This is a genomic window from Trinickia sp. NRRL B-1857 (genome assembly GCF_050470685.1).
Taxonomy (GTDB): Bacteria; Pseudomonadota; Gammaproteobacteria; order Burkholderiales; family Burkholderiaceae; genus Trinickia.
The window spans coordinates 3,899,790-4,013,542 of record NZ_JBFLUK010000001.1; the positions used below are offsets into that span (position 1 = coordinate 3,899,790).

The 113,753-nt window shown below is 63.3% G+C and carries 101 protein-coding genes, 8 tRNA genes and 1 riboswitch (2 of these 110 cut by a window edge); of the genes, 62 read left to right on the top strand and 47 right to left on the bottom strand.

What is annotated here, in order from left to right:
- Window positions 1-97, top strand: the 3' end of a protein-coding gene (locus AB1286_RS17450; protein WP_430364434.1) for an OpgC domain-containing protein. The gene continues 1,043 nt to the left of window position 1, outside the view; 97 of the gene's 1,140 nt are visible here — the last part of the coding sequence; its start codon lies off the left edge, out of view; it ends in the stop codon at window positions 95-97.
- 4 nt (window positions 98-101) lie between these two features.
- Here the strand turns inward: AB1286_RS17450 and AB1286_RS17455 are convergent, their stop codons facing one another.
- From AB1286_RS17455 to AB1286_RS17470, 4 genes are all read right to left on the bottom strand, one after another.
- Window positions 102-1,418: an MFS transporter gene (locus AB1286_RS17455; protein ID WP_430364435.1), complete on the bottom strand. Its 1,317-nt coding sequence runs from the start codon at window positions 1,416-1,418 to the stop codon at window positions 102-104.
- 323 nt (window positions 1,419-1,741) lie between these two features.
- The gene (locus AB1286_RS17460) at window positions 1,742-2,251 is read right to left on the bottom strand and encodes an energy transducer TonB family protein (protein ID WP_430364436.1); all 510 of its coding nucleotides are present in this window, start codon (window positions 2,249-2,251) and stop codon (window positions 1,742-1,744) included.
- A gap of 247 nt (window positions 2,252-2,498) precedes the next feature.
- Window positions 2,499-3,083 (bottom strand): C39 family peptidase, encoded by a 585-nt coding sequence (locus AB1286_RS17465; RefSeq protein WP_430364437.1) that lies wholly within the window; start codon window positions 3,081-3,083, stop codon window positions 2,499-2,501.
- A 28-nt stretch (window positions 3,084-3,111) separates the two neighbouring features.
- The gene (locus tag AB1286_RS17470) at window positions 3,112-3,864 is read right to left on the bottom strand and encodes a hypothetical protein (protein WP_430364438.1); all 753 of its coding nucleotides are present in this window, start codon (window positions 3,862-3,864) and stop codon (window positions 3,112-3,114) included.
- 211 nt (window positions 3,865-4,075) lie between these two features.
- Here AB1286_RS17470 and AB1286_RS17475 point away from each other — a divergent pair, with 211 nt between their 5' ends.
- Complete coding sequence (locus AB1286_RS17475; protein ID WP_430364439.1) at window positions 4,076-4,807, top strand: autoinducer binding domain-containing protein; 732 nt, start codon at window positions 4,076-4,078, stop codon at window positions 4,805-4,807.
- A gap of 90 nt (window positions 4,808-4,897) precedes the next feature.
- On the opposite strand, the gene AB1286_RS17480 is transcribed toward AB1286_RS17475, so the two are convergent.
- Window positions 4,898-5,284, bottom strand: a complete 387-nt coding sequence (locus AB1286_RS17480; RefSeq protein ID WP_430364440.1) for a hypothetical protein — start codon at window positions 5,282-5,284, stop codon at window positions 4,898-4,900.
- A 295-nt stretch (window positions 5,285-5,579) separates the two neighbouring features.
- Here AB1286_RS17480 and AB1286_RS17485 point away from each other — a divergent pair, with 295 nt between their 5' ends.
- Window positions 5,580-6,110 carry a DUF4142 domain-containing protein gene (locus tag AB1286_RS17485; RefSeq protein ID WP_430364441.1) on the top strand — a complete coding sequence of 177 codons (531 nt, stop codon included), beginning with the start codon at window positions 5,580-5,582 and terminating at the stop codon, window positions 6,108-6,110.
- 57 nt (window positions 6,111-6,167) lie between these two features.
- Here the strand turns inward: AB1286_RS17485 and AB1286_RS17490 are convergent, their stop codons facing one another.
- The 5 genes from AB1286_RS17490 to rph all read right to left on the bottom strand — a co-directional run bounded on the left by AB1286_RS17490 (window position 6,168) and on the right by rph (window position 9,408).
- Window positions 6,168-6,542, bottom strand: a complete 375-nt coding sequence (locus AB1286_RS17490) for a hypothetical protein (protein ID WP_430364442.1) — start codon at window positions 6,540-6,542, stop codon at window positions 6,168-6,170.
- A gap of 110 nt (window positions 6,543-6,652) precedes the next feature.
- A tRNA-Ser gene (locus AB1286_RS17495) sits at window positions 6,653-6,742 on the bottom strand.
- A gap of 65 nt (window positions 6,743-6,807) precedes the next feature.
- Window positions 6,808-8,019 (bottom strand): radical SAM family heme chaperone HemW, encoded by a 1,212-nt coding sequence (gene hemW / locus AB1286_RS17500; protein ID WP_430364443.1) that lies wholly within the window; start codon window positions 8,017-8,019, stop codon window positions 6,808-6,810.
- Window positions 8,016-8,639 carry an RdgB/HAM1 family non-canonical purine NTP pyrophosphatase gene (gene rdgB / locus AB1286_RS17505; RefSeq protein WP_430364444.1) on the bottom strand — a complete coding sequence of 208 codons (624 nt, stop codon included), beginning with the start codon at window positions 8,637-8,639 and terminating at the stop codon, window positions 8,016-8,018. The genes hemW and rdgB overlap by 4 nt, the downstream gene beginning before the upstream one ends.
- Entirely contained in the window at window positions 8,632-9,408 is a 777-nt protein-coding gene (gene rph / locus AB1286_RS17510) for a ribonuclease PH (RefSeq protein WP_430364445.1), read from the bottom strand. Before rph ends, rdgB begins: the two co-directional genes overlap by 8 nt.
- A gap of 206 nt (window positions 9,409-9,614) precedes the next feature.
- On the opposite strand from rph, the gene AB1286_RS17515 reads away from it, so the two are divergent.
- The 4 genes from AB1286_RS17515 (at window position 9,615) to AB1286_RS17530 (ending at window position 13,990) form a co-directional block, all read left to right on the top strand.
- Complete coding sequence (locus tag AB1286_RS17515; protein ID WP_430364446.1) at window positions 9,615-10,538, top strand: YicC/YloC family endoribonuclease; 924 nt, start codon at window positions 9,615-9,617, stop codon at window positions 10,536-10,538.
- Between the two features lie 8 nt (window positions 10,539-10,546).
- Window positions 10,547-11,242: a guanylate kinase gene (gene gmk / locus AB1286_RS17520; protein ID WP_430364447.1), complete on the top strand. Its 696-nt coding sequence runs from the start codon at window positions 10,547-10,549 to the stop codon at window positions 11,240-11,242.
- A gap of 60 nt (window positions 11,243-11,302) precedes the next feature.
- Window positions 11,303-11,506 carry a DNA-directed RNA polymerase subunit omega gene (gene rpoZ, locus AB1286_RS17525; RefSeq protein WP_006400783.1) on the top strand — a complete coding sequence of 68 codons (204 nt, stop codon included), beginning with the start codon at window positions 11,303-11,305 and terminating at the stop codon, window positions 11,504-11,506.
- A gap of 96 nt (window positions 11,507-11,602) precedes the next feature.
- Window positions 11,603-13,990: a RelA/SpoT family protein gene (locus AB1286_RS17530; RefSeq protein ID WP_430364448.1), complete on the top strand. Its 2,388-nt coding sequence runs from the start codon at window positions 11,603-11,605 to the stop codon at window positions 13,988-13,990.
- 148 nt (window positions 13,991-14,138) lie between these two features.
- On the opposite strand, the gene AB1286_RS17535 is transcribed toward AB1286_RS17530, so the two are convergent.
- Window positions 14,139-14,215: transfer RNA gene (locus AB1286_RS17535), tRNA-Arg, on the bottom strand.
- Between the two features lie 70 nt (window positions 14,216-14,285).
- A tRNA-Arg gene (locus tag AB1286_RS17540) sits at window positions 14,286-14,362 on the bottom strand.
- A gap of 127 nt (window positions 14,363-14,489) precedes the next feature.
- Between AB1286_RS17540 and greB the strand changes: the two genes are divergently transcribed.
- Window positions 14,490-15,050: a transcription elongation factor GreB gene (gene greB / locus AB1286_RS17545; protein WP_430364449.1), complete on the top strand. Its 561-nt coding sequence runs from the start codon at window positions 14,490-14,492 to the stop codon at window positions 15,048-15,050.
- Between the two features lie 153 nt (window positions 15,051-15,203).
- Here greB and AB1286_RS17550 read toward each other — a convergent pair whose 3' ends face one another.
- Both AB1286_RS17550 and AB1286_RS17555 read right to left on the bottom strand, forming a co-directional pair.
- Complete coding sequence (locus AB1286_RS17550; RefSeq protein WP_430364450.1) at window positions 15,204-16,349, bottom strand: porin; 1,146 nt, start codon at window positions 16,347-16,349, stop codon at window positions 15,204-15,206.
- 470 nt (window positions 16,350-16,819) lie between these two features.
- Window positions 16,820-17,092, bottom strand: a complete 273-nt coding sequence (locus AB1286_RS17555; RefSeq protein WP_430364451.1) for a hypothetical protein — start codon at window positions 17,090-17,092, stop codon at window positions 16,820-16,822.
- Between the two features lie 382 nt (window positions 17,093-17,474).
- Here AB1286_RS17555 and AB1286_RS17560 point away from each other — a divergent pair, with 382 nt between their 5' ends.
- Together AB1286_RS17560 and AB1286_RS17565 are read left to right on the top strand one after the other, a co-directional pair.
- The gene (locus tag AB1286_RS17560; protein WP_102646167.1) at window positions 17,475-17,678 is read left to right on the top strand and encodes a cold-shock protein; all 204 of its coding nucleotides are present in this window, start codon (window positions 17,475-17,477) and stop codon (window positions 17,676-17,678) included.
- A gap of 124 nt (window positions 17,679-17,802) precedes the next feature.
- On the top strand, window positions 17,803-18,972 hold the full coding sequence (locus AB1286_RS17565) for an exonuclease domain-containing protein (RefSeq protein ID WP_430364452.1): 1,170 nt from the start codon (window positions 17,803-17,805) through the stop codon (window positions 18,970-18,972).
- A gap of 14 nt (window positions 18,973-18,986) precedes the next feature.
- On the opposite strand, the gene AB1286_RS17570 is transcribed toward AB1286_RS17565, so the two are convergent.
- The 3 genes from AB1286_RS17570 to AB1286_RS17580 form a co-directional block, all read right to left on the bottom strand.
- Entirely contained in the window at window positions 18,987-19,583 is a 597-nt protein-coding gene (locus AB1286_RS17570; RefSeq protein ID WP_430364453.1) for a chorismate mutase, read from the bottom strand.
- Window positions 19,584-19,611: 28 nt separating this feature from the next.
- Window positions 19,612-19,761: a hypothetical protein gene (locus AB1286_RS17575; RefSeq protein ID WP_430364454.1), complete on the bottom strand. Its 150-nt coding sequence runs from the start codon at window positions 19,759-19,761 to the stop codon at window positions 19,612-19,614.
- A gap of 273 nt (window positions 19,762-20,034) precedes the next feature.
- A complete protein-coding gene (locus AB1286_RS17580; protein ID WP_430364455.1) occupies window positions 20,035-21,153 on the bottom strand; it encodes an aldo/keto reductase in 1,119 nt (372 codons plus the stop codon).
- 130 nt (window positions 21,154-21,283) lie between these two features.
- Between AB1286_RS17580 and AB1286_RS17585 the strand changes: the two genes are divergently transcribed.
- From AB1286_RS17585 to AB1286_RS17595, 3 genes are all read left to right on the top strand, one after another.
- Window positions 21,284-22,222, top strand: a complete 939-nt coding sequence (locus tag AB1286_RS17585; RefSeq protein ID WP_430364456.1) for a LysR substrate-binding domain-containing protein — start codon at window positions 21,284-21,286, stop codon at window positions 22,220-22,222.
- Window position 22,223: 1 nt separating this feature from the next.
- Window positions 22,224-23,021: an AraC family transcriptional regulator gene (locus AB1286_RS17590; protein WP_430364457.1), complete on the top strand. Its 798-nt coding sequence runs from the start codon at window positions 22,224-22,226 to the stop codon at window positions 23,019-23,021.
- A gap of 82 nt (window positions 23,022-23,103) precedes the next feature.
- Window positions 23,104-24,027: a DMT family transporter gene (locus AB1286_RS17595; protein WP_430364458.1), complete on the top strand. Its 924-nt coding sequence runs from the start codon at window positions 23,104-23,106 to the stop codon at window positions 24,025-24,027.
- Between the two features lie 239 nt (window positions 24,028-24,266).
- On the opposite strand, the gene AB1286_RS17600 is transcribed toward AB1286_RS17595, so the two are convergent.
- From AB1286_RS17600 to pepN, 4 genes are all read right to left on the bottom strand, one after another.
- Complete coding sequence (locus AB1286_RS17600) at window positions 24,267-25,127, bottom strand: DUF3800 domain-containing protein (protein ID WP_430364459.1); 861 nt, start codon at window positions 25,125-25,127, stop codon at window positions 24,267-24,269.
- Between the two features lie 464 nt (window positions 25,128-25,591).
- Window positions 25,592-25,667: transfer RNA gene (locus AB1286_RS17605), tRNA-Thr, on the bottom strand.
- Window positions 25,668-25,727: 60 nt separating this feature from the next.
- Window positions 25,728-26,744: a class 1 fructose-bisphosphatase gene (locus tag AB1286_RS17610; RefSeq protein WP_430364460.1), complete on the bottom strand. Its 1,017-nt coding sequence runs from the start codon at window positions 26,742-26,744 to the stop codon at window positions 25,728-25,730.
- Between the two features lie 204 nt (window positions 26,745-26,948).
- On the bottom strand, window positions 26,949-29,642 hold the full coding sequence (gene pepN, locus AB1286_RS17615; protein WP_430364461.1) for an aminopeptidase N: 2,694 nt from the start codon (window positions 29,640-29,642) through the stop codon (window positions 26,949-26,951).
- A 199-nt stretch (window positions 29,643-29,841) separates the two neighbouring features.
- Here pepN and AB1286_RS17620 point away from each other — a divergent pair, with 199 nt between their 5' ends.
- Window positions 29,842-30,543 (top strand): DUF4136 domain-containing protein, encoded by a 702-nt coding sequence (locus AB1286_RS17620; RefSeq protein WP_430364462.1) that lies wholly within the window; start codon window positions 29,842-29,844, stop codon window positions 30,541-30,543.
- A 121-nt stretch (window positions 30,544-30,664) separates the two neighbouring features.
- Here AB1286_RS17620 and AB1286_RS17625 read toward each other — a convergent pair whose 3' ends face one another.
- Window positions 30,665-31,237, bottom strand: a complete 573-nt coding sequence (locus AB1286_RS17625) for a TMEM165/GDT1 family protein (protein ID WP_430364463.1) — start codon at window positions 31,235-31,237, stop codon at window positions 30,665-30,667.
- A gap of 6 nt (window positions 31,238-31,243) precedes the next feature.
- A riboswitch (yybP-ykoY riboswitch) is annotated at window positions 31,244-31,510 on the bottom strand.
- A 22-nt stretch (window positions 31,511-31,532) separates the two neighbouring features.
- On the opposite strand from AB1286_RS17625, the gene AB1286_RS17630 reads away from it, so the two are divergent.
- The 19 genes from AB1286_RS17630 to AB1286_RS17720 all read left to right on the top strand — a co-directional run bounded on the left by AB1286_RS17630 (window position 31,533) and on the right by AB1286_RS17720 (window position 48,985).
- Window positions 31,533-31,742 carry a hypothetical protein gene (locus AB1286_RS17630; protein ID WP_430364464.1) on the top strand — a complete coding sequence of 70 codons (210 nt, stop codon included), beginning with the start codon at window positions 31,533-31,535 and terminating at the stop codon, window positions 31,740-31,742.
- A gap of 163 nt (window positions 31,743-31,905) precedes the next feature.
- Window positions 31,906-32,598, top strand: coding sequence for a beta-ketoacyl synthase chain length factor (locus AB1286_RS17635; RefSeq protein WP_430364465.1), 693 nt, complete (start codon window positions 31,906-31,908; stop codon window positions 32,596-32,598).
- 11 nt (window positions 32,599-32,609) lie between these two features.
- Window positions 32,610-33,401, top strand: a complete 792-nt coding sequence (locus AB1286_RS17640; RefSeq protein WP_430364466.1) for a lysophospholipid acyltransferase family protein — start codon at window positions 32,610-32,612, stop codon at window positions 33,399-33,401.
- Complete coding sequence (locus AB1286_RS17645) at window positions 33,376-33,675, top strand: phosphopantetheine-binding protein (RefSeq protein WP_430364467.1); 300 nt, start codon at window positions 33,376-33,378, stop codon at window positions 33,673-33,675. The genes AB1286_RS17640 and AB1286_RS17645 overlap by 26 nt, the downstream gene beginning before the upstream one ends.
- Before the next feature lie 3 nt (window positions 33,676-33,678).
- Window positions 33,679-33,924, top strand: coding sequence for an acyl carrier protein (locus AB1286_RS17650; RefSeq protein ID WP_430364468.1), 246 nt, complete (start codon window positions 33,679-33,681; stop codon window positions 33,922-33,924).
- A gap of 70 nt (window positions 33,925-33,994) precedes the next feature.
- A complete protein-coding gene (locus AB1286_RS17655; RefSeq protein WP_430364469.1) occupies window positions 33,995-34,552 on the top strand; it encodes a hypothetical protein in 558 nt (185 codons plus the stop codon).
- Complete coding sequence (locus tag AB1286_RS17660) at window positions 34,549-36,243, top strand: AMP-binding protein (RefSeq protein WP_430364470.1); 1,695 nt, start codon at window positions 34,549-34,551, stop codon at window positions 36,241-36,243. Before AB1286_RS17655 ends, AB1286_RS17660 begins: the two co-directional genes overlap by 4 nt.
- Window positions 36,240-37,958 (top strand): glycosyltransferase family 2 protein, encoded by a 1,719-nt coding sequence (locus AB1286_RS17665; RefSeq protein ID WP_430364471.1) that lies wholly within the window; start codon window positions 36,240-36,242, stop codon window positions 37,956-37,958. The genes AB1286_RS17660 and AB1286_RS17665 overlap by 4 nt, the downstream gene beginning before the upstream one ends.
- Window positions 37,945-39,555 (top strand): HAL/PAL/TAL family ammonia-lyase, encoded by a 1,611-nt coding sequence (locus AB1286_RS17670; protein WP_430364472.1) that lies wholly within the window; start codon window positions 37,945-37,947, stop codon window positions 39,553-39,555. Before AB1286_RS17665 ends, AB1286_RS17670 begins: the two co-directional genes overlap by 14 nt.
- A complete protein-coding gene (locus AB1286_RS17675) occupies window positions 39,556-39,978 on the top strand; it encodes an acyl-CoA thioesterase (protein WP_430364473.1) in 423 nt (140 codons plus the stop codon). It begins immediately after the preceding gene.
- Window positions 39,975-40,652, top strand: a complete 678-nt coding sequence (locus tag AB1286_RS17680; RefSeq protein WP_430364474.1) for an outer membrane lipoprotein carrier protein LolA — start codon at window positions 39,975-39,977, stop codon at window positions 40,650-40,652. Before AB1286_RS17675 ends, AB1286_RS17680 begins: the two co-directional genes overlap by 4 nt.
- A gap of 2 nt (window positions 40,653-40,654) precedes the next feature.
- Window positions 40,655-43,090 carry an MMPL family transporter gene (locus AB1286_RS17685; RefSeq protein ID WP_430364475.1) on the top strand — a complete coding sequence of 812 codons (2,436 nt, stop codon included), beginning with the start codon at window positions 40,655-40,657 and terminating at the stop codon, window positions 43,088-43,090.
- The gene (locus tag AB1286_RS17690; protein WP_430364476.1) at window positions 43,087-44,265 is read left to right on the top strand and encodes a beta-ketoacyl-[acyl-carrier-protein] synthase family protein; all 1,179 of its coding nucleotides are present in this window, start codon (window positions 43,087-43,089) and stop codon (window positions 44,263-44,265) included. The genes AB1286_RS17685 and AB1286_RS17690 overlap by 4 nt, the downstream gene beginning before the upstream one ends.
- Window positions 44,266-44,284: 19 nt before the next feature.
- On the top strand, window positions 44,285-44,800 hold the full coding sequence (locus AB1286_RS17695) for a hotdog family protein (RefSeq protein ID WP_430364477.1): 516 nt from the start codon (window positions 44,285-44,287) through the stop codon (window positions 44,798-44,800).
- Window positions 44,797-45,528 carry a 3-ketoacyl-ACP reductase FabG2 gene (locus tag AB1286_RS17700; protein WP_430364478.1) on the top strand — a complete coding sequence of 244 codons (732 nt, stop codon included), beginning with the start codon at window positions 44,797-44,799 and terminating at the stop codon, window positions 45,526-45,528. The genes AB1286_RS17695 and AB1286_RS17700 overlap by 4 nt, the downstream gene beginning before the upstream one ends.
- Window positions 45,528-46,754: a beta-ketoacyl-ACP synthase gene (locus AB1286_RS17705; protein ID WP_430364479.1), complete on the top strand. Its 1,227-nt coding sequence runs from the start codon at window positions 45,528-45,530 to the stop codon at window positions 46,752-46,754. The genes AB1286_RS17700 and AB1286_RS17705 overlap by 1 nt, the downstream gene beginning before the upstream one ends.
- Before the next feature lie 8 nt (window positions 46,755-46,762).
- Window positions 46,763-47,992 carry a beta-ketoacyl-[acyl-carrier-protein] synthase family protein gene (locus tag AB1286_RS17710; protein ID WP_430364480.1) on the top strand — a complete coding sequence of 410 codons (1,230 nt, stop codon included), beginning with the start codon at window positions 46,763-46,765 and terminating at the stop codon, window positions 47,990-47,992.
- 52 nt (window positions 47,993-48,044) lie between these two features.
- Window positions 48,045-48,476, top strand: coding sequence for a hypothetical protein (locus AB1286_RS17715; protein WP_430364481.1), 432 nt, complete (start codon window positions 48,045-48,047; stop codon window positions 48,474-48,476).
- Window positions 48,477-48,547: 71 nt separating this feature from the next.
- Window positions 48,548-48,985, top strand: coding sequence for an excinuclease ABC subunit A (locus AB1286_RS17720; protein WP_430364482.1), 438 nt, complete (start codon window positions 48,548-48,550; stop codon window positions 48,983-48,985).
- A 67-nt stretch (window positions 48,986-49,052) separates the two neighbouring features.
- Here AB1286_RS17720 and AB1286_RS17725 read toward each other — a convergent pair whose 3' ends face one another.
- Window positions 49,053-49,784 carry a class I SAM-dependent methyltransferase gene (locus AB1286_RS17725; protein ID WP_430364483.1) on the bottom strand — a complete coding sequence of 244 codons (732 nt, stop codon included), beginning with the start codon at window positions 49,782-49,784 and terminating at the stop codon, window positions 49,053-49,055.
- Between the two features lie 130 nt (window positions 49,785-49,914).
- Between AB1286_RS17725 and AB1286_RS17730 the strand changes: the two genes are divergently transcribed.
- Window positions 49,915-51,162 (top strand): NAD(P)/FAD-dependent oxidoreductase, encoded by a 1,248-nt coding sequence (locus tag AB1286_RS17730; protein ID WP_430364484.1) that lies wholly within the window; start codon window positions 49,915-49,917, stop codon window positions 51,160-51,162.
- A 53-nt stretch (window positions 51,163-51,215) separates the two neighbouring features.
- Here the strand turns inward: AB1286_RS17730 and guaD are convergent, their stop codons facing one another.
- The 7 genes from guaD to AB1286_RS17765 form a co-directional block, all read right to left on the bottom strand.
- On the bottom strand, window positions 51,216-52,523 hold the full coding sequence (gene guaD / locus AB1286_RS17735; RefSeq protein ID WP_430364485.1) for a guanine deaminase: 1,308 nt from the start codon (window positions 52,521-52,523) through the stop codon (window positions 51,216-51,218).
- A 123-nt stretch (window positions 52,524-52,646) separates the two neighbouring features.
- Window positions 52,647-53,687, bottom strand: coding sequence for an adenosine deaminase (locus AB1286_RS17740; protein ID WP_430364486.1), 1,041 nt, complete (start codon window positions 53,685-53,687; stop codon window positions 52,647-52,649).
- The gene (gene xdhC, locus AB1286_RS17745) at window positions 53,668-54,735 is read right to left on the bottom strand and encodes a xanthine dehydrogenase accessory protein XdhC (RefSeq protein ID WP_430364487.1); all 1,068 of its coding nucleotides are present in this window, start codon (window positions 54,733-54,735) and stop codon (window positions 53,668-53,670) included. Before xdhC ends, AB1286_RS17740 begins: the two co-directional genes overlap by 20 nt.
- An 18-nt stretch (window positions 54,736-54,753) precedes the next feature.
- Complete coding sequence (gene xdhB / locus AB1286_RS17750) at window positions 54,754-57,207, bottom strand: xanthine dehydrogenase molybdopterin binding subunit (protein ID WP_430364488.1); 2,454 nt, start codon at window positions 57,205-57,207, stop codon at window positions 54,754-54,756.
- The gene (xdhA, locus tag AB1286_RS17755; protein ID WP_430364489.1) at window positions 57,204-58,739 is read right to left on the bottom strand and encodes a xanthine dehydrogenase small subunit; all 1,536 of its coding nucleotides are present in this window, start codon (window positions 58,737-58,739) and stop codon (window positions 57,204-57,206) included. Before xdhA ends, xdhB begins: the two co-directional genes overlap by 4 nt.
- A gap of 340 nt (window positions 58,740-59,079) precedes the next feature.
- Window positions 59,080-59,598: a disulfide bond formation protein B gene (locus AB1286_RS17760; protein WP_430364490.1), complete on the bottom strand. Its 519-nt coding sequence runs from the start codon at window positions 59,596-59,598 to the stop codon at window positions 59,080-59,082.
- A gap of 89 nt (window positions 59,599-59,687) precedes the next feature.
- Window positions 59,688-61,067 carry an amidase gene (locus tag AB1286_RS17765; protein ID WP_430364491.1) on the bottom strand — a complete coding sequence of 460 codons (1,380 nt, stop codon included), beginning with the start codon at window positions 61,065-61,067 and terminating at the stop codon, window positions 59,688-59,690.
- Window positions 61,068-61,290: 223 nt separating this feature from the next.
- Between AB1286_RS17765 and AB1286_RS17770 the strand changes: the two genes are divergently transcribed.
- From AB1286_RS17770 to AB1286_RS17785, 4 genes are all read left to right on the top strand, one after another.
- Entirely contained in the window at window positions 61,291-62,601 is a 1,311-nt protein-coding gene (locus AB1286_RS17770) for a gamma-glutamyl-gamma-aminobutyrate hydrolase family protein (protein ID WP_430365111.1), read from the top strand.
- A 139-nt stretch (window positions 62,602-62,740) separates the two neighbouring features.
- Window positions 62,741-62,816, top strand: a tRNA-Gly gene (locus AB1286_RS17775).
- Between the two features lie 64 nt (window positions 62,817-62,880).
- Window positions 62,881-62,956, top strand: a tRNA-Gly gene (locus tag AB1286_RS17780).
- A gap of 118 nt (window positions 62,957-63,074) precedes the next feature.
- Window positions 63,075-63,148, top strand: a tRNA-Cys gene (locus AB1286_RS17785).
- Window positions 63,149-63,196: 48 nt separating this feature from the next.
- On the opposite strand, the gene AB1286_RS17790 is transcribed toward AB1286_RS17785, so the two are convergent.
- The 3 genes from AB1286_RS17790 to AB1286_RS17800 all read right to left on the bottom strand — a co-directional run bounded on the left by AB1286_RS17790 (window position 63,197) and on the right by AB1286_RS17800 (window position 64,991).
- Complete coding sequence (locus tag AB1286_RS17790; RefSeq protein WP_430364492.1) at window positions 63,197-63,529, bottom strand: antibiotic biosynthesis monooxygenase family protein; 333 nt, start codon at window positions 63,527-63,529, stop codon at window positions 63,197-63,199.
- A 79-nt stretch (window positions 63,530-63,608) separates the two neighbouring features.
- Entirely contained in the window at window positions 63,609-64,244 is a 636-nt protein-coding gene (locus AB1286_RS17795; protein ID WP_430364493.1) for a LysE family translocator, read from the bottom strand.
- Window positions 64,245-64,352: 108 nt separating this feature from the next.
- A complete protein-coding gene (locus AB1286_RS17800) occupies window positions 64,353-64,991 on the bottom strand; it encodes an FMN-binding negative transcriptional regulator (protein ID WP_430364494.1) in 639 nt (212 codons plus the stop codon).
- Between the two features lie 120 nt (window positions 64,992-65,111).
- On the opposite strand from AB1286_RS17800, the gene AB1286_RS17805 reads away from it, so the two are divergent.
- Window positions 65,112-66,626: a PLP-dependent aminotransferase family protein gene (locus AB1286_RS17805; RefSeq protein ID WP_430364495.1), complete on the top strand. Its 1,515-nt coding sequence runs from the start codon at window positions 65,112-65,114 to the stop codon at window positions 66,624-66,626.
- Window positions 66,627-66,640: 14 nt separating this feature from the next.
- Here the strand turns inward: AB1286_RS17805 and AB1286_RS17810 are convergent, their stop codons facing one another.
- On the bottom strand, window positions 66,641-67,924 hold the full coding sequence (locus AB1286_RS17810) for a polysaccharide pyruvyl transferase family protein (protein WP_430364496.1): 1,284 nt from the start codon (window positions 67,922-67,924) through the stop codon (window positions 66,641-66,643).
- 88 nt (window positions 67,925-68,012) lie between these two features.
- On the opposite strand from AB1286_RS17810, the gene AB1286_RS17815 reads away from it, so the two are divergent.
- Window positions 68,013-68,525, top strand: coding sequence for a GNAT family N-acetyltransferase (locus tag AB1286_RS17815; RefSeq protein ID WP_430364497.1), 513 nt, complete (start codon window positions 68,013-68,015; stop codon window positions 68,523-68,525).
- A 3-nt stretch (window positions 68,526-68,528) separates the two neighbouring features.
- On the opposite strand, the gene AB1286_RS17820 is transcribed toward AB1286_RS17815, so the two are convergent.
- Window positions 68,529-69,401, bottom strand: coding sequence for a cytochrome c oxidase assembly protein (locus AB1286_RS17820; protein ID WP_430365112.1), 873 nt, complete (start codon window positions 69,399-69,401; stop codon window positions 68,529-68,531).
- A gap of 13 nt (window positions 69,402-69,414) precedes the next feature.
- Window positions 69,415-70,110: an SCO family protein gene (locus AB1286_RS17825; RefSeq protein WP_430364498.1), complete on the bottom strand. Its 696-nt coding sequence runs from the start codon at window positions 70,108-70,110 to the stop codon at window positions 69,415-69,417.
- A gap of 318 nt (window positions 70,111-70,428) precedes the next feature.
- Here AB1286_RS17825 and otsB point away from each other — a divergent pair, with 318 nt between their 5' ends.
- Window positions 70,429-71,181: a trehalose-phosphatase gene (otsB, locus tag AB1286_RS17830; RefSeq protein ID WP_430364499.1), complete on the top strand. Its 753-nt coding sequence runs from the start codon at window positions 70,429-70,431 to the stop codon at window positions 71,179-71,181.
- Window positions 71,178-72,665, top strand: coding sequence for an alpha,alpha-trehalose-phosphate synthase (UDP-forming) (otsA, locus tag AB1286_RS17835; RefSeq protein ID WP_430364500.1), 1,488 nt, complete (start codon window positions 71,178-71,180; stop codon window positions 72,663-72,665). Before otsB ends, otsA begins: the two co-directional genes overlap by 4 nt.
- Window positions 72,666-72,768: 103 nt before the next feature.
- Here the strand turns inward: otsA and AB1286_RS17840 are convergent, their stop codons facing one another.
- Entirely contained in the window at window positions 72,769-74,637 is a 1,869-nt protein-coding gene (locus AB1286_RS17840) for an ABC transporter ATP-binding protein (protein WP_430364501.1), read from the bottom strand.
- Between the two features lie 750 nt (window positions 74,638-75,387).
- Between AB1286_RS17840 and AB1286_RS17845 the strand changes: the two genes are divergently transcribed.
- The 5 genes from AB1286_RS17845 (at window position 75,388) to uvrA (ending at window position 84,756) form a co-directional block, all read left to right on the top strand.
- Window positions 75,388-76,452, top strand: a complete 1,065-nt coding sequence (locus AB1286_RS17845; protein ID WP_430364502.1) for a glycosyltransferase family 4 protein — start codon at window positions 75,388-75,390, stop codon at window positions 76,450-76,452.
- A 241-nt stretch (window positions 76,453-76,693) separates the two neighbouring features.
- Entirely contained in the window at window positions 76,694-77,530 is an 837-nt protein-coding gene (locus AB1286_RS17850; protein WP_430364503.1) for a hypothetical protein, read from the top strand.
- Between the two features lie 51 nt (window positions 77,531-77,581).
- Entirely contained in the window at window positions 77,582-77,950 is a 369-nt protein-coding gene (locus tag AB1286_RS17855; protein ID WP_430364504.1) for a DUF488 domain-containing protein, read from the top strand.
- 37 nt (window positions 77,951-77,987) lie between these two features.
- Window positions 77,988-78,608 (top strand): uracil-DNA glycosylase family protein, encoded by a 621-nt coding sequence (locus tag AB1286_RS17860; RefSeq protein WP_430364505.1) that lies wholly within the window; start codon window positions 77,988-77,990, stop codon window positions 78,606-78,608.
- A 268-nt stretch (window positions 78,609-78,876) separates the two neighbouring features.
- Window positions 78,877-84,756, top strand: a complete 5,880-nt coding sequence (uvrA, locus tag AB1286_RS17865; RefSeq protein WP_430364506.1) for an excinuclease ABC subunit UvrA — start codon at window positions 78,877-78,879, stop codon at window positions 84,754-84,756.
- A gap of 77 nt (window positions 84,757-84,833) precedes the next feature.
- On the opposite strand, the gene AB1286_RS17870 is transcribed toward uvrA, so the two are convergent.
- Both AB1286_RS17870 and AB1286_RS17875 read right to left on the bottom strand, forming a co-directional pair.
- Window positions 84,834-86,105 carry an MFS transporter gene (locus tag AB1286_RS17870; protein WP_430364507.1) on the bottom strand — a complete coding sequence of 424 codons (1,272 nt, stop codon included), beginning with the start codon at window positions 86,103-86,105 and terminating at the stop codon, window positions 84,834-84,836.
- Between the two features lie 91 nt (window positions 86,106-86,196).
- Window positions 86,197-87,063: a PadR family transcriptional regulator gene (locus AB1286_RS17875; RefSeq protein WP_430364508.1), complete on the bottom strand. Its 867-nt coding sequence runs from the start codon at window positions 87,061-87,063 to the stop codon at window positions 86,197-86,199.
- Between the two features lie 169 nt (window positions 87,064-87,232).
- Between AB1286_RS17875 and AB1286_RS17880 the strand changes: the two genes are divergently transcribed.
- Together AB1286_RS17880 and AB1286_RS17885 are read left to right on the top strand one after the other, a co-directional pair.
- Entirely contained in the window at window positions 87,233-88,123 is an 891-nt protein-coding gene (locus AB1286_RS17880; RefSeq protein WP_430364509.1) for a manganese catalase family protein, read from the top strand.
- Window positions 88,124-88,736: 613 nt separating this feature from the next.
- Window positions 88,737-89,819, top strand: coding sequence for a TadG family pilus assembly protein (locus AB1286_RS17885; protein ID WP_430364510.1), 1,083 nt, complete (start codon window positions 88,737-88,739; stop codon window positions 89,817-89,819).
- A gap of 364 nt (window positions 89,820-90,183) precedes the next feature.
- Here AB1286_RS17885 and AB1286_RS17890 read toward each other — a convergent pair whose 3' ends face one another.
- Window positions 90,184-90,681 (bottom strand): hypothetical protein, encoded by a 498-nt coding sequence (locus AB1286_RS17890; protein WP_430364511.1) that lies wholly within the window; start codon window positions 90,679-90,681, stop codon window positions 90,184-90,186.
- Between the two features lie 674 nt (window positions 90,682-91,355).
- Between AB1286_RS17890 and AB1286_RS17895 the strand changes: the two genes are divergently transcribed.
- Window positions 91,356-92,657, top strand: coding sequence for an NRAMP family divalent metal transporter (locus tag AB1286_RS17895; protein ID WP_430364512.1), 1,302 nt, complete (start codon window positions 91,356-91,358; stop codon window positions 92,655-92,657).
- A 132-nt stretch (window positions 92,658-92,789) separates the two neighbouring features.
- On the opposite strand, the gene phoU is transcribed toward AB1286_RS17895, so the two are convergent.
- Complete coding sequence (phoU, locus tag AB1286_RS17900) at window positions 92,790-93,497, bottom strand: phosphate signaling complex protein PhoU (RefSeq protein ID WP_430364513.1); 708 nt, start codon at window positions 93,495-93,497, stop codon at window positions 92,790-92,792.
- 71 nt (window positions 93,498-93,568) lie between these two features.
- Window positions 93,569-94,009 carry a hypothetical protein gene (locus AB1286_RS17905; protein WP_430364514.1) on the bottom strand — a complete coding sequence of 147 codons (441 nt, stop codon included), beginning with the start codon at window positions 94,007-94,009 and terminating at the stop codon, window positions 93,569-93,571.
- A gap of 391 nt (window positions 94,010-94,400) precedes the next feature.
- Between AB1286_RS17905 and AB1286_RS17910 the strand changes: the two genes are divergently transcribed.
- From AB1286_RS17910 to AB1286_RS17920, 3 genes are all read left to right on the top strand, one after another.
- A complete protein-coding gene (locus AB1286_RS17910; protein ID WP_430364515.1) occupies window positions 94,401-94,598 on the top strand; it encodes a DUF3562 domain-containing protein in 198 nt (65 codons plus the stop codon).
- 245 nt (window positions 94,599-94,843) lie between these two features.
- Complete coding sequence (locus AB1286_RS17915) at window positions 94,844-96,805, top strand: phosphate transport regulator (protein WP_430364516.1); 1,962 nt, start codon at window positions 94,844-94,846, stop codon at window positions 96,803-96,805.
- Window positions 96,802-98,433 carry a PEP/pyruvate-binding domain-containing protein gene (locus AB1286_RS17920; protein ID WP_430364517.1) on the top strand — a complete coding sequence of 544 codons (1,632 nt, stop codon included), beginning with the start codon at window positions 96,802-96,804 and terminating at the stop codon, window positions 98,431-98,433. Before AB1286_RS17915 ends, AB1286_RS17920 begins: the two co-directional genes overlap by 4 nt.
- A gap of 401 nt (window positions 98,434-98,834) precedes the next feature.
- On the opposite strand, the gene AB1286_RS17925 is transcribed toward AB1286_RS17920, so the two are convergent.
- The 4 genes from AB1286_RS17925 to AB1286_RS17940 all read right to left on the bottom strand — a co-directional run bounded on the left by AB1286_RS17925 (window position 98,835) and on the right by AB1286_RS17940 (window position 101,116).
- Window positions 98,835-98,909 (bottom strand) — tRNA-Val (locus tag AB1286_RS17925).
- A 48-nt stretch (window positions 98,910-98,957) separates the two neighbouring features.
- The gene (gene dnaQ / locus AB1286_RS17930; protein WP_430364518.1) at window positions 98,958-99,716 is read right to left on the bottom strand and encodes a DNA polymerase III subunit epsilon; all 759 of its coding nucleotides are present in this window, start codon (window positions 99,714-99,716) and stop codon (window positions 98,958-98,960) included.
- 97 nt (window positions 99,717-99,813) lie between these two features.
- Window positions 99,814-100,269 carry a ribonuclease HI gene (gene rnhA, locus AB1286_RS17935; protein ID WP_430364519.1) on the bottom strand — a complete coding sequence of 152 codons (456 nt, stop codon included), beginning with the start codon at window positions 100,267-100,269 and terminating at the stop codon, window positions 99,814-99,816.
- Between the two features lies 1 nt (window position 100,270).
- A complete protein-coding gene (locus AB1286_RS17940; protein ID WP_430364520.1) occupies window positions 100,271-101,116 on the bottom strand; it encodes a class I SAM-dependent methyltransferase in 846 nt (281 codons plus the stop codon).
- A 19-nt stretch (window positions 101,117-101,135) separates the two neighbouring features.
- On the opposite strand from AB1286_RS17940, the gene gloB reads away from it, so the two are divergent.
- The 6 genes from gloB to AB1286_RS17970 all read left to right on the top strand — a co-directional run bounded on the left by gloB (window position 101,136) and on the right by AB1286_RS17970 (window position 109,889).
- A complete protein-coding gene (gene gloB, locus AB1286_RS17945) occupies window positions 101,136-101,927 on the top strand; it encodes a hydroxyacylglutathione hydrolase (RefSeq protein ID WP_430364521.1) in 792 nt (263 codons plus the stop codon).
- A gap of 152 nt (window positions 101,928-102,079) precedes the next feature.
- Window positions 102,080-103,738, top strand: a complete 1,659-nt coding sequence (locus AB1286_RS17950; RefSeq protein ID WP_430364522.1) for a transglycosylase SLT domain-containing protein — start codon at window positions 102,080-102,082, stop codon at window positions 103,736-103,738.
- A gap of 524 nt (window positions 103,739-104,262) precedes the next feature.
- On the top strand, window positions 104,263-105,411 hold the full coding sequence (gene carA, locus AB1286_RS17955; protein ID WP_430364523.1) for a glutamine-hydrolyzing carbamoyl-phosphate synthase small subunit: 1,149 nt from the start codon (window positions 104,263-104,265) through the stop codon (window positions 105,409-105,411).
- 80 nt (window positions 105,412-105,491) lie between these two features.
- Window positions 105,492-108,746, top strand: coding sequence for a carbamoyl-phosphate synthase large subunit (gene carB / locus AB1286_RS17960; RefSeq protein ID WP_430364524.1), 3,255 nt, complete (start codon window positions 105,492-105,494; stop codon window positions 108,744-108,746).
- Window positions 108,747-108,890: 144 nt separating this feature from the next.
- Window positions 108,891-109,367 (top strand): transcription elongation factor GreA, encoded by a 477-nt coding sequence (greA, locus tag AB1286_RS17965; protein ID WP_430364525.1) that lies wholly within the window; start codon window positions 108,891-108,893, stop codon window positions 109,365-109,367.
- An 18-nt stretch (window positions 109,368-109,385) separates the two neighbouring features.
- A complete protein-coding gene (locus AB1286_RS17970) occupies window positions 109,386-109,889 on the top strand; it encodes a DUF4149 domain-containing protein (protein ID WP_430364526.1) in 504 nt (167 codons plus the stop codon).
- 39 nt (window positions 109,890-109,928) lie between these two features.
- Here AB1286_RS17970 and AB1286_RS17975 read toward each other — a convergent pair whose 3' ends face one another.
- Window positions 109,929-110,471 (bottom strand): YhbY family RNA-binding protein, encoded by a 543-nt coding sequence (locus AB1286_RS17975; protein WP_430364527.1) that lies wholly within the window; start codon window positions 110,469-110,471, stop codon window positions 109,929-109,931.
- 182 nt (window positions 110,472-110,653) lie between these two features.
- Here AB1286_RS17975 and AB1286_RS17980 point away from each other — a divergent pair, with 182 nt between their 5' ends.
- From AB1286_RS17980 to folP, 3 genes are all read left to right on the top strand, one after another.
- Window positions 110,654-111,316 carry an RlmE family RNA methyltransferase gene (locus tag AB1286_RS17980; RefSeq protein ID WP_430364528.1) on the top strand — a complete coding sequence of 221 codons (663 nt, stop codon included), beginning with the start codon at window positions 110,654-110,656 and terminating at the stop codon, window positions 111,314-111,316.
- A gap of 179 nt (window positions 111,317-111,495) precedes the next feature.
- Window positions 111,496-113,385: an ATP-dependent zinc metalloprotease FtsH gene (ftsH, locus tag AB1286_RS17985; protein ID WP_430364529.1), complete on the top strand. Its 1,890-nt coding sequence runs from the start codon at window positions 111,496-111,498 to the stop codon at window positions 113,383-113,385.
- Window positions 113,386-113,493: 108 nt separating this feature from the next.
- Window positions 113,494-113,753, top strand: the beginning of a protein-coding gene (gene folP, locus AB1286_RS17990) for a dihydropteroate synthase (RefSeq protein WP_430364530.1). Its footprint extends 643 nt past the window's final position; 260 of the gene's 903 nt are visible here — the first part of the coding sequence; its start codon is at window positions 113,494-113,496; its stop codon lies beyond the right edge, outside the window.

Here is a 113,753-nt window from a genome sequence, read left to right on the forward strand (position 1 = left end):
GACGCGGCGCGATCGCGCGCCGATGATCGCGCCGGCGGCCCAGCTTGTTCGCGTGCAAGCGGATGCACGCTCGATGAGAGGCCGGCGCGAGCGCTGATTAATCAGGTGAGCGGGACGTCGCGCGTTTCGCGCATCGCAAGGACTGCGATGAGACTGACGGCGGCCGCCACCGATACGTAGCCGCCTACCCATGCCAAGCCGCCGCGCGCAGCCAGCATTTGGGCGATGTAGGGCGCGACCGAAGCGCCGAGAATGCCGCCCAAGTTGTAGGAGACGCCGGCACCGGTGTAGCGCACGGCCGTCGGGAACAACTCCGGCAGCAACGCGCCCATCGGTGCGAACGTGGCGCCCATCAAGAATAGCTCCAGCGTCAAAAACGCCGTGATCAGCACGGGCGAGCCGCTGCCGACGAGCGGCGCCATCGTAAATCCCGATGCGATCGCTGCGATCGTGCCCGCGATCAGCACAGGACGCCGGCCGAAGCGATCGCTTGCCCAGGCGGCCAGCGGGGTGGCTAGCGCCATAAACAAAACCGCGAAACAGAGCATGCCGAGAAAGCTTTGTCGCGAGATGTGCAGCGTCGATACGCCGTACGAGAGCGTAAAGACGGTCGAGATATAGAAAAGCGTATAGCAGACGACCATCGCGAACGAGCCCGCGAGCGTCGCGCGCACATGGTTGGCGAGCAGCGAGGCAAGCGGCACGCGAACCCGTTCGGCGCGCTCGATGGCGGCGCGAAACGCGGGCGTTTCGGCGATCTTGAGACGAACGTACAAACCGAGCGCCACGAGCACCGCGCTCGAGATGAACGGCACGCGCCAACCCCATGTCCGGAACTGCGTGTCGGAGAGTCCGAGTGCGAGTGCGAAGAACAAGCCGTTCGACGCGAGAAAGCCTACCGACGGGCCAAGTTGGGGGAACATGCCGAACCACCCACGACGGCCCGCGGGGGCATTTTCCGTGGCGAGCAGCGCGGCGCCGCCCCATTCGCCGCCAAGGCCGATGCCTTGTCCGAAGCGAAGGATGCACAGCAGTACCGGCGCCAACGAGCCGAGGCTGTCATAGCCGGGCAAAAATCCGATCAGCGTGGTGGATAGACCCATGACGAGCAGCGAAGCGACGAGCGTCGATTTGCGGCCGATGCGATCGCCGAAGTGGCCGAACAAAAAGGAGCCGATCGGGCGGGCGATGAAGGCGATGCCGAACGTGACGAATGCGGATAACGCCTGCGCGGTCGGCGAGCCATGCGGAAAGAACACGGGACCGATGACGAGCGCGGCCGCCGTGGCGTAGACATAAAAATCGTAAAACTCGATCGCCGTCCCGATGAAGCTGGCGAACAGAATGCGCGTGCGGCTCGATGCGTTCGTCGCGTCGGACTCGGAAGTCACGGCGGGCGAGGACGTCGAAGCGGACATAGCGGGTCTCCGATAGTTGTAGCGGACGCCGCGCCGCATGCGGGCATGGGCGGCGTCCGACGTTGAGTCCATGTGGAACGGCACGATTGTGCGACCGCGTATCAAAGCACGAGCGGTGGCGGCAAACGGCGAGAAAAAACGGAAATGCGATTCGACAAGCAAGGGCGCGCGAATGGCGCGGGCGAGGCGGCGTCGGGTTCTCAAGCATGCCACCGGGTAGGCGGCGCGCGGCGAACGTGGCCGGGAGGTCCGGCAGCGCGGTGCGGGAAATTATAGCGAGCGCGGGTGATGGGCGCCAACGCTCGCGGGCGCGGGGCTTAGCCTCAGTCGAACGTCAGCGCTTGCGGTTCGGCGAGTTCGCGGAGCTGGAATTTGCCGTCGTCGTTGAAGAGCCAGTCTTCCATCAATTCGACCTGACCGACGCGGTTGAGCAATTTGGCCGGTGGCAAGGGTAGCGGTGCCGCTCGGCGTAGCGTAGCGAGCGCGGTGGCTTCGGCTTCGTCGTCGCCGTTGGTGCGATATACCGAGGAACGGACGACTTTGCCGTTTCGATCGACGGTGAATGCCACCACGACGAGCGAGCGCAACATGGCTTGCGGTGCGCGTCGTTCCAGATACGAAGGATTGCGTTCCGCGATCCGCCGGGCGACCGCGTCGCGATACTGATCGAGCGTCAGGCTATTGACTGCTGCGGGCGGCGGCAACGCAGCCGCGGGCGGGCGGGTCGGCGGCGTGAAGGTGCACGCGGACGCGACGAGCAGCGCGGCGCATACGGCTAGGCGCGACAATGGGCGGGCGCGTGAGGCGCGACAGCGCACGAGATCGATGGTCATGGCGGCTCGCGAAGTAACTTGCGCGCTGGAACTTGAACTGGAACTTGAAGTGGGACTGGATCGAGCGCGAGGCGATGTATGTCCAGCGTAGACAATGAGGTGCGTTCGCGCATCCCGATTTATGAGACGATCGTGCGCGCGCCCACGCCGCGCAGCGTTGCGTGTGCGGGCGCACGCGCAGGTCTGCATCGGTTGCAGAAATGCGGTGCTCTTACCGGACCTACGGGTAGATGCACACGATGCGTTGTCAGTACACGACAAGCGACTCCGCCCAGTAATGGGTGCCCATGTTCCCGCTGCCGTCGAGCATCCACGTGTAGTCGCCGTAACCCGCGCCCTCGCCGGGCCACGGATTCATGAAGTACAGCGCTTGGTAGCGCTTGTCGTAGCCGTCGACGACGATGAAATGGCCGCCCCCGTTCGGCCAGGTCCAAAGGACAACGACGGGGTCGCCCTGATCGATGCTCGTCGCGGTCAGGCCGAACGAGATCGAGCCATCGTAGTAGTGCGCATCGCGCCGGCCGAGCGACCAGAGGATCCCGCTGATCCCGGTTGTCCCGGAGAGGGTGTTCGGCGAGTTCGCGTTGTCATTCCAATCGAACGGCGCCTGTGTACAGGCATACCCGATCGAACCCACCCAGTTCGCGATGCCGCACTGCGTGCTCGAGACGCCGCGATACGAGAGTACTGCGTTCGCATCGGCGGCCCAGCACCATTCGCTGTGCTGCTGAGTGACTTGAGGGACGTCGAGTTGTTGGGCGGTTGCGGGGGCGAGCGCGACGGCGCTGACGACGAGTCCGCCCGAAAGGCGGACGGCAATGCTTGAGTTCACGACCAATCTCCGTAACGCGGCTTGCGCGTCAATGTCCGACGCGCGGATCGCGCATACCGCGCCTTACGCTTTGCCGCAGTGCATCGCTGAGTTGAGCATCGGATAGCGCCGCTGTCGACTCTATGGAACCGGCGATGCCGGTCCGTGCGTTCATGAGCGGAACGTAGACGGGCTGACCGGCGTTCGTCTTCGTGTCTGGTGTCCGGGCGGGGCGCACTTCGATGAAATCCGCGACCGCTTGCTGGCTCCTAACGAAGCGCAGGCGCGCCGTGGGAGCTTGCTGCCGGTAGCTTGCGGCGGTGGAGGCGATGGCGCGCGCAAGCTCGCTCGCGCCGGCTTGGACCATCGCCCAAGTGCCGTTGATGCGGGCCACGGTGATGAGCCCGATACCCTGACCGTTGGACATGACGATGAAGCGCCATTCATCGCCGCCATAGAGGCTTTCGCCAAGGCGCTTGCCGGATAGAAGCGCTTTCGGATCGACGAGATAGGTTTCGAATCCCTCGCCGATCGTGGCTTGGGATAGCGTCCGATCGTCGGCGATGCCGAAGATGTGACGTATGCCGCCGGCGCCGGATGCCGATTCGGGTAATCGTGCGACCAGCGTGGCCAATCCGGCGATGGCCGCCTGTCGTTGGGGGGAACCGGTTTGGCGCGATAAAACGCCGATATCGGTGGGCGATGCGGGCGTCGGGCCTGCGTAGGCGGGGGCCGACGAGAAGACACAGGCGATGATTGCGAACAATCCAAACAAAGCCGCTGACCGTTGACGATTTTTCACAAAAACACTCCTCGGGAGACGTTTGCGGCGATAGCGATCGAACTGAACCGCTTCGCTGAGGTCGTCTCATATACGGAGAAAAACACTAATCAACTCTTTTGTAAAGCCGGTAGTTATTCGGTAACCTTTTCTTGAATTCGTCATTCATTAATTAATCGAAGGCGGTCGATAAATGATGCTTGCGACGCATGATTCGATACGACGCTATCACGTGGCATACGCGCCTCTCGATTCGATCGACGAAGCGATTGCGCGGCTGCGCGGAGCCGTCACGCTGACCGATTGGTTCGAGGCGCTTGCGAGCGCGGGACGCAGCGCGGGTTTCGATTACACGACGTTCGTTCTGCTGCCGGGCAGCGGCTTGCACTGTGACGACGCGTTCGTTCGCAGCAACTGCGCGCCCGGCGTCGTGCGGCTCTATCGAAGCGGCAGGACGGCGCGAGCGTGCCCGTTGCTCGACTATGCTTGCACGCACACGAGCCCCGTCGTATGGGGCGAGGAGTGGTACGTCGAGTCGTGCGCACGGGCGCTCTACGAACAAGTGCACGAAGGCGGGTTGCGTTGGGGCGTGCTGTTGCCCGTGCATGGACCACGCTGCAAGACCGGCATGCTCAGCTTCGCGAGCCGGGCGGATACCGCGGCGGCGAAACAGGAAGCGATGGCGCACCTGGCGCTACTCGGCTGGGTACGCGATGTGGCGATGGAAACCGCACTGCCGCACGTCGACCGATATTTCGCCTCGATCCTGCCTAAATTCACCCCGCGAGAATCGGAAATTATGAAATGGTGGGTATTTGGAAAAACCGCCTCGGAAATCGCACTTATTCTCGATTGCTCGCAGTCTGCAATCAATTTTCATTTGGCGAATATTCGAACGAAATTAGGGGTGAATACGAGCCGCGCCGCAGGTGTGAAAGCGATTGAATTGGGGCTGCTCGAATGAAGGTTCCCTCATTGCGCGATCGAACACCTTCCAGAGCGAGCGCCGCCGAGGACATCCGGCACTCGACATCTCGGCGGCGGTGTTCGTCGGCTAGGCGTCGACGAACGTGAGCTCTAGCGACGAACTCGTTTGCCCGGTCACCGAATACTTCAGTGAGGGGGCGCCAAACTTCGATTCGTCGGTAACGGATAGCATGCCCGTATCGCGGTGGTGGCCGATCGTGGCTTGATAGAAGCCCGCTTGGCCGCGTTCCACATCCTTGGCATCGGCGAACAGGACGCCCATCAGATTTTCGTCGGGCGTATGGTCACCGTCGAGCCGGATCCCGATATCGGCTTTCGTGCCGGTGTCGAGACAGCGCGTGTGCTTCGCTACGCGACCATTGATGAAGAGCACCTGATCGTCCCAGTTCGGATCGCGGGCGATGCAGACGGGCAGGCTGGCGTGATTCGTTACGCGTACAACAGGATCAGTCATGACAGTTTCTCCGTGTCGAACGACCGCCGCGTCCGCGCGACGTCGCCCGATGCCGGCGACGCAACGCCGGTCATTGAAATGACGCGGTGGGGCATGGTCGCGCCGGTTCGCCGTCTTGATTCGCTTTGCCGTGCAGATTCGGACGATCTCTTCGTTTCGACGATCTTCGACGATTCGTGCGGTGCGGCGCCGGCATCGCGCGGGGATCGATTCGTTCGGGCATCGCGTATGCAGGCGTTATCTTGTGTTGCCGGCGATCGGCGCGTCGGCGGCCATCTCAGAAAGGAGACGGGCGATGCTCATTGCGAAATGCCGGAATGCGGCTGCTGCGATCGGATTTGCCGCGTTGATCGTATCGGGTTGCTCGCTGCTGCAATCGAGCGCCGAGGTCACGCCGGTCGATCAGCAGTTCATGTTGACTGCCGCCAGTGCCGGAACAGCCGAGGTGGATATGGCCGAACTCGCGCAACATCAAGCGGGCGATCCGGCCGTGAGGGCTTATGGCCGTCGACTTGCGCAGGAGCACGCGGCGATCAACGAGGCGCTGACGCAATTGGCCGAGCGCAAGCACGTCAAGCTCATCAAGGCGATGGATCCGGCCGACCGGACACTTTATGAGGAACTGACGCACTTGAGCGGTCGTCTATTCGACCGCGAGTATCTGCGCGCGCAGATCAACATTCATCGAATGGGAAATGCGCTGTACGACAGCGAAGCGCAGGCGGGTGAAGACGCCGACGTGAAGGCGTTCGCGGCGAAAGATGCGCCGGCCGGCGCCGAGCATTTGCGTTTAGCGCAGTCGCTGCTGGCGAGTGAAGGAGATTGAAAGACGCTGCTGGCGCCTCCCTCGCAACGCTCGGTTCGATCGCGTCTTGCGCAGACTTCAGAACAGCTCGGGTGGCCGCCGGTCGACGAACTCCCTCGGCACGGTCTCGGGCAACGTGAACTCGATGTGCGGCAGTGCATCGAGCAGGCCTTCGAAGTTGGCATCGGCTTCGCTCGTGAAGAGTCCGTCCAGGTAGTCGTAGGTCATCAGCGGGATAAGCGCGTTGAGCGCCGCCCGCGCGTCCCCCTGAGGGCCGGAATCGAGCGCATCGACATCGAGAGTGATCTGACACCCACCGTCGCGATGACAAGCGATTGCCCCGACATCGATGATCTTGCCCGCAGCGTTTTGGGCGAGCACGCGAGACTCGGCTGCGAACAAGCGAAAGGGACGGTCGAATTGGGGGAGGGCGGTGCTCGATTCGGACGCCATGTTCGTTTCTCCGGAAATGATGCGATCGCGCGTGAGCCGCTAACGAGGCTGAGGTGCGTGGTCGGTTTCGGAGAAGCGGCGCAACGTTTGTGCCGGGGGCAGGGGGGTACTGGCGGAGGGCGTGGGATTCGAACCCACGAAGGCCGTAAAGCCTTGCCGGTTTTCAAGACCGGTGCATTCAACCGCTCTGCCAGCCCTCCGAGAGGCGCGATTGTAACCCGAAAACGATGCGGCGCTCGCAATCGAGCGCGCATCGCTTCGCGGATCAGGCTTCCCGTTCGTCCAAGAACAGCGCCTGCAAATCGTTCAAGAATCGCTGCCCGAGCGGTGTGGGCGCGATCTTTTCATACGAGCGCTCGATCAGACCCCGCCGTTCGGCCTCCTGCAAGGCAGGCTCCATCGAGGTCATCTGTAACCCCGTGCGTTCGACGAATCGATGCACGGGAAACCCTTCCACGAGTCGCAGCGCGTTGAGCATGAATTCGAACGGCAGGTCGTGCGCGGACACTTCGTGCTCTTCCTGAACCGGCGATCCCGCCCGAGCTTGTTCCATGAACGTGGCCGGATGCTTGTAACGCGCCTGCCGCACGATGCGATGCGCGAACGAGAGCTTCGAATGCGCACCGGCGCCGATGCCGAGGTAATCGCCGAAACGCCAGTAGTTCAGGTTGTGTTTGCACTGATGATTTGGCTTCGCATACGCCGACACCTCATAGCGCGCATAGCCAGCCGCACTCGTGCGCTCATGAATCCACTCTTGCATGTCGGCGGACGCATCGTCGTCGGGCAACGCAGGAGGGAACTTCGCAAAGAGCGTATTGGGCTCGAGCGTCAGGTGATACAGCGACAAATGCGGCGGTGCAAAAGAAAGCGCGGTTTCGATGTCGGCCCGGCATTCGTCCAGCGTTTGCTTCGGCAGCGCGAACATCAGATCGAGGTTGAAGTTCTCGAAGTGGCGAGCGGCGATCTCCACGGCGCGGCGCGCGTCGTTCGTGTCGTGGATGCGCCCCAGCGCCTTCAAATGCGCTTCATTGAAGCTTTGGATGCCGACCGACAGCCGGTTCACGCCGCTCGCGCGAAATTGCGCGAACTTCTCGGCTTCGAACGTGCCGGGATTGGCTTCCATCGTGATTTCCGCATCGGCGTCGAGCGGCAGCAGTGCGCGCACATCCGACAGCAGACGGTCGAGCCCCCGCGCGGACAATAAGCTCGGCGTGCCGCCCCCGATAAACACCGTATGCACCTGCCGGCCCCAGACGAGCGGCAGCGCCTGCTCGAGATCGGCGCGCAGCGCATCGAGATAGTCGTCTTCGGGGAAGCGCTCGCCTTTCCATTCGTGCGAATTGAAATCGCAGTAGGGGCACTTGCGCACGCACCACGGAAAGTGCACGTAAAGCGCAAGCGGCGGAAGTGAGGTCAGCCGGATCGAACCTGGGGCGGTGAACGCCTGCACGACGCCGGATCGCGTGCCGATCATCGCTCCTCCTTGAGCCGGGCCAAGAGCGCGGCTAGCGCAATGGCACGGTGGCTCCGAGCGTTCTTGACGGACGGCTCGAGTTGCGCGGCCGTCGCGTTCAAATTAGGCAGAAAGAAGTAGGGGTCATAGCCGAAACCATGCTCGCCTCGCGGCGCGTCCAAGATTTCGCCGTGCCAGCGTCCCTCGGCGATCAGCGGCTCGGGATCGTCGGCGTGCCGAACGAGAGCGAGCACGCAAAAATAATAGCCGCGCCGATCGCTCTCGCCGCGTAGCCGTTCGACGAGATACGCATTGTTGGCCGCATCGCTTTTTTCGCCGCCGGCGCGCTGCGCAAAACGGGCCGAGTAGACACCCGGCTCGCCGCCGAGGGCGCGCACGCATAGGCCCGAATCGTCGGCCAATGCAGGCAAACCCGTCAATCGCGACGCGTGGCGAGCCTTCGCGAGCGCATTTTCGACGAACGTCACATGGGGCTCTTCGGCTTCAGGCACGCCGAGTTCGCCCTGAGCGACAAGTGCAATACCGGCCGCGCCGAGCATGGCGTCGAACTCGCGCAGCTTGCCCGCGTTGTTGGACGCGAGCACGACGCGCGCGAGCGGCGAGCCGGCGAGATCACTCATCGTGTACTCCCAAGGCGATCGGTTGCTGCGCGCCGTCGGTGCCGTCCAGCGCCGCCTTTTGCTTGGCAACGAGCGTGCCGATGCCTTGCTGGGCGAGCTCGAGCAAAGCGTTCATTTCCTCGCGTGAGAACGGCGCGCCTTCGGCCGTACCTTGCACTTCGACAAAACCGCCCGCGCCCGTCATGACGACGTTCATGTCGGTGTCGCAGCGCGAATCCTCATCGTAGTCCAAATCGAGAACGGGCATGCCTTCGTAGATGCCGACCGAAATCGCCGCGACGTAATCGGTGATGGGCGACTGCGCGATACGGCCCGCGGCGATCAACTTGGCGACCGCATCGTGCGCGGCCACGAACGCGCCCGTGATGCTGGCGGTGCGAGTGCCGCCGTCCGCTTGGATGACGTCGCAATCGATATGCAGCGTGCGCGGGCCGAGCCGCTCGAGGTCGAATACGGCGCGCAGCGCACGCCCGATGAGGCGCTGAATTTCCTGCGTACGGCCGGTTTGTTTGCCGCGCGCCGCTTCGCGGTCGCTACGCGTGTGCGTTGCGCGCGGCAGCATGCCGTATTCGGCCGTGAGCCAGCCTTGGTTGCGTTCGCGCAAAAATTCGGGAACGCGTTCGGCCACGCTCGCGGTGCAAATGACCTTCGTGTCGCCGAACTCGACGAGCACGGAGCCTTCGGCATGCTTCGTGTAGTGGCGCGTAATGCGCACATCGCGCAGAGCATCGGCGGCGCGGCCGCTAGGGCGTTGAACGTTATCGGGCATGGTGAGCATCGGAAGCGGCCGTGGCCGCGTGAGAGGAAGGGAAACCGCAATTTTACCGCTGCGGACGCGATGCATGTCCGCTGTCCCGCTGCGCCGGGCGTGCTCCTCAAAAATGGGATAATGCGCATTCAACGCTTTCGCGCCGGGTCGACGCGCGAAGCGGCTCGAACAACCGGCCGGCGACGGCCTCAATCGCGAGACGGACGATGATTTACAGCATGACAGGCTACGCGAGCGCAACGCGCGAACTCGCGGCCGCAGGCGGTACCGGAGCCATGAGCGTGTCGGTCGAACTGCGTACCGTGAATTCGCGTTTTCTCGACCTGAACTTCCGTATGCCCGAGGAGGCGCGCACGTGCGAGCCGACACTGCGCGAAATGCTGATGACGAAGCTCTCGCGCGGCAAGGTCGACATCCGCGTGAACTTCCAACGCAGCGAGCAAACGTCTACGGCAGGTTCGCTCAACCGCGATGCGCTGGCACAGTTGGCCGTGCTCGAGCGCGCGGTTCTCGACGCGTTCCCCGGTAGCGAGCGTATGCGCACGGGCGAAATTCTGCGCTGGCCCGGCGTGCTCGCCGAATCGAACGTGTCGCCCGATACGCTGCGCGATGCGGTGCTCGCGTGCGGCAAGCAAGCGATCGGCGAACTCGTCGACGTGCGTGCGCGCGAAGGCGCGCAATTGGCGACGATGTTGCTCGGCAACGTGACGGAGATGGAAACGATCGTCGCGCGTATCACGCCGCTCGTGCCCGAACTCATCGCGAAGCATCAGCAAAAGATCGTCGAGCGTCTGCAAGAAGCGCTCGGGATCGCGGCGCCCGACGCGGCGGCCACGATCGTCTCGCGCGAAGAGATTGCGGAGCGCATCCGCCAAGAAGTGACGATGTACGGCATCCGTATCGATATCGCCGAAGAGCTGTCGCGGCTCACCGCGCACTTGAACGAAACGCGCCACGTGATCGAGAAGGGCGGCAAGGTCGGCAAGCGCCTGGACTTCATGATGCAGGAACTGAATCGCGAAGCGAACACGCTCGGATCGAAGGCGGCGGCGAAGGAGTTGGCCGACGCGTCGATGACGCTCAAGCTGCTCATCGAGCAAATGCGCGAGCAAGTGCAGAATCTGGAGTAAGGATCACCATGACAGCGTCCACACAAGAAGCGAACGCGGCGCATCCGACGCCGCACAACCCCTACGCCGGCGCCTATCCCGGCAATCTGTTCATGGTGGTGGCGCCCTCGGGCGCGGGCAAGTCGACGCTCGTGAACGCATTGCTGGCTCGCGATCCCGCGATTCGTCTGTCGATCTCGTACACGACCCGCAAGCCGCGTCCGGGCGAGCAAGACGGCCAGCACTATCACTTCACGACGGTCGAGGATTTCCTCGAGCGGCATGGTCGCGGCGAGTTTCTCGAAAGCGCGGAAGTGCACGGCAACTACTACGCGACCTCGCGTCTGTGGATCGAGCAGCAGATGAAGAGCGGCCACGACGTGCTGCTCGAAATCGATTGGCAAGGCGCGCAGCAAGTGAAGAAGCGCTTCCGCAACGCGGTGGAGATTTTCATCTTGCCGCCCTCGCTCGCGGCGCTCGAAGAACGCTTGAAAAAGCGCGGGCAAGACGAGCCGAACGTGATCACGCGCCGATTGCTTGCCGCCGGCAGCGAGATCGCGCACGCGGCCGAATCCGAGTACGTGATCATCAACGAGCACTTCGAACGCGCGCTGGCCGAGTTGCAGTGCGTGGTCGATGCGACGCGTCTACGCTTTGCGTCGCAATACGCGCGCCATACCCAGCTTTTCGTCGAGCTCGGCATCCATCTGCCTCACGCCGAGTAAAGACGGACGCTTGCGCACATAAGGTAGAATGAGCAACATATTGAGAAGGAATTTCGAAACATGGCCCGCATTACCGTCGAAGACTGCCTGAAGCAAATCCCGAATCGTTTCGAGCTGGCGCTCGCCGCGACGTATCGCGCTCGTCAGCTTGCACAAGGCCACACGCCGAAGATCGAAAGCCGCGACAAGCCCACCGTGGTTGCGCTGCGAGAGATCGCGGCGGGCCAAGTCGGTCTCGAGATGCTGAAGAAGGTTCCCGTCTAAAGCGTCGGACGCGCTAGGCGTTTCTCGCGCCTAGCGCCGTCTCGAGCCATGCAAGTCAGCGCATAGCCCGCATAGCGATCGATACCGGAGGCGAAAATGAGCGCTACCCCATCGTCCGCCTCCGCTTCCAACGATGCCGTGCACCTCGAGCACGAGCATGACGTCGAAGCGCCGGGCCCGGCGCGCAAGTACATCGACGCGGTTCTCGAACAATCGTTTCGCCACCTGTTCGGGCCGACCGCCACGCCTGAGCAACCCCGTAAGCACGATGTCGTTTCGATCGCGAAACTCACCTCGATGCTCGCCGGTTACCTCAGCACCGAAGAGATCAAAGAGGTCAAGACCGCGTTCCACTTCAGCGATGAAGCGCACCTTGGCCAGTATCGCCAAAGCGGCGAACCGTACATCACACACCCCGTAGCCGTCGCCGAAACCTGCGCCGGTTGGAAGCTCGACGCGCAGTCGATCATGGCCGCGCTGTTGCATGACGTCATGGAAGATCAGGGCGTCACCAAGACCGAGCTGGCCGAGCGCTTCGGCCCAAAGGTGGCGGAACTCGTCGACGGGTTGTCCAAGCTCGATAAGATGGAGTTTCGCAATCGCGAGGAAGCGCAGGCGGAAAATTTCCGCAAAATGCTGCTCGCGATGGCGCGCGACGTTCGCGTCATCCTCGTCAAGCTGGCCGATCGGCTGCACAACATGCGCACGCTCGGGGCGGTGCCGCCGGAGAAGCGCCGGCGCGTAGCGCGCGAGACGCTCGACATTTACGCGCCGATCGCACACCGCCTAGGGTTGAACAATACCTATCGCGAGCTGCAAGACCTTAGTTTCGCCAACTTCAATCCGCACCGATACGCCACGCTCGAGAAAGCCGTGAAGGCGGCGCGCGGCAACCGGCGCGAAGTCGTCGGCAAGATTTTGGAGTCGGTGCAGCGCGCGATCGCCGATGCGCAAATCGAAGCCGAGGTAACGGGCCGCGAGAAAACGATCTTCAGCATCTATAAGAAGATGCGCGACAAGCAGCTGTCGTTCTCGCAGGTGCTCGACGTTTACGGTTTCCGCGTCGTCGTGGGCAGCGCGCTCGAATGCTACACCTGCATCGGTGTCCTGCATGCCTTGTACAAGCCCGTGCCGGGCAAATTCAAGGACTACATCGCGATCCCGAAGGTCAACGGCTATCAATCGCTGCATACGACGCTCGTTGGCCCGTTCGGCGCGCCGATCGAGTTTCAGGTGCGTACGCGCAAGATGCACGAGATCGCCGAGGCCGGCGTTGCGGCGCACTGGCTTTATAAGAACGGCGGCGCCGATCTGAACGACGTCCAAAAGCGCGCGCATCAGTGGCTGAAGTCGCTGCTCGACATCCAGAGCGAGGCGGGCGACTCGAGCGAGTTCCTCGAGCACGTGAAGATCGATCTGTTCCCGGACGCGGTCTACGTTTTCACGCCGAAGTCGAAGATCATGGCGCTTCCGCGCGGCTCGACGGCGCTCGACTTCGCTTATTCGATCCACAGCGATCTCGGCAATCAGTGCGTCGCCGTCAAGATCAACAACGAGTTGCTGCCGCTGCGCACCGAGCTCAAGAGCGGCGATATCGTCGAAGTCATCACGGCACCGTATTCGAAGCCCAATCCGGCGTGGCTGGGGTTCGTTCGCACGGGCAAGGCGCGCTCGGCGATTCGGCACTATCTGAAGACGATGCGGTTGAACGAGTCGGTCCAATTGGGCGAGCGTCTCGTCGACCAGAGCCTAAAGGGTTACGGACTTTCGCTTGCCGAGATCGAGCCCGAAGTATGGGACAAGCTCGTGCAATGGACGGGCAACAAGAATCGCCAAGAAATCTTTGCCGATATCGGGCTCGGCCGCCGTGTCGCGGCCGTTATGGCCAAGCGCATCGAAGTGCTCGTCAACGGGCGCGATACCGACGACGAACACGGCCGGGCCGAGCATGCCGGCGCGGCGCCGCATGCGCCGCCCGTCGTCATCACCGGGACCGAAGGGATGTCGGTGCAGCTGTCCGCGTGCTGCCGTCCGATTCCGGGCGACGACATCATGGGCTATATCGGCATCGGGCTCGGCATGGCGATTCATACGACCGATTGCCGGGTTGCACAGCGCATTCACAGGCGCGACCCAGGGCGTTGGATCGACGTCGCATGGGCGCCTCAACCCGGCCGCTTGTTCGACGTGGCGGTAAAGGTGCTGGTGTGCAACGTGAAGGGTGTCTTCGCCCGCGTGGCAGCCGACATCACCTCGGCGGATGCGAATATCGTTCACATCGCAATGGACGAGGATTTGTCGCAGGAATCGACGGTGCTGCGGTTCGTGATCCAGGTCAGCGATCGGGTGCACTTAGCGAACGTCATGCGACGCGTCAGAACGAACCCCGACGTCATGCGTATCGTGCGCGAGCGTCCGAGCGAAGACGGTCATCATCGTCACGACGGTGGGATGCGGATCGAGCGGGAGCGGGGCGATTACTGATCGGTACAAGGCCCGCCACGGATCGTGGCGGGCGCATTCTCTCTTTCCGGGGTGGTGGATCGAGCGAAATCCGGCACTGAAGGGCGGGGGAAGGCCGAAAGAAGGCCGAAAAAACAAAGGGCCTTCCGTATGGAAGGCCCTTCATAGGTGGCGCGGCTGGCAGGATTCGAACCCACGACCCCTTGGTTCGTAGCCAAGTACTCTATCCAACTGAGCTACAGCCGCACGCTAAAACGGTAATGCCGAACTTCGGTGAAACAAAAGAGCCTTCGGTGAAGAAGGCTCTTGAAAAGAGTGGCGCGGCTGGCAGGATTCGAACCCACGACCCCTTGGTTCGTAGCCAAGTACTCTATCCAACTGAGCTACAGCCGCACGCAGAAGCGAAATTATAGCAAAGTTCGGAGAAAAGGGAAGACGTCGGTGCGAGTTTCTTCAATCTTTCTTGCGAAGGCTCCCATCGTGTACGCTTGAAGATTGTTTGCACGCAGTCATTCGCACCATGAACAAAGCATTTGTCAAAGAGTCGAGCGACGCCGACGACGACGATCTCGACATCGCCCAGCCGGAGATCCCGGCCGGCACCAAGAACTACATGACCCCTGCGGGGCACAAGCGCATGCGCGACGAGCTGCTGCGTCTGATCGACGTGGAGCGGCCCGATGTCGTCAAGCTCGTGTCCTGGGCGGCGTCGAATGGCGATCGTTCGGAAAACGGCGATTACATCTACGGAAAGCGCCGGCTGCGCGAGATCGACCGCCGGATTCGCTTCCTGACGAAGCGGCTCGACTTGGCCGAGGTCGTCGATGCCAGCAAGCAAGAGAACGTCGATCAGGTGTTCTTCGGCGCGTCGGTCGAGTATGCGGCCGAGGACGGCGAAACGCATACGGTAACGATCGTCGGCGTTGACGAGGTCGATCTCGATCGCGGTCACGTCAGTTGGATCTCGCCGATTGCGCGCGCACTGCTGAAGGCGCGGATCGGCGACACGGTCACGCTCCATACCCCGGCGGGGCCGGAACAAATCGACGTCCTCGATGTGCGGTATCCGGCGGGGGATTAGTGTGCGGTACCGTCGGCGCCGCGGTTTGCGATGGCGGCGGGACGGTGTCGTCGTGCCGGTCGCATAAGGCAATAAAAAAGGCGCCGCAACTCAGATTGCGACGCCTTTGTCGTGCGTGGCGCGGCGAACCGGCCGCCGCATCGATCGCTAAGGTCAGAAGCGGTGACGCAGACCGACCGACGCCGCGACCTGCTTGTTGTTCGACGACGCATTCAGGCCGTTGATATCCGCGTTGATCGGCAGGTCCTTGTTGACCGCGAGCTGGTAGATCCCTTCGACATAGACGTCCGTGCGCTTGGACAACGCATAGTCCGCTTGGAGGTTGAACTGATTCCACTTCGGACTGACACCGGCGATCGAGCCGTCGGTATACGTGTAGGCGCCGGCCAGGCTGACCGCCGGGGTGAGCGCATAACGTGCGTTGACTTCGAAGTTATTGAAGCGAGCCGTTCCGCCCGGCAGGGCGAGCGTCGCGGCCGTGCCGGCACTAGCTCCGTTGATGCCGGTCGCGTCGTTCAGATGCGTTTGCGTGAAGACGAAGCCGGCCGTGGCCGGGCCGAACGTGTAGTTCAGGCCGGCGCCCCAGGTGCGCTGACGGCTAGCGACGAACGTGGCGTCGCCGGCCACGGAGCCCGGTGCGGTCGCGGCTTGATTCAAAGCGTTCAAATCGTTGTCGATTTGCAGGTACGCCGCTGCGACGTTCAAGCCCATCCACGAGTACGACGCCCCGACGCTAATCGTCCGGTTGTTCGAGAACTGGCCCGCCGTGTTGGAGAAGCCGTACAACGCGCCGAACTTGAAGCCGCCGTAATTGGCGCTCTGGAAGTGGACCGAGTTGTTGATCCGGAACGAGTTGTCGAGGTTGTCGTTATCGAACGGGTGGGCGAAGTAGGTGCCGCCGTACTGCGTGCCCGTGAGCGCCAACGGCCCGAGGTATTGAACGACGTCGTCATACTGGCGGCCGAGCGTCACGCTGCCGAACTGTTCGCTGCTCAGACCGACGAATGCTTGACGGCCGAACTCGCGACCGTTCTGCTTGAGCGTGCCGTTATTGATGCCGAAGCCGTTTTCCAACGTGAAAATAGCCTTCAGGCCGCCGCCGAGGTCTTCGGCGCCGCGCAATCCCCAACGGCTGCCGTTGACCGCTCCCGTCGATTGCTGCCAGGCGTGCCCGCCGCCTTGATTGTTCGTGTAAGTGATGCCGGCGTCGATGAGTCCGTACAGTGTCACGCTGCTCTGAGCGTGTGCCATCGTCGCGAATGCGCCCGAAAGGGCGCCCACTAGAAGCGTCTTTTTCATCTTTCACTCCAGTATCAGGAAGGTTGCTGGGTGCTCGCGCGAGGCGATGCGGGGATCCACGGCAGCACGTCCGTTTTCCGAACTGGGTTGAGTGTAAATACCACCTCGTTTCCGATTGACTTTCAAAAACGGAAATAAAGTTTTGACGATTTTGGAAGTTACGTTCGATGTCCGTCTGAGCCTTGTGGAATAAGGCTCGCATGGATTTAAAAAGGGTTGGATTGCAATATTGACAATGCGAGACGTTGTGTTTGTGAGACGCTATTTCGCACCGGAATCGGGCGAGTTGTCCGCGCCGCCGTCGATTATTGACGCTTTGGAAAAAGTCGTTTGCACGGCTCGAGGATAAACGCCGACGATTGCGCGGCTATACTGCCGGTTCTGCTTGCCCAAGCAGACTTTTTCATCAAGGAAAAGACGTCTCCAAACCTTTGTCAGCGCGGCTTCCCAGCCGCGTCTTTTTTTGTCTTTCAGCCGCGCAGGCGCCGCCCTCCGCGCTGCTTGTCTTCCGCGCTCGGGTAAGGGCTTGCGTCGTCATCGACCGGTAGGGCCCAATCTTCCATCACATAGTGCCGGGCGTCCATCGGCGATGCCAACAGATTCTGCCAGTGGTCGCCGTGCCAGAACGGGTCGAACTCGAGGATCGAGGTTGCCGCGCTATTCGTCCGACCAGTCGTCGCCTCGCTTGCGCGGGGCAGACGGAACAGCCAGGAGACGAAGCGCCGGAAGTTCGATGCATGCATGGCCGTCTCCAACTCAAAATACGTCAGGTTGATGATCCGACGACGGCGTCAACTCGGCAACCCGGAAAAATACTTACCGTAGAAATATCTTGTTGCAACTAGCGAAGATTTTTCCTGTACGGCGTATTTTTATCTGCCCGTCCCAAGTAATAGTGACTCGGTCGGCGTAATTTTCTAGTACAACGCGCATAACCCGAAGTCGACCTCAGCATTTAATGAAAAATTTCTTGACGACAGATCGACGGAACATTTATAAAAGCAGCGCCGGAATGACCCAGTGAACGGCGCCCCGGGAGAGAGACCGAGGTGTCGTTCTTCCGAGGCTGGGGTTTCAGGCGGAGGGGCGCTGCCCGTCTATTAAAATTTCGAGGGAATCAGTACTATGGAAACCGGTGTCGTAAAATGGTTCAACGATGCTAAAGGCTTTGGCTTCATCACCACGGACAAGGGCAACGAGGACGTGTTTGCGCATTTCTCCGAGATTCAAGCTGAAGGCTTCAAGTCTCTGAAAGAAAATCAACGCGTTCAGTTTGATGTGAAGACCGGCCCCAAGGGCAAGCAAGCGGCGAATATTCGCCCGCTGTAATTCGTTTGTCCCGGCAAACCGCGCCCCGCTGTCTTCGAGACGGCACAAGGCGCGGCATGCATCCTTACAAGGGCGCTCGGGTGGTGCATACTTCGTTAATCGAAGCACCCGAGCGCCCTTATTCATGTCAGATTCATTCTCGCCGACCCCGTTGATCGACACCCCAATTGCGTTCGTCGATCTCGAAACCACGGGCGGTTCGGTTGCGGAGCACCGCATTACCGAAATCGGCGTCGTGCAGGTGGACCAAGGCGGCGTTTCCCGCTGGAGCACACTGGTCAACCCCGAGCAGCCCATTCCCGCATTCATCCAGTCACTGACCGGCATCACCGACGATATGGTGCGCGATGCACCGACGTTTGCGTCGTTCGCTGCTGAGCTCTTCGAGCGGCTCGACGGCAATTTGTTCATCGCGCACAACGCGAGCTTCGACCGTGGATTCTTGCGCGGGGAGTTTCAGCGGGTCGGTTTGACGTTTAATCCCGACGTGCTTTGCACGGTCAAGCTATCGCGCGCCCTGTGGCCCCATGAGAAGCGCCACGGCTTGGACGCGCTGATCGAGCGTCATGCCCTCGAGCCCCTGGCGCGCCATCGCGCCTTGGCCGATGCCGATCTCCTGTGGCAATTCTGGCAACGCTTGCATGGCGCCTGGGCGCCCGAGGTGCTACGGACCCACATCGATCGTACGATGCGCCGCTACCGGATCGCGGGTGACATCACCGAGGACATCATCGATGCGGCGCCGGCCGGGCATGGGGTCTACGCGTTTTTCGATGCGTCGGACGCACCGCTCTACGTCGGCCGCAGTGTGCGTGTGCGCCAGCGTGTGCGGGCACATTTGACCGGGGAGCGGCGTTCGGCGCGTGAGCTTCGAATCGCGGAGCAGGTGCGTCGAGTGCAATGGCGCGATACCGGCGGCGAGGTGGGTGCATTGCTGACCGAGGCGAAGTGGATCGGCACGTTGCGTCCGGTGCACAATCGCCAGCCACGCATCGGCCGGACCGAGGCGCTAGCCGCGCCGTGGCCTTTCCAAACAGCGATCGTATTTGAGGAGCGCGGGCAAGACAGCGCCTGCGAGAGCGTGTTTCACGTCGTCGACCGGTGGTGCTATCTCGGCGCCGTGCAGACCTTGGAAGCCGCGCGTGCGCTCGCGGCCGCGCCAAGCGAGCCGATATTCGAGCCGATGACGTTTCGTATTTTGCAGACGCACCTTGCGCGCGGGCTGCGCGTGACGCCGTTGGGGCAGCAGGAGGCAGTGGACGCCGAGGCGCGAGAGGTCAGCCCGAGCGTCTAGGGCGGGCGAGGGGACTAGCCTTCGCCGCCTACGCCGCCCGCGGCGCAGACGTGGGCAAGCGCCGTGTTTAGCGCGGCCGCATCGATCGCGCCATAGCGCGTCAACGTCTTCCAATTCTTTACGCTGCGCGCGAGACGGGCGGGACAATCCTCGGCCGCGCGCCATGGCTGCACCCGTGCCAATGCAGGGATGAGTGCTTGCGTGAGCCGATCGAGTTGCGGCCGTGTGCTTGCGGCCAAATCGGGTGCGGCACCGGCCGGCGGCGCTGAGATGCGCCACTTCGCGAATAGCGCCGTTTGCACTTCTTTGCTGGCGTCGATTTGATCTTGGAAGAATGCGCGAGCGAAGGCCGGGTCGACGTTGGCCGCTTGCGCGCGCTTTTCCACATCGGCGAGCAAAGCCGATTCGCGCGGTGCATCGGTAATGGAGCGATGGTTTGCCCATTTCCATTGCGCAACGGGAAGCGCGAGCGCGAGGCGCTCGGAAACGAGCGCGACGAGATTGGTCATTGCGGTTTCGTCGCCATCGGCGCGTGCGCCGACGCACGCTAGCGAAAGGACTAGCGAAAGTGCGACTGTCGAGAGCGCCTTTCGACGCGCGTTAGCCGTCATTCGACGCGGGCTCCGTGGCCCGCGATCGTCATTTCTGCTCGCACGACTTGCGCTGCTCGTCGAAAAACGCTCGCACGTGCTCAGGCAGTTCAGCCGCCAAAAACTCGACGCCTGCCGGATCTTGGTCCGGGGTGGCCACTTTTTCTGGGGGCGGGATTTTGGTGGGCTTGGCTTGCATGATCTGATCTCCTGGCACGTAACGATTATCCGACGCGCTTCCTGCGAAGCGCCAGCGCCGAATCTTTTTTTAACGCTTTGTTGCATTAACGGCACAGCGTCGTGCTCTTTGAAGAGAGGCGGGTGATTCTTTGATCAATATCAATCAACCCGCCAATGCCGTATCGGCTCGCGTCGAGTGAAAGCTTGTGGCGCTTTTCACCGAATGTCCGTGTTCGGACGCACGTGGATTCAGGGTTTTTATTGCATCGTGCGCTTCGCCTCGCCCATTCGATTACGCTCGCGGAGCCGGCACATGGACGGGGCGATCGTAATCGGCGTTTTTGCTGCGGACGTCGACATGTCCATGGATACGGGCTTGATGGCCGTCTTCGAACATGTAGTACGGGAACGGCCGAGCCGGTTCGGAGACGCGATCGAGTCGAGCGGCGAGCGCCGGGTCGAGTTCGAACTCGAGCGAGGCCAGCGAGTCGCGCAACTGCTCGGGCTTGGTCGCGCCGACGATAATGCTCGAGACCCCGCGCTTGCGATGCAGCCAGTTCAGTGCGACCTGCGCCATCGGGCGGCCCGCCTCGCGTGCGACGGCTTCGAGCTCGGCGACGATCCGGAAATTGCGCTCGGTCAGCTTGTCGAACCCCGGCGGCGGCTTAGCACCGGGGTTTTGCGCGGCCACCGTATCCAGCCGGCCGCTACCGGCAAACCCGCCTTGCGACGGTTTGTATTTGCCGGAGAGCACGCCCATCCCGAGCGGGCTCCAAGGCACAAGACTCATGCCGAGTTCCGCCGCCAAATCGGCGAACTCCAATTCGGCGTTGCGTTCGATCATCGAGTACTCGAGCTGCATGGCCGCGACGGGTTCGAAGCCGCGCCACTGCGCGAGCGTCTGGGCCCGCGCCGCAAACCAGGCGGGCGTATCCGATAAGCCGACGTACCGGATCTTGCCTGCGCGCACGGCATCGTCCATGGCGCGCATGACTTCGTCGACCGGCGTCATGCGATCCCAAGTGTGCAGGTAATACAGATCGATATAGTCGGTGTTCAAGCGCTTGAGCGAGCCTTCGAGCGCACGCAAGAAGTTCTTGCGGTGATTGCCGCCCGCATTGGGATTGCCCGTCTGCGCGTTGTAGCTATATTTAGTCGCGATAACGAGTTGGTCGCGCAGACCGCGCGCGGCGACGAATTTGCCGATATAGCGTTCGCTCGTGCCTTCTGTATAGAGATCGGCGGTGTCGATGAAATTGCCGCCTTCATCCACGTACAAGTCGAATAAGCGTTGCGCGGTGGCTTCGTTGGCACCCCAGCCCCATTCGTCGCCGAAGGTCATCGTGCCAAGGGAGATCGGCGAAACGCGCAGGCCCGAGCGGCCCAGCAGCGTGTAGCGGTTCATCGTCATGTTCATTGCTCCTTGCGTCGGTAAGAAGTGTCGATGAACGTATCGTGCGCTTTTTGATCTTGTGGAAAAATAGCCGTCTACTGCATGCATTGTGAAGTACAGCTTAATAAACCGGTACGGGAGACGGTCAATGGATCCGGCGCAACTGCCCGCGCTTGTCGCCTTCGCGAGCGTGGCTCGCCATGGAAGCTTTTCACGCGCGGCGGCGGAAGCGGGGGTGTCGGCCTCGGCGCTGTCCCAATCGATTCGGGCGCTCGAAGCGCAACTGAACGTTCGGTTATTCAACCGGACGACCCGTCGCGTTGCGTTGACCGAGGCGGGCGGACAATTTCTCGATCGGGTTCGTCCCGCGCTGTCGATGCTGGAGGCCGCGTACGAGGCGCTCGACGAGACACGGGGAGAGCCGACCGGCGTGTTGCGTATCAACCTTCCACGCGTCGCCAGCGATTTGCTCGTCATGCCGCACCTCGCGGAGTTCGCGCGCCGGTATCCGCGCGTGGCGGTGGAGTTGGCGTTGGACGAAGGGCTGACCGATCTCATCGGAGCGGGCTTCGATGCCGGCATTCGCCTGGGCGAGCGGCTCGCGCGCGATATGGTGGCCGTGCCGCTATCGGGGCCCTTGCGCATCGCGGTGGCTGGTTCGCCGGCCTACTTCACGCGCTATCCGAAGCCCGTCACGCCCGACGATTTGGCGCAGCACAATTGCTTGCGTTATCGGTTCTCGACGAGCGGCGGGATTTATCGATGGGAATTCGCCGAGCCCGGCAAAGGACGCTCGCGGCGAACGTTCGAGGTGCAAACGAGCGGGTCGTTCGTGACGAATGATTTACGTACGATGGTCAATGCGGCGGAGCAGGGTGTCGGGCTCCTCCATGTCATCGACGATTTCGTCCGCCCGCAACTGGCCGATGGCCGGCTCGTTCGAGTACTCGACGATTGGGCGCTGACGTTCGACGGGTTCTCGCTCTATATGCCGAGCCGGACGCAGATGCCGTTGAAGCTGCGCGTGTTCATCGACTTTCTGAGGGAAAGGTGCGGACGGGGCGGTGATGGGCTCGAGGCTCGGTGAGATGGTCGCCAAGAGCCAGCGCTACCTCGACTATGAGGCTTCCGACCGCGCTTTGGCCGCGATGCCGAAGGAGTATCCGCCGAGCTGTCTGATTCCCGTCCATTTCCATGGCCGCGCGCAGATAGTCTTTGCCGTCGCGGGCGTGATGGAGATCACTGCGGGGAGACAGTCGTGGGTCATTCCCCCGCAGCGTGCGCTCTGGGTCCCGGCAGGCGTGGCGCACGCGATGCGTGCGCACGGCGCGGTGTCGCTTCGCACGCTCTATGTACGCCAAGACGCAGTGCCTCAAGGCGCGCCTCAAAATTGCCGAGCGGTGCAAGTCTCGCCGCTGCTGCGCGAGTTGCTCGTCCGGGCGGCCAACATGCGAATGGACTATGACGAGCAGGGTCATGAGGGGCGGATTATGCGGCTCATCCTCGACGAATTGCGGTGGCATAGCCAGCCGCCTTTGTTGCTGACGATGCCGATCAGCGCTCGGCTCGTGGCGATCTGCGAGGCGTTGCGCGGAGATGCGGCAGATCCCCGGACGCTGAACGAATGGGCCCGCGAGCTCGGCTGTACGACCCGAACGATCGCCCGGGATTTTCAGGCGGAAACGGGTGCCAGCTTTCTCAACTGGCGCCATCAAGCGCGACTGCTCGCGGCGTTGCGCCTGTTGCACGAGGGAGAGTCCGTCCTCTCGGCCGGGCAGGTCGTCGGCTACGAGACCGCGAGCGCCTTCACCGCTATGTTCAAGCGCTTGATGGGCTGCACGCCCAGTCAGTACCTAGGCGATACGCGAATGTCCGAAACGGCATAGGCCGTTTCTAAAACGAAGGGATGCCTACTTCGCGGGCTCGATACGATCGTTCGCTTCAGCTCTTGATCGGAATCCTGGGGATATGAGCAGCGAAGCGTCTTACTCGAGCAAAGCGACCGGCACGCGCTATGTCGGCCTAATCATCGTTTCGACTTTTTTACAGGGTTCGTCGTTTGTCGCGAGCCAGATCGTATTGCGCGATATGGCGCCGCTTTGGCTCGCTTCGGTTCGATTTCTTGTCGCATCGGTCGCGATGATTCCGCTGTTTTGGCTCGTGAAGCGGCAGCGATTCCCGAGTATGCCGAAGGGCGTGCAATGGCTGCATGTCGTTGTCATCGGTGCGCTGCAAACAGCGGGCGTCATGGCGCTGCTCAATTTCGGACTCCGCGAGACGACCGCGGCCCGCGCCGCGCTGCTGATGGCAAGCAATCCGCTCGTTGTCGCGGTCCTATCCACGGTTGTGCTCGGCGAGGCGCTGTCGCGAAGAGCTGCCTTCGGTTTGCTGATCGCATTCGCCGGGGTGCTCGCAAGTATCGGCGGCGATGCTTTGACGAAAAGTGGGGGCGTAGGGCGAGGTGAACTATTGGTCGCGTGCGCATCGCTATGCTGGGCGTCCAGCACGACCGTGGCCAAACGCATTGGCGCCACGCTCGGGGCATTCGAGTTGACGTTTTGGCAGATGCTGACGGGCTCGTTCCTTCTCATCGCCATTGCCTATGTGAGTGGGCAAACATTCCGGCTGCCGCAGAGCCAAGTTGTATGGGATGCGCTGTTGTGGCTATCGATTCCGGCCTCGATGGGCGCGATGGGCACATGGTTCGGTGCGCTCGCGCTGGGCGGTGCCGTTCGCACGAGTGGCTTTCTATTTCTGTGTCCGGTTTTTTCCGCCGCGATCGCGTTTCTCGTCAACGGCGAAACAGTCTCCGGACATGAGATCGCTGGAGCTGGCTTGGTCGGGGTGGGGCTGTTGTTGCTCGCCGGGCGGCGGGCAACGATGAATGCGTGAGGCCGACTCGTTATGTCACCTCGGATGATGTTTTGCTGGTTCGCAGGCAATGAATCTCCCCGCGACTGCCAGGCAAGCCCGACGCTGTTCTAAGACTGGTCCAGCGCGACTTGTCGATATTCGGAAAGCCCAATATACTGGCCAAGTTGCAGGCAAGCGCGGAGCCAGTAGAGGTCGTCGCAAGACGGCAGCCCGAAAGGGTGGGATCCTCGAATCCGGGGCCTGCAACAGTACTTTCCTCAGTTAGCAACTACCGCTAGCACTCGGCGCTTCTCTTCCGCGTCGGCACACCAGAATTTCATCCCGTACCCGTCCGCATTCCCTCGATTTCGATAGATGTTGCGTGCCAACAGGCGTAGATAGCCGTCTTCGGTTTCGCCGTAGACAGAGCGGTGTACTGAATAGAATGCGCCGGTTGCGACTGCGTCGGCGATTTGCAGTCCGGCGAGCTGTTCGTGAGCCACCGCGCTAACAGCATCGGGTTCGACACTGTCCCAATGAATACGCACTTCAGCCGAGTTTCGCAGGCGTCGCAAATACTCGCGAAGATCAGCATAGGACATTGCCGACCGATTGGAGAAGATCAACTCCGCGCGGCCGTCGCCACCGTCGACTGGGCGATAATAATCCCGACACAGCCAACTTACGCGCTCAAGCAGTAGTCGTGTCGCGTACCGGTAGAGCGAAAATTTCTCCAGCTGGAACTTTTCGGGATCGGTGATTGACGGCTTGTGTACGAGTACGTGGATATGCCGGAGCGGCGACTCACCAATCCGCCGAACGAATGGCACTCGCTGCTCGTGTTTGAGATTGCGGAAGTGCAGCGCGTGCTTGCGGTCTTTGTTGAGCAGCGCGCGGACTTCTTTCGCAAGGTGAACGAGGTGCAGGTCTCGTTCCTTTCTGATCACTACGGCGGAAAGCACGAACCATCTTGAGCTTCCTTGCTCATTGGGCAGAAATTTAAATCCCTCGTCCCCAGACTCGTCGATATAGACACAAAAACTGCTCGGCATTAGTGCAATCGCCAAAAAGGACGGCTTATACGAAGCGTTGCGCAGGCGTCCGTCGCCCAAAGCAAGTGCGCCGCCTTGTGTGCTCACATATTGTTGAGCCCCGTACGTGGTCCTCGCTCACTGCCTACTGCGTCGAACAGCGCAGTACGACCCGACCCAGAGGGGCGCAAGACGCGCAGGCGACAACACGCCGATGCGGTGAGTGCCTGCCTATTGCATATCCGGACGCCAATCCAGGTGTCCGCTGTCTTGAATACGCCGCAATCATAGTGACGCGGTAGTGATGAATCAAGCGACGGTCTGCGTCTTCGGACTGTTTTACCTAGATTCCCTAAATGGGTTTTGAGAGTGCGTGCTGGCCGCGATTGCGGGGCCTGTCTCGGAACACGGCAACAGTCGTCGCGTGGCCGTGTCCTCGGCGTTCGTCGTTGGCGACGAACTGGTCGCCCAACTTATTGAGGACGTTCTTCACTCGTCGAAACTCGTTACGCCAGATTTGCGCCAAATGAAAAAGGCCCAGCTTTGCGGGCTGGGCCTTTCACAGGAATTCCTGGTGCCGGAAAGAGGAATCGAACCCCCGACCTTCGCATTACGAATGCGCTGCTCTACCGTCTGAGCTATTCCGGCATCAACATCAGAGAAACGCGATTATAGCGACAGTTTTTGGAGGTGCGCAAGCCCCTTCGATCATTTTTTTTCTTCGTGGTGATAGCGCGTCACGCGATCGACCTCGTTCTTCGAACCGAGGAACACCGCCACGCGCTCGTGCAAGCTCTTCGGCTGGATGTCGAGAATGCGCTCGACGCCGTTCGTGGCCGCGCCGCCCGCCTGTTCGACGATGAACGCCATCGGGTTCGCTTCGTACATGAGCCGCAGCTTGCCCGGCTTATCGGGCGTGCGCTTGTCGGCCGGATACATGAAGATGCCGCCGCGATTCAAGATGCGATGGACGTCCGCGACCATCGACGCGATCCAACGCGTATTGAAGTCGGTTTGACGCTCGCCCGTCTTGCCCGCGATCAATTCGCCCACATAGCGCTGCACGGGCTCGTACCAGTGACGCGCGTTCGACCCGTTGATCGCGTATTCGCGCGTATCCGCGGGAATCTGGATGTTGTTGTGCGTGAGGACCCACGAACCCAGTTCGCGGTCGAGCGTGAAGCAGTTCACGCCGTTGCCCGTCGTCAGCACGAGCACCGTTTGCGGACCATAGACCGCGTAGCCGGCCGCCACCTGCTGCCGGCCCGGTTGCAGGAACGACTCCTCGGTCGCTTCCTGTCCGTCCGGGCAGCGCAGTACCGAAAAGATCGTGCCGATCGACACGTTGACGTCGATGTTCGAGGAACCGTCGAGCGGATCGAACACGAGCAAGTATTCGCCGCGCGGATAGTTCGACGGAATCGGGAACAGCGTTTCCATTTCTTCCGACGCCATCGCCGCCAGATTGCCGCCCCATTCGTTGGCGTCGAGCAGAATTTCGTTCGATAGGACGTCGAGCTTCTTCTGTACTTCGCCCTGGACGTTTTCGGTACCCGCCGTGCCGAGCGCTTCGCCGAGCGCGCCCTTGCTCACGTGGTAGCTGATGAGCTTGCAAGCGCGCGCGACGACTTCGATCAGCAGGCGCAAATCGGCCGGCAGATTGTTCGTCTCTCGCTGCTGCTCGATCAAGTATTTGGTCAGGGTAGTGCGACGTTGCAAGGACATTGCGATGCTCCGAAAGGCATGGGAATCCGACAATTTTACCCGCGGGCCGTGACGAGGCTTCGCGTTTTTGTAAGCGTCCGTACGATCGGCGCCTTTTCGGCGGCCCTTGCAGCAAACTCCATGCGCAAAAACGAAGAACGGCGCCTAAGCGCCGTTCTCATCGTCTATCGCGGCCCCGCATACGGTGCTTCGCGGGGCCCTCGCTTATGCCAAGGCCTTTTCGACGATCTCGCGCACGTCACGCGACTTGACCTGCGTCGCGACGCGCTCGAGCGCCTCACGCATACGGTCGCGTAGCGCCGGCGTATAGCGGCGCCACATTTCGAGCGAGCGGGCGAGCCGAGCCGCTACCTGCGGATTCAGCGCATCGAGCGCCACGACCTGCTCTGCCCAGAAGGCGTAGCCGGAACCGTCGGCGGCATGGAACTGCGCCGGATTCGCCGCGCAGAAGCTGAAGATTAGCGAGCGAGCGCGGTTCGGATTGCGCAGCGTGAACGCCGAGTGCGACATCAGCTTGCGCACGATGTCGATGACGGGGCGCCCGGCGGTGCCGCGTTGCGTCGCTTGCAGCGCGAACCACTTGTCGATGACGAGCGGCTCTTGCTCGAAACGGCGGTAGAAGTCGTCGAGCGCGCTCTGCGCTACGCCGGCGCCTGCCGTAACCGATGCCGCGAGTAGCACGGCGAGGGCGGCCGCGCGATCGGTCATGTTGTTGGCTTCGCCGTATTGCGCGTTCGCCAGACGAATCGCGTCGGCCGGATCGTCGAGTTCGGCCAGATAAGCGAGCGCCAGGTTCTTCAGCGCGCGATGGCCGGCTGCCTGCGGAGTCGGCTCGTATGCGCCGGGCGTCGTATGGCGCTCGTAGATCGCGAGCCATTCGTTCTTGAGCGCGGTCGCGAGCCGTTTGCGGGCGAATTGGCGGGCGGCGTGCACGGCGGCCGGATCGGCTTGCGTCATCTGTTCGGCCAAATACGCTTCCGACGGCAACATCAACGCCAGTTCGCGGAATGCCGGCGAGAGACTTTCGTCGGTCAGCACGCGGCTGAACGCGGCAACGGTCGCATCGTCGAGCGCGAGCGGCTCGCCCGCTTGCACGCGACCGGCCAATGCCAGCAACTCGCGCGTAGCGAGCCGTTGTCCCGCTTCCCAGCGGTTGAACGGGTCGCTGTCGTGCGCGAGCAGGAACGCGAGCTCGTCGTTCGTATAGTCGTATTCGACGATGACGGGCGCCGAGAAGTTACGCAGCAGCGAGGGCAGCGGTTGCTCTTTCACGTCGACGAACGTGAAGGTTTGCTCTTGCTCCGTCAGCTCGATCACGCGCGTCGTGCCCTTCGCCTGCGGCTCGCCTTCGAGGCGCAGTGCGATATCCCGGCCTGCTCGGTCGATCAGCCCGATGGCGAACGGGATCAAGAGCGGACCCTTTTGCGTTTCGCGCGCGGCAGGCGCCGCCTCGCCGTAGCCTTGCGTGAGGGTCACGCTATAGCGCGCTGACGCCGCATCGTAAGACGTGCGCACCGATACGCGCGGCGTGCCGGCCTGGCTATACCAACGCTCGAACTGCGCCAAGTCGCGCCCGTTCGCGTCCGCCATCGCGTTGCGGAAATCGTCGCACGTGACCGCTTGTCCGTCATGGCGCTTGAAATACAAGTCCATGCCCTTGCGGAATCCGTCGCGGCCGAACAGCGTCTGGTACATCCGCACGACTTCCGCGCCTTTTTCGTAGACGGTGAGCGTATAGAAGTTGTTGATTTCGACGTAGCTCTCGGGCCGCACGGGGTGCGCCATCGGACCGGCATCTTCGGCGAATTGCATTTGGCGCAGCACGCGCACGTCTTCGATGCGTTTGACCGCGCGAGCCGCCTCGTCGGTTGCGCCACCTTGCATGTCGGCCGAGAACTCTTGATCGCGAAATACCGTCAGCCCTTCCTTCAGGCTCAACTGGAACCAATCGCGGCATGTGACGCGGTTACCCGTCCAGTTGTGGAAGTATTCGTGGCCGACGACGGCCTCGATGTTGCCGAAATCGGTATCGGTCGCCGTCTCTTGATTGGCCAGCACATACTTCGTGTTGAAGATGTTGAGGCCTTTGTTTTCCATCGCGCCCATGTTGAAGTCGCTGACGGCGACGATCATGAAGCGGTCCAAATCGAGTTCGAGGCCGAAACGCTCCTCGTCCCAGCGGATCGAGTTGACGAGCGAATCCATCGCATGCCGCGTCTTGTCGAGGTCGTGCGGCTCGACCCACACTTGCAGCAGTTTTTCCTTGCCGGATCCCGTACGGATGCGCTCCTCGATGGCGACGAGCTTGCCCGCGACGAGCGCGAACAGATAGCTCGGCTTCTTGAACGGGTCTTCCCATTTCGCGAAGTGGCGGCCATCGGGCAAGTCGCCTTCCTCGATCAGATTGCCGTTCGAGAGCAATACCGGGTACGCCGTCTTATCGGCGCGCAGCGTCACCGTGAAGGTGGCCATCACATCCGGACGATCGAGGAAGTATGTGATGCGGCGAAAGCCTTCGGCTTCGCACTGCGTGAAGAAGTTGCCGCTCGATACGTAAAGGCCCGAGAGCGTCGTATTCGCGCCCGGGTTGCACGCGCTCTCGATGGTGAGGGTGAAGGCATCCGGCGCGTCCGCGATCGTCAAGCCATGTTCGTGCGCGCGCACGGCATCGGCCGGGAGCGCCTTGCCGTCGATCGCCGCGCTGACGAATTCGAGCGCTTCGCCCATCAGTTCGAGCGGCGCCGGCCCGGCATCGGCGTTGCGGCGCAGTCGCATCGTGTTCTTGACGATCGTGCGCTCGGGCACGAGGTCGAATTCGAGCGAGACGGATTCGATGAGGAAAGCGGGCGCTGCGTACTCGGCCCGGCGGATCACAGCGGGATTAACGGTATCGGACATGGCGGATGGATGAAAGAAACCGGTTTCGGCTCGCGTGCCCCGGTAAGGGCTCGACGCGAGGGTAGTCGTACATTGTACAAAGGCGCGGGCAACTATGCCGAAACGATGGCGTGCTTTGGAAGCGAAGCTCGGTCGGCGGTATCATCGGCCATGCGCGCCAACGAGCGCGGGGGTTGACGAGATAGGCGAGGACAAGAATATGAAGTGGGAGCGAGTGTGGCGAGCGGTCGTGCCGGGGATCGCGGCGGCGACTTTATTGCTGTCGGGCTGCACGACTTACGTGTCGAGCCAAGTGACGGCGTTCTCCAATTGGAGCGGTAGCGATGCGACTCGCACGTATGCGTTCGCGCGTACGAGCGAGCAGCAAAACAGTATCGAGCAAGCAACTTACGAACAACTCGTCGCGAACGAATTGGAGCCGTACGCATTTCGGCAGGTACCGAGTGCGCAGGCTCACTATCTCGTCGGTCTAACCTATTCGATCCACGGCGATACGCTCACCGTGACTCAGCCCGTCCTCTACGGAAATCCGTGGGCCGGTCCGTATTGGCGGTCGATGGGGCCGTGGAGGCCGTTCGGGCCTTTCCCGCCCGATTACGTGACGCAAACCTACCCCGTGTTCACGCATACGCTCGGTATTCGTATTACCGAGCGCTCGTCGGGCAAGGAGGTCTACAACGTGACGGCGCGCAATACCGACGAAGAGTCGTCGCTCGTGCGCGCGATGCCGTATCTCGTGCGTAGCGCACTTGCCGACTTCCCGCTCGGCAACGGCACGGTGCGCACCGTGCGCGTACGCTACGACAAACATGCCGCCGGGCTCACGAACGAGGTGCCCGTGGCGCAGCCGGCGGCGGGCGCGCCCGTAGGCGCATCGGGTGCGAATGCACCGGCCCGGTAGTTTCTTTCTCCGATCGCTTTCTCTATATAGAGGGCGCTGCGCAAGCACGGTGCTCCGTAGAGCGGCACCGTGCTCGCAACTGGGCGAGCTGAGCCAGCCTCGCCGATTCGCTTAGCGCAGCTTAGCCGCCCGCGCGCACGAACGCCAACGCGCCCAGAACGATGAACAAAACGGCAGCGACGGCGTGGACGGCTTTGGTCGGCAGCTTGTGGGCGAAGCGTTCCCCGAGCAAGATGGCCGGTACGTTCGCGAGCATCATGCCGAGCGTGGTGCCGGCGACGACGCCGAAAAAGTCATGAAACCGTGCGGCGAGGGCGACCGTGGCGATCTGAGTCTTATCGCCCATCTCGGCCAGAAAGAACGTGACGATGGTCGTGCCGAACACGCCGAGATGGCTGCGTCCTACCTGGGTTTCGCTGGGATCGAGTTTGTCCGGGATGAGCACCCACAACCCCATGACCACGAACGATACGCCGAGTGCCCAGCGCATGATGCCCGGCGTGATGAGCGCTCCGAGCCAAGCGCCGATCGCACCTGCGCACGCGTGATTGACGAGCGTCGCGGCAAGCACCCCGAGCATGATCGGCACGGGTTTGCGATAGCGCGCGGCTAGGACGAGTGACAGAAGTTGAGTCTTATCGCCGATTTCGGCAAGCGCAACGGCTCCCGTCGAGATCAGAAAGGCTTGTTCCACGTGATGGTCTTCCTCGGGCCGAGATATGAGCGAGCGACGATCCAACGCACGGCCGGGCCCTGAAAGCGGCAGCGCGAGGATCATCGGTCTCGCCAGGCCCAAAGGCTGCGCCCGCCATGGCCCCTAAGCGAGCCAAGTATGTTGACGGACGCCCCCGCCAGACATGCGTGCTGCGAAAGCGAACCCGGCGGGCGGATTGCATGCGGTCGTCGATATTCGGCGACCGCGACGGCAGACGATGCGGCGGGGCGGCTACTCCCCAATGAGGGGCGGATTCTAGCACAAGGCGGATGCGATGAAAGCGCGGATCGGCCCCACGACGCGTTCGTTCCTGCTGAAAGGTTGGCGCGTCGTGCGTTTGCCGGCGTTTGACCGGATGGCGAGGAAAAGCAAACGTCGCAAGAATGCTACGCCTAGGCGCAATGCTGTTTTTGGTATGGAATTTTCAGTAATATCACGCACGGCGGTTTCCGGGACGTCTGAAATACAAACGAAAAATAACTGAAAGGTCTTTGCTAAGTGCAGAGACTGAATCGTTATGCCCGGGTAACGACAACAAGAACATTGACCAACTCGGGGTGTGGTACGCGGGGGCGCCGTAGGGGCTTTCGACGTTCGCATCTTCGCACCGGGCAACCGGTGATCTTGATTCGAAGACGAAGAACGAAATGCTCGATTTGCGCTGGACCATTCCAGTTGCACGGTGGTCTTGCTTGGCGGCCGGTGCAACAGTCGCCCCCGATGTTAAATTCATCGACCCGCTCGTGCGGCGTCGGCTCAGTTCGCTTTCCAAGATGGCATTGCAGGTCGCGCACGATTGCGTGTCCGACTTGGAATCGGTACGTCTCGTCTTTGCTTCGCGTCACGGCGAATTGCGCCGTACGACGAGCATGCTTGACGACATCGTTGGAAATCAGCCTGTTTCTCCCACCGCTTTCAGCTTGTCCGTCCTCAATGCGATGACGGGCGTGTACGGCATCGCCCGAGGCGATCGCTCGCCCGCCACTGCGATCTCGGCCGGTGCCGAAACGCTCGGCTATGCGCTGCTCGAGGCGCACGCGCAATTCAGCGCGGACCCTAGCACGCCGGTGCTCGTGGTCTATGCCGACGAACCCGCCGATGCGCGCTATGGCGAGATCGATCATGAGATGCCGTCCGGCGCGCTTGCCATCTTGCTCGATCGGGATGCGCCCGCCGAGCTCGAATGCGCGGCCGGTCCCGCGCTGGACGCCCAGGGCGCCCCGGCGTTTGCAACGCAAGGCGAGGCGCTAATGCATGGGTTGGGGGCGCGCGCCGCCACGGTTTGGCAAGGACTCGGCCGTCGCTGGCACTGGTCGCTGCGTTCGTGTGGTGCCCAATGAGTCCGGCGGCGATGGTACGTATCGGCCGGACGTGGCGTCTCGTAGCCACCGGTGCCGCGTTCACCGCCTTCGGCATTTGCGGCGTCTTATTTTCCGTAGTCGTGTTTCCGTTCGCCTGGCTGTGGCCGCATCGCGCGTCGCGTCAACGCGTCGTCGCCTCGGTCATTCACCACTTCTTTCGCGCGCTCGTCTTCCTGCTGCAAGTCATCGGCGTCATGAGGCTCGACGCGAGCGGGGTGCAGGCGATTCGCGTTCGCGGGCCGTCGATCATCGTGGCGAACCATCCGACGTACCTCGACGTAATGGTTCTGCTCGCGCTCATTCCGCGCGCCTGCTGCGTCGTCAAGAACGTGCATTGGGGCAACCCGTGTTTTTGGGGTATCGTGCGCGCCGCTCAATACGTGAGCAACGCCGATCCGTCCGAGTTGGTGGAGGCGGGGGCACGCCAGCTATCGGCCGGCTACACGATGATCATTTTTCCGGAGGGGACGCGCAGTCCCGGCGGCGATCGCCTGCATCCGTTCTCGCGCGGCTTCGCGCATATGGCCCTGCGCTCGGGCGTGGCCATTCGACCGGTGCTCATCGACTGCGATCCGCCCGCTTTCACGAAGCGAATGCGCTGGTATCACGTGCCGTCACGGCCTTTTCATATGCGCGTCGCCGCACTGGAGCCGCTCGCGCTCGAGCGCTTCGCCGCGCCGGATACGCCGCATGCCGCCGCCGCGCGCGTCGTCGCCCAAGCAGTTCAAGTACACATCACCGAGCATTTGTTTGAGTATGGATTCTTTAAAACTAGAAATTAAGCAGTTGTTGATCGAGGCGCTCGATCTCGAAGATTTGCGCCCCGAGGATATCGACGACGACGCGCCGCTGTTCGATGCGGACGGGGTCGGCCTCGATTCGATCGACGCGCTCGAAATCGGCATCGTACTGCGCAAACACTATGCGTTGACGATTGCCGCAAACGACGAGCGCACGCGTGAACATTTCCGTTCCATCAATACGCTCGCGGCGCTTGTGCAAAGCCAGCGAGTAACGGCGCAGGCCGATAGCGACACCGCAACGCAAGGGGAGTAGACCGTGACCGATATCGAAATTCTCGAGCGCATTCGCGCCATCTTCAGCGAAAATTTCGCGATCGAGCCGGAGCGCGTAACGCCCGACGCGCATCTGTTCGAAGACCTCGACCTCGACAGCATCGACGCCGTCGATCTCGCGATCAAGCTTCAGGAAATGACGGGACGCCGCATCAAACCCGAAGAGTTCAAAACGGTGCGCACGGTCGGCGACGTGATCGCTGCCGTCGAAGCGTTGTTGGCGGCTTAGCCCGATGCAGTCGGCCGCGGCGCGGGAGGCCCACGAGAAGCCCTGTCGGCGCCTGCGCACGGTGGCGAGCGTGGCTTTGAAGATCGCCTATCCCGTCGTCATTCTCGCGTTCTTGCGTATCGGCTCGCCGCGCTTCATCGGCGTGGCGTTGCTCTCGCTGCTCTGGCTGCAACGTTGGCTCGGCGCCGGCAGCATCGGCGCGCTGCTCGCCCGGTTCACGCGCTTGGAGTGGGCGGCAGCGCTTGCGATGACCGGCTTGTCGGCGACGATTGCCATCACCGACAGCGAGTCGCTGCTGCGCGCGTATCCGATCGTCGTCAACGTCTCGATGCTCGTCGCATTCGGCGCCACGCTGTTTGGCGGCGGTCCGTCGATGATCGAGAAGTTCGCGCGCGTGCGCCGGCCCGAGCTCGATGCGGATGCCGTGCGCTATACGCGCTGCGTCACGCAGGTTTGGTGCGCCTTTTTCGCGATCAACGGCGCGGTGTCGGCGGCCTGCGCGCTCTGGGGTTCGCGTGCGCAGTGGGCGCTTTACAACGGTGTTATCACTTATCTATTGATCGGCGTGTTGATCGCAGGGGAAATTGCTTGGCGTCATGCGTTCGTTTTGCGGGAGAAAACGCGTTGAACGCATCGTTCGTTGCATTGCACGAGTTGCCATGGGCTCCGCGCGAGGACGGCACGGCAGTGTGTCTCGACCACACTTCGACGCTCGATTTCGGCGCATTCAAGACGCGCGTGGCGGCCTATGTGAGTTGGCTCGAGCTACAAATGGGCCAGCGCGTCGCGATTTGTCTCGACGATCCGTTCGAGTTCGTCTGCGCCTTGTTCGCCTCGCTCGCGTGCGGCAAGGAGCCGATCATTCCATCGACGTCGACGCCCGCGTACTTGGCGATGCTGGGGCCGTGCTACGACGTATTGCTGACCGCGGCCGAGTTGCCGGTGGTCGATGCGTGTGTCGGAGCGGCGATGCACGGCCGCCGCATCGACCCGAATGCGCCGCTCACGCTTTACACCTCGGGCAGCAGTGGGGTGCCCAAGGCCGTGAGCAAGACGCTCGCGCAGTTCGATGCCGAAGTGCGCACGCTCGAGACGCAGTGGGGCGCCATGCTTGGGCAGGCGCCCATGCTCGCCAGCGTGCCCCATCGGCACATTTACGGTCTGCTGTTTCGCGTGTTTTGGCCGCTCGCGGCGGGACGCGCGTTCGACCGCGCAAGTTGCGCCGAGCCGCTGCAATTGCAGGCGCGTCTCGAGCGTGTCGGCCGCGCGGCCGTGGTGTCGAGTCCTTCGCACCTCGATCGCTGGTTGGCGTTGCCGGGTTTCGATGCGCTTTCCCCCGCGCCGTGTGTGTACTTTTCGTCGGGCGGGCCCCTCGGCGAAGAAACGGCGAACGCCTATGCGAGTCAGTTCGGCGCGGCGCCCGTCGAGATTTTCGGCAGTACCGAAACGGGCGGAATCGCTTGGCGCCGGCGTGACGTGTCGGATGCTTGGCAGGCAGTGCCCGGCGCCGAACTCAAATGCGATGCCGACGGGGCTTTGGTTGTGCGCTCGCCGCATCTCGGGCATGACGGTTGGCATCGAACGGACGACGCCGTTTCGTTCGACGAAGACGGCCGTTTTCGGTTGAAGGGGCGCCTCGATCGCGTCGTCAAACTCGACGGCAAGCGCGTGTCGCTGCCTGAGATCGAGACGCATCTCGCTCGTCATCCCTATGTGACGCAAGCCGCCGCGGTGGTCCTGCCGGGCGCGGCGCGCGAGCGGCTTGGTGTATTAGTTGCGCTGACCTCCGAGGGCGGCGCGGCGTTGCTCGAAGGCGGGCGTGTCGCTTTGGCGAAGACGCTGCGGGCGCACTTGGCCGATTATGTCGATGCCGTGGTGTTGCCGCGGCGCTGGCGCTTTTGCGCGGCGCTGCCGTTCGACGGGCGAGGCAAATTGCCGGCCGCAGCCGTCGCGGCTGCGTTCGATGCGCGCGCACAAGGTATGGAAGTGCTCGCGCAGTGCGCGCACGAAGGGGTGCTGCATTACGAGTTGCGCGTGCCGGCGACGCTCGTTCACTTCACCGGACACTTCCCGGGTTTGCCGATCTTGCCAGGCGTCGTGCAGATCGATTGGGCCGTGCAATTGGGCGCCGAACATTGGCCCCAGGTGCGTTCGATGCAGGCCGTGGAGCGACTGAAGTTCATGGCCCCGGTACCGCCCGGCGCGATTTTGCATCTGACGCTCTCGCATGACGAGGTGCGCCGCAAAATGCGCTTCGCGTTTCGTCTAGGTCAGCGCGACAGCGCGTCGGGCGTCATCGCCTACCAGGGGGCGGCATGACCCTGCGGGCTGCGATCGTCATCCCGATCTATAACCACAAGGACGAGATCGGCGGCACGCTCGAGCGGCTCTTGCCGTACGCGTTGCCGATTTTCGTCGTCGACGACGGCAGCAACGAAGCGACGCAAGCGGTCCTCGCCGAGCTGGCTCGACGCTTCGCGCCGCAAGTGTCGCTATTGCGCTTGCCCGTCAATGGCGGCAAGGGCGCCGCGGTGATGGCGGGGTTGCTTGCGGCGCGCAAGGCGGGCTTCACGCATGCGTTGCAGATCGATGCGGACGGTCAGCACGATGCAGCCGACGTGCCTCGATTCCTCGATGCGGCGCGCGCCGCACCCGATGCGGTCGTGCTCGGGCGGCCCGTCTATGACGAGAGCGTGCCGAAAGCGCGGTTGTACGGCCGCTATTTGACGCATGTCTGGGTGTGGATCGAAACGCTATCGTTCGCGATTCCCGATTCGATGTGCGGCTTTCGTCTGTATCCGCTCGATGCGGCGTGCGCGCTCATCGAAACGGTGAAGCTGCCCACCCGCATGGATTTCGATATCGAAATCCTCGTGCGCTTGTCGTGGCGCGCGTTGCGCTTCGTCACGATCCCCACGCGCGTGACCTATGCGGCCGGCGGCCTATCGCACTTCGATGTCGTGCGCGATAACGTGCGCATCAGCGGCAGTCACGTCCGCCTCGTCGCGGGAATGCTCGCGCGTTTGCCGCTGCTGCTCGCGCGCAAAATGTTGCCGCGCTCAAGCCGGCGCACAGCCGACTCGGGCGTGCAGCCCGGCTGGTGGCGTATCGCCGAGCGCGGCAGCCGCACCGGCATGCGCTTGCTCGCGCTTAGTTGCCGGGTGCTCGGTATGCGCGTCACGCGGCTTTGGCTCCATCCCATCGTCGCCTATTTCGTGCTGACGGGGCGCGCGGCACGCGCCGAATCGCGGCGTTATTTCGAGCATCTGCAAGAAAGCGCGCCCGAGCGCACGACCCCGCGGCCCGGTTGGCGCTCGGCTTATCGGCAGATGTTCGCCTTCGCCGAAGCGGGCCTCGATAAGCTCGCGGCCTGGACCGGACGCTTGCAGCATGCGGGTATCGAGTTCGACGATCCTTCGGCGTTCGAAGCGCTGGTTGCGAGCGGGAAGGGCGCGCTCGTCATCGGCGCGCATCTCGGCAACCTTGAGATGACGCGCGCGCTGGCGGTCCGCGGCTCGCGCGCCAAGGTGACAGCCGTCGTCTACACGGAGCACGCGCGCCGCTTCAATAGCGTGCTCGCGGGCGCTCATCGCGATTTCGCGAGCCGGATGGTCGAAGTCGCCGACTTCGGTCCCGAAACGGCGATGATGATGCAAGAGCGCATCGATGCGGGCGAGTTGCTCGTCATCGTCGGCGATCGCGTGCCGGCCCATGAATCGGGTCGCGTCGTGCAAGCGCCGTTCCTCGGTGCCAGCGCGCCGTTCGCCCAAGGGCCGTACGTGCTCGCGCATGCGCTCGGCTGTCCCGTCTATTTGTTCTTTTGCTTGAAGGAAGCGGGCAGCCATCGGCTTTATTTCGAACCGTTCGCCGAGCGTATCGCGTTGCCGCGGCGCGAGCGGGCGGCCCATCTAGCGGCGCACGCTCGCCGCTATGCGGAGCGCCTCGAATACTACTGCCGCAAGGCCCCGTTCCAATGGTTCAATTTTTTCGATTTCTGGGCGCGCCAGAGTGGAGAAGGCAATGGCCGAAGATGATTTGACTGCGCGTCGGACCGCGCCAGAAGTACGAGGGGCTTGCAAAGCCGTGCAGATCGGCGGGCGCAAGCTCACGATCGAGGACGTGGCGGCGATCGCCGCGGGTCAAGCCGGCGTCGCACTCAACGGCGACAGCGCGTGGCGCGCGCACATCGAGCGCGGCGCCGCGTTCTTGCGTGCGCGGCTCGATGCGGGCGCAACGGTCTACGGCGTCAATACCGGGTATGGCGATGCGTGCGTCGTGAGCGTGCCGCCCGAACTCGTCGAAGCGCTACCGTTGCAGTTGACGCGCTACCACGGCTGCGGCATGGGACGTCTGCTCGATCCCGCGGAGACGCGCGCCGTCGTGGCCGCGCGGCTCAACTCGCTCGCCTACGGTTATTCGGGCGTGCGCATGGTATTGCTCGAACGGCTCGCCGATCTGATCAACTTCGATGTCTTGCCGCGCATTCCGGCCGAAGGGTCGGTCGGCGCGAGCGGCGATCTAACGCCGCTGTCGTATGTCGCCGCGGCGCTTGTCGGAGAGCGCGAGGTGGCGTTCGGCGGGCAAGTGCGCGAAGCCGGCGAGGTGTGGGCCGAGCTCGGCCGCGTGCCGTTGCAACTCGCGCCGAAAGAAGGGCTCGCGTTGATGAACGGTACGGCCGTGATGACGGGGCTCGCTTGTCTCGCTTTCGTGCGCGCGGCCCAATTGACGCGGCTGGCGGCGCGTCTGACGGCCCTGTGCACGGTCGCGCTCGACGGACGCGCCGCGCACTTCGACGCGACGATCTTCGAGGTCAAGCCTCATGCGGGGCAGGCGCAAGCCGCCGCATGGATCCGCGACGACCTCGCGGGGCGCGAAGATACGGTGGGGCAACGCTTGCAGGATCGCTACTCGATCCGCTGCGCGCCGCATGTCATCGGCGTGGCGCAAGATGCGCTGTCCTGGGTGCGCCGCGACGTCGAGAACGAACTGAACAGCGCGAACGACAATCCGCTCGTCGATGTGGACGGCGAGCGCGTTTTGCACGGCGGCAACTTCTACGGCGGCCATATCGCGTTCGCGATGGATGCGCTGAAGACGGCGGTCGCGAATCTGGCCGATTTGATGGACCGGCAGTTTGCGCTGATCGTCGACGACAAGTTCAACAACGGTTTGCCGCGCAATCTATCGGGCGCCAGTCTCGCGCGCGCGCCGATTTGTCATGGGTTCAAGGCGGTACAGATCTCGTCGTCCGCATGGACGGCGGAGGCCCTGAAACTGACGATGCCGGCCAGCGTTTTCTCGCGCTCGACCGAAGCGCATAACCAAGACAAGGTCAGCATGGGCACGATCGCGGCGCGCGACTGCCTGCGCGTGCTCGAGTTGACGGAACAGGTTGCCGCCGCCCATACGCTTGCGGCCGTGCAGGCGGCGCGGCTGCGCTTGTCGGTCACGCCGGGCACGTCGCTCACGCAGCCGTTGGCGGATTTCGTCGAACGCGTGGGCGCGCTTTCGCCGTTCGTCGGCGAAGATCGTCCGCTCGAGCGAGAGTTGCGGGCGCTCACGCAAACCATTGCCGACGGCGATCTGGTCAAGGCTTGCGCGCCGCGCGCGTATGACGAGGCGGTGCGCTGAATGGACAGAACTCGCTTTCCGGTGACGGCCTGCGCGCGTGTCGAAGTGCCGTTTCACGACGTCGATGCAATGAACGTCTGCTGGCACGGCAACTATCTGAAATACTTCGAGATCGGTCGCGCCGCGCTGCTGCGCGTGTTCGATTACGACTATCCGGCGATGCAGGCGTCGGGCTATCTCTGGCCGATCGTGGAAGCGCATTTGAAGTACGTGCGGCCCGCCGTGTACGGCCAGACGCTCGAAGTGCGTACCGAGCTGCTCGAGTTCGAGAACCGGCTGAAGATCGGCTACACGATCGTCGACGTGGCATCGGGCGAGCGCCTGACGAAGGGATACACGATTCAAGTCGCCGTTTGCGCCGCAACGCACGAGTTGCAGTTCGTCTCGCCGCCGGTCGTTTTCGAAAAGCTGGGGCAACGATGAGCATTCGTTCGATGCGACGGCCGAACTTCACGGCCGTCTTCGCGGCTTGCGCACTGGTCGCTTCGACGGTGGGTTCGACGACGGCGGTCGCCGCCGATGCGCCCGCCGTTGCAGCGAGCGCGCAAGCCGGACTCGTCGCTCGGATCGCCGCGCAGTTGGCCCATAAGACGGGCGTGCGTGCGCAGTTTCGCCAAACGCAAACGCTCGCGGCGTTGTCGGCGCCGCTCGTGAGCACGGGCACGCTTGTCTTCATGCGCGATCGCGGTGTGATCTGGCGCACGGAGACACCGTATCGGGTGACCTACGTTATCGGCGATGCCGGCGTCGAGAAGATCGATGCGAACGGCGTACGCACGACGCAGGGCCGCTCGCGCGGCGGTATCGCGCAAGTGTCGCAGATGATGCGCGCGATGCTCGGCGGGGATTTGTCGGCGCTCTATTCGCAGTTCGACGTGGCGGCCGACGGCACGCCCGCAAAGTGGCGCTTGTTGCTCACGCCGAATCAGCCGCAACTCGCGCAGGCGGTGAAATCGCTGCGCATGGAAGGCGGTGCGTTCTTGAACACGCTCGAGATCACGTCGGCTAACGGCGATACGACCCGCATCGAGTTCTCGGGTAGCGAGGGCGTCGACAGCCTGTCAAGCGCCGAAGCGGCGCTGTTCGGAGCGCACTGACGATGCGAGTCGCGCAACCAGCGCAAGTAAAAGCGCGCCTCGGCGTCTTGCTCGTTTGGATCGCGATCGCGTGTATCGCGATCGGCTATTGCAGCTGGCGTTTCGCCGGGCCCGCATGGGGCAACCTCGCGGCCAAGCCGCCGTTACAGACGAATCTACTCGCGTTGTTGCCGAAGACCGAAGCCGATCCCGTCGCCGAGCAGGCGCTGGACGCGCTCGCCTCCACGATGGGCGAACGCGCGGTCTATCTCGTGACCAGCGACGACGCGGCTCATGCGAAAGCGGCCGCGCGGCGGCTCGGGCAATCGCTTGCGGCGAGCGGTGCCTTTCGTCATGTACTGACCGAAATCCCGCCGTTCGACGTCACGCAGGTCGCACGTTTTTATCTTCCTTATCGTTTCGCGTTGCTGACATCGGCCGATCGTGCGGCCCTGGCCTCGGGCTCGGCTGCGTTGCCCGGTTTATTGGCCGAGCGGCTGTTCGATCCGCTGCGTGCGGGGCTCGCCGCGCCGCTCGCCGACGATCCGTTCGGCTGGCTGAGCCGGTGGCTCGGCGCGCTGCCGCTCGGGGACACGAACCTTACCGTCGAAGACGGCCTGCTTGTTGCGCATCGAGGGACGGCGACGAGCGTGCTGATCACGGCCACGCTGCCCGGATCGGCCTACGAGACATCGGTTCAGCACGCGGTTCGTCAAGCGACCGCCGCCGCGCTAAGCATCTCGACGCAGGCATTTCCGGACGTGCGAGTCGCCCGGACGGGCGCGGTGTTTTACGCCGATGCGGCGCGGCGCGCGTCGGAAGAGGACGTGCATCGGATCGGTCTGTGGTCCACCTGCGGCATTGCGCTGCTGATGCTCTGGATCTTCCGTTCGCCGCGGCTCATCGCGTTGGGGTTCGTTTCGACGGCGATCGGTATCGGTTGCGCGTTGGCCGTCACAATGGCCGTCTTCGGCCAACTGCATTTGCTCACGCTCGTGTTCGGTGCGAGTTTGATCGGCGAAGCAGTCGATTATTCGATTCAGTATTTCGTCGTCTATTTGAGCACCGCGGGGCAGTGGGATGCGCAGCGCGGCTTGCGCGAGGTGCGCCCCGCGCTGCTCGTCGCCTTGGCGACCAGTTTGCTCGGCTACGCGATCCTCATGTGGGCCCCGTTCCCGGCGCTCAAGCAAATCGCCTGCTTCGCGATGGTGGGCATCGGCGCGGCATTTCTCGCCGTCACCTCGTTGTTGCCCGTCTTGCTTCGCCGCGCGGCACGCCGAACGCCGATCGATCTATTCCACGGTGCCGCGCGTCTGCTCTCGATCTGGCGTGCGGTGCTCGATGGCCGCCGCGCGTGGTTCGTCGCCGCACTCGTGCTGGCGGCGGCGCTGCCGGGATGGATGCGTTTGACGAGCGACGACGATATTCACCTGCTCGTGCAACGCGATCGCGCGCTTGCGACGCAAGAGCGCGCCGTGCGAGAAGCGATCGGCGTCGATGACGGCGCCCGTATGTTCGTCGTCAAAGGGGCGACTCCCGAAGCGGTGCTCGAACGCTGCGAAGCGCTCGGCGAGCGACTGGACGCGCCGCTCGGCGGGCGGCGGTTGGCCGGCTGGCAGTCGGTGTCGCAATTCGTTCCTTCTGCTCGGCGCCAGGAGGCGAATCTTGCGTTGCTCGAGTCGGGGGCACTGCGTTCTCCCGAGGCCATGCGTGCCGTGCTGATCGGCGGCGGTCTGCGTGAGGAGGCGGCCGATCGATACGTCGATGCATGGACGCATCGCGACGCGGCGCCACTCACGCTTAACGCGTGGCTCTCGGCGCCGTGGTCGCAGCCGTATCGTCATCTCTGGCTCGGTGCCGTGGGCCAGGGCGATGCATCTCGCCCATCCGAATATGCGGCGATCGTGATGCCGCTCGGCGCAACCCCCGCGCAGTTGCCCGCGCTTGCCGCGCTGGCGCACGTGCTGCCGGGCGTCGTATTCGTCGATAAAGCCGCGAGCGTATCGCGCTTGTTCGGCGCCTACCGGTTCGATAGCGCGCTTTGGCTGGCGGCGGCATTGGCGCTCGTGAGCGCGCTGCTCGCCGCGCGGTATCGGCTACGCGGCGGCGTTCGCGTCGTGTTGCCGGTCGTGCTCGCGGTCGCGGTCGCGCTGGCCGCGTTCGGGTATGCGGGCGTGCCGCTGACGCTCTTCAACTGGCTCGCGCTGATGCTCGTGCTCGGCGTCGGCGTCAACTATGCCGTGTTTTTGCGCGAAGGTTGCTTGCGCGAGGGGGCGGACCTCGGCGCGGTGTGGACGGGTGTCGCGCTTTCGGCCGCAACGACGCTGCTCTCGTTCGGGTTGCTCGCCATGAGTTCGATGCCCGTATTGAAAAGTTTCGGCGCCACGCTCGCGCTCGGCATCGCCGTGTCGGTGTTGCTTGCGCCGATCGGCATGCCGCAAGGAGGGGAGCGCCGATGACGATGCCGCACGTTTATTTGCATAGCCTCGGGATGGTGAACGCGCTCGGCGCCGATACCGATACGATCGCCGTGGCCCTTGCGCGGGGGACGTCGCCGGGGATGGGGCCGACGGCGCTCGGCGGGGAGTGCGGCGCCTATGTCGGCCGTGTTCAAGCATCGCTCGAAATCGCGCCGCCGGCGCAGCTCGCTCGTTACGACTGCCGTAACAACCGGCTGCTGCTCGCGGCGCTCGCGCAGATCGAGCCCGAGATTCAAGCGGCCAGCGCACGCTACGGCGCGGCGCGAATCGGCGTCGTCCTCGGGACGAGCACGTCGGGCATCGGTGCGGGCGAGGCCGCATTCGGCGCGCCGCGCGAGCCCGGCGCGAGCGACGCACCGTTCGATTATGTACAGATGGAGATCGGCAGCAGCGCGCCGTTCGCGGCCGCCGCGCTAGGTCTGCAAGGTCCCGCTTTCACGATTTCGACGGCTTGTACCTCTAGCGCGAAGGCATTTGCGTCCGCACGGCGCTTGTTGCAACTCGGTCTTTGCGATGCGGTCGTCGCGGGCGGGGTCGATTCGCTTTGCGAGTTGACGGTGCGCGGCTTCGCGGCCCTCGAATCGACGAGCCTCGCGCTGACGAATCCGATGAGCGCGAACCGCGCCGGCATCAATGTCGGCGAAGGCGCGGCCGTGTTTCTGATGAGCCGCGAGCCGGGGCCCGCCAGGTTGGCCGGGATCGGCGAGTCGAGCGATGCGCACCATATCTCGGCGCCCGATCCGTCGGGCGCCGGCGGCGAGCGGGCGCTGCGCGCGGCGTTGGCCGATGCGGGCATGACGGCGCGCTCGATCGGCTACGTGAATCTGCATGCGACGGCCACGCGCAAGAACGACGAAATGGAGGCGCGACTCATGTCGCGCGTCTTCCCGGACGGTGTTTGCGCGAGCGGCACGAAGCCGCTGACGGGCCACACGCTCGGTGCCGCCGGTGCGACGGAACTCGGGTTCGCTTGGCTCACGCTTGTGCGTGCAGGCGCTAAGTTGCCGCGTCATCTCTGGGACGGCGTGGCCGACCCGGCGTTGCCGGTGCTCGATTTGGTCCAGGAAGACCGGTGCCTGCCGACCGGACACGCCGTGATGAGCAACTCGTTTGCTTTTGGCGGCAGCAACGTGAGCCTCGTGCTCGCGCGATGAACGATTGACGACATTTTCGATGACGACGCCGACCCTATCCGAATCCACGATCGGCGCCCGCCAGGCTGCGGGCGATACCGCCTATCCCGCGATCGAAGAGGTGCTGCCGCACCGAGGCACGATGCGCTTGGTCGATGAAATCGTCGCTTGCAGCGACGACGCCGTGACCGTTCTCGCGAGCGTCGCGCGCGAGGCATGGTACGCCGACGAGCACGGCGCGATGCCGGCGTGGCTCGGGATCGAGCTGATGGCGCAAGCGATCGCGGCGCATGTGGGCCTGAACGCGATGCGCGCGGGCGGCCGTGCGCGGCCGGGGGTGCTGCTCGGTGCGAGCCGGTACGAAGCGGCAAGCCCGAGCTTCGCCGCGGGTGCGCGTTTGCGCATCGAGGCGAAAGAGCTGCTCAAGAGCGAAGAGGGCCATGGCGCCTACGACTGCACGATCGCCGTCGACGAGCGGTGTCTCGCACAGGCTGTCGTCAAGGTGTTTCAGCCGACCGATTTTCAAGCATTTATCGAAGGGAGTTTCAGGTCATGACCAGCCGGCGCGTTCTCGTTACCGGCGCAAGTCGCGGCATCGGCCGCGCCATTGCGTATCGCCTCGCCTCGGACGGCTTCGCCGTCACGGTGCATTGCAGGAGCGGGGTGAACGAAGCCCAGGCCGTCGTCGATTCGATCGTCGCACAGGGCGGGCGTGCCAACCTCGTGCGTTTCGACGTGCGCGATAGGGCCGCTTGCCGCGAGGTGCTCGAAGCCGAACTTGCGCGCGACGGTGCCTATTACGGCATCGTGCTGTGCGCGGGCCTCACGCGCGACGCTGCGTTTCCGGCGCTGACGGACGAGGATTGGGATGCCGTCATCGAAACGGGCTTGGACGGCTTCTATAACGTCGTTCACCCGTTGACGATGCCGATGGTGCGTGCCAAGCAAGGCGGCCGTATCGTGACCATCGCGTCGGTCTCGGGCGTGATGGGCAATCGCGGCCAGGTCAACTACAGCGCGGCCAAGGCCGGATTGATCGGCGCCACGAAGGCGTTGGCCGTCGAGCTTGCGTCGCGCCGGATCACGGTCAATTGCGTGGCGCCGGGGCTCGTCGATACGGAAATGCTCGCCGGCATGGAGCACATCGAGCACGCGCTCGCCACGGTACCGATGGGCCGGGTGGGACGGCCCGACGAAGTGGCCGCGACGGTCGGCTTTTTGATGTCCGACGGCGCCTCTTACCTCACGCGCCAGGTGATCGGCGTGAACGGCGGGATGATCTGATGAAGCGCGTCGTCGTAACCGGGATGGGCGGCGTGACGGCCTTCGGTTCCCACTGGGATGAGATCGAGGCCGCATTGCGCGCGGGTCGCAACGCCGTGCGCGTCATGCCCGAGTGGGACTATTTTTCGTCACTGCACACGCGTCTCGCATGCCCGCTGCCGCAGTTTCAAGTGCCGCCCGAATATCCGCGCAAGAAGACGCGCTCGATGGGCCTCGTGTCGATGTACGCGGTGCGGGCCAGCGAATTCGCATTGCGCGATGCCGGGCTCGCCGCCGACCCCTCGATCGCCGATGGGCGCATGGGCGTCGCCTACGGTTCGTCGTCGGGCTCCGTGCAACCGATCCGCGCGTTCGGCACGATGCTCGAAACCGGCTCGATGCAGGATGTCACCTCGAATAGCTACGTGCAGATGATGCCGCACACCGCGGCCGTCAACGTCAGTCTGTTCTGGGACCTGAAAGGCCGCATCATCCCGACCTCGTGCGCCTGCGCCTCGGGCAGTCAGGCAATCGGCTACGCCTACGAGGCCATCGCGACGGGCAAGCAAACGCTGATGCTCGCCGGCGGGGCCGAGGAGCTGTCAGGCCCCGCCGTCGCCGTCTTCGACACGCTGTATGCGACGAGTACGCGTAACGATGCGCCGGAATTGACGCCGCGTCCGTTCGACGCCGCGCGCGACGGCCTCGTCGTGGGCGAGGGCGCGGCCACGCTCGTGCTCGAGGAGTACGACCATGCGTGCGCGCGCGGCGCGACGATTCATGCCGAGGTCGTCGGTTTCGGCTGCAATTCCGACGGCGCGCATATGACTCAGCCGACCGCGGCGACGATGGCGCAGGCGATGCGAATGGCTCTCGACGATGCGAAGCTGCCGCCCGAGGCGATTGCCTATGTGAATGCGCATGGGACGTCGACCGATCGCGGCGACGTGGCCGAAAGCGCCGCGACGGCCGCGGTCTTCGGCGACGCGATGCCGATCAGCTCGCTCAAGAGCTACGTCGGGCATACGCTCGGTGCCTGCGGCTCGCTCGAGGCTTGGTGGACGATCGAAATGATGAAGCGCAACTGGTACGCGCCGACGCTCAATCTGACGGCGGTCGATTCGGCCTGTGCGCCGCTCGATTACATCATGCACGAGGGGCGGACGATCGACGCCGAGTACGTGATGAGCAACAACTTCGCGTTCGGCGGCATCAACACGTCGCTAATCTTCAAGCGTTGCCGATGAAGAGCGCGATGCGTCCCGACACTCAACGTGTGGTCGTGACCGGCATGGGGATCGTCTCGTGCCTCGGCAACTCGCTGGCGCTCGTGGCAGAGGCGTTGCGCGAGAGCCGTTGCGGCGTCGCGCGGATGCCGGCATGGGCCGAGCGTGGCTTCGCGAGCCAAGTGGCCGGCAACGCATCGGTCGCCGGCGAAACGCCCTTCGCTCGGAAGTTCGAGCGCTTCATGGGCGACACCGCGCGGTTTGCCTGCCATGCCGCACGCATGGCCATCGACGATGCACGGCTAGCGTCCTCGGCGCTGCGCTCGCCGCAGGCTGGGGCGGTGATCGGCTCCGGCGCGGGCGCGCTCACGACTTACGACGCGGCGATGGCGCTCGTCACCGAACGCGGGATCGAACGCGCACCGCCGTTCGTCGTGCCGCAATCGATGAGCAGCACGGTGTCGGCAAACGTCGCGCACCTGTTTGGACTTGAAGGCGTTTGTTACTCGCCGTCGTCGGCCTGCACGACGTCGGCGCTGGCGATCGGCCAGGCGATGCAACTGATCCAGAGCGAGCGGCAGCAGATCGTCTTGACGGGCGGCAGCGAAGAATCGCACGAGAACACGGCGTTGATGTTCGATGCGATGGGCGTGCTTTCGCGTCGGTTCAACGAGACGCCGCATCGCGCATCGCGTCCGTACGACATGGCGCGCGACGGCTTCGTCCTGGGTTCCGGAGCCGGCGTGCTCGTACTCGAATCGCTCGCGCATGCGCGAGCGCGAGGCGCCTCGATTTACGCCGAACTGACGGGCTTCGGCCAAGCGACCGAAGCGCATGCGATGGTTGCGCCGGGTGCCGTGGGAATCGCGCGCGCGATCCGCGGGGCGCTCGACGAGGCCGGCGTGGCACCCGGCTATATCAATACGCATGCGCCGTCCACGCCGCTCGGCGATGCGCACGAGCTCGAGGCGTTGACGGCCGTATTCGGTGAGCACCTGCCCGCGTTTTCGTCGACGAAAGCCCTGACGGGGCATCCGCTCGCCGCGGCCGGGGTACACGAGGCGATCTATACGCTCCTGATGATGAGGGATGGATTCATTGCGGGGAGTACCGGGATCGAATCGCTCGATGCGTGCGCCGAGGGCAAGCCGATCGTTCGGGCGACGCGCGCGGCATCGCTGCGGGCCGCGATGTCGGTGTCGTTCGGCTTCGGCGGCAGTTGCGCGAGTTTGATGTTCGGCACCCTCGAGGCGGCATGAAGGTTCACGGGGTTTTGCGATTTTTGACACGACAACAACGAGGAGTATCGCAATGAAACGGAAGCACTTGTTGGCACTGGCAACGTTCGCGCTCGGCGCGCAAGCCGCCATAGCCGGTTCGCACACGACCACGTATCCCTTGAAGCCGGTGCTCGACGCGCAAAGCGCGGACAGCAAGGTCGCGTTCTATTTCGGCGACGCGGCGCATCCGGCCGTGACCGCGTCGTTCGGCGACAAGACCGAAGGAGTACGCGTCGCACGCAAGACCGACGGCGAAACGATGTCGTGCAACGCGGCGCTGACGCAAGCGCTCGACGCGCTTCGCAAGGATGCGCTCGATCGCGGTGCGAACGCCGTCATCGATATCGAAACAAGCTTCCACCAGACGCATACCGTCTCCAGCACCGAATTCACGTGTGCGACGAGCATGAGTGCGGCCGCGCTGAAGGTGCACGGCCAGTTGGTCACGCTCGACGCGAAGTGAAATCGCCGGGCCATGGGCTGCGCCCGGCAAACCGCAGTTCCACAACCAAGAAGAAATAGGAAACCAACGAAATGAAACGTCACCTCAAGCTGGCCGCCATCATGGCATTGTCGTTCGCGGCGACTCACGCAATCGCACGCAACTCGGTGGAATCGTATTCGATCGACAGCGCGCTGAAGTCGGGCGACGGGAAAGTCGATGCCGACATCGGGCTGTATTTCGCCGGCCAGCCGCACCCTGCCGTGCTCAAGACGCTGAGCGAAGCGGCGACGAATAAGAAGACGAACGCAGTCGGCCGCAGCGACGAAGCCGCATGTCAGCACGTGTTCTTGTCGGCTGTGATCGCACTGCAAAAGCGGGCGCGTGAAATGGGCGGCAACGCAGTGGTGAACATCAAGAGCAACTACAAGGACCAACTGACCGAAAGCTCGACGCAATTCGTGTGCGGCGCGGGCGCGGTGATCGCCGGTGTCGCGCTCAAGGGCGACATCGTCACGTTGAAGAAGTAAGCGTGCGGGCAACCGGCACCACGGCGCCTTACGCCATGCGTGCCGGTCCGCTTGCCGGCGGCCGGCGTTAGAGCGGCTTGCGGGCGGCGACGTTGACGAGCGTTTCGCGGCGCTTGCCCGGCTTGGGATGATGCAAGCCGAGCCGCTCGAGCAAGCCGAAGTCTTTGGCGCGGCTCCACCAGAGGTAGGGCAGCGAGATATTGCGCTCGGCGAAGACGAAACCCCTCGCGCGCAGCATGTCGAGATAGCCGTCGGCGCTCTTTTGCACGTGCATGGGATGGCGGAACAAAAGCCGAATGACCCAGGACTTGATGTAGGCGTCCGTCGATTCGGCGAACAGCAGCAGACCGCCCGGTTTCAAGACGCGCCAAAACGAGTCGAGCGCACGCTCTTGTTCGACGAGGTGATGGAACGTCTGGTGGCAAAAGACGATGTCCGCGCTGGCATCGGGTAGCGGCAACTCGGCGCAATCGCCGTGGACGACTTCGATGTCGCCCCCGACGTGGCGCGCCGCTGCTTCGGCGAGTCGTAGCGAGGGCCGATGACAATCGACGCCCACGATGCGGCTAGGCTTGAACGCGCGGGCCAGCAGTTTGAACGAGATGCCCTGACCGCAGCCGGCGTCGACGATGACGGGCGCTTGAGGCAGCGGCGTATCGACGAGCTGCTTTAGATCGTAGATGGCGACGCGCAACACGTGGTGTTCCCACGTGTGCGTGCGTAGGAACCAAACGCCGAAGGCCGTTTCGGGCACGAACGTCGGGTGACGGCGCCCAGCAGGTGATGAGTTCGATGACATGTCGGCTTCCCCGCGGATGGTTCTCTTCGTAGTGCCGCGGATTGTAATCGGAACCGGCTGGGTTGCGCATCGAAACGAGATCGCGGCTCGCCCAGCATGGAAGTAAGCGAATCATAAGGATGAAATAACGATGAGTACAGAATACGGGGAAGTTGAGCATATCGATGTCGCCGTCATCGGCGCGGGACCCGCGGGGGCCGTCGCTGCCGCGTTGTTGGCGCGCGCCGGACGATCGGTGCTGGTGCTCGAGCGTCAGCATTTTCCGCGATTTTCGATCGGAGAAAGCCTGTTGCCGCAGAGCATGGCTTATCTCGAAGAAGCCGGCATGCTCAAGGCCGTCGTGGAGGCCGGTTTTCAATACAAGAACGGCGCATCGTTCGTGCATGGCGAGAAGACCTCCTCGTTCGACTTCCGGGACAAGCATTCGGAAGGGTGGGGCACGACCTATCAAGTCGAGCGCGCCGTATTCGATCAGTTGTTGATTCGACGCGCGGCCGATCAAGGCGTGCAGGTGCGGTTCGGCCATACGGTGCGCGCGTTGCAAACCGGCGATGCGCCGGTGCTGGAAGTCGCGGACGAAGAAGGGCGCGTCTATCGCGTCGCTTCGCGTTTCGTATTCGACGCGAGCGGTTTCGGCCGTGTCTTGCCGCGGCTGCTCGGGCTCGAGACGCCGAGCCGTATGCCGACGCGCGCCGCCCTGTTCTCGCACGTACGCGATGCGTTGCCGGCCGGCAGCACCGATCGCGACAAGATTTGCGTGGCCGTGCATCCCGAGCGTCGCGACGTGTGGTACTGGATGATTCCGCTTGCCGGCGGGCGCACCTCGATCGGCTGCGTGGCCGATGCCGAATTCCTCGATGTGCCCGAAGCGCAGCGCGAGGCGAAGTTGCGCGAACTCATGAATGCCGAGCCGACCGTCGCCCGCCTGCTCGGCGATGCGCCGTTTTTGATGCCCGTCAATCGGATCGCCGGTTACTCGGCCAACGTCGAGCGTCTGCACGGCCCGGGTTTCGCTTTGCTCGGCAATGCGGGCGAGTTCCTCGATCCCGTGTTCTCGTCGGGTGTCACGATTGCGCTGCGCTCCGCACATCTCGCCGTGCAAACGCTACTGAAGCAACTCGACGGCGAGTCTGTGGATTGGGCGGTCGAATACGATGCGCCGCTGCGCAAGGGGATCGATACGTTCCGCGTGTTCGTGGAGCGCTGGTACACGGGCGAGTTGCAGGACATCATCTTCTATGAGAATCAGACGCCCAAGATCCGCCGGATGATCAGCTCGATTCTCGCCGGCTACGCGTGGGATGAGACGAATCCGTACGTCGCGGATCCGGTGCGGCGGTTCAACGCCCTGCACGAAGTGTGCACGATGCAGGCGTAAAGGCCCGCATGCGGTCGCGGCGCCAAGCAAGCGGCGCCGCGATCATTTCGACCTTAGGCGCGTTGGTGCAGGCGCTTGCCGGCCGCATACGTCTCTTGCACGGCGCGATCGTCGCCGAGCATCGCGAACGCGAAGAGCCACTCCTCGGGCGACTGCGCGAGTGCAGTGCGGCGAGCGAGCAGCGGCGTCGCTTCCGGATCGAGCACGATGAAGTCGGCTTCCGCGCCGGGACGCAGCGTGCCGATCGTGTCCGCGAGTCCGAGCGCCTGCGCGGCGCCGGCCGTCGCGAGCCAGAACATACGGGCCGCCGTGAGGTGATGCCCCGTCATGCGTGCAACCTTGTGCGCTTCGTTCATCGTTTGCAGCATCGAGAACGACGTACCGCCGCCGACGTCCGTGCCGAGCGCGACCGGCATACCCGAGATGCCCGCCTTGTCGAAATCGAAGAGCCCGCTGCCCAGAAACAAGTTCGACGTGGGGCAGTGCGACGCGACCGCACCCGTTTCGGCCATTCGCGCGCGATCGTTGTCGTCGAGATAGATGCAATGGCCGTACACCGCGCGCCGGCGCAACAAGCCGTAATGCTCATACACGTCGAGATAGCTGCGATGGCCCGGGAATAGTTCGGCGACCCATTTCACCTCGTCGGTGTTTTCCGATACGTGGCTTTGGATGAACACGTCGGGGTGCAGGCGGGCGAGGGCGCCGCACGCTTCGAGCTGTTCCGGCGTCGAGGTGGGCGCGAATCGCGGCGTGAGCGCATAGAGCTGGCGCCCGCGCTTGTGCCACCGTTCGATCAATGCCGCGCTGTCGTCATAGCCCGATTGCGCCGTATCGCGCAGGAACTCGGGGCAGTTGCGGTCCATCAGCACTTTGCCCGCGACCATCCGCAGATTGCGCGCCTCGCTGGCTTGAAACAGCGCATCGGCCGAACCCTTATGCACCGTGCAATAGACGAGCGCCGTCGTCGTTCCGCACGATACCAACTGGTCGAGGAAGAACTCGGCGACCTCGCTCGCATGCGCGGGATCCGCGAAACCGCGCTCCGTCGGGAACGTATAGGTATCGAGCCAGGGCAGCAGGCCGGCCGCCGGGGATGCGATCATTTCCGTTTGCGGATAGTGCACGTGCGTATCGATGAAACCCGGCGCGATCAGCTTGCCGGGCCGCTCGACGATCTTCGTGTCGGGCGTTAGCTGCTCGCGCAGCGACGCGTACGATCCGGCGGCCACCACGCGCGCGCCTTCGACGATGAGCAGGCCGTCTTCCTCGAAACAGGCGCCGCCCGCCGTCGTCGCGGGGTCGCCGACGAAGGTCAGTAATTTGGCGCGGTAGGCGGTGCGCGGTTCGTTTTGACTCATGATGGAACGTCTCTCAGTGCGATAAAAAAGTGCGGACTGCGCAGCGCACGGCGAAGCGATGCCCTCGTTGCGTACGCAACGAATCGGCAGCGCGGGCGGTTTTGCGCGATCCGCGTCGGGAAATCAGTGCGGGGCCGGGTCCGGCTCCTTCCAATAAGCGTCGAGCTTGTCGATCAACGCCTGCCGTTCGAGCGGCGAGACGAACGACGCCTCGAAGCCGTTGCGCAGAATCGTGTAGACCTCTTGCTCGCTCAAATCGAGCGCCTCGACCGTGGCGAAGTAGTTGGCGTTGACGTAGCCGCCGAAGTAGGCGGGGTCGTCGGAATTCACCGTGACGGCCACGCCTTGCGCCAACAACTGCTTGAGCGTGTGTTGTTTCATATCGTCGAACACACGCAGCTTGATGTTCGATAGCGGGCAGACGGTCAGCGCGACACGCGAATCGGCGAGCCGGGCCACGAGCGCCGGGTCCTCGATACTGCGCACGCCGTGATCGACACGGTCCACCTTGAGGACGTCGAGCGCTTCGTGAACGTAAGCGGGCGGTCCTTCCTCGCCTGCATGCGCGACGAGTTTCAGGCCGCGCGCGCGGGCCTTGGCGAAGACGCGCTCGAACTTGGACGGCGGATGGCCGCGTTCCGACGAATCGAGACCGACCCCGATCAGCCGATGCGCGTAGGTATCGAAGAGCGGCAGGGCCGCTTCGTAGGTGGCGAGCGCGTCGTCCTCCGACAAGTGCCGCAAGAAGCAGAGAATCAGCTTGCTCGAGAGTCCGCGCTGTTCGCCTTCGGCCAACGCGCGTTCGATGCCGGCCACGGCCGTGCTGATCGCGACGCCGCGTTCCGTATGCGTTTGCGGATCGAAAAAGATTTCGGCATGGACGACGTTATCGGCCAGCGCCCGTTCGACGTAGGCGGCCGTCATCGTGTAGAAATCTTCCTCCGTGAGCAGCACGCTCGCACCGGCGTAATAGATGTCGAGAAACGACTGTAAATCGGTGAACTCGTAGGCGCGCTTGAGCGCTTCGATCGATTCGTACGAAAGCTTCACGCCGTTGCGCTTGGCGAGACTGAAGATGACCTCGGGTTCGAGCGAGCCTTCGATATGAATATGCAGCTCGGCTTTCGGCGCGCCGGCAATTTTTTTAGCTAGGTTTGGTGTCATGGTCGGTCAGCGGTTGCAGCATGGAAAACGGTTGGTCGGGCACGGCCGTGGGAGCGGCGCGCGCGGCTTCGATGGCTTGCAGCAACTGCGCGGCGGCGGACAGTGCGATGACCTCGGGGGCTTTGTCATCGATGCCTTCAATACCGATCGGGCAGACCATGCGGGCGATGGCTGCCTCGTCGATGCCGAACGCGGCAAGCCGCTCGTCGAATTGCCGGCGCTTGATGCGCGAGCCGATCATGCCGAAGAAAAGAAAATCGTCGCGTCGCAAAATGCGCTCGGCAAGGACGATGTCGCGCGCATGGTTGTGCGTCATGACGACGAATGCCGTGCCGGGCACGGCTTCATCGACGGCATGCTCGGGCGTCTCGCGCGCCTCGATCGTCACGTTGGGCCACTCGGCGAGCGTTTGCGGCGGCGGGAACCGTGCATCGCGCTCGTCCACCCAGCGCACGCGGCACGGCAGCGTGGACAGCACGCGCGCGAAGGCCGTGGCGACATGCGCGGATCCGAAGAGCATGACCGGAACGTCGCGCGAGACGATCGTCTCGGTCAGCAGTGCGTTGCCTTCGTCGAAACCGGCGCCGTCCCAGAGCAGGCACTCCGGCGCTTGCATGGCGCTATCCGCGGGCGAGAGCCGCACAGGTTCGTGCAAGGGGCCGAATGATACGCTGCGCTGCGTCGCTTTGCGTGCTTGAATCGATTTGCCGAGCGCGGCCACCCAATCGAGATCGCCGATATCGAGCCGTTCGAAGGCAAGCACGACGGCCCCGCCGCAGCATTGGCCCAAGCTCGGCCCGAGCGACAGCCGCTCGAGCCGCCGCAGACGCGGCACGCGCATGCCGTCGCGCAGCACCTCACGCGCGATTTCGATCGCGCGCCATTCGAGATGGCCGCCGCCGATCGTGTGACGAGCGCTCTCGCGCGTGACGATCATCTTCGCGCCGGCCTCGCGCGGCGTCGAACCCTCGACGCGGGCGACCGTCACGAGCACGACGGCATCGCCGTGGGTGAGCAATTGCTGCAATTCAGTGAGCCAGGGTTGCATGCGTTCGTCGTGCTCCGTTCAAGTCGCGCTGCTCGTGCAGGCGGGCGGGGGCGATCCGTCGGCCGCGCGGCCGGCGTTCTCGAGCGCTGCACGGTTCGTGCCATCGCCGGGTGCGGTGGCGACCGCATCGAGCGCCGCGAGGATCGCCTCGGGCGTGGCCGGTGCAACGAGCGGCGGCGCCCGTCGCCTATCGGTCGACGCGGCGGCGACGGCGTCGCGCAGTGCCAAGAACACCGAGAACGCGAGCAGCAGCGGCGGTTCGCCGACGGCTTTCGAGCGGAAGACGGTCGGCTCGGCGTTTTCATTGGCGTAGAGCCGCACGTCGAACGTAGCCGGGGTGTCGCTGACCGCCGGGATTTTGTAGGTCGACGGGGCGTGCGTCATCAAGCGTCCTTCGCGGTTCCACCAGAGCGCCTCGGTCGTGAGCCAGCCCATCCCTTGGATGAAGCCGCCTTCGATTTGGCCGATGTCGATCGCCGGGTTGATCGAGCGCCCGACGTCGTGCAGCAAGTCGGCGTGCACGAGCTTGGATTCGCCGGTGAGCGTATTGACGACGACTTCGCTGACCGCCGCGCCATAGGCGAAGTAGTAGAAGGGGCGCCCCGTCATCGAGCTGGCGTCCCAATGGATCTTCGGGGTCGAGTAAAAGCCGTCGGACCAGAGTTGAATGCGCGCCAGATAAGCGGCGCCGACGAGTTGCCTGAACGAGATCGAGGCGTTCTCTCCATGCACCTGGCCCTGCTCGAAGCGGACGCGAGCCGCTTCGCCGCCGAGCGTGCGCGCCGCCATCTCGGCGAGCCGATCGCGAATCGCAAGCGCGGCCGCCTCGGCCGCCTTGCCGTTCAGATCGCTGCCCGTCGAGGCGGCCGTCGCCGACGTGTTCGCGACTTTCGACGTATCGGTCGCGGTCACGCGCACTTGCGCGAGCGGCAGCCCGAATACGTGGGCGACGACTTGCGCCACCTTCGTGTTGACCCCCTGACCCATCTCGGTGCCGCCGTGATTGACGAGTACGGAGCCGTCGCGATAAACGTGCACGAGCGCACCGGCCTGATTCAAGAACTCGACGTTGAACGAAATGCCGAACTTGACGGGCGTGAATGCTATGCCGCGTTTCAGTATGGGGCTTGCGGCGTTATAGGCGGCCAGCGCGTCGCGGCGCGCGCGGTACTGGCTCGACTCGAGGAGCTGCGCCGTGAGCGGGGCGAGGACGTTGTCTTCGACGCTTTGGCCGTACGGTGTCGTGTTGCGCTCGCCGATGCCGTAGTAGTTGGCCATCCTCACATCGAGCGGATCGCGGCCGAGCGTGCGGGCGATGCCATCGAGAATCACTTCGGTGACGAGCGCGCCTTGCGGGCCGCCGAAGCCCCGAAAGGCCGTATTCGACTGCGTGTTCGTCTTGCATGAGAGCGCGACGATTTCGACGTCCGGCAGGAAGTAGGCGTTGTCGACGTGGCATACGGCGCGCGTTGCCACGGCGCCCGACAAGTCGGCCGAATAGCCGGCCCGCAGCGCGATTTCGACGCGCAGACCGAGGATGCGGCCGTCGTCGTCGAACCCCGCTTCATAGCGATACAGCGCGTCGTGGCGCTTGCCCGTGATCAGAAAGTCGTCGTCCCGGTCTACGCGCAATTTCACGGGACGCGCGAGGCGCGTGCAGGCGAGCGCCGCCACACAGGCGAAGAGCGCCGATTGCGATTCCTTGCCGCCGAAACCGCCGCCCATCCGTCTGCATTCGCAGACCACGTTGTGCGCGGACCAGCCGAGCATGTGCGCGACGACGGCCTGCATCTCGCTCGGATGCTGCGTCGAGCTATAGACGTGGACGCCGTTACGTTCGGTCGGCAGCGCGTAGGCGACTTGCCCTTCGAGATAAAACTGTTCTTGGCCGCCGACTTCGAATTCGCCGTCGAGCCGGTGCGGCGCTTGGGCGATGCGTTCGGCGGGCGAGCCGCGCGTCAAACGTTGCGGCGGCAGCACGTAGTGGTGCCGCGCACGAGCCTCGCCGATCGTCAGCACCGGCTCCAGCGGTTCGTAGCGCACGACGTCGTCGCGCTTGGCGAGCGCGGCGGCCCGTCGTGCGAGTTCGTACGACGTCGCGACCACGGCGAAGATCGGTTGCCCGAGGTATTGGACGAGGTCGTCGGCGAGTATCGGATCGTCGTGAACGACGGGGCCGCAATTGTTTTCGCCGGGAATATCGGCCGCGGTGAACACGGCAACCACACCCGGTGCCTCGCGTACCGCGGTGAGATCGAGCCCGACGATATGCGCGTGCGCATGCCGCGACAGCCCCAGCGCGGCATACAGTGTGCCGGCAAGTTCGGGCAAATCGTCGGTGTAGCGCGCTTCGCCGCTTACATGCAGCTCGGCCGATTCGTGCGGCAGCGGCACGCCGATCGCATCGTCGGGGTTCGGCCGTTGCGCCCGGGAAGCGGTATCGGCGATAGGTGCATCGTTAGGCCGATTCATGGCGCCTCCTTGGCGAAGGCGGCATCGAACGCGAAGGCGTCGACTTGCGCGAGCGCCAGCGGCGCTTCGTCTCGCGTCTCGAGCCAGAACCGCCGGAGCAGATTGCGCGCGATCGTCGAACGATAGCGGCTCGATGCGCGCAAGTCCGTCAGCGGTTGGTAGTCGCCCGCGAGGGCATGCATGGCGCGCTCGACCGCGTGTTCGTTCCAGGCGCCGCCGATGAGCGCCGCCTCGGCCAGCGAGGCGCGCTTGGGCGTGGCGGCCATGCCGCCGAACGCAATGCGGGCGCTGGCGACGGTGCCGTCGACGACCTCGATCGCGAACGCCGCGCAAACGGCGGAAATGTCCTGGTCGTAGCGCTTGGACACTTTGTATGTGCGAAAGCGCAGCGTCGTGGCGGGACGCGGGATACGCAGCGCAGCGACGAATTCGCCCGCCTCCAGCGCCGTCTTCTGATAGCCGAGGTAAAACGCGTCGAGCGGCATGACGCGGGTGTCGCTGCCGCGCCGCAAGACGATTTGCGTATCGAGCGCGATGAGGGCCGGCATCGAATCGCCGATCGGCGAACCGTTGGCGACGTTGCCGCCGAGCGTGCCCGCATTGCGGACGGGGAGGGACGCAAACCGTTTGCCGAGTTCGGCGAGTTCCGGGTAGTCGACGATCAGCGCGGCGTAGGCATCCTCGAGCGTCGCGGCCGCGCCGATGGTGAGCTGGGTGGCGTCGCGCTCGATGGCGGCGAGCTCGGCCACGCGCCCGACGTAAAGCACATCGCCCAGATCGCGCAATTGCTTCGTGGCCCATAGCCCGACGTCCGTGCTGCCCGCCAGTACGAGCGCATGCGGATGCTCGGTGCGCAATTGCGCGAATGCATCGAGCGAAGTGGGCGCCCAGAACCGGTTTTCGCCGAAGGCGCTGCCGCGAAGGTCGGCGCTCGCGTAGCTGAACGTGTCGGTCCGTGCCCGGCGCATCTCGCGCAAGGCTTGCTCGATCGGCGCCCGATCGAGCGCGACGCGGGCGTAATGGTCGATATCCAGCATTTGCTGGGCGGCATCGACGATGGGACGATAGCCCGTGCAGCGGCACAGATTGCCCGAGAGCGCGGTGGCGACTTCGTCGCGCGTCGGCAGTCCGGCGCGGGGCGGATAGTTTTCGTAGAGCGCCCACATCGACATCGCGAACCCGGGCGTGCAAAAGCCGCATTGCGAGCCGTGACAGTCGACGAGCGCCTGCTGAACGGGATGCAGGGCGCCGTCGGGGGCGCGCAAGTCTTCGACGGTGAAAAGTGTGCATCCGTCCAGCGTGGGAAGAAAGCGGATGCAAGCGTTGACGGCTTTCAGAACGAGTTCGCCGCCCGCGTCGAGTTCACCGACGACGACCGTGCATGCGCCGCAGTCGCCTTCGGCGCATCCCTCCTTAGTGCCCGTGCAGCGCATATCGTCGCGCAGGTGCTGTAGCACCGTGCGCGTGACGGGAATGCCCGAGACTTCGCGGATGGCGCCGCGGTGATAAAAGCGGATGGGATGCGTCTTCATAGCCGAATCCTCGAAGGTGGGACCAGGCGCGCGTTACGCGAGGGCCCGCCAGAGGTCCCGCGCACGTGGATCGCCATCCATGCATGACCGAAGATAGCACCGACGCGCCGCAAAGACATCGCTTGGCGCTGATGGGCGCTATTCGCGGCCGCTCATGACATTCGTACGATTCGCTCGGAAAAGCAAAGTTGCCGCGGGGGCGCGGCCAATGAGGGAAGAAACGAGGCCGGTTGCAGATATCGGGTTAACCCCGGCCGGGAGCGCGCGATTCATGAGCGTTCAAACGCAAACGCCCCGCATTGCCGCGGGGCGTTTGCGTCCGCTCGGATGCGGGCGCGAGTCAGATGGCGCGTAACCGACGCCGGTCGCGCCGCCGCCACAAGCTCGTGGCGACCGAGACGAAAATGAGACCGAACGCAATCAGCGCCCAACCGGGCAGCAAAACGCCGAGGATCGGCGGATAGACCGTTTCGCACAGACCGCCCACTTTGAAAACGCTCGGTAGCCAGTGAGCCGGCGGCAGACTGTCGACGACGGGCTGTAGCGCATCGAAACCGCAGCTGAAACCGGGATTGAGCTGGATGTACAGATGCTTGGCGGCGCCCGCGATGCCTGCTATGGCACAAACGGCAATCAAGGTCTCGAAGACGGCGATGCCCCGCCACCCTTTGCGTGCCGCGCCGACGAACGCGAACAGCGCGATCAGCAGAAACAGATAGCGCTGGATGATGCAAAGCGGACAAGGATCCTCGTGCTTGACGAATTGCAGATAAAGCGCGCCGCCGACGAGGGCTAGACAGACGAAGCCCAGCAGCACGAGAAGGCTGCGCTCGCGGCGCAGCGAAGACGTATCGTTCATGAGTGGCTCACGCCCCAAAATGGAAATCGGTAAATTTTAGGTACTTTCGCTTAAACGTTCGTTAAATCCGGCCACGTCGGCTCTCTGTGTCAGCGGATCGATTCGAGCACCCGCTCGACGGCGAGCGCTGTGGCAAGCAGGGCATCGTCCGCGTGCGGCGCCGCTGCCAGCATGAGACCGACGGGTGCCTGGCCGCGTGCGTGGCACGGTAGCGAGACCGCGCAGGCGTCCAGCATGTTGAAAACGCTCGGGTTGCGCAGAATCAGCGCATTGATGTTCGCGTAAGTCGTATCGTCGGCATCGCACTGGGCCACGCGCGGCGGCACGATCGGCACGGTCGGCGCGACGATCGCGTCGAAACGCCGCCAGAGCGTGCGCTGCGCCGTCTCGATCAGCGCGGCGCGCTCGGCGAGCAGATCGATGTAATCGGCCGCGAGGGCGGTTTCGCCTTTTTTGATTCGCACGAGCACGCGCGGATCGTAGCGCTCGCCGTGCGCTTGCATGAGCGTGCGGTGCCATGCGTACGCTTCCATCGACGAAATCCCGAATCGCTTGGGCCACGCCGGATCGTTCAGCGGCGCGAAGTGGACATCGGAGACGATCGCGCCCGCCGCTTCCAAATGCTTGATGGCGGCGTCGACCGCCGCTGCGACCTCGGGCTCCATGTCGTCGGTGACGAAATGGGTCAGCACGCCGAGGCGCAGCCCTTCGATCGGCCGTGCTTCCGGCACGCGCGGCGGCAGGCCCGCGAGAATCCGATCGACGAGCGCGCAGCATGCGACCGATACGCCGATCGGGCCGAACGAGTCGAGCGTCGTCGAAAGCGGCACGGCGCCTTGTCTCGGCACCCGGCTCGCGGTCGGTTTAAAGCCGGCCAGCCCGCACAGCGCGGCGGGGATCCGGATCGATCCGCCCGTATCGCTGCCGAGCGCGACGGCGGCCATGCCGTCGGCGACCGATGCCGCCGCCCCCGAGGACGAACCGCCCGCAATGCGGGCGTCGCCCGCCTCGCCGCGACGGTACGGCGAGAGCGGCGTGCCGTAGTGCGGATTGAGTCCGAGCCCCGAATACGCGAACTCCGTCATGTTCGTGCGCCCGACGATCACGGCCCCTGCCTGCCGCAACCGGGCGACGGCGGGTGCGTCGGCGCTCGCGGGCGCGGCATCGGCCAGTGCGCGCGAGCCGGCGCGTGTGACTTGGCCTTGCACGTCGAACAAGTCTTTCACTGAAACGGGGATGCCGGCGAGCGGCGAAAGTACCGTGCCTGCGGCCCGCAAGCGGTCGAATGCGTCGGCGCTCTCGCGTGCTTGGCGCTCATCCACCTCTAGAAAGACCGTGGCGCCTTGTCCGGCCGGATCGGCAATGCGCTCGAGCGCGGTATCGACTAGCGCGCGGCTCGTCGTGCGCCCTTGCGCCAGATCCGAGGCGAGGCGGGCGAGGGGCGGAAAGGGGACGAAATCGGTAGTCATAGAGTGTCGGATCGAAGCGATGGTTCTCGCGCGAGGCACTGCGGTAACCGCGAGCGGGGCGCGGGTGGATGAACGAATCGAGCGGTGCCGGGCAACGCTTGCCGACGATTGTAACTGCTGCCCCTTTTTTCGGCCCGGCGACGAAAATGCGGCGATTTGCGGCCTTCCCGTTCAGTGGCGGATAATGAATTCAATTCAATCGCCGACGCGCCAGCCCATCGTTATGAGCGAAACCACGCCGCCGAACGCCGATCGCCCCGGCTCTCAATCGACTTCTCCGTCCCCGGCAGTTCCGCCGGAGCCCGCCACCGCCTCGACATCTCCCGGTATGCCCGGTACTACCGGCGTCGTGACGACATCCAACGCCACGGATACGCCCAGTGCTGCGGCGCGCGCGGCGACGGACGCGCTGGAATCGGCGTCCGCCGTGACTTCCACGCCGGCCGCGGCTCCCGGGACGACCTTGGAGACCGACGCCGCGCAGGCGAAAGCGACGGCCGCCGCGCAGACGGCCGCGCAGGAACGCGCGGCACAGACAGCACAGACGGCAAGCGTGCAAGCCGCGCCCGGTTCGCCGCCGCCGGGCTTCGGCGCGCCGCCCGACTTCGATTCGCCGCGTCCGCCGCCCGCGAGCAGCACCGTCTCGCAAACGCAGCCGGCCTATCTGCGCCACAACGATTCCGCGTGGTCGGTATTCGGGCGAACCATTGCGGCCCGGGCCCGGCAGCTGTTCGACCGGGCGGGGCAGCGCATCACGCAGCGCACGCTGCGTATCGGCGTGTCGGCGCGGATTTTCCATCCGGAACCCGGCGCGCGCGGGCTGCGCGGCAAAACGCTGCAATACCTCGAGGAATCCGTCGCGCACTGGGTCATGTCGCGCGATGTCATGGTGTTCATGATTCCGACCGTCGGTCATCAAGGCATGCTCCATCCGAGCAACATTCGCTTGCGCGATTACGCCAAGCACCTCGACGGCCTGCTGCTACAAGGCGGCGCGGACGTTTCGCCGCAAACTTACGCGGCGAGCGACATGCGGCCAGAGTGGCCCGGCGATCGAGTGCGCGATATGTACGAACTGGAGCTGCTCTACGAGTTCATCGAATCGGGCAAGCCCGTGCTCGGCATCTGCCGAGGTTGCCAACTGATCAATGTCGCGTTCGGCGGCACGCTCTACCAAGACATTGCCACCGAAGTTCCGACGGCCGGCGTGCATGTGAGCGAGTTCTACGATCAGCATCGGCACTCGGTGCGCTTCCCGGACGGCTCGACGCTCGCGAGCATGTTCCCGGGACGGCGCGAAGCCGTGGTCAACTCGATCCATCACCAAGCGGTGAGGACGCTCGGCCGCGATCTGAATATCGAAGCCGTTTCCGCGAACGATGGACTCATCGAGGCGGTTCGCTACCGGCGGGCGCCGTTCGTCGTGGGCGTGCAATGGCACCCCGAATTTCATCGAGCGGGCGGGCCCGAACTGCTCGACTGCACGCCGCTGTTGGACACGTTCTTGCGTGCGTCGCGCGAGACCCGGTTCTAACCGATGGAGGGCCCCTCAGTGGCCCTCCATCGCGGTCGATGCAAAAAGTGTTGACACGTTTCAGCGCTTTATACATAATCTCGCTTCTCCGATGCACGCGGTTAGCGAGCGAGTCGGATGAAGCAAAAAGCAGCAAACTGCGGGAGTAGCTCAGTTGGTAGAGCGCAACCTTGCCAAGGTTGAGGTCGCGAGTTCGAGACTCGTCTCCCGCTCCAGTTTCGATGCGTTATCTCATGCGAAGTAATTGATTGAGATGGCGCGAAGTAGTAGGTAGGATACGCGGGAGTAGCTCAGTTGGTAGAGCGCAACCTTGCCAAGGTTGAGGTCGCGAGTTCGAGACTCGTCTCCCGCTCCAGTTAAGGGGGAAGCTAAGCTTCCCTTTTTATTTGGCTGCCTGTTGTCAGGGTTGCTAAATCGATCAGCCGGAACGTTGCGCGTTCGCGCGGCGTCGATACTCCGGTGAATCCGCTTTTGGCGCGATAGCAAAGCGGTTATGCAGCGGCCTGCAAAGCCGTGTAGGCCGGTTCGACTCCGGCTCGCGCCTCCAAATTGAAACCCTGACCAGCGTATGCTCGTCAGGGTTTTTCTTTTTCCGTCAGTGTTTTTCGTTTGCGGCGGCGCTATACATCGCCAGCGCACCATCCCCATACTCGCGCATGACCTTTGCGATCACGACGCGATAGCCGTCGAGCCAACGCGATTGCTGCGATTTGGCTTCCTGATGCGAAGGGTGGTGAATCAATTCCAGCAGCGCCTGCTCCGTCTCCCAGTAGTAAATATTCTGAATGAGCCCGCTCTGTGTATTTTCCCAAGTCTCTTCGCCTAAATAACCGGGAATGGTTCGCGCGACTTCGGCAATGCGTTGGTCAAGGCGATGGAATTCCTCGTCGTACCGGCCGGCTCGGAAAATAAAGGTTGAAGAGTACATGGGCGATAGGATTGAAGGGCGGGTATGCCGCCCCTAGTCAAAAAATATCGTTTAAGGGTCGCCCATTTTATGGCGCGAGTTAAGTCGAGGACCACGCGAGAAGCCGCACGCCCGCGATTCCAAAAACGACAGCGAGGCAGCCTTCTAACACGCGGCGCGTGCGCTTGTAAATACGCCGAGCCGATTCGATCGAAAACAGCATCGCGTATCCGCTGAAGACGAGTGTGCCGATCATTGCGCAGCCCGGGATAACGGCACCGTGCGTGGCCCCCGCGCTATTCGACGAGAGCGCCACGATCGACACCCACACCAAGATTGCTTTGGGATTCGTCAAATGCAGCAAGACGCCTTTCGTATAAAGTCCCTTCAGCGTAGCGGGCCGATCGTTATTCGACGAAGCGGCGACCGATGCCGAAAGCGCCGTACGTCCCGATTTAAAGGCGAGCCATAAGAGATAGACGCCGCCGAAGATTTTGATGGCGACGATAAAATGCGAATAGGCGATCAAGGCCGCCGAGATTCCCAAGGTCGCGACGCTAGCCCAAAACATCGAGCCTGAAATAACGCCCGCGGCGAAGGCGAGCGCTGCCTTGCGTCCATGATGAGCAGCGATCGACATGATGGCGAGGTTGCTCGGCCCAGGGCTTGCCGTACCGACGAAATACGCGGCGTAGGCGAGCAGTAGATTGGCCGAAAAGAAAGTGGTGCCGGACATAATGGCTCTTGAAGTTGAGGGCGAAACACGATTGTTGCCGACTGGGCGCCGTCCGCCATGACCAATTTTCCCAAGTTTGACCGGGCCAGTCGCGCGAATCGGACCGGGCTACTTTTGCTTGCGCGCGGCCTCGGCGAGCATCGCGTCGCCGATTTGAAACTGGTTGCTCGCACGCAGCGCTTCGCCGGCGCCTTGAATGTCGCGTACGTCTTTGTTCTGACCGAGCTTGCTTTTACCGACCAAGCGAGTGATCTCGATTTCGAGGCCGACGATCTGGCGCAACATCGTTTCGATGTAGTCGCTCGGCGCATCCCCCATCTTCCACGGCTGAGCTTGCGAGGCTTCGTGCGTGCGCGTGAGCCGCGCGACTAGACCGCGGACGAATTTTTCGTCGTCGCGAATCGTGATGCGCCCGTGGGCGTGAACCACCATGTAATTCCATGTCGGCACTTGCCGGTGCGCCACCTGTTTGGTCGGGTACCAGTTCGGCGAGATATAGGCATCGCCGGCCTGGAAGACGACCAAGACCGTTTCGCCATCGGCGACGTCCTGCCATACCGGGTTGGCCCGCGCGACATGCGCGTGCAATACGCCGAACTCGCCTGCTTGCGGGTCCAGTTCGAACGGGATGTGATTCGCGTCCAAGCCGCTCTTGCCATGGGTGACGAGCGTTCCGAACGGATGTTGCGCGATGCGCGAATGCAAAACGTCGATGCGAGGCTCGTTGAAATCGGCTGGGATATACATGGTGGTTCTCTAGGGCAACGGGTGGCAGACGTCGGCGCGTCGGATGAGCTATCCGAATTGTGGAAGAGAACTGGCTTATCCTGTAGGTCCAATTTGGATTGATTTTTGTGGACCAGAATCATGGCGAGGACAGCACGGGTCGCCGACATTCCTTCTCTCGGCACATTGAACCCCGCAGCGGGAAACCTCAGTCGCCAGGTGATGCGGGCATTGCGCGAGGCGGTGCGCAAGGGGGAGCTTCGAGCCGGCGACGCATTACCCTCCACACGGTTGTTGGCGGCCGCGCTCGACGTCTCGCGCGGTACGGTGCTCGGCGCGTATGAACAGCTCATTGCCGAAGGTTTTTTGATCGCCAAGCCGGGTTCCGGTACCTGTGTCGCGCCGACATTGCCGGGACCGCATCGAGCCGAATCGCCGCGCTCGAGCAAGCCGCGCGGTGCGAGCGAACGCGAAGGGCATCCCGGCCTTCCCGAGCCGGCCGCGTCGTTCGCGCGGATCGCCGCCGAATTCAGGCCGCTTGCTCCCGTACCGTTCGCTGTCTCGGTTCCCATGGATTTAACGGCGCCCGCCGACGTCTGGCGCAAGCTCGGCAATAAGGTGCGCGCGAAGGGCCCCGGCGCGCCGGCGGGGTACGGCGATCCGCTCGGTGCGCGGCCGCTGCGCGAGGCGATCGCTCATTACGTTCGCATGTCACGCTCCGTGCGCTGCGAACCGGGACAGGTCATCGTGACGAGCGGCACGCAGCAAGGCCTGTATCTGGCAAGTCAGGTCTTATTGGCGCCGCACGATCAAGTTTGGGCGGAAAACCCGGCCTATCGCGGGGTGACGGCCGTGCTCGAGAGTACGGGCCATCGCGAGACGATGGTTCGCGTTCCGGTGGATGCGGAAGGCATCGATGTCGAAGCTGGGATGGCAATGGGACCGCACGCTCGCGCCGCGTTCGTGACGCCGTCGCATCAATATCCGTTGGGGATGCCGATGAGCATGGCGCGCCGTAGTGCCTTGCTCGAGTGGGCGCGGACCCGCCATGCCTGGATCGTAGAGGACGACTACGACAGCGAGTTGCGATACCAGGGTTACCCATTTCCGTCGTTGCAAGGACTCGAGCCGGAACGGGTCGTGTATCTCGGCACGTTCAGCAAGATTCTGTTTCCGTCGTTGCGCTTGGGCTACGCGATCGTCCCCGATGCGCTGGTCGATGCGTTTTGCGGGGCGCGCGTGCTGATGGATCGTCATCCGCCCAACGCCGATCAATACGTGCTCGCCGCCTTTTTGGCCGAAGGGCATCTGGAGCGTCACGTTCGCCGGGTCCGCAACGTCTACGCGGCCTATCGCGCCAAACTGATCGAAACGCTCGGCGCGCTGCTGCCGGACGACCTAGCATGGGTCGAGCCGGGCGACCAAGGCATGCATCTCGTGTTGTGGCTCGCGCCGAAGATCGACGATCGGTTCGTGGCCGCGGCGGCGGTGAGCGCCGGGGTGTCGGTGCGCGCCGTTTCGCCGATGTTCTCGCCGGGTACCGCGCGGCCCGGCCTGGTGCTCGGCTTCGGAGGGTTCGGGCATGAACAGATGGTGGAGGCGGCGCGGCGTCTGAGCGCCGTCATCGTCGATGCGGCGAAGCGATATTTGCGGTAGTGCCCGGCGGCACGTCAGGCGGTCAGGGCGACGACGTGCGCGAATCCGGCACGGTACTCGGCGACAAGCCTCCGTGCGGTGAACGCCAGGCGCGTGCTATCGATCCGCAGTGCCTTCTCGATGCCTTGCGCAATCTGCTCCACGCCAACTTCACCGGGCCAATCGCTGTCCTCCCATGTGCTCGCGAACGCCGTTTGCTTGCTTTGCGTCGAGCCTCGCGCGGGATGCCGAAGATTGACGTGCGGCACGGAAAACGCCGCGGCCACGATGCTGCCGTGAAGGCTGCTTCCGCAGTAGGCGCGGCTGCCGGCAATGACGGCGCAGATATCCCAGACGTTCGGCGAAGTCATAAGCGATACGGACGGCGTTCGCATCCGTTTTCGAGCGCGGTCGTACGTCTCCAGTGTGTCATGCCACGGTGCGATACCTGCGCGGAAGAATACGACGCCCAAACCGTGCGACGCGGCTGCAAGGTCCAAGCCTCTCGCGATTTCGTCGAGCGTGCGGTCGTCGCCGAAGTCGGCGCTGAACTGAATGGCGAGATAGCCGTTCGGGCACGTGTCGCGGACGGATGACACCGCTTCCGATGCTGCATGTTCGGCGACGATGTCGCCGAACAGCTCGGCAATCATTACGGCGGGATCGGGCAGGCGTCGCGTCGCAATGCCTTCGGCTTCGAGCAGGCATTGAGTCGTCGCGTCGCGCACCGTGACGTCATCGGCATCGTGAAGCGCGCTAACGAGATCGGCCCGCATCCGCGAATCGCGCTGCGCGAGGTCGACGCCGCCGATCGCATTGAAGAGCACCCGGCGTGCGCAGGGAAAATCCGCTTTCGACAGCACATACGGCGCCCGAGCCGGCAGGCCGAAATTCGCGCGAGCCCATCCGGCCGGATCGCGCGCCCAAGCCGGCTGAGCGTCGATCGTCGCGCGTACGCGGGTTTCGGGGGCCAGCATCACGGCCGCTTCCCACGCATCGCAAGTCAGCAACTCGCCGCCGACGGGAACGATGTCGAATGGACGAACATCGCGCGAAGCGGCTTGCTTTGCGATCGCTTCGACGAGGTGGCCGCCGAAGGGGCGCAGATCGCGTTCGAGCAGGCCCGCGAACCGAAGACGCCGCTCCGGCAGCATGGCTGCCACAACGTGCGGGAACAGCAGATCGCCGAAGTTGTGCCGATCGAAGGCGCCGAAGAGGATCGTCTCGATCGGCGTGTCGCTCGTCGCGTCTTGCATGGGCTTGCCTCTAGCGGGTAGGCGCACCGGCCGTCGCGGCATCGGGTGCTCGGTCGTCAGCATCGTACGCGCTTCGACGGGCGATCACTGGCTTGGCATTGTCCGCGCCGTCGCGGGATAATCGTCCGTTCCACTTCCCCGGGGGTTGCCCATGGCCGACGTCGATCAAGATCCACACGCATCGCTGGAATGGCGCTGGAAACCGTTTGCCGATCTAACGGCCGACGAAGCGTACGACATGCTCGAGGCACGCAACGCCGTATTTGTCGTCGAGCAGCAATGTGTCTATAACGATGTCGATGGACTCGATAAAGATGCCTGGCACTTGTTTGCCTACTCGCGCGGCGACGCGGGGGACACCGCCCAAGATGGGGCGAAGGGCCCGCAGCTGGCCGGCTATCTCCGCGTGTTGTTGCCGGATGCGACGGATACCGATGTTCGCATCGGCCGCGTGCTGACGACGTCTGCATTCCGTCGCATCGGGATGGGTAGCGCGCTGCTGGCGCATGCGCTCAAACACATCGTCGCGCAATGGCCCGAGGCGGCGATCAAGCTGCACGCCCAGGCGCATCTGCAAATGTTTTATGGCGCATTCGGGTTCGAGCCGGTCTCCGAGATCCACGACGACGATGGCATCCCTCACATCTGGATGCGTTCCGTTTGAGTCTCAATGCGCTTGGACAGGCGCCGACGGACGGGCCGCGGGCGGCGTTTCGCTACGGCGCTCCTCGATCAGCCGTTCGCGTGCCGACAGCCGCATCCAGTGCCGCAGGGCAATGAGCGCACCGAACACGCTCATCATCGATCCGGGAATCCATAGCAGCAGGCCGCCGATCTGCTGATCGCGAATCGGACTGATCCAAGTGAACGCACGCCCGCAAATCGAATAGATCGGATAAAGCTCGCGCGGCGTAAAGAAGATCAGTGCGCCGAGGACGATTTGCGGCGGGATCGCCGCGACGACGATCATGATCCGTCGTCCCGGTGCCAAGCGCGCGGGCGGCGCCGGGCGCGGGTCGAGTACGAGCCACCAGAAGAGCAGGCCGTCGATCACCATGCTCCAGTTCATGATCCGATAGAGCCGCCAATCGAGCATCGCCTTGAAGTGGATCGGCGAGAGCAGCCAAAAGTAGATGAGCCCCACGAAGAGCACGACGGCGACGACGGGATGGAACACGACGTTCAGCACCGCGCGCATCGGCTGCGTGCGCACGGCAGGTCCGAAACGGCGGCGCCAGTTGAACGGGATGCCGGCGCGCAGTGCCGCGCCCGGATACGACCAGGCGATGAAGAACGGTCCGAGGTGGTGAAGCACGAGATGCTGCAACCGATGCATGAAGAACTCATGCTCGAAGAAATAATCGAGCCGCGTATGCAAGGCGATATAGAGCGCGACGAGCCCGAACCAGAACGAGATCTGGCGCAGCAGCGAGACGCGGGCGTGCTTGACGCCGCGTATATAGAGGATGGCGGCCGCGAGCACGGCGATGACGACCGTCGGCGACGGTTCCCAAGGGTCGAGCCAATAAAGCAAGTTCATCACGACTCCCGGGTTATCGATCGCGCTCGACGATGCGCTGTAGATCGTGCGCAATCGCATCGGGCGTATCGCTGCTCGTGGCGAGCAGCCGCGCGCGCCCCTCGCGATCGAAGATATAGACCGCCGAGCTGTGCGTGACCTCGTAGCTGCCGTTCGGATCGCGCTTTTCCATTTGGTAGGCGACACGATAGCGCTTCGCGAGCGACTCGACCTGCGAGTCGGTGCCCGTCAGGCCCCGAATGTGCTGAGCGTCGAACGCCGCCACATAGGCGTTGAGCGCTGGCGGCGTATCGCGCGCGGGATCGACCGAGATGAAGAGAATGCGTACTTGGCTCGCGTCGGCAGCCGGCAGCTTTTCGAGTACTTGCATGAGCCGGGCCATCGTTTCGGGGCAGACGTCCGGGCAGTGCGTGTAACCGAAATAGACAAGCGTCGTTTTGCCCCGATAGGCGTCGGCCGTCACGCTCGCACCCGTGTTCTCGGTCATTTTGAAGGCGAGGTCGGGAAGGTGCCCCGTCACATCGGTCAATTGCCAATGCCCGTCATCGTGCGAGCAGCCGGCGATCAGCGCGGCACCGGCCAAGCCGATCGCAGCGCGAACCATTCGCGCACGGGCGGGCAGTGCGGACCGGGCGCCGCGCGCGGCGCGGTGAGCAAAAGCAGCAAAAGCGAGAAAGGCCGATTCGCCGCGAGGAACTCTTTGCAGCATGCGTGACTCGAGAGAGGGCCGTCGCGCCGCGGCTCGGCCCTGACGGGCGGCGCGGGCTAGGCGGTTGCGAGCGAGCGACTATAGCGCAAATAACTAACAGTTACCGTTCACGCGGCATATGGCCGCCGCAGGCGAGGCATTATGTCGCAGGACCAGGCAACATACGGGGAAGGGAGCCGCGATGCGTTCCTAAAGGGGGCACTCGGCGTTTTCGACGCCCTCTTGCTCGAAAAGGCGACGCAGGCGCGGTAAGATGCGCAAACTTTTCCGGTTTTTCGCGGCTACGAGCCGCGCAAGACCGTCACGCGAATTAAGCTGATGCAATCTTTACCGGCTTTTCTGTCTCCGAGCGAGACGGCGTTCTTCTTCGACTTCGACGGCACGCTCGTCGAACTCGCTTCCACTCCGGACGGCGTGATCGTGCCGCCGGCCGTCGTCGATTCGCTCGCGCAACTGCGACGGCTGACGCGCGGCGCGGTGGCGGTCGTATCGGGCCGCGGCATCGAAAGCATCGACGCGTTCCTCGGCATGCCCGACTTGCCGATTGCCGGCTTGCATGGCGCCGAGCGGCGCGATGCGAGCGGCGATACGGTCAGGCTCGGCTTTAACGATGAGCGGTTACTGCGCATGGAGCGCGTGCTGGCCGAACTCGTCAACGCGCACCCGGGTACGCTGCTCGAGATCAAGGGCGCCGCGCTCGCGCTGCATTTCCGCAACGCGCCGCTGGCGGAGACGGTGGCGCGCGAGGCGACGCAACGCCTCGTCGACGAACATTCCGATGCCTATGTATTGCAGCCCGGCAAGATGGTGTTTGAAATCAAGCCGAAAAACGTCGACAAAGGGCGCGCACTCGCGGCCTTTCTCGATGAGCCGCCGTTCGTCGGACGCACGCCCGTCTTCGCGGGCGACGATTTGACCGACGAAAAGGCGTTTGCGGTCGTCAACGAGCGTGGCGGTCTCTCGATCAAAGTCGGTGCGGGCGAGACGTCGGCTCGTTCGCGCGTGCAATCCGTCGGCGCATTCGTCGATTGGCTCGCCGATATCGTCGCCGCCGCACAGCGTCCATCATGAGCCGTCTGATTATCGTTTCGAACCGGGTCGCGCCGATCTCGGAGGGCGGTCCGGCCGCGGGCGGCTTGGCAGTGGGCGTCTACGACGCGCTGAAGGAAACCGGCGGCATGTGGTTCGGCTGGAGCGGGGAGGTCGTGTCCTCGGGTCAGCCGCAGTTGCAGCTCGTCGAGCAAGGTCCCGTCACGTTCGCGACGATCGGGCTTGCGCGGCGCGACTACGATCAGTATTACCGCGGCTTCTCGAATGCGACGCTATGGCCTGCGTTCCATTACCGCGCGGACCTGATTCAATACGACGGTCACGACTTCGAGGGTTACTGGCGCGTCAATACGTGGCTGGCGCAGCAACTCGTGCCGCTGCTGCGCGCCGACGACGTCATCTGGGTACACGACTATCATCTGATTCCGTTCGCGCAGGCGTTGCGCGCGGCCGGGGTCAAGAACCGGATCGGCTTCTTCCTGCATATCCCGTTTCCGGCCGCACAGGTGTTGCTTGCCGTGCCGCCGCACCGCGCGCTCGTCGAGGCGTTGTGCTCGTTCGATCTGCTCGGCTTCCAGACGCAAGCGGACGTGCGCGCGTTCTGCGACTACGTGGTCCACGAAGCCGGGGGCGAGATCGAGGGCGGCGCGCAGGCTGGGCCGTTCGTCGCGGGCTCGCCCGCGCGCGTGCGGGCCTTCGGGCGTTCGCTGCACGCGGCCGCCTACCCGATCGGCGTCTATCCCGACGAAATCGCGCAGCTCGCGAAAGCCGGTACGCGCGGCAAGTCGGCGCGGATGATGCGTCAGACGCTGCACGAGCGCAAACTGATCATGAGCGTCGACCGGCTCGACTATTCGAAAGGGCTCGTCGAGCGCTTCCGAGCGTTCGAGCGATTGCTCGATCAGGTACCGGCCTGCCGCAACAACGTGTCGTACGTGCAAATCGCGCCGCCGACGAGGGCCGACATGCATGCGTACCAAGACATCCGGTTGCGGCTCGAATCGGAGCTCGGGCGCATCAACGGCCGTTTCGCGGAACTCGATTGGACGCCGATTCGTTATATCCATCGGCAATACGAGCGGTCGGTGCTGGCCGCACTGTTTAGGCAGTCGCACGTCGGCTACGTCACGCCGCTGCGCGACGGGATGAATCTCGTCGCGAAGGAATACGTATCCGCTCAAGACCCCGACGATCCCGGCGTGCTGGTGCTATCGCGCTTCGCCGGCGCCGCGGACGAATTGACCGGCGCGCTCATCGTCAATCCGATCGACATCGACGGCATGGCGCAGGCGCTTGCCCAGGCGCTTTCGATGCCGCTTGCCGACCGGCGCGCGCGCTATCGGGACATGATTGCCCAATTGCGCAGCAACAACGTCTCGGTGTGGCGCGATACGTTTTTACGCGATCTCGCGCACGCGCAGGAGAAGCGGCCCGCTGCGAGTCCTCCGAGCGAGAAGGCGCCGGCGGCGCGCGCGAAGGCGTCTCGCAAGCGCGTGGCGGCCTAAGCGCAAAACGTAGGCACGAAAAACTTAAGCACGAAAGAAAAGGCCCGGCGCATCGCACGCCGGGCCTTTTTCCTTGGAGCCGCCTGCCGCTTTGGTTTAGCGCTTAGGCGACGTGTTCGTCGATCTTGCGCCCGCCGGGGTGCGGCAGCAACGCTTTGCCGTGCTGCTTGGCCAGCAGATCGCGGTAGATGCCGGGGCGGTTGCGCAGCGCTTCGGGCGTGCCGTCGTCGATGACCTTACCCGCGCTCATGACGATAATGCGGTCGAAGTTTTGCAGCGTCGACAGGCGGTGGGCGATCGCGATGACGGTGCGTCCGACCATGAGCCGGTCGAGTGCCTGCTGAATCGCTTCTTCGGACGCGCTGTCGAGCGCCGAGGTGGCTTCGTCGAGCAAGAGGATCGGGGCGTTCTTCAAAATCGCCCGCGCGATGGCGATCCGCTGACGCTGGCCGCCCGACAGCTTCACGCCGCGGTCGCCGACGACGGTGTCGAATCCTTCCGGCATGGCCTCGATGAAATCCGTGCAGCGTGCTTCGCGAGCGGCGGCATGGACTTCCTCTCGGGTCGCCTCGGGCCGGCCGTAGGCGATGTTTTCGTATACCGTCCGATGAAAGAGCGCGATGTCCTGCGGCACGAGCGCGATCGCATGGCGCAAGCTCTCTTGCGTGATGGCGCCGATGTCCTGCCCGTCGATCTGGATCGAGCCGCCCTGCGTGTCGTAAAAGCGTTGCAGCAGCGCGAGGACGGTCGATTTGCCCGCCCCCGACTTACCGACGAGCCCCACGCGCTGGCCGGCTTCGATATGCAGGTCGAATTGATCGAGGATCGGTTTGCGGCGGGGGTAGGCGAACGTCACGCCCTCGAAGTCGACGCGTCCGCCGTGCGTGACGAGCGGCACCGCGTCCTCGCGGTCGGGCATCCCGTGCGGTTGCAGCAGCGTCTTGACCGCCTCGGCGAGCCGCGCGATGTGTTGCGTCACGTCGACGAGCGCCACGGCGAGGTCGCGGGTCCCATGCAAGATCGTAAAGCCGAGCGAGCTCGTCAGCACGATGTCGCCGGACGTGGCGCGGCCCTGTGTCCATAGCCAGAGCGCCCAGCCGAGCAAGCCGGCCGAGAGCAGCGCCGTGATGACGGCGTGCAACAGCCGCAGCCGCTCGAGGTAGAGCAGGCTTTGCTGGCGCGCATCCATCTCCGCCTTGACGGTTTCGCCGAAGCGGCGCTGTTCGCGCAGCGTCATGCCGAAGGCGCGCACGAGTCCCATGTTGCCGATCACGTCGACGAGTTCGCCGTCGACGGCTGCCGCCTTCGTGGCGAAGTTGTGATGCCGCGACGAGCCGCGCCCGGCGAGCTTGAACAGCACGATGGCCAAGACGCCCGAGCACAGCAAGAGGCTGCCGGCCATGACCGGGTTGACCGTGACGATCATCACGATCGCGCCGATCACGGCGATGCAAGGCGGCAGCACGTTCCACGCCATCGTGTTCTCGGACGTGTAGACCGCGTTCGAGGTGGCCGTGATGCGACTGGCGATGGTGCCCGGCTGACGTTCGGAGAAGTAGGTCGGCGAGTGGCCCGTCAAGTACTGAAACAGGTCGCGCCGCAAGTCGCCCGTCACGTCGACGAACGCGTGAGCGGCGACCCAGCCGCCGATGCGCCACAGCAAATTGTCGGCGGCAATGAGGCCGACGAGGATCGCGAACGCCCCCCAGAGCGGGCCGGGGTGATGCCGGCCCATGCCGAGCACGTCGATCAGATGCTTGATCGCGTACTGCGAGGCGAGCGCGCACGCGACGGCGGCGAACACGCTGGCCAGCACGATCGCATGGGAGACGGGGTGGCGCCGGATGTAACTAAGCAAGAACGCTAGCGGGCGGTCGGCATAGCTCGAAAGCCGGGCGTTGCGAGCGTTACGTTCGGCGACGGTCAAATGTTCCAATTGTGGTTCGTGCGAGGCACGCGAAGCGAGTGTCATCAAAAGCATAGTCTGCGTGTGGCGGACCGGCAGCCAATCTCGAGCAATAACGAGATGGCGCGGCACGCCGCCATTGTAAACATCCGCGGAACTTCCCCGGGGCTTCACGATAAGCGTTGGATACGCACAACGCCGGTTTGTCGCGGCGCATCGTCCCGGTTCCATGGAGCAAGTTCGGTGCGCGTCTCGAACGAAAGCTCGATCGAAGCTAACCGTAATTTTCCGATACAATAGCCGGTTATGTCCAAATGCCTCGGGGATACTGGCATTTGGGGGCTGGATCAGGTCGCTTAGCGTTCCTGCTTGACGTTCCTGACGTTCATCGGGTGGCGCGTTTGGGCACGCAAGCTGCGCGGGTCGTATGCGCTCGCAGGGCCGATGGGCCGATGTGCTCGGTGCTTCGGCGTACTGTAGGCAAGGTGCGGCTTACCGTGTCGGGCGAAATGTATCCGGCTTGTAACAACGTAAAGAGTTTGAAATCTCCTGCGGCGCAGCATGAAACCGGTTGGATAATCGATCCGGGTTTGCCCTAAGGGAATTTGACGCACGTCGTCAACGGTTGGGCGAGCCGTGCGTTTAACGACTGTGGCGCGTAGCCCCAAGATCGATCGAGCAGTGTCGTCGACGGCCAAGGGCGAATCGCACCTGTCCCGCGTGGGGTGGGTTGCTGCGGCCTGATGCTGGAGCGGGCGATTCGCTTCCAAACAACGTCAATACATTTGCCTGAATATTTATTAGGAGTTCATCACTATGCGGATCGCTCAAATCGCTCCTTTGCACGAGGCGGTTCCCCCGAAGCTCTACGGTGGAACGGAGCGCGTGGTCTCGTATTTGACGGAAGCCCTCGTCGAACTCGGCCATGACGTGACGCTGTTCGCGAGCGGCGATTCGAAGACGTCGGCGAAGCTCGAAGCGTTCTGGCCGCAGGCGCTGCGCCTCGACCCGTCGATCCGCGATACGATGGCTCCCCATATGCTGTTGCTCGAGGAAGTGCGCCGCCGCGCCGAGGAATTCGACGTCCTGCATTTCCACATCGACTACTACCCGTTCTCGCTGTTCTCGCGTCAGCCGGTGCCGCACCTGACGACGCTGCACGGCCGTCTGGATCTGCCCGAACTGCAACCGATCTTCAATACGTTCAACGAAGTTCCGGTCGTTTCGATCTCGGACAACCAGCGCATGCCGCTGCCGCAGGCAAGCTGGCTCTCGACGGTCTACCACGGCCTGCCGGAGAACCTGTTGACGCCGCGTAAGGATATCGAGCCGAGCTACTTGGCGTTCCTTGGCCGCATTTCGCCGGAAAAGCGCGTGGACACGGCCATCCGCATCGCCGAAAAAGCCGGCATGAAGATCAAGATCGCCGCGAAGCTCGACAAGGCCGACCGCGCCTACTACGAAGAGCAAATCAAGCCGCTGTTCTCGCTTCCGCACGTCGAATACATCGGCGAAATCAGCGAATCGGAGAAGGCCGAGTTCCTGGGCGGCGCGCATGCGCTGCTGTTCCCGATCGATTGGCCGGAGCCCTTCGGTCTCGTGATGATCGAGGCAATGGCTTGCGGTACGCCCGTGATCGCGTTCAAGCGCGGCTCGGTGCCTGAAGTCATCGAAAACGGCGTGTCGGGCTTCGTCGTCGAAGACGAACTGTCGGCTGTGGCCGCCGTCAAGCGTCTGTCGTCGCTGCCGCGCGCAACGGTGCGCAAGGCGTTCGAGGAACGCTTCACCTCGAAGGTGATGGCGCAGAACTACCTCGCTTCGTACGAAAACCTGCTGCGTCAAAAGCGCCGCACGGTACTGCGCGAAGTCGCCGCCGGTTAAGACGCGCTACCGCGCGGGCGCTTGCCCCGCGTGGTGGCTGCCGATTGCCGCAGATACGCCCCGCCTGCCTTGCGGCACGCGGGGCGTGTCGTTTTTATCGGCGCTAGAGCCCTTGGCAAGGGGAAATAGGGGCCGTTCTGTATTGCATCGTCGCCTTGAAAGTGGGAAGGCGGCACCCAAGTCCCTATAATGCTGCTGCCGCGAAAACGGCGGCGAAAACGACTGACCTTAGGAGAGCGTCTTGGCGAGAGCGACCCCCACGCGAACAGATCCGGCACCCGGTGCCGGCACATTGTTCACGCTGCGCGCCATCGGTCTCGTTTTGCTCGCGCGTTGGCTCTATTCCATGGCGCAAATGGGCTACGGCGAGTCGCTGTCGGCCATGGCGTCTTCTCCTTGGGCCTCGATCAACGGCGTCTTCTTATTCCTGCTGATCGTGCTGCCCGGCGCGCGTGCGCGTGCCGAGCGCCCGTTTCATCCGCTGCCGCAATGGTTACGGCAGGCTTTACGTCTGTTCTCGTTCTTATGCTTGCTGTTTGCGCTGTGGTTGATCGGCGTTTTCGTATGGACGGTCGGCGGTAGGCGCACGATCACCGCGATCGCCGAGACGAACGGCTGGCTCGTCGCCGCACCGGCGTTGTATGCGGCCGTTCTTTGGATCTGCCGTCCACGTGCGCTATGGCGCACGAACGCCGCCGCGCGGCGCTTTGCCATCGGTCGATATGCGGTATCGCTCGACACCGCCACCCGTACCGTCGTCGTTTGGGTGGAGAGCCGCAAGCTCGGGCAGTACGATGCGCGCGAGCTTTCCGTCAAATGGCCGGCCACGTCGGCGATCGAGCGCGAGCGACCCATTGCCCATACGCCGGCGCCTGACAACGCGCTCGCAGCCGGGGTGCAGGGCGGCGAAGCCGGCGTGCGCACTCACGGGTGGGCACGGCGTTCGCAAGTCGAACTCTTGTGGGACTCGCCGGCCGCTGTCGGCCACAATCGGCAGACGGTTTTTCGGACGAGGCTTGCAACCGAAGGCGATCGAAGCGCGGCGCATGCGCTCGACGCGACGCTGCGCCAAGTTTGAGCGCGCGCCGCGGCACTGAACCCGCGTCGCGATAGGGCGAGGAGAACGGCCGTGAAGCAACGTCGAATCGATATCGCCCGGGCTTACGACGAGCCGGGCCCGGATGGAAGGATCCGCTTTCTCGTGGACCGCATGTGGCCGCGCGGCGTCAGCAAAGCGTCGCTCGGCATCGAGGCGTGGTTGCGCGACGTCGCGCCCAGTACTGAGCTGCGACGCTGGTTCGGGCACGATCCTGCTCGCTGGGAAGAATTTCAAGCGCGCTACCGTGCCGAACTCGACGCCAATCCGGCGTCTTGGCAGCCGCTGCTCGAGGCGGCAGAACGCGGGCCCGTTACGCTGCTATTCGGCGCGCGCGACCGCGAGCACAATCAAGCGATCGTGCTTCAGGCCTACTTGGCGCATAAGCTCAAGCATCATTGATCCTTCGTTCGTTGTCAGTTTTTACCCCGCTTTGCCGATGTCGTCCTCCTCCCGAGCCACGTTGCAGTCGCTGCTTGCCGAAATCCGCGCATGCCGCGCTTGCGAGGCGCATTTGCCCCATGGACCGAGACCGGTCTTGCAAGTGGGGCGCGATGCGCGCGTGCTCGTCATCGGGCAGGCCCCGGGTGCGCGCGTGCACGCGTCGGGGGTGCCGTGGGACGACAAAAGCGGTGAGCGCTTGCGCGAGTGGCTAGGCATTGGCCCAGAACGCTTTTACGATCCGAGCGCGATTGCGCTCGTGCCGATGGGCTATTGCTATCCCGGACGCGGGACGTCGGGCGACCTGCCGCCGCGTCGCGAATGTGCCGACCTATGGCTCGAGCGAGTGCTGGCCCAAATGCCGCACATCGAGCTGACGTTGCTCGTCGGCGCCTACGCGCAGCGGCGCTTCCTTGGCGATGAACGTCGCGCGAGTCTGACCGAGACGGTCGCGGCATGGCGCGACTATGGTGTCTCGCGGATGCCGTTGCCCCATCCGTCGCCGCGCAACCAGGGCTGGTTCAAACATCATCCCTGGTTCGAGCGCGAATTGCTGCCCGTCCTCAGAGAGCGTGTGGCGAAGGCGCTGCGCGGCGAACGTCTTGCCCCAGCCGATTGAGTGTCGACTCATGCGCGTGCGATAGGTCCGCATTGCACCCATCGAGCCCGTATTTCGCGTCAGTGGCTGTCACTAATTTATCGGTTTCGAATCGACCAATCCGTCCCTCCCAGCGCATCGGCGGGCGCTTCCTCGAACAAAGCGATATGCGTGAAGCGGGAGCCGGCCAACTTGGCCGCGCAGGACTATCATTGCACCCCTGGCGCGCTCTCTTATCTCGAAAGACCGCGTGCATCGTTTCGTATAGCGCGTAGAAAGGACACGTCCCATGACTTCCGGCGTCATCCGCATTCGCGGAGCTCGTCAACACAATCTCAAAAACATCGATCTCGACCTGCGGACAGGGGAGATGGCGGTCGTCACGGGCCCATCGGGTTCGGGCAAATCGAGCCTCGTCTTCGACACCTTGTATGCCGAAGGCCAGCGCCGCTATGTCGAGACGTTTAGCGCGTATGCGCGGCAGTTTCTGGATCGGATGGATCGCCCGCAAGTGGATCGCGTCGACGGCGTGCCCCCCGCGATCGCCATCGACCAGACGAACCCCGTGCGCAGTTCGCGCTCGACCGTCGGGACGATGACGGAACTCAACGATCACCTGAAATTGCTGTACGCGCGCGCCGCTCAGCTTTTCGACAAGGCGACGGCCGAGCCGGTCCGCCATGACACGCCCGAGACGATCTATGCCGAGCTCGTCGCACGGACGGCCGAGCGCGACGAACGGCTCGTCGTGACGTTTCCCGTCGAGTTGCCCGAGCAAACGAGCGCCGACGAAGTGGGGCAGTGGTTGTCGGCGAGCGGCTATACGCGCGTGCAGGCCGAGCGCGAAGTGACGACGCCGGCCGGCGCGCGCAAGATGCTGGACGTCGTTGCCGATCGTTTCCGTTTGAGCAAGACCGACAAGGCGCGCGCGGTGGAGGCGATCGAGGCTTCGCTCAAGCGTGGCGCGGGGCGTGTGAACGTCTACGTTCTGCCCGAAAGCGATGCGAATGCCGATGACGGCGAACAGGCGCCGCGCATCTGGCGCTTCTCCACGGGCTTGCACTGCCCCGAGAGCGATTTGCGTTATGCCGACCCGCAACCGGGCCTGTTCTCGTTCAATTCGGCCTATGGCGCATGCGACGTGTGCCGCGGATTCGGCCGCGTGATCGGCGTCGATCTCGGGCTCGTGATTCCGGACGTGCGCAAGACGCTCGCGGGCGGGGCGATCAAGCCGATGCAAACGCCGGCTTGGAAAGAGTGCCAGGACGACCTCATGCGCTATGCGGCGCGTGCGCGCATTCGCACGACGACGCCTTGGTCCGAGTTGACCGACGAGGAGCGCGACTGGGTCATCAACGGCTCGCCGGCTTGGAACGGCGAATGGCAGCGCGAGTGGTACGGCGTGCGGCGCTTTTTCAGTTACCTCGAATCGAAAGCGTACAAGATGCACATCCGGGTGCTCTTGTCGAAGTACCGCAGCTATACGCCGTGCGAGACGTGCGGCGGTGCGCGGCTGAAGACCGAGTCGCTGCTCTGGCGTCTCGGCTCGAAAGCGAACGCCGATGCGGTCCTCGCGCCGTCCGCCCGTTTTCTGCCGCATGGCGTGGGCTTTACGCGCGCGCAGCTCGAAGCGTTGCCCGGTTTGACCGTGCACGACTTGATGTTGCTGCCGATCGGACGGATTCGCCGCTTTTTCGACGAAGTGACGTTGCCGAGCGCATTGCTCGACGATGCGCTCAAACTGTTGGTGGCCGAAGTGCGCACGCGGCTGCGCTATCTATGCGACGTCGGCCTCGGGTATCTGACGCTCGATCGACAAAGCCGCACGCTTTCGGGCGGCGAAGTCCAACGGATCAATCTGACGACCGCGCTCGGCACTTCGCTGACGAAGACGCTGTTCGTGCTCGACGAGCCCAGTATCGGCTTGCATCCGCGCGATCTCGATCGCATCGTCGAGGCGATGCGGCGCCTGCGCGATGCGGGCAATACGCTCGTCGTCGTCGAGCACGATCCGTCGGTGATGCTTGCCGCCGATCGTCTGATCGACATGGGCCCGGGCCCTGGGGAGCGCGGCGGCTCGATCGTCTTCGACGGTACGCCGGCCGATATCCGCTCCGCCCCGACGTTGACCGGCGAATACTTAGGCGCGCGCAAACGCGTAGCCGATGCGGCACAGTGGGCGCGCAGGGCGGTCGATGCCGGCACGCCGCGGCTCGTGCTGGAGGGCGCGACCGAACATAACTTGTGCGACGTGACAGCGGAAATTCCGCTCGCGCGGCTCGTATGCGTGACGGGCGTATCGGGCTCGGGCAAGTCCACGCTCGTGCAGGACGTGCTCTATCCGGCGCTGGCGCGTCATCTTGGACGCGCCACCGAGGCGCCCGGTGCGCATCGCGGGTTGGTCGGCGCGGATTTGATCGCCGATGCCGTGTTCGTCGACCAATCGCCGATCGGCAAGACGGCGCGTTCGAATCCGGCCAGCTACGTCGGCGCGTTCGACGAAATCCGCAAGCTCTTCGCCAAGGCGCCGCTCGCGTTGCAACGCGGCTACGCGGCCGGCACGTTCAGTTTCAACTCGGGCGACGGCCGTTGCCCGACTTGCGGCGGGTCCGGCTTCGAACACGTGGAGATGCAGTTCCTGTCCGACGTGTATTTGCGATGCCCCGATTGCGATGGCCGGCGTTACCGCGCCGAAGTATTGGAAGTGACGATCGAGCGCGGCGAGCGCGCGTTGTCGGTCGCCGACGTGCTCGAATTGACGGTGAGCGAGGCCGTCGGCCTGTTCGAGGGCGATCCCGATGTCGTACGCGTACTTCAGCCGATCGTCGACGTCGGCCTCGAATACGTGAAGCTCGGCCAGCCTGTGCCGACGCTCTCGGGCGGTGAGGCACAGCGGCTGAAACTGGCGGGTTTTCTCGCGGAGACGAGCGGCAAGATCGGCGCGGAAGCGACGCCGGGCGGGCGCTTGTTCATGTTCGACGAGCCGACCACCGGCCTGCATTTCGACGATATCGCCAAGCTCATGCGCGCCTTCGGCAAGTTGCTCGCGCGCGGTCATTCGCTGATCGTCATCGAACACAACCTCGACGTCATTCGGGCGGCGGATTGGATCATCGATCTCGGCCCGGAAGGCGGGGACGAAGGCGGACTGATCGTCGCGGTCGGCACGCCGGACGACATCAAGGCGTGCGAAGCCTCGCATACGGGCCATGCGCTCAAGCAGTACGACGAGACGCTGGGCGCGAGCGATGCGCGCAGCGCCGCCGCGGGCGTACCGCTGCAATCGGCGCTGGCCAAGGCACGCGCGCGCCGGGCGGTCGAAGGTGACGACGTCGTGCGCATCGTCAATGCGCGCGAGCACAACCTCAAGAGCCTGAACGTCGATATTCCGCACGGCAAGTTCAACGTGGTGACAGGCGTGTCCGGCTCGGGTAAGTCGACGCTCGCGTTCGACATCCTGTTCCACGAGGGCCAACGCCGCTACCTCGAATCGCTGAACGCTTACGCGCGTTCCATCGTGCAACCGGCGGGACGGCCCGAAGTCGATGCCGTGTACGGCATTCCTCCCACTGTCGCGATCGAGCAGCGTTTGTCGCGCGGCGGGCGCAAGAGTACGGTCGCGACCACGTCCGAGGTCTGGCATTTTCTGCGGCTGCTGTATGTGAAGCTCGGCATTCAGCACTGCATACACGACGGCACGCCCGTGAAGCCGCAAAGCGCCGAATCGATCGCGGCGCAACTGCTGCGCGATTATGCCGGCGAGCACGTGGGCTTTTTCGCGCCGCTCGTCGTCAACCGCAAGGGCATCTATACCGATCTCGCGAAGTGGGCGAAGGCGCGCGGCTATACGCATCTGCGCGTCGACGGCGAATTTCTGCCCGTCGATCCGTGGCCGAAGCTCGAGCGTTTCCGCGAGCACACGATCGAATTGCCGGTCGCCGATCTCGTGATCTCGGCCGATAACGAAGCCGAGTTGCGCCGAGCACTCGATGCGGCGCTCGAACTCGGTAAGGGCGTCGTTCACTTGCTCGCGCCGCTCGACGGCTTGGCCGATGCATTGGCTTCAAAGCGCTCGACGCTGGGCATCGGCGAGATGGAGGTGTTGTCCGTCAAGCGCGCATGTCCCGTGTGCGCAACGAGCTATCCCGAACTCGATCCGCGCATGTTCTCCTACAACAGCAAGCACGGTTGGTGCACGAGCTGCGTGGGGACCGGGCTCGCGCTTACGCGCGAACAGCGCGCGGCCTATGACGACACGATCTTGGGCGCCGACGACGGCCGCGGCCGCGAGCAGACGTTGCCGTCCGAGGAGCAGGAGGTCGAAGGTCTCGTCGATACGCCGTGTCCCGATTGCGGGGGTACGCGCTTGAATGAGACGGCGCGCGCCGTGCGCTTCGACGATCGCTCGATCGTCGACGTCGGCCGCTGGACCGTCTCGGATACGCGCGCATGGATCGATGCGATTGCGCTGTCGGGCCGTGACGCGCAGATTGCGCGCGATGTCGTCAGCGAGATTGCGAGCCGATTGCGCTTCCTCGAAGAGGTGGGGCTCGGCTACTTGAGCCTCGACCGCGCGGCGCCGAGCCTTTCGGGCGGCGAAGCGCAACGGATTCGGCTCGCCGCGCAACTCGGCAGCAACTTGCAGGGCGTGTGCTACGTACTCGACGAGCCGACCATCGGCCTGCATCCGCGCGACAACCGGATCTTGCTCGATGCGCTGCATCAACTCGGCGAGAAGGGCAACACGCTCGTCGTGGTCGAGCATGACGAAGACACGATCCGGCGAGCCGATCACATCATCGACATCGGGCCGGGCGCCGGCAAGCGTGGCGGCCGGCTCGTCGCCGAGGGCAGCGTGAAGGACTTGGCCGAACACGCCGATTCGTTAACGGGACAATTCCTCGCGCAGCCGATCGTGCATCCGTTGCAGCCGCGTCGCGAAGTGCGCGATGGGGCGGTGCCCGAACAGTGGTTGACCGTACACGGCGCGTCGCTGCACAACTTGGCCGACGTGACCGCTGGCATTCCGCTGGCGCGGCTGGTCGCCGTGACCGGCGTGTCGGGCTCGGGCAAGTCGACGCTTGCGCGCGACGTCTTGATGACGAACCTGCTCGATGCGGTCGGTCGTTCCGTGCTGTCGTCCCCGGCTACGCGCCGCGCGCGCAAGAGCGCGCAAGAAAGCGAACGCGCAACCGCGAAGCCGCGCGCGCAAACGAGCCGCTATACGAGCTCGAGCGCAACGCGCGCGCCTTTGAACGTAACGCACAACTGGCAGGGGTGCACCTCGATCACGGGCTTCGAGGCGATCGATCGCGTGTTGGAAGTCGATCAAACGCCGATCGGCAAGACGCCGCGTTCGTGTCCCGCGACTTATATCGGTGTCTGGGACACGATCCGCAAGCTTTTCGCCGATACGCTCGAGGCGAGGGCGCGGGGCTATGCCGCTTCGCGTTTCTCGTTCAACACGGGCGATGGGCGCTGCCCGGCATGCGAAGGGCAGGGCGTGCGTACGATCGGCATGAGCTTCTTGCCCGACGTGAAGGTGCCCTGCGACGTCTGTCACGGACAGCGTTTCAACCCCGAGACGCTTGCGGTGACCTGGCGCGGCAAGAACATCGGCGACGTGCTGACGATGGAGATCGACGAAGCGGTCGAATTCTTCGCGGCGATGCCGAGCATCGCGCATCCGCTGCAATTGATGAAGGACGTGGGCCTAGGCTATCTGACGCTCGGCCAGCCGTCGCCGACCTTATCGGGCGGCGAAGCGCAGCGGATCAAGCTCGTGACGGAGCTCGCGAAGGTGAGGGACGACGTCACGCGGCGCGGACAAAAGGCGCCGCATACGTTCTACGTGCTCGACGAACCGACGGTGGGCTTGCATATGGCCGACGTCGCGCGCCTCATCCGAGTGATGCATCGGCTGGTGAATGCGGGGCATAGCGTGATCGTGATCGAGCACGATCTCGACGTGATCGCCGAAGCCGACTGGATCATCGATCTCGGGCCGGAAGGCGGTGCGGGCGGCGGCACGATCGTCGCGGCTACCGATCCCGAAACGCTGTCGCGCGTGCGCGAAAGCCATACGGGTCAGGCGCTCGTGCCGGTGCTCGCGCGCGGGGCGCAAGGGCGCGGTAAGCGCAAGTCCGACGAAGGACTGCGCAGCGCATAAGCGAAGGGCTGGGTACTGCATGGCGCAGGACCCAGCCCTTTTCGCTTTCAGCGCTCGAACCGCGGCGAGCGCGAGCCTTAGGCTTCCCCGGCCAGTTCCGGAATAGGAGCGGGAGCGCTCGGCCCGGCGCCGGGCCTGCCGGAAGCCGATCCACCGCCTACATATCCCACCCAGACGAGCGCAAGCGACGCCACCGCCACCGACACCCATCCGTTCATTCCGTAGCCGACGATGTGTCCCGCCGTATTGGTGGACAACATCAGCCCGCCGAGCCATGCGCCGCAGCCGGTTCCGAGCGATTGCACCGCGCCGTTCGCGCTGAGGAACGCACCGCGGTGCTGAGAGTCGGGTACCGTCGTCAGGATGGCCTGCATCGGCACGATGCGGGCGGACGAGATGATGAGAAACAGCGCGAAGCCCGGCACCATGATCGAAAACGGCAGATCGGGCAAATGGGTGATCGCGAGTATCGGCGCGAGTGCCAGCACCCCGAAGATGCGGAACACGATCCGATGCCCGAGCCGGTCGGAAAGCCTGCCGATGGCGCGCGAGGTGAAGAACGTGGCCGCGCCGCCCGCCATGTAGAGCCAAGAAATGCGGCTTGGAGACACGCCGTGATTTTCGACGAGCATCGGCGAGATGAACGGGATCACGAGCATGTGCGCGAACATGATGAGAAACGTCAGCGCGAACGCTCGCACATGGCGCGGATAGGTCAGCAGACGGGCGAGCGCGGGAAGCGTCTCGGCAAGCGTTGGCTGGACGTTGGTCAAATGCTCGCTCAGCGAGGGCAATATGCGCGACGTAACGATGGCGATCGTGACCGTCAGAGCGCCCAGCAGCCAGAACGGCGCCGACCAATGGAAGTACGCGCCCAGCATGACGCCGGCCGGTACGCCCGCGATCGCAGCCATCGAGAATCCAGTCATGATGATGCCGGTCGCGGTGCCGCGCCGCTCGAGCGGCACGATATCCGCGATGATGGCCATGACACCGGCGCCGAGCACGCCGCCCGTGAGGCCCGCGAACGCACGGCTCGCGAGCAGCAACGGATAGCTCGTCGCGCAGGCGCAAGCGACATTCGACAACGCGAAGAGCAAATACGCGGCGATCAGCAGCTTACGTCGGTCGAAGCGGTCGATGTAGGTCGCCGCGAGCAAGGCCGAGAGACCCGAGCACCACGAGTAGGCGGAAACCGCGGCCGCGAATTTCGAAGGCGAGATGTCGAAGGCCGTCATGATTTGCGGACCCAGCGGCATCATCACCATGAAATCCATGATGAGCGTGAATTGAACGAGCGCAAGTAGCCAGACTAGACTTCGCTCGCGTTTTTGAGGCAGGGCATACATTGTTATTGGAATCCTTTTGATGTGCCGGTGGCTGGACGGTGGCCGGGATCAGCCGCCGTCATCCATATAGACGCGCGAGCGAGCCTTCGCGTTACACAGTCGTGTCTTCGGGTGCCGGACCGGCGGCCGGCTTACCTTCAATTTCTTCCGCTGCGCGCAGCAAGATATCGGCGACGCGCTGTTGTTCACCTTCGTCTGCGTCGAGACGCTTGAGTAGGGCCAGCTTGAGCGCGTACTTCGCTTGACGCAGCTTCGGATGCCAGCGGGCATCGCGTCCGCCGTCGTCGTCGTCTTCCGCCGCGTAGGCCCGACGCATCGACTCCATCTTGTGCGCGACGAAGCTGAGCTTGGCGAGGATCATGTCGACCTGATCCTGATTCGCGGCCAGATGTGCGCGGCCTGCGTCGGCAATCTCGTAGCGCTTGCGGTTTCCTTCCTGCTGAACCGTCACGAAACCGAGTTCTTCCAGATAGGTCAGCGCAGGGTAGACCATTCCGGGACTTGGCGCATAGAAACCGTTCGAACGCGTTTCCAGCGCCTTGATGAGCTCGTAGCCGTGACGAGGTGACTCGGCGATCAGCACGAGCAACATCAACTGCAAGTCCTCGCCGCTGAATTTACGGCCGCGGGTAAAGCTGTCGTCGTCGCCGAAGCCGCGCTCGCCGCGTCCGCCCCAGAACGAAGCGCCGCCGCCATGGCCATGGCGATGCCGCCCGATCGCGTGCCAAAGCTCGTGCAGGAACGAAGACTCGCCGTGCCGGCCATGATGGCTATGACCATGGCCGCGGGCGTGACCGTGGCCTGCGCGCATGTCGCGCTCGGGCATTTCGCGGCGGCGGCCGTACCAATGACTGAAATCGGGACCGAATTCGGCCGCGTGCGCGTGACCGTGTTCGTGTGCGCGAATCGGATCGAGCGGTCCGAATGCGCGCTGAGAGTCGTGAAAGCGATGTCGCATGGGAGTGTCCCCCGTGTCGGTGAATGTGTATCTAAAGATATATATCTAAAGATAGAAAGTCAAGGCTGTCTGGTGGCGTTGGGGATCGGTTCCTGCGCGATGGCGGGAATGGTCGTTGCGGACGATAGGGCGCGGCATATCGTTCAACCACGATCACAAAGGAGGTCGCATGTTCGTGCACAACAAACGGTTGCAGTACACGGTTCGAGTCGGCAGCACGGATCCGGGGCTGGCAAACCTGCTGCTGGAGCAATTCGGTGGACCGCAAGGGGAGCTGGCTGCGGCGATGCGCTATTTCACGCAGGCGATCACCGAAGAGGATCCGGGACGTAAGGACATGCTGCTGGACATCGCGACCGAGGAGTTGAGCCATTTGGAGATCATCGGATCGATCGTGGCGATGCTCAATCGCGGCGCGAAGGGTGAGCTCGCGGAGGCCGTCGATACGCAGGCTGAGTTGTATCGCAAGCTAAACGGCGCCGGCAACGACAGTCATGTGACGCAGGTGCTTTACGGCGCGGGCGCGCCGCTCACGAATTCGGCGGGCGTGCCATGGAGTGCGGCGTATATCGACACGATCGGCGAGCCGACTGCCGATTTGCGGTCGAACATCGCCGCCGAGGCACGCGCGAAGATCATCTACGAGCGCCTGATCAATGTGTCTGACGATCCGGGTGTGCGCGACGCGTTGGGCTTTTTGATGACGCGCGAGGTGTCGCATCAAAAGTCGTTCGAGAAGGCGCTGTATTCGATTACCGCGAACTTCCCGCCGGGCAAGTTGGCGCCCGAGCCCGAGTTTGCGGATGCCTACTTCAAGATGTCGGTTGGCGCGCCGCCCGAGCGTGGACCGTGGAACGAGGGTCGTGGACTGAAGCTGGTCGAAGATCCGCCGATTCCGGTGGACGGCGGAGACGGATCGGCCGCGGTGCAGTTGAGCGAGAAGGAGCGCACCACCTTGGATGAAATGAAGGCGCGGTTGAAGTCCGACCGGACGCACGACCCCGAGACGGGGGCTGAATTGGGGGAAAGCGAGCCGGGAGCGGATGGGCTCGTGAAGTGATGGCGTAATTAGGGCGCTGTAGCAGTGGGTCGCCTGCGACCGAGTCGCGCAAGCGATCCGTTTAATCGCAGCAGCATGATGCGTAGTCGTGGCGACACTGCATCACGCAAGTGGTGCTGCGCCGGACGATGTAGACGAGGCGGTCCGCTTTTGCAATGCGCCTTGACCGAATGCCGGTCTGTCACCTTTCAGGGGCCACGGCTTGCCAGTGCCCCTGTTTCATTTTGGATACGTTTTTCAGTCGGCGTCGAGACGGGCCGAAATGAACAAACCCCCGCTCTAGCTTAGGCCGTGCGCGTCGCGACGAGTTTGGATCGCGCCGCTTTTCAACGCGACTGTCTTGACTCTGAGACAGGTTTGACACGGCGGACTTGCCGTCGGTCACCGCCGAGCTCGCCGCGGTTCACCGGATGGCGGTTTGACGAGCTTGGCGTGCTTCGTGCTTTTACCGTTGCATCGCGAAGGAATAGACCGAGTACAACGACGAATCGCGAAAGAGTACGACACGAGACATCGGCGCGCTTTTCGCCCGTGCATCGGCGCTATCGGTCGAATACAACGCCTAGGCACAAGCGATAGACCGCGCGCCACCGTAACCGCATCGGGGATGCAGATGAAATTGGAACGACCAACGGGGTCTGCCGGCACGGGCCGGCATGGCATGCCAATCCACTCGAAGCTGACCTCGCGCCCGGCTCGGCAACGCGGCGCCGTAGCCGTTTATGTTGCCATCCTGCTGCCGATGATGATCGGCTTTCTTGCGCTAGCCGCGGATATCGGGCGCGCGTATGTCGTACGCAACGAATTGCAGAATGCAGTCGACGCCGCGGCGCTGGCCGGCGCGGGTGAATTGCGGTTGTCGGGCGTTGCGGGAACGTGGGCGAACGCCTCGGCCTCAGCGCGCGCAGCCGGCGTTAAAAACGCGGCAGACGGTGTAACGCTAACCGACGTTCAGGTTCAAACGGGCTACTGGAACGTCCAAGGAACCCCGGCCGGCTTGCAGTCGACGTCGATCACGCCCGGCACCTATGACAAGCCCGCGGTGCAAGTGACGATCAGCCGAACGGCAGGACAGAACGGCGGCCCGCTCAATACCTATTTCGCCGGCTTAGTCGGCGTATCGACGATACCAGTCAGCGCGACGGCCACCGCGCTTGTTCTGGCTCCGGGGGCGAGCCCGCCGGGAGCCTTGCTCCCCATAGCGATCCCGTTGTGCATGTACCAGAACTATTGGAACTCGTCGACGGGACAGCCGAACACCGACGCGAGCGGCAATCCGATCGAATTCACGATGGCGTCGGCGTATCACGCAGGTCCGTGTGCCTCGATGCAATGGACTTCGTTTCAAACCGACGCCAACGATGTTCCGACGGCACGGAACCTACTCGCCAACGGCAATCCGACGTCAATGAACATTGGGGACAACACATGGATCGAGCCCGGCACGAAAACCACGCTGTTTTCGTCCGTACCGTATCCGGCCGACGTGCTGCTGCCTGTTGTCGTCGACCTCACGACCCATGCCGCTGTGCCAATCGTTGCCTTTGCCCCTTTCCACATCGACAGTTCGACGGGCGGAAGCTGCAAGTGCATTACGGGGCACTTCATCACCAACTACAAGGTACCGACCGGTAGCGCCGGCGCAGGCAACGGACCGTACTACGGCGCTTACACCCCGGCCATGCTCGCGCAATGATTGGCGCAGGTCAGAGCACGGCAGCCCCGATGCGTTTCGCTTTCGTTCGCGCTCGTAGCCCTCGGAGCGATCGGTTCCCGCATCGGTTCCGAGGGCCGTGACGGCTGGCGATTGGGACTCAAACCGAAACCACTCTCTCGGTGCGAAGTCCTGGCGCCAGCTTTGTGGGCACACCATTGGCATACCTCAAACGACAGGTGGCACCGGCAACTTGTGCAAAGCCCGCACGACATGAGGGCGGTTATCCTCGGTGCATTACAGCGCATTTAAAGACTGTCCGATGCCGACGAATGTGCCAGCGAGTGAGACTGCTGTTCGAAATATTGGTTTGCGCCGTAAAAATCGCCAAGTTACGCGTATTCACTCAAATGTTGGAAATTTTGCTGAAATTTTTAAGGCTTGTGATGGTGTAGAATTTTGGGTTGATACCGTTGGATTCAAAGAGATTGCAAAAAAGATTTTGCGATATTTGGTTGCCAATCATAAAATCGTCGCACATCCTCCCTTCCAAGTTCAGATACTGCGACCACGCAGGCGAATTTGCAAATGATATCCAATTCCCGTCATTAATATTAACATCTACCCACTTGTCCTCTACGAGCAAGCGGCCATCGTCCTCCGCGTATTGTGCACATATTCCATACCCTCCGGGTGGAACGGAGCCACCGCCAAACAATGAGGTGTTGTACGTCAAATAGGTATATTCAAATGTATATCTTTTGAGGCCATAGTCGTAGCGGATTGTAGCTCCGGGGGTTAACTCGCGGTTAACATAGCCGAAACCCGATGGAGCGCCATCCTCGGATTGCGCGCCAGGAACTACCTCGCTTGCATCAAACGTGAAGTATTTGAAATTGGCCATTTTTGCTCCATCTAAGGCAGTAAGCCCGGTGCGGTGTTTATTGATCACGCGGCACGAGACGGTGAGCTGGAGTAAAGCCGAGCTGACCCAAAAATCCCATTCTCTCCTCCTCAAATGCGAGTCGTGCTCCGTCGAGCGGAAATTCTACAGCGGGCTTGGTTGAAGCCCAGCGGAATCTTGCGAGACCATCATAGACGGATCTCCAGAACATAGAAATGCGGTTAATGACGTTGACGATGATTTTTTACAGATTTTGAGAGACAGTGATTTATTGTGAAATCATTTTTTCAGCGCCTCCTTAGGTGGGATGCCGCCGATACAGTGAGCCTGCGCGATAGAAAGTTGATTGTTTTCCTTGCAATATTCTACTTAACGCCCGCGGCGCCTCGTGGTTGAGTTTCTCCGCCCGGACTACGCTACATAACTGGATCCGAGGCCACGCATTTTGGTCCTATGACCCGGCGGGGTATCCGGCCGTTGACTGCGGAATCCATCATTGCGTCCGCTGTGGACAGAGGGGCAGCCGTGTGGTCGAGTTATGCCATTTGCATGAGTCGCGTACCCGAGGCGATCGTCGAGCTCGGCTTTGGGGCGCTGGTCGGCCAGTTTTGGCCGTTCGGCTGGACGCTTCTTTGGAAATACCCGTGCCCGTCTCTTATTAGCAAGGTGAGTGAATGGACGCCAAACGATCGCCGTGCACGAGCGCTTTTCAGGGCCTTTGGGGGCGTCTGAAGGAGCACCCGCTGTCGCGGGTCGGGCCCGGGCTGATCACCGGCGTCGCTGACGACGACCCTAGCGGGATCGCCACCTATTCCCAGGCAGGTGCTCAATTCGGGCTGAACATGCTCTGGACGATGCCGCTGGCGTATCCGCTGATGGCCGCCGTCCAGTCGATGTGCGCGAACCTTGGCAGAGTCACGGGGAAAGGACTCGCGGCCAACATCAAGACCGCATTCCCGCCGGTCGTGCTAAGGAGCGTCGTGCTGCTTCTGCTCGTTGCCAATACGCTCAATATCGCCGCCGACGTTGCCGCTATGGGCGAAGTTGCGGAACTCGTCTCCGGTGTCAATCGTCACCTCATGACGGCGTTCTTCGTGTTCGGGACGCTTGTGCTACAAGTGTTCGTTCCCTACCATCGGTACGTGTTCTTCTTGAAATGGCTGACCGTCGCACTGCTTGCTTACGCGGCGGTGCTGCTTACGGTCCATGTTCCTTGGGGGCAGGTCGCACTGCGCACGGTCTGGCCGCGCTTCACACCTGATGCCAGTGCCGCCGCCGTAGTGGTCGGGGTCTTCGGCACGACCATTAGCCCCTACCTATTCTTCTGGCAGGCTTCAGAAGAGGTCGAGGACATGCAGACGAGCCAAGGCGGTGCGCCGTTGGTACGGGACGCGCGCGCCTCGGGCACTGAGCTTCGGCGTATCCGGTGGGACACATGGAGTGGCATGCTCTACTCCGACGTCGCTGCGTACTTCATTATTCTCGCGACTGCCGTCACGCTTCATGTGGCCGGAATCACCGACATCAACACGGCGGCGCAGGCAGCGAGTGCGCTGCGGCCACTCGCGGGTAACTTCACTTACTTGCTTTTTGCCCTCGGCATTCTCGGCGTGGGCCTGATTGGCGTGCCGGTGCTAGCAGGCTCCGGGGCATACGCCCTTTCAGAGGCGATGGGGTGGAAGGAGGGGCTCGAGCGCAAGGTGGGCGACGCGCGGGGGTTCTACGGCATCATCGCCGTTAGCGTGCTCGCCGGACTGGCTATCCAGTATTCGCCAATCAGTCCGATGAAGGCTCTTTTCTGGAGCGCCGTCATCAACGGAGTGGTCGCCGTACCGCTCATGGTCGTCATCATCATCCTCGTCTCGAAGAAGTCGGTCATGGGCGCTTTCACGGCGAGTCGGCCGCTGATTATCCTTGGCTGGATCGCGACGGCGATTATGGGTGCGGCGGCCGTGGCAATGTTCGTTCTTAGGTAGCCATGCGATGCACGTTCGGTTCACGTTGTTGCGGCTCACCGCGCAAGGGATACGGCTGCACAGCCCTGGGCCCGTGAAAGGCGAAAAACCGAGGAAAGCGCATTTGGAGCGATGTCTTGCTGGGCGAAAACTTCAATTCGCAGCGTTTTCTTGCCCGCGCTGCTTTCTATGCTCATGGCGAATATCGGTGCCGCGAACGGCATAGACGACGGATTCCGCAATGTTGGTGGCATGGTCACCGATACGCTCGATGGATTTCGCGATGGATAGGTAGTCCAATCCGAGCTGGACTGTCCGAGGGTCTTCCTTCATGGACTTGACAACCTTGACTACGAATGCCCGAAATTCGGCGTCGATGGTTTCGTCGTCGCGGACGATCTGCGTAGCCGCAGTGGCATCCATGCGCGCGAATGCATCCAGTGCTCCGCCGAGCATGTGCGACGCCATGTCGCCGGACGCCTTAATTTCAGCGATGTTGAGGTTCCATGCGCCTGCGTCCATGGCAACGCGACGAGTGCGCTTCGCAATTTTCCGCGCCTCGTCGCCAACACGCTCGAGGTTGGCCGCGCACTTCGAAGCCGCCATCAGAAGGCGCAAGTCGGAGGCTGTGGGTTGCCAGCGGGCGATGGCGTTGACCACTTCGTCGTCGATTGCGATTTCCATGAGATTGAGCCGGTGCTCGTCGTCGCCGACATGCTCGAGAAGCCCTAGATCGAACGACTTCAGCGCGTCCAGAACGCACGCGATCTGTGACTCGGCCAGGCCCCCCATTTCGAGCAGCCTCGTCGAGACCAGCGCGAGTTCGGCATCGAACCTGCGTGAAAGATGCTTATCCGGCATGTTCTGTCTTTGAGTCGGAATGCCTGTGCCGCCCGGGCGCTGGTCGCGTGCAGCAAAGTGAGAGCGCTTCGTTACGACTGTGCAGGTCGGCCGGTCTTGACCGTTTCGACCGCTGAGATTGCCGCAAGCAGGCGTTTCGTCGATGCCGTCTCGAGTATGATCAACCCTGCCCGCAGAAGCTCGCTTTTCTTCACTGACACGCCCGCATCGAGGCACTTCTGTTTCAGTGCGGCAATCTTCTCGTAGTCGGACTTCGGCATTGTGAAGCTGTCGCGTATCACTTTTTCCTTCTTCACACTCTTCGCTTTTCCCGCTCCTGCCGCCTCGGTCGGCGTGGCTTGCGCCGGTGCCGCGCGCTTTTGCCTCTTTGCCTTTGTCGCGGCGGCTTGCACGTCGGCGGACGCAAGCTCACCCGCGTCCGCTTGCTTATCCTCGGTTACCGCGTGTCCGTTGGCATTCTTCGGGAAGTGGAATGCCTTCTTCGTAGGCTTCTTGATGCGGGGCTCAATCATGGTCGACTCCAGATTCGTAATGATATAAACAGTATATACCGTTTGTGGAAATTGTCCTCGTTGCGCGGACTACCGTCCCGCACGGCCGGAAAATTGTCCACAGATTCTGTTCGCAAGGCTGTGGGTAACAGTCGGGCAAGCTCGACAAGCCATTGATACTTCGGCATTCCTGCGACGGGCCGTTGACGAGGGCATCGAGCGGCTCGCGATGATCTTGCGCCTGTGCGGCAAGGCGCCGCGTGGTGGAGGACGGCTAATAATGTCCAGACAAGATGACGACAACTGACATGCATCAACCATAGTTCGATGTAATTTGCACGCGGGCAGGCAACGTCGTTTAATCGAAACTCCTCTGGTTCGCACCCCTTCCTTAAAACGGTAGGAGCACATAGTGGCTGACCGCAACTTTGACGAGATCGTTCAGGCAATCGCCTCCGACACGAATACGCCGCCCGAGATCGTCTCGAAGATGTATGCCGAGACGTGGGCTCAATATAGCGACGGGGCGCGAGTCCTGGACTACCTGACGGTACTGGTCGCCAAACGCGTCCGGGAAAATCTGCGCGGAGTTTCGCAAGACCGGCACTAGCCGATCGCCCCGCAAACCCTATCGCATCGTTTCTCATGCCAGGCGACCATAGCGCGCCGTTTCCTCGCCCGATATTTCGCAGAGGCGAAATCGGCATTGAACCGCTGCTCGTTTCGTCGGATGGCTAAGGTATTCGGTGGTCGGTTGATGCGTATCAACGAATGCGCACAGTGCGAGTCGCCGCTGTCAGGAATATGTCACATAGGCAGTCGAGACTGGGTCATTCACCGGGATAACGGGCGGCTATGACGCAAAAGACCCAAGCAATCGCAGCAATGGGACAGCGCAGCCTGCTCCTACCAGGCTGGATCAAGGCGGCACTCTCCGCCAACGACCGTTTGAAGCTCTACCTGACAGTGCTACAGGTTGCGTTTGCGCATGCCGAACATCCGGACGGCGAGTTGCCCGACCTGAGCACGGAACTTGTCGCTGCGCACGTCGACGCCCCCTGGCTTCGGAACATACCGACAAGCGCTTCGCTCGTCGACGGCACGTTGCTAGTGCCGGACCTTCCGCGTCTCATGCCGCGTTTCGCCGAAGATCTGGAGACGATGGCCCGGCCGCTCGTCGAACCGGATGATCGACGAGACACGTTGCGCGCGCGCGTGCAGCATTGGTTGGAGGAAATCGACGCACTGCGCGGCGAAGGCCTTAGCCGCCCACAATTGCAATCGTTAACGCGCGGCCGGCTAACGAATGGAGAGGACAGCCTGCATCTGCTGGTGATGGATCTTCACCATGCGCTCAACCAGTTGGCGAAAACGATTTCCGGCGAGGAGATCGACGGCGCACATGTGTGGCACCTGCATCCGGCCGATCGCGCGCGCGTCGTCGCATTCATGCGCGGATTGAACCGTACGGCACCGCTGAAGTTCGATCATCCTGGACTCGACACCGCGGCGACGCGCGACGGCGAGCGGTTGCTGCTCCAGAACGACATCGGCACCAACGATGTACACGTATTGGTCGTGGCGGTCGAGGACTTGACGATTACGCTGAGCTACTCGGATCTGCACCGGTCGCGCTTCGAGTTTTTCCAGTCGCTGTTAGTGCCTTACGGTGCGCAATGGAGCGACCTGCAATCGAAGGTGAATGCTGCGCTGAACGAAGGCGAGGCCTATATATTCGGCGTCGCGCGCTTCGATTGCGCCGACGAGCGTACCCTTGAGACGACGCTCGAAGGGATCGGGTCTCGCATTGTTTTCCTGATCGACTGGAACCGGGCCCGCAAGCGGTTGCTGTCGTTTGTCGACAAAGACAACGCGATCGAGGTCTTGCGCGATGCGGCCCGATGCGACGCCGGCCACATGGCCTGGTTGAAGGCCGGTGGGGAAGCACTCATCTACACCGCCATGCAGGCCGTCGGTCAAGGGGCATTTCGCATCGGCGACAGGCTTGACACCGTACTCGGTGCGGCCGATGCGCGAGCATTCATGGTCGAAGTGCTACGGATGGCGAGCCATGCCCTGCTCGGTGGGCAGCCGGTCGCGCTGGTCGCGGATCAGACGCGCTTGTTGCTCGCGCGACGCGTGCGCCAGCACAGTAGCGCGTACGAACTGCTCGAGGAGCATGCCGCTTATTGCCACGCGCTTGCGCAAGCGGTAAGTGATGGCCTGACGCATGACGTGATGTCCGTATCGCTGGCGGGTGGTAGCCCCCGGCAGGCGTTGGCGGTGAGGGCCAAAGCCTGGGAACGGCAGGCGGACCATCTGGTGATGCGCGCGCGTGAGCAGGCGCAGCGCCAGCCTCGGTGGCAGCCGTTCAAGCGCCTTCTTGAACTCTCCGACGACATCGCCGACGCCCTCGAAGAAGCGGCGTTCTTGATGAGCCTGATCGCAGACGGCCATCAACAGGGCTGGGACAGCAATGTCCATGATTCGCTGGCGCGCCTCGCGCAAACCGTGCTGATGGCGACACAGGAACACGTCAAGTCGCTCGCCATCGCGCGCTGCCTCGGCAACGCCAGCGATACGATCGATAGCGACGCTTTTCTGGCTGCGTCTTGGAATGTGCTGCGCTCGGAGCGGCAGTGTGACGAACTGCTGCGCGCGGCACGCCGCGCTATCCTTGCCGTCTTGCGCGATGCCCCCTCTCTGATGCTGGCCAACGATCTGGCGACGACACTCGAGCTGGCCTCGGATCGTCTGCTGGTGGCCGGTTATGCGTTGCGCGACGTCGCATTGGGCGAATCCGGAGCGAACACGTGACCGCACTTGAATCCGACGCCATTCACCGCTGGCCCGACGAGGTTTACCTGATCGGCTGCGCCGCCGCAGCGCTCGGCAATTCCGATCGAGCATGCGCCTCGGCGGATTCGGTCGGCTTCAAGGCCTACAACCTGCTGCGCATGGCCGATCTCGGGCTAACCGTGCCACCGGCCTTTGTGCTCGGCACGCGCTATTGCAGCGACGCTCAGTTGCGCGAGACCGCCACTGGCGGCGCTGTTTGGGCGCCCGGTCTCCAGGCGCTGGAGCGCGCCACCGGTCAGCGCTTCGGTGACGCGCGCCAGCCGCTCCTGCTCTCGGTGCGCTCGGGCGCTCCGGTATCGATGCCAGGCATGATGGATACGCTGCTCAATGTCGGCCTGTGCGACTCGACGCTTGCCGGCTTTCTGCGTCAGACCGGTAATCCTCGCCTGGTGTGGGACACATACCGCCGCCTTGTTGCAAGCTACGGAGAACTGGTCGCGGGTGTCTCCCCGTCGATCTTCGAAGCGCAATACACGGCGCTCGCCGGGACGTGCGACGAGCATGGCCTCGATTTCGCTGAACTGCGCGAACTCACCCGTCGTTACCTCGCCGCCTACGAACGTGCTGCCGGCCAGCCGTTTCCGCAGGATCCGCGGGTTCAACTGGCGGACGCCATCGGCGCAGTGCTGACAAGCTGGCAGTCAACCAGGGCCTGTGCGTACCGCAAACAGTGCGGCATCAGCGATGCGATTGGGACCGCCGTGACCGTGCAGGCAATGGTGTTCGGCAATGCGGGAGGTCGTTCGGGCGCGGGCGTTGGGTTTACACGAGACCCGATCAGCGGCGAGCCGGCGCTATTCGTTGACTTCATGTTTAACGCGCAAGGGGAAGATATCGTCTCGGGCAGGCGCAGCGGGCGTGGGCACGAAGAACTGGCCCATGCGATGCCCGCGGTATGGGATGCGTTACGTGATGCCGCGACGCGGCTCGAACGCGCGTTCGGCGATATGCAAGATATCGAGTTCACTGTGCAGGATGCGTGCTTGTACTTGCTACAGACGCGCAATGGAAAGCGCACGCCGCAGGCGGCCGCTCGGATCGCGCTGGATCTGCTCGACGAGGGCTTGATCAGTACCGAGATGGCGCTTGAGCGCACAGCGGCACTGAAGCCATCGGCGTTGACGCGCACCGCTATCGCGGGGGGCGGTGGGGACGCTGTGACGCCTCTTGCGCACGCCGCAACCGCCGGCAGCGGTGTGGCATCGGGGGAAATCGCCTTCGACGAGGCACGCGCGCGTACACGCCGTGCAGTCGGCGCGTCGGTGATCCTCGTGCGTCGCGATGCCGAGACCGACGACATCGCAGCGCTGGAGTTGGCCGCAGGTCTGCTCACGCAGCGAGGCTCGCGCACCTCGCATGCAGCGGTCGTTGTGCGTCAACTTGGCAAGGTGTGCCTTGTCGGCTGCTCAGTGCTGCGTTTGGACGAGGCGACGCGCACGCTACAGATCGGCGATACGGTGATGCACGAGGGCGACGAGATTACGATCGACGGTAACGACGGAGCGATCTACGCGGGCGCGATGCGTACGGTCGTCGAGCCGTTGTCCGAATTGCAGGCGCGCCTTGAGCGGCTGCGTGCGCCGTAGGCCGGCATGGGTGAGGCGGGTTTTCGCAAGCGTTCCTCCCGCCGAACCACTCGAATGCGGTCTTCGTACGAGCGTAGGAGCTACCTCTAGGTAGTCCAAGTTTTTGTCCGCATCCCTTTGTTCGAGGTTTGGACCGACGAGTCCAGGCGGATCCATCTCGAGTTTCTCAACTACACCAGTTGACGCCGCTAGATAGTGCCGTCCCTGCCGTGCGCGTCCCGCAGCGTAGAACTAAGTGCCTGAGCAATCCCGCTCAGGGCGAACCAAGCAAAAACCGTAGGACACGTGCTGGACTCGGCGGCCCGCGAAACGCCGCACGAGGCGGCGCGCAGAAATGAAAAAGGGCTACGGCCTTTAGCCGTAACCCTTTGTTCTTCGGGCTTCCTACATACCCATAAATCTGGTGGGTAGTACTGGGATCGAACCAGTGACCCCTGCCGTGTGAAGGCAGTGCTCTACCGCTGAGCTAACCACCCGAAGAGAGTCGAATTATGTCAGATGCTTTTGCGCTCGTAAAGCACTTTTTACGCGACTTGCGCATCGGCAGCATCGGCGGCCGTCTCGGGTGCCGGTTCGCGCCGCCATATGCTCGTGCCTTTCATCGATTTATCGAGATCGTTGAGCACGGCTTCGTGCGCTTGCAGCTCCGCTTCATCCGCGGCGAGCACGGGCAATGCGAGCCCCGCGAGCGAGATCCCCTTACCCGTAGCCGCCGACGAAGCCTCTTGGGCCGCCCCTTCGCCCAGCATGTCGATGACGAGGCTTTCCTGCCCACGCGTCATCGCCAGATAGACCTCGGCAAGCAGTTCCGAGTCGAGCAACGCGCCGTGCAGCGTACGGTGCGCATTGCTGATGCCGAACCGGTCGCACAGCGCATCGAGCGAATTGCGCTTGCCCGGGAACATCGTCTTCGCTTGCACGAGCGTATCGATCACGCTCGAATAGTGCTCGCGAAAGGGCGGTAATCCGAGCAGCGCGAATTCCGCCTCGAGAAAGCCCAAGTCGAAGGGCGCGTTATGGATGATGAGTTCGGCATCGCGCAAGTAATCGCGCAACGTATCGGCGATCTCCGCGAACTTCGGCTTGTCGCTCAAGAACTCGGTCGTCAATCCGTGCACGGCAAGCGCGCCGGGATCGCTGTCCCGCTCCGGGTTGACGTAAAAGTGCAGATTGTTGCCCGTGAGCCGGCGGTTCACGAGTTCCACGCCGCCGATTTCGATGATGCGGTCGCCCGTCCGTGCGTTAAGACCAGTGGTTTCCGTATCGAGAACGATTTGACGCATATTCGGGGGTCTCGTCTATAAGCAATACAAACAGCAGTACAAGCGGCGCGGCGAGTCACGCATCGCGCCTATCGAAAACAAGGTGTGCGGGGCAAGCTCAGCCTTCCGCCAACGCGCTCACGCCGCGGTTCGCGAGCGCATCGGCGCGTTCGTTTTCCGGATGGCCGGCATGACCCTTGACCCAGCGCCATTCGATTTGATGCAGGGCTGCGAGTTCGTCCAGCCGCTTCCAAAGATCGGCGTTCTTCACCGGCGTCTTGGCCGCCGTCATCCAATTCTTCTTCTTCCAGCCGTGAATCCACTCGCTGATGCCTTTTTGCACATATTGCGAGTCGGTATGGACGACGGCCTTGCATGGCCGCTTCAACGCTTCCAGCGCCGCGATCACCGCCATGATTTCCATGCGGTTGTTCGTGGTGTTGGCCTCGCCGCCGAAGAGCTCTTTTTCCTGCGTGCCGTAACGCAGCAGAGCGCCCCAGCCGCCGGGGCCCGGGTTGCCCTTGCAGGCGCCGTCGGTAAAGATTTCGATGAACTCGGGCGTTGCTTCAGTCACGTCATATTCTCGGGTTAGGGGTTTTGTGCGTCGCGGCCGGCGCGAGGCCCGGCGCCAGTACAGGCTTTTTCGCCTTGGTCGCGCCGATGAGCCGCATCCCGCGCACGCGCTTGACCGCCGTCACCATATAAGCCGCGCCGAAAATAGGCCACCATCGATCGCCGGCCGCCTCCATGAAGGCGAACCGCGTCAGCCAGTTTTCGCGAGCGAGGGGCGGACGATAGCAGCCGAAGCGCCCGCGTTCAAGCTCGAAACCCAACAGCTTGAGCCAATCCTTGATCCGCGTGAAGGCGATCAGGTCCTGCGCCGCCGGCACGAACGGCCGGCCGGTCATCTTCCCGAAGGCCTGGCGCGCACCCCACAAGCTCAGCGAATTGAAACCGAGAATGACGAGCTGACCCTCAGGCATCAGCACGCGCTCGGCTTCGCGCAGCAGCCGGTGCGGATCGCGCGTGAACTCGAGCGTATGCGGCATGACCAGCAGATCGACGCTTTGCGCCTCGAACGGCAAATCGAGCAAATCGCACCAAAGCGTCGTGCGAGCGGCAGGTCCGTAGCGCTCTCCCGGACCGCCAAGGCCCGACGGCCCGATCGCGACGTTTTCCCGCCAGCGCGGCGGGTAGGTGAACGGGGCGCTCGCTCCGCTGGCCGCGTCGAGAACGAGCGCGCGCGAGGGCATGCGGTTCTCGCGAAGCGCATCGAGCTGCGGCAGGCCGAGTTGCAGCGCGTGGTAGCCGAACACGTTCGACACGACGCTATCGAGGTGGGCCTGTTCCCAGTCGAGTACGTAGCGCCCCAGTGGCGAAGCCGCCCAAGCGGGCCAGTCTATAATCGGTCGATCTGACATCGTGATGGGTGCGTCGCCTATGAATACGCTCGAATACGTGCCGGTGCCGGCGTTTGCGGACAACTACATCTGGCTCGTATCGGACGGGCGCGATGCCGTCGCCGTCGACCCGGGCGAGGCGGCCCCGGTCAGGGCATATCTCGCTAAGCGGGGCTGGCGACTCGCCGCTATTTTACTCACGCACCATCACGCCGACCATGTCGGCGGCGTCGCGGATCTCATAGGCGATACCCGTATTCCCGTCTACGGCCCTGCCGCGGAAGCCATTCCGGTCGTTTCGCGCCCCCTCGCGGGCGGCGATCGCGTGCACATTTCGGCGCCGCATCTCGAATTGGAGGTACTCGAGGTGCCCGGCCACACGCGCGGGCATATCGCGTATTTCCAGGCAGGCGAGGCGAGTGCGGTGCCGCATGTGTTTTGTGGCGATACGCTCTTCGCCTGCGGTTGCGGACGTCTTTTCGAAGGTACGCCGGCCCAAATGCTGACGTCGCTCGACGCGTTGGCGGCACTACCCGGCGAAACCGAGGTGCATTGCGCACACGAATATACGCTGTCGAACATTCGTTTCGCGCTCGCGTGCGACCCGGACAATGCGCGCCTCCACGCCTGGCATGACGAAGCCAAGGCCCTGCGTGCGCGCGAGGTGCCGACGCTTCCGACGACGATTGCGCACGAGCGCGCCGTCAATCCGTTCCTGCGGTCGGGCGATCCTGCCGTCGTGCGAACCCTGGCCGAACAGCTGCATGAAACGGTTCCGGATCGGCTCGCGTCCTTTACCTTGATGCGAGAGTGGAAAAATCGTTTTCGTTAGATGCTTTGCATGCGGCGCAAATTTCGTTCGATGCTTCGAAAAAATGCGGCAAGTTATGGATTTGACTGGTTTTTTTATCAGTTTTTGTTGACGCGGACGGTGTGCTTTCGTACTATCGCCTGCAATTTCCAGCTTTGGAAGAGCAGACGTTCATGCGATTTATATTCAGTGCCCTGTTGGTTTTGACGCTTGCCGCGTGCGCAAGCCAAGGACCGACAGCGCCTCAAGCCTCCGACGCTTCCAACCCGACCGCCGCTACCGACACCCTCCGCGTTACCGCCGCCAAGCAAACCATCGACGTCGATAAGAGCTCCGTCGAGCAGTTGACGACGGCGGACTCGGATCTGTGGGCCCGCATTCGCCGCGGCTTCCAGATGCCCGACCTGCATAACGACTTGGTGGATATGCAGGCCAATTGGTATGCGCAGCGTCCCGATTACGTCCAGCGCATGACCGAGCGCTCGGAAAAGTACCTGTACTACATCGTCGAAGAACTCGAGTCGCGGCATATGCCGACGGAGCTCGCGCTGCTGCCGTTCATCGAATCGGCCTATAACCCGCAGGCGCTGTCGGTTGCGAAGGCTGCCGGCATGTGGCAATTCGTACCGGGCACCGGGCGCACGTACAACCTCAAGCAGAACATGTGGCTCGACGAGCGGCGCGACGTGTTGGCTTCCACGGGAGCCGCGCTCGACTATCTCTCGCGTCTGCACGATATGTTCGGCGATTGGTATCTCGCGCTTGCGGCCTATAACTGGGGCGAGGGTAACGTCCAGCGGGCGATTGCGCGCAATCAGGCGGCCGGCTTGCCGACCGACTACGAAAGCCTGCGCATGCCCAACGAGACGCGCAACTACGTGCCGAAGCTGCAAGCCGTCAAGAATATCGTCGCGAATCCGCAAACCTATGGTCTGACGCTGCCGTCGATCCCGAACCACCCGTATTTCGTGACGGTGACCACCTCGCGCGATATGGATGTCGATGTCGCCGCCAAGCTCGCGAACATGACGACGGACGAATTCCGCGCGCTCAACCCTTCGTTCAAGAAGCCCGTCATCGTCGGCGCGACGCAGCCGCAGATTTTGTTGCCGTTCGATAACGCGAGCGCGTTCGAACACAACTTGAAGAGCTTCGACGGGCAGCTATCGTCCTGGACCACCTATACGGTGACCGAGCGCACGCGCCCGCAAGCGCTGGCCGAGAAGATCGGTATCGATGCGCAGATGCTCATGTCGGTCAACAAGATTCCGGCAGGGATGCGGCTCAAGCCGGGTTCGACGCTCGTCGTGCCGCGCGGCGACGACGATGACGAGGACATTAGTGCAGACGTGGCCGAGAGCGCCGTGCTGGCCGTGGAGCCCGACGTCCCGGATACGCGCAAGATGCTGATTCGCGTGCGCCGCAAGCAGACGATGGCCGCGATCGCCGCACGCTATCACGTGTCGATCGGGCAGCTCAAAGCGTGGAATAAGACGCATCGCTCGGAAGCGATGCCGGGGCAGGTGATCGTTCTGCACGTGCCGGTGGGTACGGCCGTGCCGGCGGAGCCGGGCCCGCAAAAGCTCGCGACGGCGGCGGCGGAAAGCGCGCAAGTCGAGCGCGTCTCGGCGCGCGCGGCCGACGCAAAGCCCAAATCGCGGCACGGGAAGGCTGCCAAAGGCCGCGTTCGGGCGACGATCGGCAAGACCGCGGCCGCGCACGACGCAAAGCCGGCGCGATCCAAAGTCGAGACGGCGAAGTCTACGCAAAAAACATCGAAAGTCGTCGATTCGCAAGACAAGAGCGAACGCAAGTCCAAGCAAAAATCCTGAACGGCGCGGCGATAGCCGCACCGCTTTCCGTGACGCCGTCGCCCGAAAAGCGACGGCGTTTTCGTTGGTGGCCCGCAAATACTGAATCGCCGAGAACGCCTCCGGTTCGTGCGCGGGTCGGACCGGGTTGCGGTGCGCGTCGGCGGGTGTAGGATCGTCGCTGTGCCCAACGACCGGTCGCGCACGGCGCCTCTCATGCCGCGTCGAGACGACTTCCAATTGTGGGGAAGGGGTATTTCCGGCTATAATCCGAAAGTTTGCACTATCCAACCCGCACCCTAGCGCCTACCTCCTCCATCCCGTTCATCCGCCGCGCGCCGTCATCGCGAGCACGTGCCGCCGAGCCCGTCCGGTCACCGGATCGAAGCCTCGAGCATCGTTCGCGTCGTCGTAGCAGCGTGCGAACTCGCGCCACGCCGCCTGCTTTCGTCTAATCGTCGAAAAGCGAGCGCGGCGATAGCCACGAGAGTTCGCGTGGTCGGATAAACAGGTCGGCACCAGGGTGTTCCTGAAGGAGCTTCCCCGTGTTGCCGTCTTTTCCTCCCGCTCTGCTTGCACTCGCCGACGGCACGATTTTTCGCGGCTATGCCATCGGCGCGGCTGGTCACACCATCGGCGAAGTCGTGTTCAATACCGCGATCACCGGTTACCAAGAGATCCTGACCGATCCGAGCTATGCGCGCCAGATCGTCACGTTGACCTATCCCCACATCGGTAACGTCGGCGTGAACGCCGAGGACGTCGAATCGACGAAGGTTCACGCCGCCGGCTTGATCGTGCGCGATCTGCCTGCGCGTGCGTCGAACTTCCGCATGCAGCGCACGCTCGGCGAATACCTGCAAGCCGAGAACGTCGTGGCGATCGCCGGGATCGATACGCGCCGCTTAACGCGCATCTTGCGCGACAAGGGCGCGCAAAACGGCTGCATTCTGGCCGGCAGCGACGACGAAGCGAAGGCCGTCGAGCTTGCGCGCTCGTTCCCGGGTCTGGCCGGCATGGATCTGGCCAAAGTGGTCAGCACGGCCAAGCCGTACGAGTGGACCCAAACCGAATGGCGCTTGGGCTCGGGCTTCGGTGCGCAGCGCACGCCGAAATACCGTGTCGTCGCATTCGACTACGGCGTCAAATACAACATCTTGCGCATGCTGGCCGAGCGCGGCTGCCATGTGACGGTGCTGCCCGCGCAAGCGAGCGCGGCCGAGGCGTTGGCCCTCAATCCCGATGGCGTATTCCTCTCGAACGGCCCCGGCGACCCGGAACCGTGCGATTACGCGATCGCGGCGACGAAGGAATTCATCGAGCGCGGCATCCCCACGTTCGGCATCTGTCTCGGTCACCAGATCATGGGCCTCGCCGTCGGCGCGAAGACGATCAAGATGAAGACGGGCCATCACGGCGCGAATCATCCGGTCAAGGATCTGGCCGACGGCCGCGTCGTCATCACGTCGCAGAATCACGGGTTCGCCGTCGACGCGAACACGCTGCCGGCGAACGCGCGCGTCACGCATATCTCGCTATTCGACGGCACGCTGCAAGGCTTCGAGCTGACGGACAAGCCCGCGTTCTGCTTCCAGGGTCACCCGGAAGCATCGCCGGGGCCGCACGATATCGGCTACTTGTTCGATCGGTTCACGGCGCTGATGGACGCCAAGCGCGGCAGCGCCGCCGCGTGATTTCCAAGCGCCGGCGCGTCTGACACGCGCTAGCGCCCATCGAAGACATCAGAAAGACGAAAGACATTAGCGAGAGCGTTATGCCCAAGCGGACAGACATCAAAAGCATCCTCATCATCGGCGCTGGGCCGATCATCATCGGCCAGGCCTGCGAGTTCGACTACTCGGGCGCGCAAGCATGCAAGGCGCTGCGTGAGGAGGGCTACAAGGTCATCCTCGTCAACAGCAATCCGGCGACGATCATGACCGACCCGAATACGGCCGACGTCACCTACATCGAACCGATCACGTGGGAAGTCGTCGAGCGCATCATCGACAAAGAGCGCCCCGACGCGATCTTGCCGACGATGGGCGGCCAAACGGCGCTCAATTGCGCGCTCGATCTGCATCACCATGGTGTGCTGACGAAGTACAACGTCGAGTTGATCGGTGCGTCGCCCGAGGCGATCGACAAGGCGGAAGACCGCCAAAAGTTCAAAGATGCGATGACCAAGATCGGGCTCGGCTCGGCGAAGTCGGGTACCGCGCACTCGATGGAAGAAGCGCTTAAGGTGCACGCCGAGATCACGGCGCAAACGGGCGGCCCCGGTTACCCCGTGGTCATCCGTCCGTCGTTCACGCTCGGCGGCTCGGGCGGCGGCATTGCCTACAACTGTCAAGAGTTCGAGGAAATCTGCCGCCGCGGGCTCGACTTGTCGCCCACGCGCGAACTGCTGATCGAAGAGTCGCTGCTCGGCTGGAAAGAGTACGAGATGGAAGTCGTGCGCGACCGCGCCGATAACTGCATCATCGTCTGCTCGATCGAAAACCTGGACCCGATGGGCATTCATACGGGCGATTCGATCACGGTCGCGCCGGCGCAAACGCTGACGGACAAGGAATACCAGCTGCTCCGTAACGCCTCGCTGGCCGTGCTGCGCGAGATCGGCGTCGATACGGGCGGCTCGAACGTGCAGTTCGCGATCAATCCGCGCGACGGCCGCATCATCGTCATCGAAATGAACCCGCGCGTGTCGCGTTCGTCGGCGCTGGCCTCGAAGGCTACGGGCTTCCCGATCGCCAAGGTCGCGGCGAAGCTCGCGTGCGGCTACACGCTCGACGAGTTGAAGAACGAAATCACCGGCGGCCAAACGCCGGCGTCGTTCGAGCCTACGATCGATTACGTCGTCACGAAGATCCCGCGCTTCGCCTTCGAAAAATTCCGTGAAGCCGATTCGCGCCTGACGACGCAGATGAAGTCGGTGGGCGAGGTCATGGCGATCGGCCGCACGTTCAAGGAATCGTTCCAAAAGGCGCTGCGTGGTCTCGAAGTCGGCGTGGACGGTCTCGACGAAAAGACGCTCGACCGCGACGAAATCGTGCGCGAGATCGGCGAAGCCGGACCCGAGCGCATTTGGTATGTCGGCGATGCGTTCCGCCTCGGCATGTCGCTCGAGGAAGTGTTCGAGGAAACGGCTATCGATCCGTGGTTCCTGGCCCAGATCGAAGAGATCGTGAATACCGAAAAGGAACTGGCCGGCCGCACGCTCGCGAGCCTGTCGAAGGACGAGCTCCTGTTCCTGAAGCGCAGCGGTTTTTCCGATCGCCGTCTTGCCAAGCTGCTCGCGGCGAACGCGGCCGATGTGCGTAGCCGTCGTATCGAGTTGAACGTGCGTCCGGTCTACAAGCGCGTCGATACGTGCGCGGCCGAATTCGCCACGAAAACGGCGTACATGTACTCGACCTACGAGGAAGAGTGCGAGGCGCAGCCTACGTCGAACAAGAAGATCATGGTACTCGGCGGCGGACCGAACCGGATCGGGCAGGGCATCGAGTTCGATTACTGCTGCGTGCACGCGGCGCTCGCGATGCGCGAGGACGGCTATGAAACGATCATGGTCAACTGCAACCCGGAAACCGTGTCGACCGATTACGACACGTCCGATCGTCTCTACTTCGAGCCGCTGACGCTCGAAGACGTTCTCGAAATCGTCGACAAGGAAAAGCCGCTCGGCGTGATCGTCCAGTACGGCGGCCAAACGCCGCTTAAGCTCGCGCTCGATCTGGAAGCCAACGGCGTGCCGATCATCGGTACGTCGCCCGACATGATCGATGCGGCCGAAGATCGCGAGCGATTCCAAAAGCTGCTGCAAGATCTCGGTCTGCGTCAGCCGCCGAACCGTACGGCACGTGCGGAAAGCGAAGCCCTCGCGCTCGCCGACGAAATCGGCTACCCGCTCGTCGTGCGTCCTTCGTACGTGCTCGGCGGCCGCGCGATGGAAATCGTGCATGAGCCGCGCGATCTCGAGCGCTATATGCGCGAGGCCGTGAAGGTGTCGAACGACTCGCCCGTGCTGCTCGACCGCTTCCTGAACGATGCGATCGAATGCGACGTCGATTGCATCTCGGACGGCAAGAGCGTGTTCATCGGCGGCGTCATGCAGCATATCGAGCAAGCGGGCGTTCACTCGGGCGATTCGGCCTGCTCGCTGCCGCCTTACTCGCTGTCGACGTCGACCGTTGCGGAACTCAAGCGGCAAACGGCGGCGATGGCGAAGGCCTTGAACGTCGTGGGCTTGATGAACGTGCAGTTCGCGATTCAGCAAGTGAGCAACGAAAGCGGCAGCGTCGACGACATCATCTATGTGCTCGAAGTGAATCCGCGCGCATCGCGTACGGTGCCGTACGTGTCGAAGGCCACGGGGCTGCCGCTCGCGAAGATCGCGGCGCGTGCCATGGTCGGCCAATCGCTCGTCGAGCAACAAGTGACGAAGGAGGTCGAGCCGCCGTACTTCAGCGTCAAGGAAGCCGTGTTCCCGTTCGTCAAATTCCCGAGCGTCGATCCGGTGCTCGGGCCCGAGATGCGCTCCACGGGTGAAGTCATGGGCGTGGGCCAGACGTTCGGCGAGGCGTTGTTCAAGTCGCAGCTCGCGGCGGGTTCCCGCCTGCCCGAATCGGGCACCGTGCTGCTGACCGTGATGGATGCCGACAAGCCGAAGGCCGTCGAAGTGGCGGCGATGCTGCACGAGCTCGGCTATCCGATCGTGGCGACGAAGGGCACGGCGGCGGCCATCGCGGCGGCCGGCGTCCCGGTGAAGGTCGTGAACAAGGTGAAGGACGGCCGTCCGCATATCGTCGATATGATCAAGAACGGCGAGATCGCGCTCGTGTTCACGACGGTCGACGAGACGCGCGCGGCGATCGCCGATTCGCGTTCGATTCGCATGAGCGCACAGGCAAACAAGGTGACCTACTACACGACGATGTCGGGCGCGCGCGCGGCCGTCGAGGGCTTGCGTTACCTGAAGAACTTGGAAGTCTATGATTTACAAGGGCTTCATGCTCGCCTAAACTAATCGTTCGATTACACCATCCAAGCTGGGGTCGCATCACAACCCCACCATGCCGCGGTTAAGCGGCGTCCTGTCGAAGTCGTATAAGGCGGGATGCACTTAACCGCGGTGCTTTTTTATTGCCGTTTTTTGTTTACTGATCTGTCTATGAGCACGATTCCCTTGACGAAGCGGGGCGCCGATCAACTGCGCGACGAACTTCAGCGCTTGAAGTCGGTCGAGCGTCCGTCCGTCATCAATTCGATCGCCGAGGCACGGGCGCAGGGTGATTTGTCGGAAAACGCCGAATACGATGCCGCGAAGGAAAAACAGGGCTTTATCGAGGGGCGCATTGCCGAAATCGAATCGAAGCTGGCTGCCGCGCAAGTGATCGATCCGTCCGCACTCGATGCGGAAGGCCGCGTGGTATTCGCCGCCACGGTCGATCTCGAAGACCTCGACTCGGGCAACAAAGTGACGTATCAAATCGTCGGCGACGACGAAGCGGACCTCGATCACGGCCTCATTTCGGTCAGCTCGCCGATCGCGCGTGCATTGATCGGCAAGTTCGAAGGCGATGTGGCCGCCGTGCAAGCGCCCAGTGGCGTGCGCGAGTACGAAATCATTTCGGTGCGTTACGTCTAACAGCCGAGATCGGATCTCGTGTCTCCCGTTCCCCATCGCGTATTTCGGCTGCTGATCTTGATTTGGGTCGGCAGCGCGCTGACGATCGGCTATCTCGTCGCGCCCACGCTATTTGCGACGCTCGCGCGCTCGATGGCCGGCGACGTCGCGGCCCGGTTGTTTCGGATCGAGGCGTTCATCGGCGTGGCATGCGGTATTTTGTCGCTGACGCTGGGCAACGTTTTGGTGCGGCGAGGCGCAGCCGGCTATCGCAAGCTTCGCTGGCTCGTCGTGGGTATGCTCGTATGCGTGCTCGTCGGCTACTTCGGGTTGCAGCCGTTCATGGATGCGCTGCGCGCTCAGGCGCATGCCGAAGGGCTCGATCTGGCGAATTCGCCGTATGCGGCGCGATTCGGGCTGCTGCATGGCATCTCGACGCTGTTTTACGTCGTGGAAACCGTGCTCGGCTTGGCGCTGGTATGGCTGCTGCCGGGGGAGGATGGGCGCTGCGAGCCGGAAGCAGGCCTGGTGCGAGGCGGGTAGGCGGTGTGAAGCGCCGCGCGAACGCGGCGCTGCGTAGGGTTACTTCGCTGTTTGGTGCTGACGCTTGGCGCTCGTTTGACGCTTCTTCGCGCGCTTGACGCTGCCGCCGGCCGTGACGCGCTCGTTGCCGAGTACGCGCACCTTTTGCGGCTTCGGCCGCCGTACCGTATCCGACGGCGACTGCTTGACGACCTTCACGACTCGCGGCGCAGTGCCACGTTTGCCCGCATCGGCCGCGGCTTCGCGCGCCGTCGGCATCGCGGTTCTGCTCTTCGCGCCGGCGCTCTTGCCGACGGGGGCCGGGGCGGCCTCGGGCTTCCAGACGACGAGCAGTTTGCCGATATGCTGGATCGGTGCGGCATTAAGCGTGTCGCAGATCGCGTCGTAAATGGCGACGCGGGCCTCGCGTTCGTCGCCGAACACGCGGATCTTGATCAGTTCGTGCGCGGCCAAGTGGACCTTGATTTCGGCCAGCACGGCATCAGTCAGCCCTTCGGCCCCGATCAAGACGACCGGTTTGAGCGCATGGGCTTGGGAGCGCAAGTCGGCGCGCTGGGCAGGGGAGACTTTGAGGGCAGGCATAGGACGAAGAACGACTCGACTAAAATAGGGACGGCCGCGCCATGGATACGTGGCCGGATCCGGCCGAACCGCAACTGATCCGAGCGGCCGAGCTTGGACGCCGCTCATACCGGACGGCGCGCCGGCAAAACGCGTATTATCCGCTAAAAGTGCGGCCCGACGTAGTAATAGATTCCTTTTCGATGGCAAAAAACCGCTTCAATCAATCGTGGTTGCACGATCACATCAACGATCCTTACGTCAAGCTTGCGCAGCGCGAGGGTTATCGTGCGCGCGCGGCCTACAAGCTCAAGGAAATCGATGAGCAGGACAAGCTCATCCGCCCGGGGCAGGTGATCGTCGACCTGGGCTCCGCGCCCGGCAGCTGGAGCCAGTACGCGCGCAACAAGCTGGCGCAGGGGTCGCGCCGCGACGCCGAGCGCGAGGGCGGGATCGACGGCACGATCATCGCGCTCGACATTCTTCCGATGGAACCGGTCGCCGACGTGCACTTCATCCAGGGCGACTTCCGGGAAGAGAGTGTGCTAAGGCAATTGGAGGAAGTGGTCGGCGATCGCCGCGTGGACCTTGTAATTTCCGACATGGCGCCCAATCTGTCGGGCGTGGCCGTGGCCGATGCGGCGCGAATCGAACATATTTGCGATCTTGCACTTGAATTTTCGCAGGCGCATCTGAAGCCGGAAGGCGCCTTGCTGGTGAAATGTTTTCACGGCAGCGGCTACAGCCAGATCGTGGAGAAGTTCAAGCGCCAGTTCAAAACGGTGGCCGCGCGCAAGCCCAAGGCGTCGCGGGACAAATCGGCCGAAACGTTCATTTTGGGCAAATTTTTGAAGCGGCCCGAGTGAGGGGCCCGATCGGATCGTCTCGACCCCGGCCGCGGCGCCAAAAGTGCCGAGGGGCCCGCCCGGGAACGCTATTTTCCCGGTAGCGAAACGTTATGGCAGGGGCTTGCCGACTGGATTAGAATGCTTTCGTGGTGCCGCAAGGTAAATGTAGGCACCCGTCTATGAGGAAGGAGTGGGCTTTGAACAACAACATGTTTTCGAAGGTAGCAGTGTGGCTGGTGATCGCACTGGTACTGTTTACGGTGTTCAAGCAGTTCGACAAGCCCCGTGTCCAGGAAGGCGTCTCGTACTCGCAATTCATGGACGACGCGAAGCTGGGCAAGATCAAGAACGTCGTGGTGCAGGGGCGTAATCTGACGGTCACTCCCGCAGACGGTCAAAAATATCAGATCGTATCGCCGGGCGACATCTGGATGGTCGGCGATTTGATGAAGTACGGCGTCCAAGTGAGCGGCAAGGCCGACGAGGAGCCGAGCGCACTCGTTTCGGCGCTCTACTACCTTGGGCCGACGATCCTGATCATCGGATTTTGGTTTTACATGATGAGGCAGATGCAAGGGGGCGGCAAAGGCGGCGCCTTCTCGTTCGGCAAATCGCGAGCGCGTCTCATCGACGAGAACAACAACGCGATCAATTTCACTGACGTGGCCGGGTGTGACGAAGCGAAGGAGGAAGTCTCCGAGCTCGTCGATTTCCTGCGCGATCCGCAAAAATTCCAGAAGCTAGGTGGGCGCATTCCGCGCGGCGTGCTGCTGGTCGGCCCTCCGGGTACCGGTAAGACGCTGCTCGCGCGTGCAATCGCGGGCGAGGCGAAGGTGCCGTTCTTCAGCATCTCGGGTTCCGACTTCGTCGAGATGTTCGTCGGCGTGGGCGCGGCGCGCGTGCGCGACATGTTCGAGCAGGCCAAAAAGCATGCGCCGTGCATCGTGTTCATCGACGAAATCGACGCGGTCGGTCGTCACCGCGGCGCCGGCATGGGCGGCGGCAACGACGAGCGCGAGCAGACGTTGAACCAGATGCTCGTGGAGATGGACGGTTTCGAAGCGAACTCAGGTGTCATCGTCATCGCGGCCACGAACCGGTCCGACGTGCTCGACAAGGCGCTCTTGCGCCCCGGTCGTTTCGACCGTCAGGTCTATGTCGGTCTGCCCGACATCCGCGGTCGCGAACAGATCCTCAAGGTGCACCTGCGTAAGGTGCCGATCGCGAACGACGTCGATGCATCCGTCATTGCACGCGGCACGCCGGGCTTTTCGGGTGCCGATCTGGCGAACCTCGTGAACGAGGCCGCGCTGTTCGCGGCTCGCCGCGGCAAGCGTATCGTCGAGATGCTCGATTTCGAAGACGCGAAAGACAAGATCTTTATGGGCCCGGAGCGCAAGTCCGCGGTCATTCGCGAAGACGCGAAGCGTGCGACCGCTTATCACGAGTCCGGTCACGCCGTCGTCGCGAAGCTGCTGCCCAAGGCCGATCCGGTGCACAAGGTCACGATCATTCCGCGTGGCCGCGCGCTCGGCGTGACGTGGCAATTGCCCGAGCACGATAACGAGACGTACTCGAAGGAATATCTGCTCGACCGACTGGCGATTTTGTTCGGCGGCCGCGTGGCCGAGGAGCTGTTCCTGAACCTCGTGAGCACCGGTGCATCGGATGACTTCAACAAGGCGACGCAAACGGCGCGCGCAATGGTCGCTCGCTTCGGTATGACCGACGCGTTGGGGCCGATGGTCTATGTCGACGACGAAAACGATTCGTCGCCGTTCGGCCGCGGGTTCACGCGCACGATCTCCGAAGCTACTCAGCAAAAGGTCGATGCCGAAATTCGGCATCTGCTCGACGACCAATACAACCTGGCTCGCCGTCTGCTCGACGAGAACCGCGATAAGGTGGAGGCGATGACGGCCGCGTTGATGGAGTGGGAGACGATCGACGCCGACCAAATCAACGACATCATGGAAGGGCGCCCGCCGCGCTCGCCCAAGAGCGTGCCGTCCACGGACGCTTCGTCGGGCGGTAGCGGCAGCTCCGGCGCGGAAGTGCGGCCCGGTAGCGCGACGGCTCCGGCGTAACGTTACGCGAATAGAGACAACGGGCTGGTGCGTGCCCCGCACCGGCCCGTTTTTTGGTTTACCGGTTTTCGTTAGTCGCGCATCGCCGCTTCGTTTTTTCTTCGTCTCGTGTCTACTTCAGATCTCTCTCGTGATGCGCTGCCCGAACCGTTAGTCTGCGGGCGCTTCACTTTGCGGTTCGAGCGCCCGCTCGTCATGGGCATTCTCAACGTCACGCCCGATTCCTTCTCCGACGGTGGGCGCTACGTCGTCCGCGACGCGGCGGTGCGGCAAGCCGAGAAGATGCTGGCCGACGGCGTCGACATCATCGATATCGGCGGCGAATCGACGCGGCCCGGCGCGCCGCCCGTGCCGCTCGAGGAGGAACT

Excerpts from the sequence above, each read along its gene's own strand:
- AB1286_RS17685 (WP_430364475.1), top strand. The coding sequence starts at position 40,655 with ATGCGAGTCGCGCAACCAGCGCAAGTAAAAGCGCGCCTCGGCGTCTTG.
- AB1286_RS17895 (WP_430364512.1), top strand. The coding sequence starts at position 91,356 with ATGGACGCCAAACGATCGCCGTGCACGAGCGCTTTTCAGGGCCTTTGG.
- AB1286_RS17790 (WP_430364492.1), bottom strand. The coding sequence starts at position 63,529 with ATGTACTCTTCAACCTTTATTTTCCGAGCCGGCCGGTACGACGAGGAA.
- hemW (WP_430364443.1), bottom strand. The coding sequence starts at position 8,019 with ATGATCGGCACGCGATCCGGCGTCGTGCAGGCGTTCACCGCCCCAGGT.
- AB1286_RS17580 (WP_430364455.1), bottom strand. The coding sequence starts at position 21,153 with ATGACGATGAACCGCTACACGCTGCTGGGCCGCTCGGGCCTGCGCGTT.
- otsB (WP_430364499.1), top strand. The coding sequence starts at position 70,429 with ATGCAATCTTTACCGGCTTTTCTGTCTCCGAGCGAGACGGCGTTCTTC.
- AB1286_RS17675 (WP_430364473.1), top strand. The coding sequence starts at position 39,556 with ATGGACAGAACTCGCTTTCCGGTGACGGCCTGCGCGCGTGTCGAAGTG.
- AB1286_RS17705 (WP_430364479.1), top strand. The coding sequence starts at position 45,528 with ATGAAGCGCGTCGTCGTAACCGGGATGGGCGGCGTGACGGCCTTCGGT.
- AB1286_RS17765 (WP_430364491.1), bottom strand. The coding sequence starts at position 61,067 with ATGACTACCGATTTCGTCCCCTTTCCGCCCCTCGCCCGCCTCGCCTCG.
- AB1286_RS17570 (WP_430364453.1), bottom strand. The coding sequence starts at position 19,583 with ATGACGGCTAACGCGCGTCGAAAGGCGCTCTCGACAGTCGCACTTTCG.
- AB1286_RS17695 (WP_430364477.1), top strand. The coding sequence starts at position 44,285 with ATGACGACGCCGACCCTATCCGAATCCACGATCGGCGCCCGCCAGGCT.
- AB1286_RS17610 (WP_430364460.1), bottom strand. The coding sequence starts at position 26,744 with ATGTCCTTGCAACGTCGCACTACCCTGACCAAATACTTGATCGAGCAG.
- rdgB (WP_430364444.1), bottom strand. The coding sequence starts at position 8,639 with ATGAGTGATCTCGCCGGCTCGCCGCTCGCGCGCGTCGTGCTCGCGTCC.
- AB1286_RS17760 (WP_430364490.1), bottom strand. The coding sequence starts at position 59,598 with ATGAACGATACGTCTTCGCTGCGCCGCGAGCGCAGCCTTCTCGTGCTG.
- AB1286_RS17795 (WP_430364493.1), bottom strand. The coding sequence starts at position 64,244 with ATGTCCGGCACCACTTTCTTTTCGGCCAATCTACTGCTCGCCTACGCC.
- AB1286_RS17725 (WP_430364483.1), bottom strand. The coding sequence starts at position 49,784 with ATGTCATCGAACTCATCACCTGCTGGGCGCCGTCACCCGACGTTCGTG.
- AB1286_RS17810 (WP_430364496.1), bottom strand. The coding sequence starts at position 67,924 with ATGCTGACGACCGAGCACCCGATGCCGCGACGGCCGGTGCGCCTACCC.
- AB1286_RS17825 (WP_430364498.1), bottom strand. The coding sequence starts at position 70,110 with ATGCTGCAAAGAGTTCCTCGCGGCGAATCGGCCTTTCTCGCTTTTGCT.
- carB (WP_430364524.1), top strand. The coding sequence starts at position 105,492 with ATGCCCAAGCGGACAGACATCAAAAGCATCCTCATCATCGGCGCTGGG.
- guaD (WP_430364485.1), bottom strand. The coding sequence starts at position 52,523 with ATGAGTCAAAACGAACCGCGCACCGCCTACCGCGCCAAATTACTGACC.
- AB1286_RS17630 (WP_430364464.1), top strand. The coding sequence starts at position 31,533 with ATGAAAGCGCGGATCGGCCCCACGACGCGTTCGTTCCTGCTGAAAGGT.
- AB1286_RS17870 (WP_430364507.1), bottom strand. The coding sequence starts at position 86,105 with ATGTATGCCCTGCCTCAAAAACGCGAGCGAAGTCTAGTCTGGCTACTT.
- greB (WP_430364449.1), top strand. The coding sequence starts at position 14,490 with ATGAACAAAGCATTTGTCAAAGAGTCGAGCGACGCCGACGACGACGAT.
- AB1286_RS17565 (WP_430364452.1), top strand. The coding sequence starts at position 17,803 with ATGTCAGATTCATTCTCGCCGACCCCGTTGATCGACACCCCAATTGCG.
- AB1286_RS17915 (WP_430364516.1), top strand. The coding sequence starts at position 94,844 with ATGACGCAAAAGACCCAAGCAATCGCAGCAATGGGACAGCGCAGCCTG.
- AB1286_RS17860 (WP_430364505.1), top strand. The coding sequence starts at position 77,988 with ATGTCGTCCTCCTCCCGAGCCACGTTGCAGTCGCTGCTTGCCGAAATC.
- AB1286_RS17550 (WP_430364450.1), bottom strand. The coding sequence starts at position 16,349 with ATGAAAAAGACGCTTCTAGTGGGCGCCCTTTCGGGCGCATTCGCGACG.
- AB1286_RS17560 (WP_102646167.1), top strand. The coding sequence starts at position 17,475 with ATGGAAACCGGTGTCGTAAAATGGTTCAACGATGCTAAAGGCTTTGGC.
- xdhB (WP_430364488.1), bottom strand. The coding sequence starts at position 57,207 with ATGAATCGGCCTAACGATGCACCTATCGCCGATACCGCTTCCCGGGCG.
- pepN (WP_430364461.1), bottom strand. The coding sequence starts at position 29,642 with ATGTCCGATACCGTTAATCCCGCTGTGATCCGCCGGGCCGAGTACGCA.
- AB1286_RS17640 (WP_430364466.1), top strand. The coding sequence starts at position 32,610 with ATGGTACGTATCGGCCGGACGTGGCGTCTCGTAGCCACCGGTGCCGCG.
- gmk (WP_430364447.1), top strand. The coding sequence starts at position 10,547 with ATGACAGCGTCCACACAAGAAGCGAACGCGGCGCATCCGACGCCGCAC.
- AB1286_RS17670 (WP_430364472.1), top strand. The coding sequence starts at position 37,945 with ATGGCCGAAGATGATTTGACTGCGCGTCGGACCGCGCCAGAAGTACGA.
- AB1286_RS17880 (WP_430364509.1), top strand. The coding sequence starts at position 87,233 with ATGTTCGTGCACAACAAACGGTTGCAGTACACGGTTCGAGTCGGCAGC.
- AB1286_RS17815 (WP_430364497.1), top strand. The coding sequence starts at position 68,013 with ATGGCCGACGTCGATCAAGATCCACACGCATCGCTGGAATGGCGCTGG.
- otsA (WP_430364500.1), top strand. The coding sequence starts at position 71,178 with ATGAGCCGTCTGATTATCGTTTCGAACCGGGTCGCGCCGATCTCGGAG.
- xdhA (WP_430364489.1), bottom strand. The coding sequence starts at position 58,739 with ATGAAGACGCATCCCATCCGCTTTTATCACCGCGGCGCCATCCGCGAA.
- AB1286_RS17885 (WP_430364510.1), top strand. The coding sequence starts at position 88,737 with ATGAAATTGGAACGACCAACGGGGTCTGCCGGCACGGGCCGGCATGGC.
- AB1286_RS17485 (WP_430364441.1), top strand. The coding sequence starts at position 5,580 with ATGCTCATTGCGAAATGCCGGAATGCGGCTGCTGCGATCGGATTTGCC.
- AB1286_RS17620 (WP_430364462.1), top strand. The coding sequence starts at position 29,842 with ATGAAGTGGGAGCGAGTGTGGCGAGCGGTCGTGCCGGGGATCGCGGCG.
- AB1286_RS17720 (WP_430364482.1), top strand. The coding sequence starts at position 48,548 with ATGAAACGTCACCTCAAGCTGGCCGCCATCATGGCATTGTCGTTCGCG.
- AB1286_RS17645 (WP_430364467.1), top strand. The coding sequence starts at position 33,376 with ATGGATTCTTTAAAACTAGAAATTAAGCAGTTGTTGATCGAGGCGCTC.
- AB1286_RS17555 (WP_430364451.1), bottom strand. The coding sequence starts at position 17,092 with ATGCATGCATCGAACTTCCGGCGCTTCGTCTCCTGGCTGTTCCGTCTG.
- uvrA (WP_430364506.1), top strand. The coding sequence starts at position 78,877 with ATGACTTCCGGCGTCATCCGCATTCGCGGAGCTCGTCAACACAATCTC.
- AB1286_RS17820 (WP_430365112.1), bottom strand. The coding sequence starts at position 69,401 with ATGAACTTGCTTTATTGGCTCGACCCTTGGGAACCGTCGCCGACGGTC.
- AB1286_RS17585 (WP_430364456.1), top strand. The coding sequence starts at position 21,284 with ATGGATCCGGCGCAACTGCCCGCGCTTGTCGCCTTCGCGAGCGTGGCT.
- AB1286_RS17845 (WP_430364502.1), top strand. The coding sequence starts at position 75,388 with ATGCGGATCGCTCAAATCGCTCCTTTGCACGAGGCGGTTCCCCCGAAG.
- AB1286_RS17980 (WP_430364528.1), top strand. The coding sequence starts at position 110,654 with ATGGCAAAAAACCGCTTCAATCAATCGTGGTTGCACGATCACATCAAC.
- gloB (WP_430364521.1), top strand. The coding sequence starts at position 101,136 with ATGAATACGCTCGAATACGTGCCGGTGCCGGCGTTTGCGGACAACTAC.
- rph (WP_430364445.1), bottom strand. The coding sequence starts at position 9,408 with ATGCCCGATAACGTTCAACGCCCTAGCGGCCGCGCCGCCGATGCTCTG.
- AB1286_RS17635 (WP_430364465.1), top strand. The coding sequence starts at position 31,906 with ATGCTCGATTTGCGCTGGACCATTCCAGTTGCACGGTGGTCTTGCTTG.
- AB1286_RS17700 (WP_430364478.1), top strand. The coding sequence starts at position 44,797 with ATGACCAGCCGGCGCGTTCTCGTTACCGGCGCAAGTCGCGGCATCGGC.
- AB1286_RS17455 (WP_430364435.1), bottom strand. The coding sequence starts at position 1,418 with ATGTCCGCTTCGACGTCCTCGCCCGCCGTGACTTCCGAGTCCGACGCG.
- AB1286_RS17840 (WP_430364501.1), bottom strand. The coding sequence starts at position 74,637 with ATGACACTCGCTTCGCGTGCCTCGCACGAACCACAATTGGAACATTTG.
- AB1286_RS17680 (WP_430364474.1), top strand. The coding sequence starts at position 39,975 with ATGAGCATTCGTTCGATGCGACGGCCGAACTTCACGGCCGTCTTCGCG.
- phoU (WP_430364513.1), bottom strand. The coding sequence starts at position 93,497 with ATGCCGGATAAGCATCTTTCACGCAGGTTCGATGCCGAACTCGCGCTG.
- AB1286_RS17715 (WP_430364481.1), top strand. The coding sequence starts at position 48,045 with ATGAAACGGAAGCACTTGTTGGCACTGGCAACGTTCGCGCTCGGCGCG.
- AB1286_RS17875 (WP_430364508.1), bottom strand. The coding sequence starts at position 87,063 with ATGCGACATCGCTTTCACGACTCTCAGCGCGCATTCGGACCGCTCGAT.
- AB1286_RS17710 (WP_430364480.1), top strand. The coding sequence starts at position 46,763 with ATGCGTCCCGACACTCAACGTGTGGTCGTGACCGGCATGGGGATCGTC.
- AB1286_RS17690 (WP_430364476.1), top strand. The coding sequence starts at position 43,087 with ATGACGATGCCGCACGTTTATTTGCATAGCCTCGGGATGGTGAACGCG.
- AB1286_RS17530 (WP_430364448.1), top strand. The coding sequence starts at position 11,603 with ATGAGCGCTACCCCATCGTCCGCCTCCGCTTCCAACGATGCCGTGCAC.
- AB1286_RS17905 (WP_430364514.1), bottom strand. The coding sequence starts at position 94,009 with ATGATTGAGCCCCGCATCAAGAAGCCTACGAAGAAGGCATTCCACTTC.
- AB1286_RS17480 (WP_430364440.1), bottom strand. The coding sequence starts at position 5,284 with ATGACTGATCCTGTTGTACGCGTAACGAATCACGCCAGCCTGCCCGTC.
- rpoZ (WP_006400783.1), top strand. The coding sequence starts at position 11,303 with ATGGCCCGCATTACCGTCGAAGACTGCCTGAAGCAAATCCCGAATCGT.
- AB1286_RS17730 (WP_430364484.1), top strand. The coding sequence starts at position 49,915 with ATGAGTACAGAATACGGGGAAGTTGAGCATATCGATGTCGCCGTCATC.
- AB1286_RS17460 (WP_430364436.1), bottom strand. The coding sequence starts at position 2,251 with ATGACCATCGATCTCGTGCGCTGTCGCGCCTCACGCGCCCGCCCATTG.
- AB1286_RS17950 (WP_430364522.1), top strand. The coding sequence starts at position 102,080 with ATGCGATTTATATTCAGTGCCCTGTTGGTTTTGACGCTTGCCGCGTGC.
- AB1286_RS17665 (WP_430364471.1), top strand. The coding sequence starts at position 36,240 with ATGACCCTGCGGGCTGCGATCGTCATCCCGATCTATAACCACAAGGAC.
- dnaQ (WP_430364518.1), bottom strand. The coding sequence starts at position 99,716 with ATGCGTCAAATCGTTCTCGATACGGAAACCACTGGTCTTAACGCACGG.
- AB1286_RS17975 (WP_430364527.1), bottom strand. The coding sequence starts at position 110,471 with ATGCCTGCCCTCAAAGTCTCCCCTGCCCAGCGCGCCGACTTGCGCTCC.
- AB1286_RS17805 (WP_430364495.1), top strand. The coding sequence starts at position 65,112 with ATGGCGAGGACAGCACGGGTCGCCGACATTCCTTCTCTCGGCACATTG.
- AB1286_RS17490 (WP_430364442.1), bottom strand. The coding sequence starts at position 6,542 with ATGGCGTCCGAATCGAGCACCGCCCTCCCCCAATTCGACCGTCCCTTT.
- AB1286_RS17800 (WP_430364494.1), bottom strand. The coding sequence starts at position 64,991 with ATGTATATCCCAGCCGATTTCAACGAGCCTCGCATCGACGTTTTGCAT.
- AB1286_RS17940 (WP_430364520.1), bottom strand. The coding sequence starts at position 101,116 with ATGTCAGATCGACCGATTATAGACTGGCCCGCTTGGGCGGCTTCGCCA.
- AB1286_RS17575 (WP_430364454.1), bottom strand. The coding sequence starts at position 19,761 with ATGCAAGCCAAGCCCACCAAAATCCCGCCCCCAGAAAAAGTGGCCACC.
- AB1286_RS17890 (WP_430364511.1), bottom strand. The coding sequence starts at position 90,681 with ATGGCCAATTTCAAATACTTCACGTTTGATGCAAGCGAGGTAGTTCCT.
- AB1286_RS17740 (WP_430364486.1), bottom strand. The coding sequence starts at position 53,687 with ATGACACCAAACCTAGCTAAAAAAATTGCCGGCGCGCCGAAAGCCGAG.
- AB1286_RS17595 (WP_430364458.1), top strand. The coding sequence starts at position 23,104 with ATGAGCAGCGAAGCGTCTTACTCGAGCAAAGCGACCGGCACGCGCTAT.
- xdhC (WP_430364487.1), bottom strand. The coding sequence starts at position 54,735 with ATGCAACCCTGGCTCACTGAATTGCAGCAATTGCTCACCCACGGCGAT.
- greA (WP_430364525.1), top strand. The coding sequence starts at position 108,891 with ATGAGCACGATTCCCTTGACGAAGCGGGGCGCCGATCAACTGCGCGAC.
- AB1286_RS17770 (WP_430365111.1), top strand. The coding sequence starts at position 61,291 with ATGAGCGAAACCACGCCGCCGAACGCCGATCGCCCCGGCTCTCAATCG.
- AB1286_RS17515 (WP_430364446.1), top strand. The coding sequence starts at position 9,615 with ATGATTTACAGCATGACAGGCTACGCGAGCGCAACGCGCGAACTCGCG.
- AB1286_RS17590 (WP_430364457.1), top strand. The coding sequence starts at position 22,224 with ATGGTCGCCAAGAGCCAGCGCTACCTCGACTATGAGGCTTCCGACCGC.